Raw genomic sequence first — 111797 nt, 5'->3', positions numbered from 1 at the left:
TTGCGCCAGCTCGGGGCTCGCCACGCTTACCCGCTTGCGCTGGTGCAAGCGCAGGAGCAGGCGCGCCCGCACCTGGCGGTGCTGGGCAACGCGGCGCACAGCCTGCACCCCATCGCCGGGCAAGGTTTCAACCTCTCGCTGCGTGACGCGCAGGCACTGGCGCAGGCACTGGCCGGCAGCGAGCAGGCGCCAGGTGATTTTGCCACCCTGCAGGCCTGGCAAGTAGCGCAGCGCCGCGATCAACTGATCACGGTCGGTTTCTCCGACCAGGTGACGCGGCTTTTTTCCAGCTCTACCCGGGGCCTGGCAGGCGCCAGGGGGGCGGGCCTTCTGGCGCTCGACCTGCTACCTCCTGCCAAACAGGCCTTCGCTCGCATAGCCATGGGGTTGGGCACTCGGCCGGGGCTCGCCCTGGGATGAACACAATGGATAGGGACGCAGGCATGCAAATAGACGCGCAGGTCACCATCGTCGGCGCTGGCATGGTCGGCAGTGCCCTGGCACTGGCATTGCGTGGCAGCGGCCTGAGCGTGGTGCTGATCGACGCAGGCCCGCTGCAACCGAATGCGTTCGACCCTGCCGCCCGTTTCGAGCCTCGGGTCAGCGCCTTGTCGGCTGCCAGCCAGCGGATGTTCGAACGGTTGGGCGCCTGGCCAGCCATGCAAAGCCGGCGAGTCAGCCCCTATTCCGACATGCGGGTATGGGATGGCAGCGGCACGGGGGCCATCCATTTCAGTGCCAGCTCAGTGCATGCGCCGATGCTCGGCCATATCGTCGAAAACCGCGTGGTGCAGGATGCGCTGCTCGAACAATTGCCCGGCACCGACATTGAGCAGGTACCCAACGCGCGGCTTGAGCAATTGCGCCACTCCGGCGATGGCTGGTTGCTCACCCTCAGCAATGGCCAGGCCGTGCGCACACCGTTGGTGATCGCGGCCGACGGTGCCAATTCGGCCGTGCGCCGGCTGGCAGGCTGCCCCACCCGCGAGTGGGATTACCTGCACCACGCGATCGTCACCAGCGTGCGCACGGCCAAGCCCCACCAGGCCACGGCCTGGCAGCGCTTCGCCGATGACGGCCCGTTGGCATTCCTGCCATTGGCGCACCCGGCCGGTGAACACTGGAGTTCGATTGTCTGGTCGACTACGCCTGAGCAGGCCCAGGCATTGATGGCCCTGGACGACCAGGCCTTCACTGCTGCACTCGAGCGTGCCTTCGAATCGCGCCTGGGCCAGGTAGTGGCTGCCGACCCTCGGCTCTGCGTGCCGCTGCGCCAACGCCATGCCAAGCGTTACGTGCAGCCTGGCCTGGCGCTGATCGGCGATGCGGCCCACACCATCCACCCATTGGCAGGGCAGGGCGTGAACCTGGGCCTGCTCGATGCCGCCGTGCTGGCCGAGGAACTGCTGCATGCCCATCAGCGCGGCGAACGGCTGGCGAGCCTCAAGGTGCTGGAGCGTTACGAGCGCCGCCGCATGCCGCACAACCTGGCGCTGATGGGGGCCATGGAAGGCTTCGAGCGCTTGTTTCAGGCCGACCCCCTACCGCTGCGCTGGCTGCGCAATACCGGGCTGAAGTGGGTGCAGCAATTGCCGGATGCCAAGGCCCTGTTCGTGCGCCAGGCACTCGGGCTGAGTGGCGACTTGCCGGCGCTGGCCAGGCCGTAACATTCGGTAACCGGTTCGCTTTGTCTGGGGAAATGAGATTGCCTATCATCCGGCCTCCGTTTTCCTAGCGAGGCTCGGCTCCATGTCGGCATGCACCCGTCTTCTGGCTTCCATCACCCTGCTGGCGTGCTCCGCGCTGGCCCAGGCCGCTGAAGAGGTGGTGGTGTACTCCTCGCGCATCGACGAGCTGATCAAGCCAGTGTTCGACGCCTACACCGAGCGTACCGGCGTGAAGGTGAGCTTCATCACCGACAAGGAAGCGCCGCTGATGCAGCGCATCAAAGCCGAGGGCGAGCACGCCAAGGCTGACCTTCTACTCACCGTCGACGCCGGCAACCTCTGGCAGGCCGAACAGATGGGCATCCTGCAGCCGTTCGACTCGAAGGTGGTCGACGCCAACATCCCACCGCAATACCGCGCGGCCAGCCACGCCTGGACGGGCCTCAGCCTGCGTGCGCGCACCATCGCCTACTCCACCGAGCGCGTTCAGCCGGCCGAGCTATCCACCTACGAGGCTCTGGCCGGTAAACCCTGGGAAGGGCGCCTGTGCCTGCGTACCGCCAAGAAGGTCTACAACCAGTCGCTCACCGCGACTTTGATCGAAACCCATGGCGCCGAGCAGGCCGAGCAGGTTCTAAAAGGCTGGGTGAACAACCTCTCCACCGACGTGTTCTCCGACGATATCGCCGTGCTGCAGGCCATCGCCGCAGGCCAGTGCGATGTGGGTATCGTCAACAGCTATTACTACGGGCGCCTGCACAAGCAAGACCCGTCGCTGCCGGTGAAGCTCTTCTGGCCCAACCAGGCGGACCGCGGCGTGCACGTGAACCTGTCCGGCATCGGCCTGACTCGCCACGCGCCACATCCTGAGGCGGCCAAGGCGCTGGTGGAGTGGATGACGGGCGCTGAGGCGCAAGCAATCTTCGCCGGCGTCAACCAGGAGTTTCCTGCCAACCCCGCCGTTGCCCCTTCGGCAGAAGTCGCCAGCTGGGGCACATTCAAGGCCGACACGCTGCCGGTGGAAGTGGCCGGCCGGCGCCAGGCCGAGGCCATCCGCATGATGGACCGCGCGGGCTGGAACTGACCCTTGCCACCGAGTAGCCGCGGCCACTGGTGGCTAATCGCTTCAACTGCCGCAGCGTTGGTCCTGCTTCCCCTGTGTGTGCTGGCCCTGAGCTGGCAGAGCATCGATCACGAAATCTGGGCGCACCTGTGGAGCACGCAGTTGCCTCGCCTGCTCGGCAACACGCTGGTGCTGGTAGTGGGGGTTGGGCTGGGCGTCACGCTATTGGGCGTCAGCCTGGCATGGCTCACGGCGCTGTGCGAATTCCCCGGCAGGCGCTGGCTCGACTGGGCACTGATGCTGCCTTTCGCGATACCCGCCTATGTGCTGGCTTTCGTTTTCGTCGGGCTGTTCGATTTTGCCGGCCCTGTGCAAAGCCTGTGGCGAGAAGGGTTCGGGAGCGGGTTTCGCTTTCCTCGCGTGCGCTCCACGGGCGGCGTGATCATCGTGCTGGTGCTGGTCTTCTACCCCTACGTGTACCTGCTCGCACGCACGGCCTTCCTGTCTCAGGGGCGCGGGCTGATGGAAGCGGCGCGCTCATTGGGCCATTCGCCTTGGCGGGCGTTCGCCAGCGTCGGGCTACCCATGGCCCGGCCCGCCATCGGGGCGGGCGTGGGTCTTGCGCTGATGGAAACCCTGGCCGATTTCGGCGCTGTTTCAGTGTTCAACTTTGATACCTTCACCACGGCCATCTACAAGACCTGGTACGGCTTCTTCAGCTTGGGTACCGCCGCACAGCTGGCAAGCCTGCTGCTGTTGTTGGTGATGCTGATGCTCTATACCGAGCGCGCCACTCGCCGCTCCATCGGCGCCGGGCAGGATCGGGCGCGCACCCAGCCCCTGTACCGCCTGGCCGGCTGGCGCGCCTTGCTCGCCAGCGGCTGGTGCCTGTTTGTGTTCGGTTGTGCGTTCGTCATTCCCGTGCTGCAACTGCTGGTGTGGGTGTGGCAGCGCGGTCGGTTCGACCTGGATGAGCGCTATCTGGCCCTGGTGGGGCACACGCTGTCGCTGGGGGCCGTGGCAGCTGGCTTTACCGTTGCAGTCGCACTGCTGCTCGCCTTTTCCCGCCGGCTGACCCCGGGGCGTGGCATGGGTGCGTTGGTGGGCCTCGCCAACCTGGGTTATGCCTTGCCCGGCTCGGTGTTGGCGGTTTCAATCATGATGGCGTTCAGCTACCTGGACCGTGTTCTGGTGATTCCATTGGCCGGCCGGGCCTGGTTGCTGGGCAGCCTGGGGGCGCTGGTGCTGGCCTACCTGGTGCGGTTTCTGGCGGTGGCTCACGGGCCGTTGGAGCACGCGCTGTCGCGTATCAAGCCCTCATTGCCTGAGGCCGCGCGCAGCCTGGGCGTGGCAGGCGTACCCTTGCTACGGCGCGTCTACCTGCCGCTGCTGCTTCCTGGCGCACTGAGTGCAGGCCTGCTGGTGTTCGTCGACGTTCTGAAAGAAATGCCCGCTACGCTGCTGATGCGCCCTTTTGGCTGGGACACATTGGCGGTCAAGGTGTTTGAAATGACCAGCGAGGGCGAGTGGGCCCGTGCCGCCTTGCCCGCGTTATCGCTGGTGTTGGTGGGGCTGCTGCCGGTGATTGGTTTGATTCGCCGCTCCGCCCGGCTGCATTGAGGTGCCTCGCTGGCCGCTTGCGGCTACAATGCGCGGCAAAAAAAGGCACCAGGGGCTGTATCGGCCCGTGAGCCTTTCGCAACGCCCGGAAGGAGACACCCATGGGACAGCGTACGCCTTTGTATGACCTGCATTTGGCCCTGGGGGCCAAGATGGTCGATTTTGGCGGTTGGGACATGCCCCTGCATTATGGATCGCAGGTCGAGGAGCACCATCAGGTACGCAGCGATTGCGGCGTGTTCGATGTTTCCCATATGACAGTCATCGACGTCGGTGGCCCGGCGGCCAGCGCGTGGCTGGGCCAGGTGCTGGCCAATGATGTCAGCCGGCTCGCCGGCCCCGGCAAGGCCCTGTACAGCGCCATGCTCAATGAAGCGGGCGGGGTGATCGACGATCTGGTGATCTACCGGCTCGACAGCAGCTACCGGCTGATCGTCAACGCCGCTACCCGCGAGCGTGACCTGGCCTGGCTGCGCGAGCATGCCGGCGGCCACGCCGTGACCCTTACCGAGCGCCCTGATCTGTCGATCTTCGCTGTCCAAGGGCCGAGAGCGCGCGAGCGCCTGGCGTCGTTGGTCAGCCATGCGCGCGGTGAGCTGATCGGTAAGCTGCGCCCATTCGAAGGGTGCCAGGATGGCGACTGGTTCATCGCCTGCACCGGCTACACCGGCGAAGACGGCGTCGAGATTCTCCTGCCAGCCGACCAGGCCGTCGCGTTCTTCAACGAACTGGTAGGGGCGGGCATTTCACCTATTGGCCTGGGGGCGCGCGATACGTTGCGCCTGGAGGCTGGGCTGAACCTCTATGGCCAGGATATGGACGAGCAGCATTCGCCGCTGGTATCCAACCTCGCAGCCGCCATTGCCCTGCACCCGTCTGAACGCACCTTCATCGGCCGTGCGGCGCTGGAAGCCGAAGCGGCCCGAGGGCCGGGCAGCAAGCTGGTCGGCCTGGTGCTGGAAGAGCGCGGCGTATTACGGGCACAGCAAGTGGTGCGTATCGCTGGAGTTGGCGAAGGCGCCATTACCAGTGGTAGTTTCTCGCCTACGCTGAACAAGTCCATCGCACTGGCTCGAGTACCGGTTGCCACGGGTGAGCGAGCCGAGGTGGAAATTCGCGGCCGGTGGCTGCCGGTGCGGGTGGTCAGGCCGACCTTCGTGCGCCATGGCAAGATCCTGGTTTAAACACATTGAACATGGCGTAACGCCGCCGAATTGCTGAGGAGTGACCTATGAGCAACATCCCCGCCGACCTGCGCTATGCCGAAAGCCACGAGTGGGCTCGCCTGGAGGCCGATGGCACCGTTACCGTCGGGATTTCCGATCATGCCCAGGAGGCGCTGGGCGATGTGGTGTTCGTTGAGCTGCCTGAGGTGGGCAAGCTGGTTGACGCCGGTGGCAACCTGTCCGTCGTTGAGTCTGTGAAGGCTGCGTCAGATATCTATGCACCGGTGGCAGGCGAGGTGGTTGCCGTGAACGATGAACTGGCTAACTCGCCAGAGCTGGTCAACGAGCAGCCGTACGAAGCCTGGTTTTTCAAGATCAAGCCCAATGACTCTGCCGACCTGCAGAAACTGCTTGATGCCGCGGGCTATAAGGCGGCTATCGGCGAATAAGTGCAGAGGCCGGGCACAACGCCCGGCGCTCCCGGCGCTCCTCACTGATCGGCAATGGCGTTCTTGGCCAGAATGGCATTGGCCAGGTCCATGTCGCTGGCCTGCATACCCGGGTTGTCGGTGCGAATCTTCTGCATGGCCGCTTCCAGGAACGGCCCGCGGATAGCGCCGTCACTTGCTACGAAGCTGCCGGCGTCGTCCTGCGCTGCAACGACCATCTTGTGATCCTTGAAGGTCAGGTAAGTCGAGGCGGTGGTAGCACCTGACGACAGGATGTTGCGCCAGAACGTATCGGCCATGGCCGAGCCTACGGGCAGTGAAAGCAAAGCAGCAGTGGCTACAGCGGTTTTCCAGCGCATGTTCGAAACTCCTTGGGTGTGTTTACTCAGGCTTTGATCGGCCCGATCTGCGTTCAGTTCAGCCACCGGGCTGATTTTCCCCGCTAGCTTGTGGTTACCCTCAGCACCTCTTCGATGCTCGTGTGCCCGGCTGCCAGGCGCAGTGCTGCTGCGACTCGCAGCGGCTGCAGGCCCCCGTTCAGCGCCAGCGGTGCAAGGGGTGTGCCTGTGCCTATCGCCTCGCGCATCTGCGCGTTCACCGACATCAATTCATAGATCGCCAATCGGCCCTTGTAGCCCTGGTTGCACTGTTCACAACCGACGGCTCGGTAGACCTGGGCCGGGGGGCGGCAACGCCAGGGCTGGATCAACGTTTGCCACTGGCCCTCTGCCAGCGGTTGGGCCTGCTTGCAATGCTCGCAAAGCAAGCGGATCAGCCGCTGCGCCATCACTGCCACCAGCGTTGCACTGATGAGGTAGGGCGCTACGCTCAGCTCCCGTAACCGGTTCACCGCACCGGGGGCATCGTTGGTGTGCAACGTCGAAAGCACGAGGTGGCCTGTGAGTGCGGCCTGCGTGGCCATGCGCGCAGTTTCCTCGTCGCGTATCTCGCCCACCATGATGATGTCTGGGTCTTGGCGCATCAGGGCCCGCAGGCCGCTGGCGAAATTCAGGTCGATCGCCGGGCGTACCTGCATCTGATTCAGCGCCGGGTGTACCAGCTCGACGGGGTCTTCGACGGTCGATATGTTGACCTCCGGGCGTGCCAGTGCCTGCAGGGTGGCATAGAGCGTCGTGGTTTTGCCTGAGCCGGTAGGCCCTGTGACCAGGATGATTCCGTTGGGGCGTTTGATTGCTTCCTGCCACCGGCCCAGCAGTGCCCCGGAGAGGCCCAGGTCAGTGAACGACTTGCTCAGCACACTGGCATCGAACAGCCGTAGCACCAGCTTTTCGCCATAGGCCGTCGGCAATGTCGCCAAGCGCAGCTCGACGACTTGCCCCGAAGGGGTGGCATGCCGATAACGGCCATCCTGCGGCTTGCGCCGCTCGGCCAGGTTCATGCCTGCCAGCCCCTTCAGGCGGCTGACGGCCGCCAGGGCGACCGGGGCGGGGAGGTTTTGTATCGGTACGAGGGCGCCGTCGATGCGCATCCGAACCTGCGCCTGAGCCTCTCGCGGCTCGAGGTGAATGTCGCTGGCATGTCGCTCGAAGGCATGGTTCAGCAGCCAGTCGACCAAATCGATGATGGGCGCATCCTGGGCCTCAGGCGGGCGCTGCATCTGCTCGATTTCGGCCTGCGCCTCGCATGCCCCCGTCATTGACCGCGCCAGCTTGAACAGGGCGTCGATATGCCGTGCGATGTCTTCGGGGTTGGCGAGCACTCGCTCGATTTCAAGGCCCGTTGCGGTGGCCAGGTCTGCTTCCCAGGCCACTACCCAGGGCTCTGCGCACGCGATCACCAGCCTGCGGGTGTCGACTTCGAGCGGTAGCAACTGATGGTGACGCGCAAACGCCTCGGACATCACCCCTGCCAGGCGGCGGGCATCCAGGGTATTGGGGTCGATTCGCCGCCAAGGCAGCCCCGCTTCCCTGGCCAGCCAGCGGGTCAACCAGTCGAGGGTGAGGTATCGCCCGGGGTGGGCAGGGTCGGGCAGCTGGAGCTCGGCGAGCTGCACCAAGGCGTGCTGAGGGCGACCGTGCGCCTGGTGCACACGGAGTTGCTGGGCATCGACCGTAGAGACCAGGCCCTGAGCCTGCAGGCGGTCGAGCAGTTGGCCGGGTACCAGGGGCTGGTCTGCCTGGTGGGCGTAATGAAGCATGGCGTGTTGCCTTGTCACGGGGCCATCCATGGCCGGGGACTGGCAAGCATAGCGGGGTCGTGAGGCTAAGCCACTGCAGCTGTGTGACTATGCATTACGGCAAAGCCTCTGGCGCTCAGGCCTTGACCAAGGCTTTCCAACCAACTAGGCGCGACACCGCCAGGGCGTGCTCGCTGCGCTGCGGTCGGCTTTCGTCGGTCAGCGGCTGGGTGGCTAATTGGTGCAACTTGCTCAGCTCGCCATAAACGCGGTCGAGTTCAGGAAGCTCCAGCACATTGCGGGCGTAATGCAGCCACACCAGCAGGCGCTCCAAACGTGGCAGCTGCTCGGCCAGGTCTTCGGGCTGCTGGCGGTAGCGGTCCAGTTGCACTGCATTGCCTTCGTCGGCCAGGAAGGTTGCCAGCCAATTGGCCAATGGCACCGCGCCGAGTTTTTCGCCTCGGTTATTGCGTTCGGCCTTCCAGCCGGTGGCAAGCAGCCAACGCGACAGGCTCAAGGAAAAGTGCCCCCAGCGCGGGTCTTGCAGCTCCTCGGCAAACTGCTCAGGGGCGGCCTGGCGAACGTCTTCGTCTTCGATACCGGCCTCCACCAGCGGGCGCCAGTCTTCCAGCAGCGCGTCCAGCGCGCCGCGCAGTTCACGGGTGGTCGCCCGCGGGGCGGCCTGGCCCAGGCTGCCAAGTAGGGCGCGCAGCTCGCCCAGGCACTGCACCCAGTCCTGCAGCAGCCGCCAATGGCCATTGAAGCGGTACTGCTCGGCCAGGCGCTGGCTGCTGCCCAGCAAGTGCCAGGCGATGGCCGCGAAGGCATCATCGAGCGATTGCTCGGCGGCCAGCGCCGGTTGGGGCAGGGCCACGCTGTAGCTGCCCGCGTCGAACAGGCGGTAGCCACGCTCGGCCTTGCTGATGTCGCACGGCATCAGCGCCAGGGTTTGCGCCAGCTCTTCAGCCAGCTCCAGCAGCGCTGCCGGCTCGCCTTCGCGCAGTTCGAGCTCCAGCTCGCAGATCGGCTCCTTGAGCTTGCCAGCCGTGACCTGGCCTTGGTCCAGTGCGGCTTCGATCACGACCTTGGCCTTGCCGCGGCCCCAGGCGATCTCGGCCTTTTCACGGGTGAAGTCGGTGCTGAAAGCCGGCTTGATGGTCTTCTTGTCGAGCTCGGCCAAGGCGGCAGGCCAGCACTGGTCGTCCAGCTTTTTCAGGTCAAGCTTGGGTTTGCTCAGGTCCCAGTTGAATTCGTTGCGCTCGGAGAGCCCAGCGACGCTCTGGCCGCGGGTCTTGAGCGTCTGGATGATCTGCTCGCCGTCGCGGCGAATGCGCAGGGCGACCTTGGCGCCGGCCAGGTCACGCTCAGCGGTGTCGAAGTACTGGTTGGCCAGCTCGTGGGTCGACCAGCCGCTCTTGTTGCGCTTTTTCAGCAACGGGTGCTCGCGCAGCGCGGCCAGAGTTTCGGGGCTGACCCGCAGTTTGATTTCGGTTTCTTTATGCATGGCAGGATGAATCCAGGCGCCGTGAAAGGCGTTGCGTCGAAGCGGAAGGAATGCGCAAGTGTAACCCACCCAGGCAGTACGCGGTTTATTCCAGTGGCTCAATGGTTCTATAGTGAACGCCACACCGGGAGAAGCCTCATGCCATTGCCGTCCCTCAAAGAGCAATTTGCCGCACTGATCGCGACGCCTTCGGTCAGTTGTACCCAGGCCTCGCTCGACATGCCCAACCAGCCCGTGATCGATCTGCTGGCCGGTTGGTTGCACGACCTTGGGTTTCGCTGCGAAGTCCAGCCAGTGGCGCCGGGCAAGGCCAATCTTCTGGCCACCTTCGGCACCGGCCCAGGCGGCTTGGTATTGGCCGGCCACAGCGACACCGTGCCGTTCGACGAAAGCCTTTGGCAAACCGACCCGCTCAAGCTCACCGAGGCGGGTGACCGCTGGTTGGGCCTGGGCGTGTGCGACATGAAAGGCTTCTTCCCGTTGATCATCGAGGCCGTGCAGCCGCTTCTGAGCCAGCCGTTTCGCCAACCGCTGATCGTGTTGGCGACCTGCGACGAGGAAAGCTCGATGTCCGGCGCCAAGGCACTGGCCGATGCAGGCCGCCCCTTGGGGCGCGCGGCGGTGATCGGCGAGCCGACCGGGCTCAAGCCGATCCGCCTGCACAAAGGCGTGATGATGGAGCGTATCGACATCCTTGGGCAGAGCGGCCATTCCTCCGACCCGAGCCTGGGCCACAGCGCCCTGGAAGCGATGCACGCGGTGATGGGCGAGCTGATGGGCCTGCGCCAGCAATGGCAACGTGAATTCAACAACCCGCAGTTCGGCGTGCCGTCACCCACCCTGAACCTGGGCTGCATCCATGGCGGTGACAACCCCAACCGTATCTGCGGCCAGTGTGCCCTTGAGTTCGACCTGCGCCCGTTGCCCGGCATGGACCCTGCCGCCTTGCGCCAGGCGATCCAGCAAAAATTGCAGCCGCTTGCCCAGCGCCACCAGGTCAAGATCGACTACAAGCCGCTGTTCGGTGAGGTGCCCCCGTTCGAGCAGCGTGCCGATGCCGAGCTGGTGAAAGTGGCCGAACGGCTCACCGGCCACACCGCCGAGGCGGTGGCCTTCGGCACCGAGGCGCCGTACTTCCAGGCCCTGGGTTGCGAAACCCTGGTGCTGGGGCCGGGCGACATCCGCTGCGCTCACCAGCCCGGCGAATACCTTGAAATGTCACGTTTGCAGCCTACCGTGCGTCTATTGCGTGAACTGATCCAGCACTACTGCCTCGAACAAGGCTGACCGCTGGCACAAGCCACCCGTATTCAATTTGCCGACCAAGGAGCACGCGCGTGTTGCCAAGCCTGTTACGACGATGATCCCCGCCCTCGTTGCCCCGCGCTTTCGTCCCGAACTGCTTACAGGCCTTGTCTAATGCCCGAATACGTCAACTGGCTACGCCACGCTTCTCCTTACATCAATGCCCACCGGGACTGCACCTTCGTGGTGATGCTCCCGGGGGACGGGGTCGAGCACCCCAACTTCGGTAATATCGTTCACGACCTGGTGCTGCTGCACAGCCTCGGGGTGCGCTTGATCCTGGTTCACGGCTCCCGCCCGCAGATCGAAGCACGGCTGCACGCCCGCGGCCTGGAACCGCGTTATCACGAAGGGCTGCGCATCAGCGACGCGGCTACCCTGGAATGCGTGATCGACGCAGTTGGCAGCCTGCGCCTGGCTATCGAGGCGCGGCTGTCGATGGACATGGCCTCCTCGCCGATGCAGGGCTCACGCCTGCGCATCGTCAGCGGCAACCTGGTGACCGCCAAACCCATCGGTGTACTTGACGGGGTGGACTACCAACACACCGGTGAAGTGCGGCGTATCGACCGCAAGGGCATCAACCGCCTGCTCGACGAGCGCGCCATCGTGCTCTTGTCGCCCATCGGCTATTCGCCCACCGGTGAAATCTTCAACCTGGCCTGCGAAGACGTCGCCACCCGCGCCGCGATCGACCTGGCTGCCGACAAGCTGCTGCTGTTCGGCGCCGAACCTGGGCTGCTGGATGCCCAAGGCAAGCTGGTCCGGGAAATCAGCCCGCAGCAGGTGCCTGCGCACCTAGAGCGGCTGGGCCCTGCCAACTACCAGGGTGAGTTGCTCGATGCCGCCGCCCAGGCCTGCAAGGGGGGCGTTGCGCGCAGCCATATCGTCAGCTATGCCGAGAACGGCGCACTGCTCAGCGAGCTGTTCACCCGGGCCGGTAGCGGTACGCTGGTCGCCCAGGAGCAATTCGAGCGAGTGCGCGAGGCGAACATCGAGGATGTTGGCGGGTTGATCGACCTGATCAGCCCGCTGGAGGAGCAAGGGATCCTGGTACGCCGTTCACGGGAGGTGCTGGAGCGGGAGATCGAGCATTTCAGCGTGGTCGAACGCGAAGGGATGATCATCGCCTGTGCCGCGCTGTACCCAATCGCCGACTCGGATGCCGGCGAGCTGGCGTGCCTTGCGGTAAACCCCGAGTACCGCCACGGCGGGCGCGGCGATGAGCTGCTCGAGCGCATCGAGGAGCGCGCCCGTGCAGGGGGGCTCAATACCCTGTTCGTGCTGACGACCCGGACCGCCCACTGGTTTCGCGAGCGTGGGTTCGCCCCGAGCGGGGTCGAGCGCCTGCCGGCGGCGCGGGCTTCGCTGTACAACTTCCAGCGTAATTCGAAAATCTTCGAGAAGAGCCTGGCTTGAAACCCGGGCCAGGGGCGTGAGTGGCACGCCCCTAGCTGCCTGGCCTCGTTGCGGTCAGTGGCTGATTGCCAGGATGCTTGCCTGGTAGGAAGCCACGAACAGGTCGAAATCCCCGACTTCTTCCTGCTCCATCTGCGCCTGGCGCAGCAGTGACTCGCGTGCCTGGAGGTCGAAGGCCTGCTGCTCTACTGCGCTTAGCGGCTGGCTGCGCAGGTATTCGGCGTGGGCCTGGCTTTGGCGCACGGAAAACTCGATGAAGCTTTCCTTATTTTCCTGAAGGCTGGCCAGCACCTGCGCCGAGGGCGTGAGTGCAGGGTCGTCGACCTTGGCTTGCTGCGCAGCCAGCGCCTGGGCATGCGCCTCGCCGCCGTGGGCGCGGTCGAGCAATGCGGCGATCGGGGCGATCTTCTCCAGCACTTCGCTGGCCCAGGCTTGCAGGCCCACCGGGCCATCCGCGCGGGCCAGCATCAGGCCAGGCTTGCGACCTTCCTTGACCACGCTGAGGAAGTTGTCGGTGCAGTGGCCGCAGGTCGCGCCGTCCAGCAGTGGGCTTTGTTCAAGCGCGCAGTAGAGCAGGAAGGCGTCGAGGAAACGGGCCTCGGGCAGGTCGATACCTACCGGCAGGAAGGGGTTGATGTCCAGGCAGCGCACCTCGACGTACTGCACGCCGCGCGCCGCCAGCGCCTGGATCGGCCGCTCGCCGGGGTAAGTGACGCGCTTGGGGCGGATGTTGGAGTAGTACTCGTTTTCGATTTGCAGCACGTTAGTGTTGAGCTGCACCCATTCGCCGTCCTTGTGCGTGCCGATTTCCTGGTAGGGCGCGTAGGGCGTTGCGACCGCCTGGCGCAGGCTGTCGGTGTAGCTGGCAAGGTCGTTGTAGCACGGCGTGAGCCCGGCCTGGGCGTTGTTCTGGTAGCCCAGGTCACTCATGCGCAGGCTGGTGGCCCATGGCAGGTAGAGGGTGCTGGCGTCCAGTTGCTCCAGCTGGTGCGCACGGCCCCGCAAAAAGCCGGCGTCCAGGGCAGGCGAGGCACCGAACAGGTACATAAGCAACCAGCTATAGCGGCGGAAATTGCGGATCAGCCCGATGTAGGCATCGGACTGCAAGTCGCGCTCGCTGGCGGCCTTGCCCTCATTCGCGCCCAGCAGCGGCCACAGCGCGTCGGGAATCGAGAAGTTATAGTGGATGCCGGCGATGCACTGCATGGTCTTGCCATAGCGCACGGCCAGGCCTTTGCGATACACATGCTTGAGCTGGCCGATGTTGGAGGTGCCGTACCAGGCGATCGGAATGTCGGCCTCGGCCGGCAACGCACAGGGCATCGACGGGCTCCACAGCAGCTCGTCGCCGAGCCCTGTGTAGGCGTAGCGGTGAATGCTTTCCAGGCTTGCCAGCGTATCGGCCGGGTCGGCCAGCGCAGGCGTGATGAATTCCAGCAGCGACTCGGAATAGTCGGTGGTGATCTGTTCGTGCGTCAGGGCCGAGCCAAGCGCTTCCGGATGCGGCGTTTGTGCCAGCCGGCCTTCAGGCGTCACGCGCAGGCATTCACGTTCGATACCGTGCAGGCACTGGGTGAGCAGGCTCAGGTTGGCAGGCTCGCCCAGCAGTTGCAGGCGGCGGTTGAGAAGATCGCTCAAGTTCGGTTCCTTCACGCATCGGTCGCCCCGATATGGGGGTGGATCGATCGGTTACAAGGGGTAGGTGCGCACCGGCGTGATCGCCTGGCCAAAGCAGCCCTGGTTAAAGGTGCCAGCATCCATTTGCGCTGACACTACTCCAACCGGGGCCGCTTCGGCTACAAAGCCGCGAATGTGGCCTGGGCCTTGGCCATGAGTTTGTCGTTCTGGAACACTTCGGCGTCGACTACCAACGTCCGCCGCCCGGCGTGGACGACCCGCGCGACGCAGGCCACTTCGCCGTCGCTGACCGCGCGGATGTAGTTGATCTTGCATTCCAGGGTAACGCTGCTCTTGTCGAACCCATGAGCCGTGGAACAGGCAAGGCCCATCGCCACGTCTACCAGGCTGAACATCGCCCCGCCATGCAGCTTGCCCTGCCGGTTGCGCAGCGGCTCGGCCAAGGCCATGGCGACCTCTGCCAGGCCTTCGCCCAAGCGCACGACGCGGCAGCCCAACAGCTCGCTGAATGGGCTGGCGACGAAGCCTTCGGGGATATCCATCAACGTTTCTTCAGTTGCTTGGCGTTGGCAAACAGCGCGGCCATCGCATTGTTGGCCGGTGCGGCGGCCGGCGCGGCAGCGCGGGCATTGCCCTGGCCCGAACGCGCGCCGCCTTGAGGGCGGCCGCCACCCCGTGGGCCCTCGGTCTTCTCACCCGGGGTGTCGCTCATGCGCATCGACAGGCCCACGCGCTTGCGTGGAATGTCCACTTCCATGACTTTGACCTTCACCACATCACCGGCCTTCACTGCCTCGCGCGGGTCTTTGATGAACTTCTCGCTCAAGGCGGAGATGTGAACGAGCCCGTCCTGGTGCACGCCGATGTCGACGAAGGCGCCGAAGTTGGTGACGTTGGTGACCACGCCTTCGAGCACCATGCCGGGTTGCAGGTCTTTCAGGTCCTCGACGCCTTCCTGGAACTCGGCGGTCTTGAATTCCGGGCGCGGGTCGCGGCCAGGCTTGTCGAGCTCCTGGAGAATGTCGGTCACGGTCGGCAGGCCGAAGGTGTCATCGGTGAATTTCTTCGGGTCCAGGCGCTTCAGGTAAGCGCTGTCGCCGATCAGCGACCGCACGTCGCGGCCGGTGTCCTGGGCGATGCGGGTAACCAGCGGGTAGGCTTCCGGGTGCACCCCCGAGGTGTCCAGCGGGTTGTCGCCGTTCATCACCCGCAGGAAGCCTGCGGCTTGCTCGAAGGTTTTTTCGCCCAGGCGGCTGACCGCCTTGAGCGCGGCACGGGTGCGGAACGCGCCATGGGTGTCACGGTGCGCGACGATGTTCTGCGCCAGCGTGGCGTTCAGGCCCGAAATGCGCGAGAGCAGGGCCACAGAGGCAGTGTTCACGTCTACGCCCACGGCGTTCACGCAGTCTTCGACCACCGCATCCAGGCTGCGCGCCAGCTTCAGCTGCGAGACGTCATGCTGATACTGGCCCACGCCGATGGATTTGGGGTCGATCTTGACCAACTCGGCCAGTGGGTCCTGCAGGCGGCGGGCGATGGATACCGCGCCGCGCAGCGAGACGTCGAGGTCTGGGAATTCACGCGCCGCCAGCTCCGAGGCCGAGTACACCGAGGCACCGGCTTCGGAGACCATCACTTTGGTCATCTTCAGGCCAGGGTATTTCTTGATCAGCTCGATGGCGAGCTTATCGGTCTCGCGGCTTGCCGTGCCATTGCCGATGGCGATCAGGTCCACGGCGTGCTTGGCACACAGCGCTGCGAGCACAGCGATGGTCTGGTCCCATTGATTCTTGGGGGCGTGCGGGTAAACGGTGGCGGTGTCGAGCAGCTTGCCGGTGGCATCGACCACCGCCACCTTGCAGCCGGTGCGCAGGCCCGGGTCAAGGCCCAGGGTGGCACGGGGGCCGGCCGGGGCGGCCAGCAGCAGGTCGTGCAGGTTACGGGCGAACACGCTGATCGCCTCGCTTTCGGCACCCTCGCGCAGCTCGCCGAACAGGTCGTTCTCGAGGCTGGTGTAGAGCTTGACCTTCCAGGTCCAGCGCACCACTTCGGCCAGCCATTTGTCGGCCGCCCGGCCGCGGTTGGCGATGCCGAAGCGCTCGCCGATCATCAGCTCGCAGGGGTGCAGGGTGCCTGGTTGTTCATCACCCACCTTCAGCGCCGCGCTCAGGATGCCTTCGTTGCGCCCGCGGAAAATCGCCAGGGCGCGGTGAGACGGTGCGCTCCTGAACGGCTCGTCGTGCTCGAAATAGTCACGGAACTTGGCGCCTTCCACCTCCTTGCCCGGCACCAGGCGCGCGCTCAGCGTGGCTTCCTGTTTGAGGAACCCGCGAAGCTTCTCCAGCAGCGCCGCGTCTTCGGCGAAACGCTCCATCAGGATGTACTTGGCGCCCTCTAGCACCGCCTTGGTGTCGGCAAAGCCTTTTTCGGCGTCGATGAAGCGCGCTGCCTCGGCTTCGGGGTTCAGCTCCGGGTTGCCGAACAGCCCGTCGGCCAGCTCGCCCAGCCCGGCTTCAAGGGCGATCTGGCCCTTGGTGCGACGTTTTTGCTTGTAGGGCAGGTAGAGGTCTTCGAGGCGGGTCTTGGTGTCGGCCAATTGGATGTCGCGCGCCAGCTCCGGCGTCAGCTTGCCTTGCTCCTCAATGTTGGCCAGGATGCTGGCGCGGCGGTCGTCGAGCTCGCGCAGGTATCGCAGGCGCTCTTCGAGGTTGCGCAGCTGAGTGTCGTCGAGGCTGCCGGTGACCTCCTTTCGGTACCGGGCAATGAACGGCACGGTGGAGCCTTCGTCGAGGAGGGCGACGGCCGCGGCGACCTGTTGCGGGCGCACGCCCAGTTCTTCGGCGATACGGCTGTTGATGCTTTCCATAAAACCCCTGCACTCGTTGCTGGATGGGGCCGGGCGAGGTGCGCCGGGCAGGCCCCTGGATCAAAAAAGCCGGCATTATACCCAGCGACACGTACCCCGGGGCAGCGGGAGGTGCTTGCAGGATGGGCGGTCGGCTGCTTGTCGAGGAAAAATCTGCTAACAATGCATACAGCACGGCCTCGCCTCGGCGCGTCATAATGCGCGCCGCCCTGAACAGGAGTCTTTCATGAGCAGCACTGCCCAAACAGCCGAAGGCGAGAAAATCCTGATCGTGGATGACGATCCAGGCCTGAGCAGCCTGCTGGAGCGTTTTTTCGTCAGCAAGGGGTACCGCGCCCGTGCGGTGCCCAACGTCGAACAAATGGACCGCCTCCTTGCTCGCGAGGTGTTCAACCTTGTCGTGCTCGACCTGATGCTGCCGGGTGAAGACGGCCTCTCGGCATGTCGCCGGTTGCGCGCAGGCAACAATCAGATCCCGATCATCATGCTCACCGCCAAAGGTGACGAGCTCAGCCGCATCAAGGGCCTGGAGCTGGGCGCTGACGACTACCTTGCCAAGCCGTTCAACCCCGATGAGCTGATGGCGCGTGTCAAGGCCGTGCTACGTCGCCAGCACAACCCCGTGCCGGGCGCTCCGGGCAGCTCCGACGAGCAGGTTACCTTCGGTGACTACGTGCTGTCGCTGGCCACCCGCGAGCTCAAGCGTGGCGACGAAGTTCACATGCTCACCACCGGTGAATTCGCAGTGCTCAAAGCCCTGGTGATGCATGCCCGCGAACCGCTCACCCGCGACAAGCTCATGAGCCTGGCCCGTGGCCGTGAATGGGATGCGCTGGAGCGCTCCATCGATGTGCAGATCTCTCGGTTGCGTCGGATGATCGAGCCCGACCCCTCCAAACCACGTTATATCCAGACTGTGTGGGGGGTCGGCTATGTCTTCGTCCCCGATGGCAACGCTGGCCGCTGATCTCCGCCGTACAATCTGGCGACTTGCCCGCACCAAGCTCCGGCTGGCGTGCGGCAAGTCGTTTTTACGTGCCTGCCTGTCGATAAATCCATGAAAGCACCCGTCTGGTTTCCGCAAAGTTTCTTCGCCCGCACCCTGTGGCTGGTGCTGGTCGCCGTCCTGTTCTCCAAGGCCTTGACCCTGGTCTACCTGCTGATGAACGAAGACGTGCTGGTCGACCGCCAGTACAGCCACGGTGTCGGCCTGACCCTCCGGGCCTACTGGGCTGCCGACGAGAAAAACCGTGAACGCATCGCCGATGCTGCGGGGCTGTTGCGGGTGGCCGGTACCAACGTGCCCCAGGGGGAGCAACACTGGCCGTACAGCGAGATCTACCAGCGCCAGATGCAAGACGAACTGGGCGAAGACACCGAGGTGCGCCTGCGGGTACATGCCCCACCGGCGTTGTGGGTACGGGCGCCAAGCCTGGGGCCTGACTGGATGAAAGTGCCGCTTTACCCACACCCGCTTCGCGGCCAGAAAATCTGGAGCGTGCTGGGCTGGTTCCTGGCAATCGGGGTGCTCTCCACGGCGTCCGCCTGGATTTTCGTTAGCCAATTGATTCAGCCGCTCAAGCTGCTGATCAATGCCGCACGCGAGCTGGGCAAGGGCCGCAGCGTGCGCCTGCCCATCAGCGACCAGCCCAACGAAATGACCGAGGTCTACAACGCCTTCAACCAGATGGCCGAAGACGTCGAGCAGGCCGGGCGAGAGCGCGAGCTGATGCTGGCTGGGGTTTCCCACGACCTGCGCACGCCGCTGACGCGCCTGCGCCTGTCACTGGCCATGATCGGCGAGCGCAACGAATTCGCCGATGACATGGTGCGCGATATCGAAGACATGGACGCCATCCTCGACCAGTTCATGGCATTTATCCGCGATGGGCGCGACGAGGCGCTGGAAGAGGTCGACCTGAGCGAACTGGTTCGCGAGGTGGTGGCCCCGTTCAACCAGCCCGAGCACCGAGTCAACCTGGCGCTGCAGCCCATTCCACCGGTGCCGTTGCGGCGCATATCGATCAAGCGGCTGTTGATGAACCTGGTAGGCAATGCGCTTTATCACGGCGGCCAGCAGGTCGAGGTAGCGGCCTACGTGGCGGGTGATTCCAGCGCACCTTACGTCGTGCTGAGTGTGCTGGACCGTGGCGAGGGCTTGAGCGAAGAGGAGCTCGAAGGCATTTTCAACCCCTTTACCCGTGGCGACCGCGCCCGCAGCAAAGGCACCGGCCTGGGCCTTGCCATCGTAAGGCGCATTGTCGCGATGCACGGCGGTACGGTGGAGCTGCGCAATCGCGATGGTGGTGGCCTGGAAGCGCGGGTGCGGCTGCCGTTGAATCTGATGCTCCCGCGCGATGCCGTTTAGCCTTTGCCTTTAGTACGGATCATGTTCGGCCCGCTGTTTTTCTCCAGGTGTTCGATGATGATGGAGGCGACGTTCTTGCCGGTGGTTTCCTCGATGCCCTCAAGGCCTGGCGACGAGTTGACCTCCATCACCAGCGGGCCGTGATGCGAGCGCAGGATGTCGACGCCTGCCACCGACAGCCCCATGACCTTCGCGGCGCGAATGGCGGTCACTCGCTCTTCCGGGGTGATCTTGATCAGGCTTGCGGTGCCGCCCCGATGAAGGTTGGAGCGAAACTCCCCGGGTTTGGCCTGGCGCTTCATGGCGGCGATGACCTTGTCGCCGACCACGAAGCAGCGGATATCAGCGCCACCGGCTTCCTTGATGTATTCCTGCACCATGATGTTCTGCTTCAGCCCCATGAAGGCCTCGATCACCGATTCGGCGGCCTTGGTGGTTTCGCACAGCACCACGCCGATGCCTTGCGTGCCTTCGAGCACCTTGATCACCAGCGGTGCGCCGTTGACCATCTGGATGAGGTCCGGGATGTCGTCGGGGGAGTGGGCGAAACCGGTAACCGGCAAGCCCAGGCCGCGGCGCGACAGCAGTTGCAGCGAGCGCAGCTTGTCGCGTGAGCGGGCGATGGCGACCGACTCGTTGAGCGGGTACACGCCCATCATCTCGAACTGGCGCAACACTGCGCAGCCGTAGAACGTGACCGAGGCCCCGATGCGCGGGATGACCGCGTCGAAACCTTCCAGCGGTTTGCCACGATAGTGGATCTGGGGGTGATGGCTGGCGATGTTCATGTAGGCGCGCAAGGTATCGACAACGACCATTTCATGGCCACGCTCGACCCCGGCTTCGACCAGGCGGCGTGTGGAATACAGACGCGGGTTTCGCGAAAGTACGGCGATCTTCATGCAGCACCTGTGGATTCAGGAAGGGAGACCGGGAATACCGGCTTGTCCTGGACGTACGTGACGCCAGGGTTAACGACCAATTGGCCTGCTACAAGGGCCTTTGACCCCAGCAGCAGGCGATAACGCATTGCCTTGCGGCAGGCCAACGTGAATTCGACCTGCCACACCCGGTCGCCCAGGGCCAGCGAGGTGCGGATGGTGTAGCGGGTCTGGGCCTGGCCGTTGGAGCTCTTGATGGTTTTGATCGCCACCAGAGGCGCTTCACAGCGGCGATGGCGCAATTGCACCACGCTGCCCAAGTGGGCGTTGAAGCGCACCCAGCGTTCGCCGTTGCGCTCGAAGGGCTCGATCTCGGTGGCGTGCAGGCTGGAGGTGCTGGCACCCGTGTCGATCTTGGCACGTAGCCCTGCAACGCCGAGCTCGGGCAATGCCACCCACTCACGCAGGCCGATCACCGTCAGATGGTCGAATGTTTTCAAGATTTTCAGTCACCGGTGTGGGTGCAAGGAAGGTTTCGCATAGAGTAGCTTCCCGCAGGTTGCGCGGCACCCCCGTTGGTGCCAGGCAAGCGTTGCATCCGATGTCAGTGGGAGTAGAGTGGAAAAATGTTCAAACAAGAGGTGCAACAGTGGCCAAGGCTGCAGAGCAGGAAGACGACAAGGTAAGGCTGGACAAATGGCTGTGGGCGGCGCGTTTCTACAAAACCCGTGCCCTGGCCAAGGCTGCCATCGAAAGCGGCAAGGTGCATCATCGTGGTGAACGCTGCAAGCCAGGCAAGGAGCCACGCATTGGCGACCTTTATGAGCTGCGCACCGGGTTCGATGAGCGAACGGTAGAGGTCAAGGCGCTTTCGGCCGTACGCAGGGGCGCCCCAGAGGCGCAAACCCTTTACGAAGAAACGCCGGAGAGTGTCGCTCGCCGCGAGAAGGCAGCGGCCATGCGCAAGGCCGGTGCCGTGGGCATCGAAACAGATGGCCGGCCTACCAAGAAGCAGCGCCGGCAACTGTTCGATCTGTTGCGCGGTTAGGCGCTGATCACGCTCAGGCGGTTGATCAGCGGCAACTTGCGCAGCAGGTTGAAGATCGGCGCGGTCATGCGGGTGAGCCAGCCGCTGGCATGGGCCACGAACGGGGTGTAGTAGCCCCAGCCCAGCGCCAATACGGCCATCAATACGCCACCGATGTAGTCGTCCTGCCCCCAGTGGGCGCCCGCTACCAGGCGCGGCATGCTGAACAGCAACGCCAGGGCCCATGGCAGCAGCATCTGGCCCGCACGGCGAGCGCACACGCTCATGTACAGCGCCCAGATGAACAGCACTGAGGCGTGGTCGCCGGGGAAGCTGTTGCTGGATTGGTCCTTGAGTTGCCAGTGCTTATCCAGATGTGGGTACCAGTCGCTCAGGTGAACGGCGTTCTGCACCACCATCGAGATACTGTCGTGCTGCCAGCCCATTGCATCGCAGAGCTTGGAGAACAGGGTGCGGATAACCAGCAGCAGGAGCAGCACCGAAATGAAGCCCCAGAACGCGCGGCGCACTTCGCTGGCTTTGAAGATCCAGTCACCGCGAATCAGCAAAAACAGTAGAATGAGCCCCACCAATGCATCGAAGGGGCGCAGGCTGCCCACGGTCCAGATGTAACGCCAAGCGGCGTTGCTGGCCAGGGGTTGGTTGACCACTGCGTAGAAGGCCTCATCGGCCCAGGTCATGGCGGCGTTGCCTGCCGGCCATAGCCATAACCCCAGCAAGGCCACGGCGATCACATTGCACAGGATCAGGCCGCGTGCGTTCCATCTAGGCTGGAACAGTGCGGATGCATTCATAAAGGACCTCGAGCTTGGCAGCTTCCAATGCACCGGAGTGGTGCGTACCAGTTGGCAAGTTTATTTACATTGATACTTATTTTGTCATTTTTTCTTGATAGGCGGCCCCATGTCCGACGCTTCTATTACTGACTATTCCCAACGTTTCATCTTTGACGACGCCGATGTGCGCGGCGAAATGGTCGAGCTGCGCGCCAGCTACGCCGAGGTGCTGGCCCGCCATCCTTACCCGCAACCGGTCGCCGAGCTGCTGGGCCAGTTCATGGCGGCGGCTGCATTGCTGGTGGGTACGCTCAAGTTCGATGGCTTGCTGATCCTGCAGGCACGCTCTGATGGCCCGGTGCCCTTGCTGATGATCGAGTGCTCCAGTGCCCGTGAGCTGCGCGGCCTCGCCCGCTATGACGCAGAGGCATTGGGCGATGTGCATGATCTGCAGTCACTGATGCCCGATGGCACCTTGGCGATGACCGTCGACCCAACCCGCGGCAAGCGCTATCAGGGCATCGTGGCATTGAACGGGCACACCCTGGCCGAGTGCTTCGACCACTACTTCAAGACCTCCGAGCAATTGGGCACTCGCTTCTGGCTCGAGGCCGATGGGCAGAACGCACGCGGCATGCTGTTGCAGCAACTGCCCGTCGAGAAGTTGCGAGACAGCGAAGAGCGCGCCAGCAACTGGGAGCATCTGGTAACCCTGGCGCGAACCTTGAGCGCCGAGGAGCTGCTGACCCTCGATAACGACACGCTGCTGCACCGCCTCTACCACGAAGAGCAAGTGCGCCTCTACGATCCGCAACCGCTTACCTTCCGTTGCAGTTGCTCCCGCGAGCGCTGCGGCCGCGCGCTGATCAGCCTGGGTGAAAGCGACGCCCTGTCGCTGGCGCAAGAGCAAGGCGGCCAGGTCGAGATCGACTGCGAGTTCTGCAACGAGCGCTATTTCTATGACGCGAGCGACATCGCGCAACTGTTCGCAGGGGGAGGGGTCGAAGGAGCGTCAGAGACCCGTCACTGAAGCGATTAACCCGACGGTACAGCTCTGCAGGTGCCGGAATAGCGCCGTTTTCGACCCGGGGGCTCTACTTTTTCCGGGCGGTTCTGGCATAATCCGGCCCACTTTTCACCTGTAGTAGTGTTGTAAATTTACTACAAAACGTAGAAACACTCGGCTCAGTGCCGACGGGGATTCACATGACGCAAGCCAAAAACGCCGTGTATACCGACATCAGCACCGCTCAACTGGTAGAGGAAGCCCTCCGCCGCGGTGAGGGTGAGCTTGCCGCCAATGGCTCGCTGGTTGTGAAAACAGGCCATCGTACCGGTCGTTCGCCGGTCGATCGCTTCATTGTTGAAGAGCCTTCCAGCCAGGACCAGATCGCCTGGGGCCCGATCAACCGCAAATTCCCTGCCGACAAGTTCGACGCCCTTTGGGGCCGTGTCGAGGCCTACCTGGCCGAGCGCGACCATTTCGTCTCCCACGTTCACGTAGGGTCCGACGCCAGCCACTACCTGGCTGTGAAGATGACCACCGAAACCGCCTGGCACAACCTGTTCGGCCGTTGCCTGTTCATCAACCCCGAGCAGTACAACCCCGCCGGCAAAGACCAATGGCAGATCCTCAACGCCCCATGGTTCGTGTGCGAGCCGGAGCGTGATGGCACCAACTCCGATGGCACCGTGATCATCAACTTCGCAGCCAAGAAAGTGCTGATCGCTGGCATGCGCTACGCCGGCGAAATGAAGAAGGCCATGTTCTCGGTGCAGAACTACCTGCTGCCGGCTTCGGGCGTGCTGCCGATGCACTGCGCTGCCAACATGGGCGAAGACGGCGATGTAACTCTGTTCTTCGGCCTTTCCGGCACGGGCAAAACCACCCTGTCGGCTGACGAAAGCCGTTACCTGATCGGTGACGACGAGCACGGCTGGGGCGACGGCGTTGTCTTCAACATCGAAGGCGGCTGCTACGCCAAATGCATCGACCTGACCGAGAAGAACGAGCCGGTGATCTGGAAAGCCATCCAGTTCGGCGCGGTGCTCGAGAACGTCGTGCTGAACCCGGAAACCCGCCTGCCCGATTACACCGACGACAGCCTCACCCAGAACAGCCGCGCCGCCTACCCGCGTGAGCTGATCGAGAAGCGCGCGCCGAAGAACCTCGGTGGCGAGCCGAACGCTGTGATCTTCCTGACCTGCGACCTGACCGGCGTGCTGCCGCCAGTGTCGATCCTCAACGAAGAGCAGGCGGCCTATCACTTCCTGTCTGGCTACACCGCCCTGGTCGGCTCGACCGAGATGGGTTCGGGCGCCGGCATCAAGTCGACCTTCTCCACCTGCTTCGGCGCACCGTTCTTCCCGCGCCCTGCCGGCGTGTACGCAGAGCTGCTGATCAAGCGCATTCGCCAGTTCGGCTCCAAGGTGTACCTGGTCAACACCGGCTGGACCGGCGGCGGCTACGGCGTGGGCAAGCGCTTCAGCATCCCCACCACCCGTGGCGTGATCGCGGCCATCCAGAGCGGTGCGTTGATCGGTGCTGAAACCGAGCACCTCGATATCGTCAACCTGGACGTGCCAAAAGCAGTGCCAGGCGTCGAAACCAACCTGCTCAACCCACGCAACACCTGGGCTGACCCGGCTGCCTACGACACCGCGGCAAAAGGCCTGGCTGGCTTGTTCACCGAGAACTTCAAGAAGTTCGAAGTCAGCGATGCCATCCGCGAGGCCGGCCCGAAAGCCTGACTTCAGGTGTAGGCCGCAAAAAAACCCCGCTCTTGAGCGGGGTTTTTTATTGTCCGAAGCCTGAGACCGCGGTGGGAGGGCGGCTTGCCGAGCGACGCGTCAATCTCAACGCGCCGCTCGGGGCACCACCGCCTGCAGGTACGCATCACACGATGCGCGCACTCTCACTGCCGCGCTCTACCCGAATCGCCACGAACTTCGACGTCGGTGTATGGCTGCCAGCGCCAACACTCTCCAGCGGCACCAGCGGGTTGGTCTCCGGGTAGTAGGCCGCTGCCTGCCCCGCCGGGATGTCATAGGCCAGCAGCGTGAAGTTCTTCACCCGCCGCTCCACGCCATCGTCCCACAGCGCCACCAGGTCGACCTTCTGCCCCGGCTGGAAGCCCAGGCGGATGATGTCGGCTTCGTTGGCGAACACCACGTCACGCTGGCCATACACGCCGCGATAACGGTCGTCCAGGCCGTAGATCGTGGTGTTGTACTGGTCGTGCGAACGCATGGTTTGCAACACCAGGTCGGGCACGCTGCCGCTAGCGTGCACCTTCTCGTGCAGCAGGTCGCTGGGCAGCTCGTTGGGCTTGAAGTTGGCGCGCCCGCTCGGGGTGTTCCAGCGCCGTGCCGCCGCACTGTTGCCCAGATAGAAGCCGCCCGGCTGGTTGAGCTTGGTGTTGAAGTCGGTAAAGCCTGGAATGGTGTCGGCGATCAGGTCGCGGATCCGGTTGTAGTCTGCGATCAACCAGTCCCAGTCCACCGGCTTGTTGCCCAGGGTTGCCTTGGCGATGCCGGCGACGATCGCCGGCTCCGAACGCATCTGGTCGGAGATCGGGCGCAGCTGGCCGAAGGAAGCGTGCACCATGCTGAACGAGTCTTCCACCGTGACCGCCTGCGGGCCACCGGCTTGCTGGTCGATGTCGGTACGGCCCAGGCACGGGAGGATGAGCGCCTCTTTGCCATGAATCAGATGGCTACGGTTGAGCTTGGTGCTGATCTGCACCGTCAGGTCACAGTTGCGCAGGGCCTGCACGGTGCGCGGGCTGTCAGGCGTGGCCTGGGCGAAGTTGCCGCCCAAGGCGATGAACACCTTGGCACGGCCTTCGAGCATCGCGTGGATCGACTCCACCACGTTGTGCCCATTGGTGCGCGGCACCTTGAAGCCGAACCGCTTTTCCAGCGCTTCCAGCAAGAAGGCCGGTGGGCGCTCGTTGATGCCCATGGTGCGGTCGCCCTGCACGTTGCTGTGGCCGCGTACCGGGCACAGGCCCGCGCCGGGCACGCCCAGGTTGCCGCGCAGCAGCATCAGGTTGGCGATTTCCTGGATGGTCGGCACGGAGTGGCGGTGTTGGGTAATGCCCATCGCCCAGCACATGATCACCCGCTTGCCAGTGACGTACATGCGCGCCGCCTGCTCGATCTCGTAGAGGGCCAGGCCCGACTGCTCGACGATCTTCTCCCAGGGCGTTGCATCCACGACCGCCAGGTATTCGCTCACCGTGGCGGTGTGAGCGTTGATGAAATCATGGTCGAAGATCGCCGGCTCGCCTTTCTCCTGCGCCTCACGCTCCCACTGCAGCAGGAACTTGGCCATGCCACGCAGAATCGCCATATCACCGCCCAGCGCGGGGCGGAAGTACGCCGTGTTGGTCGGGCGGTTGCCGTTGGTGAGCATCTCGATCGGGTGCTGCGGATGCTGGAAGCGCTCCAGACCACGCTCCTTGAGCGGGTTGATGCACACCACCTGGGCACCCCGTTCCACGGCTTCGCGCAGCGGTTCGAGCATGCGCGGGTGGTTGGTGCCGGGGTTTTGGCCCCAGACGAAAATGGCATCGGCATGCTCGAAATCGGTGAAGGTCACCGTGCCTTTACCTACGCCGACACTTTGCGACAGCGCCACGCCACTGGCTTCGTGGCACATGTTCGAGCAGTCGGGAAAGTTGTTGGTGCCGAAGGCGCGCACGAACAGCTGGTAGAGGTACGCTGCCTCGTTGCTGGCGCGGCCTGAGGTATAGAACTCGGCCAGGTCCGGCGAGGGCAGGGCATTGAGGTGGCGGGCGATCAGCGCGAAGGCTTCATCCCAGCTCAAAGGCTTGTACCGGTCGGTCTGGGCGTCGTAAACCATCGGGTGGGTTACGCGGCCTTGGTATTCCAGCCAATAGTCGCTCTGCTCCAGCAGCGAGGTAACGCTGTGGCGGGCGAAGAAGGCCGGGTCGACGCGGCGCTTGGTCGCTTCCCAGTTCACCGCCTTGGCGCCGTTCTCGCAGAACTTCACCACGTCGCTTTCCGGCGAATCGCCCCAGGCGCAGCCAGGGCAGTCGAAGCCGCCGTTCTGGTTGGTCTTGAGCATCGTGCGGATGTTTTTCAGTGCATTGCCGCTGCCCAGCCAGGCGCGGGTCACGCTTTGCAGCGCACCCCAGCCGGCCGCCGCACCTTTGTAGGGTTTGTAACGGGGGGCGGAGGCAGGCGGTTTTTCGATCTGTCCGGTGCTCATGGGCGTTTCTCCAGGGCGGGGCTGTAGACCCGCGGCGCACTGTGGTGCGGTAGGTGGATCAGGTTCAGGTGATGTTGGCGCGCCCACTGCACTGCTAGGCCAGTGGGCGATGAAAGGCTGACCAGCGTGCCGATACCGGCGCGCAGGGCTTTTTGAATGAGCTCGAGGCTGCAGCGGCTGGTGACCACGGCGATGCCGCCCGTGGCCGAAATGTTCTGCCGGGCCAGTGCCCCGATCAGCTTGTCGAGCCCGTTGTGCCGGCCGATGTCTTCACGGCCCAGCAGCAGGCTGCCGTCGCTGCTCATGAATACGGCTGCGTGAACAGCGCCGCAGTGCCGGCCCAGCGGCTGGAACGCGCTGATCCGGTCGCGCAGGCCTTCGAGCCACTGCGGCGGCGGCAGCGGTGTCTCGGCCAGCACGGCCAACTCAGGCAGGGCCTGCTCGACCGCCTCCACGCCGCACAGCCCGCAGCCGCTGGTGCCGGCCATCTGCCGGCGATGATCTTTCAAGGCCCAGAACGCTCGGCTGGCAATCTCGACGTCCGCCTGCCAGGCCGCGCCGCAGCCGCTCAGGCGGATGTCGTAGATTTCACTCGCGCTGTGCACGATGCCGCTGCCGATACTGAAGCCCACCACGAAATCTTCCAGGTCGCCGGGGCTGACCAGCATCACCGCCTGGCTGATGCCGTTGTAGGCAATCGCCAAGGCGACTTCGTCGGCCAGGGCTGCCTGCCCAGGCGCTTGCCCTGCGAGGTCGCAGTAGTCATAAGAGTGGCTGGCCTGGGGCACCTGCTCGGCAGGCACCGCCATGGCTGGCTGCGGAACATTCATGTGATGGGCACGCGCGCGGTTGGGCAATGCTTTGAGCCTATGCCCGATTGCCGGCGCCGTCTAATCGCCAGTGCCGATGCCCCGATAGAGGGGGTCGATCACGGCGCGTCAGGGGTGTGATTGCACCTGGCAAAACGCGAAGCAGGCCTCGGCGAGCGCCGAGCGCGGCGCGGCTTTGCGCATGATCAAACCGACGCTGGCCAGGGTGTGCGCATTATCGATCGGCTCAAGCCGCAACTGCTCGGTGAGCCCTTCGAGCCCGCCATCCATCGGCATGATTGCGCAGCAAAGGCCCGCGTGCACGGCCTGCAGCAGTTGGTGCACCGCATCGGTTTCGATCAACGGGGCAGGCGCCAGGCCAAGGCTGTTGAAGGCGTGATCGATCGATTGGCGAAAGTGCATACCGGTGCTCAGCATACCCAACGGCAGCGCGGCTACGGTGGGCCAGTCGAGCGCTGTGCCGGCCAGGGCGAAGTGCCGTTCGTCGAACAACAGGCCCATGCGCGTGGTTGCCAGGGGCAGGGAGTCGAAACGCTCGTTGTCGAGGCGCTCCAGAAACGAAACCCCAAGGTCGATGCGGTTGCTGGCCAGCTGCTCGAGAATCTGTTCGGAGCTCAGCGAGCTCAGCTCGAAGCGCAGGTCCGGGTGCAAGGCGTGCAGGCCGGTGAGCAGCGGCACCGGGTCGAAGCTCGACAACGGCACCACGCCCAGGCGCAGCGTGCCCTGCAACTGGCCACGGCAGGCGGCGGCTTCGGCCTGCAGCCCGTCATAGGCAGCCAGCACCGTGCGTGCCCAGGCGAGCACGCGCTCACCAGGGGCAGTGAAACCTTCGAAGCGTTGGCCACGCACTACCAGTGGCAGGTCGAGCTCTTCTTCCAGGCTGCGCAGGCGCATCGACAGCGTCGGCTGGGTGATGTGGCAGCGCGCGGCTGCCTGGCCGAAGTGGCGGGTTTCGTCCAGGGCAATCAGGAAGCGTAATTGTTTGATGTCCATCCCGAACTCGGCGATTCAATGAGCGGCCATTCAAACGGGTTACACGCGGGGGTGCAAGGCTGCGTAGTCGGTCACCGCTTCGAACTCCTCGGTGTGTTTGTCGGGTTTGCAGCTGTCGGGTGAGCGCACCGCCAGCAGGTGGCCGATACCGAAGGCGCGGGCACTGCGCAGGATCGGCAGGGTGTCATCGATGAACAGGCTGCGCGCCGGCGTGAAGGCCACATCCGCGGCCAACGCCTGCCAGAACCCGGGGTGCTCCTTGGGAAACCCGTAGTGGTGCGAGCTGATCATCCGGTCGAACCAGGGCGCCAGCGCGATGCGCTCAAGCTTCAGTGCCAGCGCGTCCGGGTGTGCGTTGGTGATCATGATCACCTGCTTGCCGGCAGCCTTGAGCTCGCGCAGGAACTGCTCCGCGCCAGGGCGCAAGCGTATGCGCTCGGCGGTCTCGCGCTTGAGCTCGCGGATCGGCACGCCCAGGGTGGCGGTCCAGAAATCCAGGCAATACCAGTTCAAGGTGCCGGCGTGCTCATCGAAGAGCGCGTTCATGGCATCGAGTGCGTGGTCCAGGCTCACGCCCTGCAGCTGCGCGTAGCGTTGTGGCAGGTGTTCGAGCCAGAAGTGGTTGTCGTAGTGCAGGTCGAGTAGCGTGCCGTCCATGTCCAACAGCACGGTGTCGATCTCTGGCCAGTGAAGGGCCGCCATGGTGAGGCTCCTGGGCAGGTCAAAAAAACGCGGTGCATGTATAGTAACCCGTTCACGCCAAGGAGCCGCCCATGCGCCAAAAGCCCACCGTCCTCGCTCGCGAGATCGTCGCCAGCAGCCGAATCTTTCGTGTCGAGCAGGTGAATTTGCGGTTTTCAAATGGTGTGGAGCGCGTCTATGAGCGCCTCGTTGGCCGGGGTACCGGCCACGGCGCCGTGATGATCATCGCCATGCTCGATGCCGAGCACGCGGTGCTGGTCGAAGAATACTGCGGCGGCACCGAAACCTATGAGGTGTCGCTGCCCAAAGGCCTGATCGAACCGGGTGAAGACGTGCTGGCCGCCGCCAACCGCGAGCTCAAGGAAGAAGCCGGGTTCGGCGCCCGCCACCTCGAGCACCTGACTGAGCTGTCGCTCAGCCCAGGCTACATGAGCCAGAAGATCCAGGTGGTGCTGGCCACCGACCTGTACGAAGAGCGGCTGGAAGGCGACGAGCCCGAGCCGATGCGGGTCGACAAGATCAACCTGCGTGAGCTCAGCGCGCTGGCACGCAACGCGCAGTTCAGCGAAGGCCGCGCCCTGGCGGCGTTGTACCTGGCCCGCGACCTGCTCACCGAGCGCGGGGTGTTCAAGCCATGATCTATCCCCATCCGCTACTCGAAGGCGCCATCGAGCTCACTGCCCGAGCGGGCGAGGCCATCCTGCCGTTCTGGCGCCAGGGCGTTGAAGTCGCGACCAAGGCCGACGAGTCGCCCGTTACCGCCGCAGACCTGGCGGCGCACAAGGTGATCGTCGAAGGGTTGAGGGCGCTGGCGCCGGACATCCCGGTGCTGTCGGAAGAAGACGCCGACATCGCACACGCCGAGCGCAGCCAGTGGCACCGATGGTGGCTGGTCGACCCCCTCGACGGCACCAAGGAGTTCATTGCAGGCAGCGAGGAGTTCACCGTCAACATCGCTTTGGTCGAGGCGGGGCGCGTGGTGTTCGGCGTGGTCGGCATGCCGGTGACTGGCCGCTGCTGGTTTGGCGGCCATAGCCTGGGTGCCTGGCGTTCGGAAGCTGGCGACGCGCCACGGCCGATTGCGGTGCGCCAGCGCCAGCCGGCCGGCGAGCCCTTCACGGTGGTCGCCAGCCGCCGCCACACCAGCGAGCAGCAGGAGCGCCTGCTGGCAGGCCTTGCCGAACGGGTCGGTGAGCTGAAGCTGTCGAATATCGGCAGCTCGCTGAAATTCTGCCTGGTGGCAGAAGGGGCTGCCGATTGCTACCCGCGCCTGGCGCCTACCTCACAGTGGGACACCGCCGCCGCTCAAGGCGTGCTGGAGGGGGCAGGGGGCCTGGTGCTGACCCTTGAAGGCGAGCCGTTTACCTACCCGGCGCGAGAAAGCCTGCTCAACGGCTTCTTTCTGGCCTTGCCGGCGGGGGTGGCCTGGCAGGCCGAGCTGATTGCCCTCAGCGGTGCAGCACGTACTGGCCACTGAAGCGCACTGCAGCTTCCTCGCTGCCCAGGTTGCGCACCTCGGTGTGCAGCTCGATACGCGCCCTGCCGTGGCGCGCCCAGCTCTTGAGAAAACGCCCCCATAGCGCCTCGTCGGGTGCCTGGCACAGCACCTGTGCGTCGCCGGTAACAGGCAATGGATAGTCGATCTGGCCCTGCTGGATCACGATGTGGCCGCCCTCGACGCCCGCCTCGCGCAGCGCCAGGTGCAGCCAGCCCCACCCAGCCAGCACGGCGCCGCAATACAAGCTGCCGCCGAACATCGTGTGCTTGTGATTGACGTTGGGCGCCAGCGGCAGGCCCAGTACCAAGCGGCGCTGCGCCCAGCCTTGCACGGTCAGGCCCATCTCGCGGGTAAGCGGGATGTCGTGGTGGAGGATCGCTTGCAATGGGTGCATGGGGCTATTCCGTATCGTCGCCCGCCGCGAAGTGCAGGCCGTGCTTGCGCAGTTTGTCATGAAGGGTCTTGCGCGGCATGCCCAGCGCTTCGGCCAGGCTGCGCAGCGAGCTGTGCGAGCGTGCCATTTCGGCCTGGATCAGCCCGCGTTCGAAGCTTTCGACTTGCTCGCCCAGTGTGCCGCTGTCCAAGGCCGGTTCGTCGCTGGAGTGGCCGGCCGGGGCCTGGTTGTCCAGCGCCAGCTCAAGGCCGAGGGCAAAGCGCTCGGCAGCGTTCTGCAGCTCACGCACGTTGCCCGGCCACGGGTGGCGCATCAGCAGCGCGCGCTGGGCAGGCAGCAGCGCATGAGCTGGCAGGCCATGGCGCTGGGCGGCGCTGTCGGCGTAATGCTGGAACAACAGCAGCAGGTCTTCGCCCCGCTCGCGCAGCGGTGGGATGCGCAGCGAGGCCACATTGAGCCGATAGTAAAGGTCGGCACGAAACCGCCCTTGGTCAGCGGCCTGGCGCAGGTCTTCCTTGGTGGCGGCGATCACTCGGATGTCCAGCGGGATCTGCTGGTTGCCGCCCAGGCGCTCGACCATGCGCTCTTGCAACAGGCGCAGCAGCTTCACCTGCACGTCCAGGCTCATGCTTTCGATTTCATCGAGAAACAGCGTGCCGCCGTTGGCGAACTCGAACTTGCCGATACGGCGCTTCTGCGCACCCGTGAACGCCCCCGGCTCATGGCCGAACAGCTCGCTTTCCACTACCGATTCGGCCAGCGCGCCGGCGTTGATCGCCACGAAGGGCCCGGCACGGCGGGGCGAAAGATCGTGCAGCGCGCGCGCCACCACTTCCTTGCCGGCGCCGGTCTCACCCAGGATCAGCACGTCGGCCTTGGTATTGGCCAGGGCGCCGACCTGCTCGCGCAGGCGCATCATCGGCGCCGAGGCACCGATCAGCCGAGTGCTGAGCTCTTGCCGGTCGTTCAGGGCCAGGCGCAGGCTGCGGTTTTCCAGCACCAGCCGGCGCACGCCCAGGGCACGGCGCACGCTGTCGAGCAACGCCTCGTTGGCGAAGGGCTTTTCCAGGAAGTCATAGGCGCCGCTGCGCATGGCTTGCACCGCCAGCGGCACGTCGCCGTGGCCGGTGATCAGCAGCACGGGCAGCTCCGGGTCTACGGTATGCAGGCGCTCGAGCAATTGCAGGCCGTCCAGGCCAGGCATGCGGATGTCGCTCACCACCACGCCTGGCCAGTCCTTGTCGATGCGCTCGGCCAGGCCCGCGGCGTCGCTCAGCGGCAGCACCACCAGGCCGGCCAGGTCGAGGGTCTGGCTCAAGGCTCGGCGCAGGTGCGGGTCGTCATCGACCAGAATGACCTCGACACGGCTGTCGATGGGGCTGGCGTCGCTCATGCGAACTCCTCCGGTGGCTGCAGGTTGGCGCCGGGCCGGGCCGGAAGCAGGCGCAAGGTAAGCAAGGCGCCGCCTTGGGGGTGGTTGCCCAGCACCAGCTCCCCGCCCAAGGCGCGCATCAGGGTCTCGCAGATGGCCAGCCCCAGCCCCAGCCCCTGGGTGCGGGTTTTGGTGGTGAAAAACGGCTCACGGGCACGGGCCAAGGCCTCGCGGGTGAAACCGGGGCCGTTGTCGCGGATGTACAGGTTCACACCCTGGGCGGTTTTCTCGGCGCTGATCCACAGCTGGCGCGGGTTGGCCTTTTCGGTCAGGGCATCGAGGGCGTTGGCCAGCAGGTTGCCAAGCACCTGGCGCAAGCGGGTTTCGCCGGCCTGCACCCAGAGCGGGGCGTCGGGCAGGTCGCGAATCAGCTCTACATCCATGGCGCGGCGGCGCTTGGCGAGCAGTGCCAGGGCATCCTCGATGGCCGGCTGCAGCGCCACGCTTTCCGGGGCGTGATGATCACGGCGGGCAAAGGCGCGCAGGTGGGCGATGATCGAAGCCATGCGCGCAGTCAGCTCTGTGATCAGCTTCAAGTTGCCACGGGCGTCGTCGGTGCGCTGATGGTCCAGCAGCACCTCGGCGTTTTCGGCATAGCTGCGGATGGCCCCCAGCGGCTGGTTGAGCTCATGGCTGATGCTCGCCGACATCGTGCCCAGCGCGCTGAGTTTGCTGGCCTGTACCAGCTCGTCCTGAGCCTGGAACAGCTTCTGCTGGGCGTGCTCGCGTTCGAGCACTTCCTGCTTGAGCCGTGTGTTCAGCCGCTCCAGTGCGCTGGTCCGCTCGGCTACGCGCATTTCGAGCTCCTGGCGTGCCCGGGCTTCGAAGGCAATGCGGTCCAGGTAATTGCGCCTGCGCTGCATCATCAGGCCCAGGCCCAGCATCAGGGCCAGCAGCGCGCCACTGGCGATCGCCAGCACACTGCGCACCGGCCGGTCGATCAGGCTGCGCGGGGCGAGCAGGCTGGCGGTCCAGCCGGTTTCGGTAATGGCCCGGCTCTGCACCACCCAGGCGTTTTTATCCAGCGCCAGGGGCTGCGGGTCGCGGGTAGGGTAGGCAAGGTTGGCCTCGATGGCCTGGTGCTCGCTGGGGCTGAGCGCGCGGGTGGCTCGGTAGCGCCAGTCGGGCCGCGAGGTGAGGATCACCACGCCGTACTCGTCGGTGAGCGCCAGTTGCTCGGGGGTTTTACCCCACAGCCGTTCGGTGTGGTCCAGGTCGACTTTCACCACCAGCACGCCGATCACCCGCTCGCCATCGCGCACGGCGGCGGCGAAGAAGTAGCCGCGCTTGGCCGAGGTTGTGCCCAGCCCGAAGAAGCGCCCCAGGCGCCCGTCCACGGCGTCGCGGTAGTAAGGGCGGAAGGCGAAGTTGCGCCGCAGGAAGCTGTCTTTCTGGTCCCAGTTGGAGGCCGCCAGGGTGTCGCCGTTGGCGTCCATCAGGTACATCACTTCGGCGCCGGTTTGCTGGCTGATCTGCTTGAGCAAAACATTGGCGTTGTCAGCGGCCTGTTTGTCGGCCGGCGCCTCCAGCACATGGCGCAGCGCCGGCAGGCCACTGAGGATCTGCGGCAAGGTTTCGTAACGATGCAGCGTGCCGAGAAGGTTGGCCACGTACAGGTCGAGGGTCTGGCGATTCTGGCTGGCCAACTCGTTGCGGTAATAACGGTCGGCAAGCTGTTGCACCGGCCACAACATCGGGGCCAGGCACAGGGCAAGAATGGCCAGGCTGCGCCAGCGAGGGCGGCGGGGCAAGGCATTGGCGGTGGGGGTGGTCGGCATGGGGCGATTATGCCCCATGCGCGCGGGCGCGTCAGGCCAGGCAGCTCAGCAGGGCAGCATGCCAATCTGGCTGGCTTACCCCCCAGGCCCGTTGCAGCAGGCTGCAGTCGAGCCGGGAGTTGGCCGGGCGTTTGGCGGGGGTGGGGTATTGCGCGGTGTCGATCGGCACCAGGCGGGCGCAGGGCTTGCCGGCGGCCTTGAGCTGCTCGGCGATGGCCTCGGCGAAACCGAACCAAGAGGTGCTGCCGCTCGCCGTCAGGTGATAGGTGCCCCAAGCCCCGGCCTGGCCTGCCTGCCAGCGCTCTACCAGGGCGGCGGTGCTGTCGGCGATGGTGCACGCCCAGGTGGGGGCGCCGAACTGGTCGGCTACCACGCTCAACGTGTCTCGTTCCTGCAGCAGGCGCTGCATGGTCAGCAGGAAGTTGCGGCCAGTGAGCGAATACACCCAGCTGGTGCGCAGGATCAGATGCTCACCGCCCACCGCTGCGATGGCCTGTTCCCCAGCCAGTTTGCTCGCGCCATAGACCCCCAGCGGGCCGGTGGCGTCGCTTTCGACGTAAGGCTCGGCCTTGGCACCGTCGAACACGTAGTCGGTGGAGTAGTGAATCAACGGCACGCCCAGCCGCGCAGCCTCTTCGGCCAGCACCCCGGGGGCGTGGGCGTTGATCGCGTGGGCCAGCGGCGCCTCGCTCTCGGCCTTGTCTACGGCGGTGTAGGCTGCCGGGTTGATGATCAGCCCCGGCGCCAGGGCACGCACCTGCGCGCGAATCGCCGCCGGGTCGGCCAGGTCGAGCTGCTGGCTGCCCAGCGCATGCACCTCGCCCAGGCCTGCCAGGCGCGCCTGCAGGGCGAGGGTCACTTGCCCCTGGGCGCCGGTGATGAGGATTTTCACGGGAGGGTCTCCGCCATCTTGAACGGTGTGCCGTTCTGGTCCTTGGCCGACAACTGCGGGACGATGCCCTCAAGTTCCCAGTCGATGGCCAGGTCCGGGTCGTTCCAGGCAATGCAGCGCTCGGCGGCAGGGGTGTAGTAGTCGGTGGTCTTGTAGAGGAACTCGGCGTAGTCGCTCACCACCACGAAACCATGGGCGAACCCTGGCGGTACCCATAGCTGGTGCTGGTTGGCTGCCGACAGCCGGGCGCTGGCCCACTGGCCGAAGGTGGGTGAGCTGCGGCGGATGTCCACGGCGATGTCGACCACCTCGCCTGCAACGACCCGCACCAGCTTGCCCTGCACGTGATCAACCTGGTAGTGCAGGCCGCGCAGCACGCCTTTCTGCGAGCGCGAGTGGTTGTCCTGGACGAACTCCAGCGCACGCCCGGTGGCTTCTTCGAAGGCGCGGGCGTTGAAGCTTTCGAAAAAGAATCCACGATCATCGCCGAATACCCGGGGCTCGATCAGGAGCACATCTGGGATGGCCGTAGTGGTCACTTTCATCGGTCGTCTCTCACCAGGCTAAACAGGTATTGGCCGTAGCCGGTCTTGCCGAAGGCTTCGGCGCGCGCCAGCAGCTGATGCTGGTCGATCCAGCCTTGCTGGTAGGCAATCTCTTCCAGGCAGGCGACCTTCAGCCCCTGGCGATGCTCGACGGTCTGCACGTATTGCGAGGCCTCCAGCAAGCTGTCGTGGGTGCCGGTGTCGAGCCAGGCGAAGCCACGGCCGAAGCGCTCGACGCGCAGGTCGCCACGGGCCAGGTAAGCATTGTTGATGTCGGTGATTTCAAGCTCCCCGCGAGGCGAAGGCTTGACCGCCTTGGCGATCTCGACCACATCGTTGTCGTAAAAATACAGCCCCGTGACCGCATAGCTGGACTTGGGCTGCTGGGGTTTTTCCTCGATCGACAGGGCCTTGCCCTGGGCGTCGAACTCCACCACGCCGAAACGTTGTGGGTCTTTGACCCAGTAGCCGAACACCGTGGCGCCGCTGCCGTGGGAAACCGCCCGGTTGAGCTGGTCGGAGAAATGCTGGCCGTGGAAGATGTTGTCGCCCAGCACCAGGCATACTGAGTCGCTGCCGATGAACTGTTCGCCGATCAAAAACGCCTGCGCCAGGCCGTCGGGGGAGGGCTGCTCGGCGTAGCTGATGCTCACGCCGAACTGGCTGCCATCACCGAGCAGGTTGCGAAACTGCGGGAGGTCGACTGGCGTTGAAATCACCAGGATCTCGCGGATGCCGGCCAGCATCAGCACCGAGATCGGGTAGTAGATCATCGGCTTGTCGTAGATCGGCAGCAGTTGCTTGGATACGCCCAGGGTGATGGGGTGCAGCCGGGTGCCGGAGCCGCCGGCCAGAATGATGCCTTTCATGCGATCAAATCCTTGTGTTCGGTGTTGCCCAGGCGCTCGCGCTGGTAGCTGCCGTCTTGTACGTGGCGGCACCATTCGAGGTTCGCCAGGTACCACTGCACGGTTTTGCGCAGGCCGCTTTCGAAGGTTTCGGCCGGTACCCAGCCCAGGTCGCGCTGAATCTTGCTGGCGTCGATGGCGTAGCGCTGGTCATGGCCGGGGCGGTCCTTGACGAAGGTGATCAGGTCGGCGAACCGAGCCACGCCTGCCGGGCGCTCGGGCGCCAGCTCTTCGAGCAACGCGCAGATGCCGCGCACCACGTCGATGTTCTGCTGCTCGTTGTGGCCGCCGATGTTGTAGGTTTCCCCCACCTGGCCGCGAGTGGCCACTTCCACCAGCGCGCGGGCGTGGTCTTCGACGAACAGCCAGTCGCGCACCTGCTTGCCGTCGCCGTACACCGGCAGCGGCTTGCCTTCGAGGGCGTTGAGGATCACCAGCGGAATGAGCTTCTCCGGGAAGTGATACGGGCCGTAGTTGTTCGAGCAGTTGGTGACCACCACGGGCAGCCCGTAGGTGCGGTGCCAGGCGCGAACCAGGTGGTCAGAGGCAGCCTTGCTCGCCGAATACGGCGAGCTGGGGGCATAGGGCGTGGTTTCGGTGAACAGGTCGTCGACGCCATGCAGGTCGCCGTACACCTCGTCGGTAGAAATATGGTGGAAGCGAAACGCGGCGCGGCGCGGCTCGGGCAGTTGGCTCCAGTAGCCACGGGCGGCTTCGAGCAACGCGTAAGTGCCGACCACGTTGGTCTGGATGAAATCGCCCGGCCCGTCGATGGACCGGTCGACGTGGGATTCGGCTGCCAGGTGCATGATCACCTCGGGCTCGAAACGGCCCAGCAGCTTGGCGACGGTGGCCTGGTCGGCGATGTCGGCCTGCACGAACTCGTAGCGGCTATCGCTGGCGATGGGCTGCAGCGATTCAAGGTTGCCGGCGTAGGTGAGCTTGTCGAGGTTCAGCACCTCATGCTCGGTATTGGCGATCAGGTGGCGGACCACCGCCGAACCGATGAAGCCGGCGCCGCCGGTAACGAGAATTCTCATGTGTTGACGTGTTCCTTATGTCGTCGAGGGTGCAACGTGGGCCTAGCTTGGAAGCATCAGGGGCTGTACGCAAGCTTGACGCATACGCTACCGAAGCCCGCCGGGAAACTGGCAGGCATTTTAGCCTTTGGGGGCAGGGCCTTGCGCAAAGAGTGAAAGGCATGGCGTTATTGGCGCCTGGAAATTGCCGAGGCCTGCCTACATGCTCATCGAAACGCTTTCCCGCCGCGCCAGCCTGCCGCCACCTGACCTGGACGCCGACGGCGCGTTGGCGCTGCTTGAGGCGCATTATGGCCTGACTGGGCGCCTTTCGCCGCTGGGCAGCCAGCAGGATCGCAACTTTTTCGTGGAGGCGGGCGATGAGCAATTCGTGCTCAAGGCGTGCCGCGATGACTACAGCCTTATGGAACTGCAGGCTCAGCACCAGGCTATGGCGCACCTGGCCGAACACGGGCTGCCAGTACCGCGCGTGCTCAAAGCGCTCAACGCAGAGAGCATCATCCATGTAGAAGGCGCGTTCGTGCGCGTGCTCAGCTACCTGGGCGGCCAGCCACTCACCGACAGGGGGTGGTTCGGCGACGTTTTGAACATGCGCATGGGGCAGATGGCGGCCAAGGTGAGCGTGGCACTGGCCGGCTTCGAGCACCCCGGCCTGGAGCGCACCCTGCAGTGGGACCCGCGCCACGCGTGGGCAGTCACCGAGCATCAACTGCCCAGCCTGGCTGACCCCGAGCTGCGCGCGCGCGCCACAGCCTGCGCCGAGCAGGCCTGGGCACGGGTGCAGTCACTGGCCGATGCGCTGCCCCAACAGGCCGTGCACCTGGACCTGACCGACGACAACAGCGTGTGGGCGCTGGATGCCCAGCGTGAATGGGCCCTGCAAGGGATGATCGACTTCGGCGACCTGTGCCGCACCTGGCGTGTGGCGGAGCTGGCAGTGACCTGCTCGGCGCTGCTGCACCACAGCGAAGGCGACCCTTTCGCCATCCTGCCCGCCGTACGTGCCTGGCACGCCGAGTGCCCTCTCACCCTCGAGGAAGCGCAGGCCTTGTGGCCGATCATCCTCGGCCGCACGGTAGTAGTGCTGGTCGGCGGCGCGCACCAGCTGGCGCTGGACCCTGGCAACACTTACGTGCAGGCCAATGCTGCAGCCGAACGGGAAATGTTCGAGGTGGCGCAGGCGCTGCCCCTGGCGTTGATGGAGGCTGCGATCCTCGAAGCCTGTGGTTTTGAGCTGGCGCCTGCGCCGGCCTGCCCGGGCCAGCTACTGGCGCAGCCGATGGCAAGCGCTGTGCGCTGCGTTGACCTGGGTGTGCTCAGCCCCCACTTCGAAGCCGGCAACTGGGAGCAGCCCGGCATCGAAGCGGTGCTGCTGGCCGAGCACGCGCCGGCCAGCTCACGTTATGGCGAGTACCGCCTGGCCCGCACCCTGGTGGACTGCCCCCAGGCCCCTGAAACCTTTGCCCTGCACGTGGACCTGATGCTGGCCGAGCCGGCCCCGTTGCTGGCGCCGTTCAGTGGCCATTGGCGCGAGCACCCCGAGGGCGGCGCGCAGCTGTGTGGCGAACAGCTGACCCTGCGCCTGTGGGGGTTGGGCCCGATCCTAGAGGGGGCCGTGGCCTGTGGTGACACGCTCGGCACCCTCAGCGGCCCGGCCCGGGTGCAGTTGATTCGCGCCGGCCTTGCCAGTGCACCGCTGTTCTGCACCGCCAGCCGCGCCGCCGCCTGGCGCCAGCTATGCCCCTCGCCGGCCGGGCTGCTGGGCTGGGATTGCGACGCGCCGGCCTTCGAGGACGCCCACGCGCTGCTTGCCCGGCGCGATGCCAGTTTCGCCCGCTCGCAAAAGCACTATTACGCCGCACCGCCGCGCATCGAGCGGGGCTGGCGCAACCACCTGATCGACCTGCAGGGCCGCTCTTACCTGGACATGCTCAACAACGTTGCCACGCTCGGCCATGGCCACCCGCGCATGGCCCAGGTGGCGGCACGGCAGTGGTCGCTGCTCAACACCAACTCGCGCTTTCATTACGCCGCCATCGCCGAGTTCTCCGAGCGGCTGCTCAAGCTTGCGCCCGCCGGCATGGACCGGGTGTTCATGGTCAACAGCGGCACCGAGGCCAACGACCTTGCCATCCGCCTGGCCTGGGCCTTCAGCGGCGGGCGCGACATGCTCAGCGTGTTGGAGGCCTACCACGGCTGGTCGGTGGCCACCGATGCCATTTCCACCTCTATCGCCGACAACCCCCAGGCGCTCAGCACGCGCCCGGCCTGGGTGCATCCGGTGATGGCGCCCAACACCTACCGCGGCGCCTATCGCGGTGCCGGCAGTACGGCCGATTACCTGCGCAGCGTCGACGAGAGGCTTGCTGCCATCGACCAGAGCGGGCGGCCGCTGGCCGGGTTCATCTGCGAGCCGGTATACGGCAACGCCGGCGGCATCGCCCTGCCGCCGGGCTACCTGGAAGCGGTGTACGACAAAGTGCGCGCCCGTGGCGGCGTGTGTATCGCCGATGAGGTGCAGGTGGGTTATGGCCGTTTGGGCGAATACTTCTGGGGCTTCGAAGAGCAGGGCGTGGTGCCGGACATCATTACCATGGCCAAGGGCATGGGTAACGGCCAGCCGCTGGGCGTGGTGATCACGCGCCGCGAGATTGCCGAAGCACTGGAGGCGCAAGGGTATTTCTTCTCCTCGGCCGGAGGCAGCCCGGTCAGCTGCCAGGTCGGGATGGCAGTGCTGGACGTGATGGAGGAAGAAGGCCTCTGGGACAACGCCCGCGAAACCGGCCGCTACTTCAAGGCGCGGCTGGAGGCTTTGGTGGAGCGCTTCCCGCTGGTGGGCGCCGCCCACGGCTCAGGCTTCTACCTTGGCCTTGAGCTGGTGCGTGACCGGGAAACACTGGCACCGGCCACCGAGGAAACCGCCCGGCTGTGCGACCGCCTACGCGACCTGGGCATCTTCATGCAGCCTACCGGCGACTACCTGAACATCCTCAAGATCAAGCCGCCGATGAATACCACCCGTCAAAGCGTGGATTTCTTCGTGGACAGCGTGGCGCGGGTGTTGTCAGAAGGGTTATAGAGAGCTTCATCGACAATAGTCGGCTAAAAGACAGGTCTTTGAATCGTGAAACCAAATTTCGCGATTCATAAGCCGACTTTTATCCGGTATAAACACCGCCTACCTCACCTCAGGAGCGCACATCGCATGGCTACGCTGACCACCACGCCACGGGCCGACGGTTTCTACATGCCCGCCGAATGGGCCCCGCACAGCCAAACCTGGATGGTCTGGCCCGAGCGCCCAGACAACTGGCGCCTGGGCGGCAAGCCGGTGCAGGCTGCGCATGTGGCGCTGGCCAAGGCCATCGCCCGCTTCGAGCCGGTCACCGTGGCCGTGTCGGCCGCGCAATTCGCCAATGCCCGTGCCCGCCTCGACGCGCCGAACATCCGCGTAGTGGAAATCAGCAATGATGATGCCTGGGTGCGCGATACCGGCCCTACCTTCGTCATCGACGGCAAAGGCCAGGTGCGTGGCGTGGACTGGGCTTTCAACGCCTGGGGCGGCTTCAACGGCGGCCTCTACAGCCCGTGGAACCGCGATGAAGAGCTGGCGGCCAAGGTGCTGGAAATCGAGCGCTGCGACCGCTACCACACACCGGGCTTCGTGCTTGAAGGTGGCTCGATCCACGTCGACGGCGAGGGCACGGTGATCACCACCGAAGAATGCCTGCTCAACGCCAACCGCAACCCGCACCTGAACCGCGAGCAAATCGAGGCGGTGCTGCGCGACCACCTGGCGGTGGATACGGTCATCTGGCTGCCCGAGGGCCTGTACAACGATGAAACCGACGGCCACGTCGACAACTTCTGCTGTTACGTACGCCCCGGTGAGGTGTTACTGGCCTGGACCGATGATCCCAAAGACCCCAACTACCCACGCTGCCAGGCCGCAATGAAAGTGCTCCAGAGCACCCGCGACGCCCGCGGGCGCACCTTGGTAGTGCACAAGATGCCGATTCCCGGGCCGCTCTACGCCACCGAAGAAGAGTGCGCAGGTGTCGACCAAGCCGCCGGCAGCCAGGAGCGCAACCCCTCTGTGCGCCTGGCCGGCTCTTACGTGAACTTCCTGATCGTCAACGGCGGGATCATCGCCCCTAGCTTCGACGACCCGCTGGACGCCACGGCAGAAGCGATTCTGCGCCAGGTGTTCCCCGGCCATGAGGTGGTGATGGTGCCGGGCCGCGAGCTGCTGCTGGGCGGTGGCAACATTCATTGCCTGACCCAGCAGCAACCGGCCTGACCCCGGCAGCAAGGGCGCCTCGAGCAGGGGCGTTCGGGCGAGTGGCACAGCTTTTGTATTGTTTGTTCGGCAGGTCGGCTTCGTTCCCATGTCGCTAACCTGTCACGAACATTGGATAGCGTTAGCGCTCGTTGAAAACCGGGAGTGCCACCATGAACTTGACCCACGGCGCGCCGCAGCCTAAATACGACCCTGTGAACTTGCAGACCCTGGCTTGCTGGCTACATGCCCATGGCGGAAGGCAGGTTGCGCCTGCCGACCCTCGCAAGCTGATGAACGAACGTTACCCGCTCGGGCTGTTCAGCGATGCCGAAATGGAAGTGCTGGCGAGCATGTTCAAGCGTTAAAGCCCCTTTGACGGGGGCCCAACCCCGCTTATGAGCCAATTCTGAAGCTTGGCCCCTTCAATTGACACACCCGTACCCGCTGGCTAGCATGCCGCCGCGCGCCCGGAGCCAACCGTTGCCCCTTCTGCCCAAGCCCGCCCTGCCGCGGGCTTTTGCGTTTCTACGCGGGCCATGCGCGCGAGTCTGCCTGCCAACAAGGAAAAGAACATGCTGAATTACCGTTTGGGCGCGCTCGCCCTGAGCGTTCTGGCTGCAAGCCAGGCCATGGCCAGTGACCAGTCCGACGCCAAGGGTTTCGTCGAAGACAGCCACCTGAACCTGCTGTTGCGCAACGCCTACATCAGCCGCGACTACGACCACAACCGCCAGGACCGCGCAGAGTGGGGCCAAGGCTTCATCGCCAACTTCAGCTCCGGCTTCACCCAAGGCACCGTCGGCGTGGGCGTCGATGCCTTCGGCCTGTACGCACTGCGCCTGGACGGCGGCAAGGGCCGCAGCGGTGCCGGTGGCATCGACTTCTTCAAACGTGGGGACGATGGCAACGGTGCTGCCGCCAACGACCTGGCCCGTGCAGGCGCAGCGGTTAAATTCCGTGTCTCCAACACCGTGCTCAAATACGGCGACATGATGCCGACCCTGCCGGTGCTCAACCACGACGACTCGCGCCTGCTGCCCGAGAGCTTCACCGGCACCATGATCACCTCCAAGGAGATCAAGGGCCTGGAACTGAACGCTGGCCACTTCACCTCCGAAGCGCGCAAGAGCGCCGAAGGCCGTGACAGCGGCGACCTCAAGCAGATCGACGTGCTCGGCGGCAAATACCAGTTCACCGAAAACCTCAGCGCCGCCCTCTATGCCGCCGACGTCGAAGATCGCCTGAAGCGCCAGTACGTAGGCGCCACCTACGTGTTGCCGCTGCAAGCCGACCAGTCGCTGACCTTCGACTTCAACGGCTACCGCACTCACCTGAACCAGGGCTTCGCCGACTCCCTCAACAGCGGCCAAGACAACAAGATCTGGAGCCTGGCGGCCACTTGGGCCTTCGGCCCGCACTCGCTGACCCTGGCCCACCAGCGCAGCAGCGGCGACGCCGGCTACGTCTATGGCGGCTACCGTAGCGCCGGCTATGTGGGCGACGGCGGCAGCACCATCTACCTCGCCAACTCCTACTGGTCGGACTTCAACGCCGAAGACGAACGCTCCTGGCAACTGGCCTATGGCCTGGATTTCGGCGCCTACGGCCTGCCGGGCTTGAGCTACCGCATCGCCTACGTACGCGGCGACAACATCCGCACCAACGACGGCGAAGGGACCGAGCGCGAGATCTTCAACCAGGTGCAATACGTGGTGCAGAGCGGCCCGGCCAAAGACCTCAAGCTGAAACTGCGTGGGTCGTGGCTGCGTGTGTCGAACAACGCCAGCGACTACAACGTCTCGGGCAACGAAGTGCGTGCATTCGTGGAGTACCCGATCAGCATTTTCTGATCGCCTAACCTAGCACGGCGGGGCAATGCCCGCCGCGCTGGGTCGCTGTTCAAGCGCCGGGGTGGTTCAGTTGCCAAACCAGCGCTTGGATTTGTTTACCTCGGCATCGCCCGTGCTTTCCATCAGCGATTTGGCACCGGTGCTGATGTTGCGGTTGGCGTCGGCCTCCGCCTGAATCACATCCGACCGCGCCGCCTTCTCGCGCAACTCGGCATCGATGTAATCATTGGTGCGCGCCGTGCGCGCTTTCATCGCGTCCAACTTCAGCCGCCGCTCCTCCAGCGCCATGGCGCGCTCTTGATCCTCGAACTTCTCATCACGGCTCTGCAGGCGCCGTTGCTCGGCCCGCTTCTGCTCAGCCGCCGCCTCGCGCTTACGTGCTGCGGCCTGGGCCTGCGCCCGTTGCCTGGCCACTTGCGCATCATGCGCGCGCTGCTGCTCGGCCTGCCGCGCCGCTTCAGCCTGCTTTTGTTGCGCTTCGATCTGCTGCAACTGATCGAACGGCCCCGCCAGCACCGGCGACGCGGCCAGCACCAAGGCCAACCCCAGGTATAGGCTGTTCATGGCGCACCTCAGCTTTTGGCAGGTTCCGGGCAAGTGGCATTAGGCTGGATGCGCGTTTCGTTGCGCATCGTCTTCACCATCAACGACACCTCACCCACCTTGAACTCGCACAGCTTGCCCACCTGCGCAGAGGTATAGATCTTGCCCTCGTCGGCATAACCGATCAGCACACCCGGCACCAGTGAAGTGGAATCCACCATCGACCCCGCCAACACGCCCGCGCCGCCGCCCGCCACACCGCCAACGATGGCCGTATCCCGGTTGTTCTGGGCGCCCAGCGCACCACCTGCTGCCAGGCCCAGCACGCCGCCTACCAACTGCGCCGCCTGGCGATTGCGGGTGTTGTCGACTTTGATCCGGGTGGGCGAGACCGTAACGATCTTCACCGTCTTGGCCTCTTGCTGCGTGTTCACCTGCATCGCGTCGAACACATCGGCCTGGTACTCCTCACCGGTGGATTGGCAACCGGCAACGAGTGCCGCCATGGCGAGCACGAGTGCGCCTTGTTTGAACATGGGGGTGGTCCTTTAAATGATTGGAAGTGGGCGCACGGGTATTGCCGGGTGTGCGCGAATAAACCGGGTGGAATGGTAGCGGCGGGGTAGGGCGGATATAAGCGGGAGAGTTCTTAGTTGTTGTTTGGGGGCGTTGCGGGGGTTGGGAAAAGTCTAATAACTCGAGCGCAAGTTGCGCCGCGATATTGGCGTGTTAGATCATCTCCAGTTTTGCAACGCGCCGCACAACGCGAGGCGCGGCACGCAGGCCATCGAGTGGGAGGGCGGCTTCGCCGCACGACGCGCCGGGCACGGCTACACACTTCGGTACCCTACTCATATAGGTTTAAAACGCGCCTGAGCGAAACGTGATTGTGCATGCTGGCAAATGCAGGTCTGCACTTACTCCATGACCCCATTCTGCAAACGCCTCAAGCAAGCCAGGCTTGCAGCAGGCTTTTCCCAGGAACGCCTCGGCATCGAGGCCGGTATCGAACCCGCCTCCGCGAGCGCACGCATGAACCAATACGAAACCGGCAAGCACGTGCCCAACCCAGCGACCGTGCAGCAGGTGGCGAAGGTGCTGGGTTTGCCGGCGGCGTTTTTTTATTGCGATGAGGATGACCTGGCGCGGATGGTAGTGGCGTTTCACAGGTTACCGCAGGCACGGCGGGGTGAGGTATTGGAGCAGTTGGAGAAGGGCGGGCAGGGTGCGCGCTTGCTCATGCCTTGAGTAAGCGGGTAGCGACCACCGATACGCCGCATTGAAGCAGATAGTCCGCATGCCATGCCCGGTTTTGGTAACGCCAAACAACGCCGCAACGCTTATGATGATGAGCTGCCGCCCAGGCTACTGCGCCGCCTAAGGCAGGTATCAAGCAAGTAAACCTGGCCCGCCGCCTCGATCGGCTCGCGGCAAACCATCACCCCTGACCGCAGGCCCCAATGAAAAACACGATGATGACGCTAACGGCCCGTTGCCTCTTTGCCCTGCTGGGGTTGGCTACGCTGTATTTGGCCGGATGTGCATCGGAGGCTGAGCGCCAACGCTCAATCGACCCCGTGGACATCACCCTTAAAGTCGTCGACAAGAATGGGGCCCCATTGGCCGGCACCACCCTGAAGGTCACGCAGCAGATTGCTGTCGGCACTCAGCTCTTCTGTGTTTCGATCTCCACCTTCGGCGGCGGCGGCAAAAACTGCACGCGGTACAAAGACGTTCATATCTTCAAAGGCCAAGTGGCGAGCGACGGCATACAGCACATACAGGTTTCCTACCGCAGCCCGCTGAAGATTCGCGTAGCGGCCCCCTGCATCACCTTGAATGGCAAAAACATGCGGCCTTACTTCTGGCGGTTGGTTCCAGAGGGCGTGTTTCTGACCGAGCGCACCCTTACTCTCGGCCCCGTTCATGACCCACAGAATGGTTTCAGTGTCGATTATGAAGACTGCAGAACGACAACACCCCCGCTGGAGTACTGGGAGAACGTGTTTTGAGGGAGGGGTGTTGATGCTTCAGGCTCGATGGCGCTACTGAATTACTTGGGGCGGTGGGGTGGCGTGATTTGGGAAAAAGGGCGCCAAATTTGTGCATGATTGCCGAGGCGACCATGGCGATGGTGGAGGTGTTGCCCAGCTTTTTATGCAGGCCGTTGGTGCGGGGAGGGGCGACCGACCCATCTCCATAACCGAGGAACAAAAAAAGGCCCGTCTTTCGGTGAGCCTTCTCGTGTGATGCATTTGGTGTGGCACCAAACGGACGTTTTCTAGCTGCAAGGGCAGGGACTTCGCGGGGCTGGAATTTGGTGGATTTTTTGGCGTACCTCAAAGGGTCGCCATAAATAAATCAGCGGATCACGGCGTCTGATGGAATCGAATCGGGGTGCGAGTCACAAATTGTCGTTCCGTGCCGCGCAAAAGCTTGCGTGTCGAGTGACTGCAAGGCAGTGTACAGACAACTGTCATTACGCAGAGATTCCTTTCATGGCATCCATCAATGTCCGTATCGATGACGACCTCAAAACGCGCGCCTACCGCGAGCTTGAAAAGCTAGGGGTGACACCTTCCGAGCTGATGCGTCAAGCCTTGCAATACGTTGCCGAACGCGGCCAGCTGCCCTTCAAGACCGTACTGGTCACCGATGAGGACGAAGCATTGCTCGCAACGGTTCGTGAGCGCTTGGCCAATCCTCAGCGCGTGAAGGTTTCACTGGATGACCTATAGCCTCGAATTTGATGCGCGAGCGCTGAAGGAGTGGCGCAAGCTCGGAGAGCCGGTTCGGCAGCAGTTAAAGAAAAAGCTGGTGACGATTCTGGAAAATCCCAAGGTTGAGGCTAACCGCTTGAGCGATTTTCCGGACTGCTACAAGGTCAAGCTACGCAGTAGTGGGTATCGCTTGGTTTACCAGGTCGTCGATCAAGAGGTCGTGGTGTTTGTTCTCGCTGTGGGTCAGCGTGAGCGAGAAGAGGTTTATCGGGCGGCTGCGGCGAGAGAAATCGACACCGGCGAATGGTTGGTTCTCAAAGTGGAGGGAGCCTTTGCTGGCGCTGGATGGACGCTGATGTGTGGCGGCACCAGGAGTCGAAAATATTGATAAATCTGTGATTTATAATATTTTCATCTGTAAAGGGCCGATGCTCTATCTCTAAAACTATCCTTTGTTATTTGTAAGATATTTCTAAAGCGCGAGAAAGCCTAATCAGCATCAATTGCCCTCGACATATGGCTGCCTCACCACCTTGCAATATAGGGGATGAAAGGCGACTCAAGGTTTTGGTTGATAGAAGAGCGCTATCGGCCGACTCTAGTAATAAAGTAGCTTCCTCTGGTCCGCTCGCACAATAGCGGGATAAAATCCGTTTTTTTGTGCGTCTACGCGAAGTTTATGGCCGGCTGCTTGCGTTAAAGCGGTAGCTATCAACGAGCTGTGAATTTTTCCTCAAGTTGTTGAGTGGAGAGGCGCATGACAGTTTCGTCTGATTCACGGAAAATTTTATAGAATAAATCTGGAATTAACCAATCTGTTTTTCGCTTAACAAACAATTGGCCTTGTATGGAATCTACTGAGCGACGGATAGAATTTTCGCTTGGGTTTGACTCTGCATTAGCGATGGACGACTCAATGCTATCTAGTAGTCTCTGAGACTGCTCAATAGAGGCTTTGTTTTCCTTTAGTGTGTTATAACCGTAGTCAAGAATTGGGCCAAGTAGGGCCTCTGGCCACCAGTGCGCCAGCCATGTCCGGATTTTAGGCTCCGATTCCAACCTATTATAATCATGATTTCATGTGTGCCTGATTTTACGGACATCTATTGGGTAGGCGATGCCCAAGACTTTGTAGTAGCTTCAAATTATCGGGTAAGTTCGAAGTGTCCTTTAGTGCCGCGGTTTGTAAAATAATTTCCTCTAAGGATTTCATTTTTCTCGGTGAAAAGTTTTAATGTTGAGGCTCCTTCATATGGGAGCGATGATTCTCCTCCAATATTCTTAGGGATGACTCGATAAAAATAAAAAATCACGGGTCTTCCCGAAATTGAATCTTTAGATGTTTTCACTACGATAGTTTCGGAGTCGGAGCCCGCTGAACAAACTTCCATGCTCAAAGATACGAGATTTTGTTTAATGCTAGCCTTAGCATCTACAATTCCTTTCTTCCCATTCTGACTCCAATGAATTTTCATCTTCCAGTTGCCGTTTAGATCTGGGAACAAGAGTTCGTTTAGTATTGGAAACTTAGCCCAAAGCTTTCTCCAGAAAAAGTGCGCGCTAACAAGCAAAAATAGCTCTAAGGCCCCAGCGCCTCCTAGCACAACTCTTAAGAGGGCGCTTGCCGAAATTTCAGGGTTAAATAAAAATAAAGCCAGTACTATTAAAAGCGCCAAGGTGGCATAAGCTTGGCAGACAAGGACTATTATTTTAATAGGCGAAATAATTGCAAACACCTAGACACCCTCAAAGTAGACTTCTTGGCCATTTTTGAAAATTGCTATGCCTAATGCTGGAGTAGCCACCGCACTAAGCACCACTCCTGGAGTTTTTGAGCCAAATAGCGCCGCTAAGTATCGCCCGCCAAACCGTCTCCCCCGATTCAGTGGGATGTTGTGCACTATTGGAGGTGAAAAATATTGAGCGACGCGGACTAGTTTTAAGGTTGTTGTCAATATGTGGAATCCATCATGGAGGTCACTGTCCAAGGAAGATATTTGTGCTAGATTTACTGCTAATTTTTCATGGTTAGGAATCGTTACATTAGCTCTAAGCGGGAAGATAGGGAGGGCGGATTCTTCATCCCAAACTATCACGCCGACGCCTGAAAAATCCTTGCCAGAAAGCTTTACCACTTCCCTTAGGGTGTAAATAAGTTTCTCAGTCATAATTTCTTCTGTCTACCGGCTACCTAGGAGTTGTCACGCGATCTTAGAGGCTGCAGAAGCCTTTCTTTCTATACCTGAAAGCTTGGCCTCTTGTTCTCCGGCGCTAACAATATCGCTCAGTAACTCTCTAAAGTCTGATGGGCTTTTATTTAGCCGCATTCCTACAAACGTTCCGGGAAACGAGAACTTTGACGTAATGAACTCGCGATTCGAGCCTATTAGTTTGGCTTGACCGCTACCCAGCGCGAACCATCCGAAATTACTTCCGACTTGACTCAGGATATAAAGCCCAAAACCAGAGTTGTCATAAATGTTTTTCTCTTCACTAAGGCCTATTGTCCGACTAACACCAGGGCTTATAGCTTGTGTCAAAGCTTCCTCGTCACTCTCAATTTTGAGAACGTCTCTGAGTGAGCTTGATATACCAATGCCCTCATCAACTACTGCGAACTCTGCAGTGCCATTTGCCCAGCGCTGGCCGCATACCCAGCATTCATCCACTCCTGAGTGCTCAAAAACATTTCTAACAATTTCTCTGATGGAGTAGGTGTAAACTCTTAGCTCTTTGCTGTCATCATGTGATCCGGCCAGCACGCCTGCGAGACCACGAGCTATCGACTCTATAGACGCATACCATTCGTCTTTGCCATTGACTTCTGCAGATTTGTCTGGTCTTTTTATAATCTTGATAGGCAGATATGTAAGAGATCCCTTCGCTTCGCCAACCTTCTTTCCTGCTTGAATATTTATGAAGTCGAAAAAGCCTAAATGCATTAAATATGAATGAGCTTGATTGTTTTCTTTTATCTCCGATCGCCATGTGTCAAGATTCAGTGACTTCCGATAGCTGATCCAGTTACGTAGTACGACTCCCGCAACTAACATTGCTATTGGCGTGGAAAATTCAAGGGTTCCTAGGTTTATGGTGACTCTCTTTGGGTGATCTTTTGCATCATCCAGTAGCTTGAAAAAAGGCTCTAGGTACTCTTTTTCAAAGCGTTTCGGAAGATCGATATTCATGTTGTTTTCTAACTCCTGGTTTCGCGGGGTTACCAAATCCCATCCAAGCTGCTGAGTTTCACTTTACTCTACCTTGGATCCGGCTCGGCACCGCTGAGGTTAGCCGTGACTGACTGGGGTGCTACTCCTTGATGCGACCTGATCGTAGCGACTTGGAACTCGACAAGAGGCTGTTTTCATTCGGGGCCAGAATTCTCGGTGGCAGTCGTTGCTATCAAAATCATAACCTCGCTCAGAGGTAGAACACCCATGATTTTTCTAAACGATGAGTGAGCAGCCGCACGGTCAGCAAATAGTAATAGCGCGCGTCCTTGCTGCGTCGACGTAGGCGATGCTCAAGAAACCAAGCCACATGCTTTCTCTGCCACGCCCCAGGCGTCTCTAGCTCCCAGCGCTCTGCAATCTCAGCCTGGATGATTTGCGCCTGTCGCACATGGCGTTCCGAGTGGCGTGCGAACCGGTTAGCACGCCAGCCAAGAACAACTCCATATCGAATGGCTTGCTCATGACCGCCCTCCAATGTAGGCCGCGACCACGTCGATTCAACCGTGCCCCAGCTCGTAGCTGATTTTCCTTCGCGCCTCACGATCTAGATTCCTATCTGCCTGGCGACACTGGCCGCCGTTAATAGGCGGGGAGGCGCTGGGTGATTTGCCCATAGCGTTCGCATGCGTACGCTGCTCGTAGCTCATGGAAATCTTTAAGGTTGTGTGCATGCAGGATTTCCCGCGCAGGGCGGATGATGTCTTGAAAAAGACTTAGGTAGCTTTCGTGTGGCGCAATCACGTTGCGGCTGCCCGCAGGCGACACCTGTCGTGCAAACCCAAGCGCACCTCGCATATGGTCGTCCACCGCAATCCAACGCTGTGCCGAAGCGCCAGCGCGGTCGCCTTTAGTAACATCCTGAATGTTAATCCTGCCTAGGTCGTTAGCCTCACGGCTTAGCCGTAGTAGGTCCGCCAAAATGGCCTCACGCAAGCGCATGCCGGTGGCTTGTGCTAGCAGAACGATCGCGGTGTCGCCCCGTTGATCACGGCCTGAGTCTTGGTTTGTTGCTTGTACTGGATGGGATCTATGCCGTTGGCGAGCTGCTGCTTGATCTCGAAGCGCTTTCGGCGTGCGTCGCCCAGCCCAACCACTGGGTAGCTGCCGAGGGCGGTCAGGCCCTCGCGGCCATTGGGTTTCACGTACCTGAGCCGCCAGCCTTTGCGGCCATTGGGTTGTACAAGGAGGTAGAGATTGTTGCCGTGGGGGAGCTTGTACTCCCGCTATCAGGGCTTCGCCTTGCAACAGGCAGTGTCGGTAAGCGGGGCAGTGGTGCGGCCCATACGGGTAATCTCCGATATTGAAACCGACCTTTACCCTTATTAACGCTGGCTACCCTCAGAACCCAACAGAACCCCAAAACGAAAAAACCGCCAGAAGGCGGGTTTTTCGGTTGTTCCAGAGATGTTGAAAGCCTTCTCTGGAACCTTGATTGGTGCCGGCACCAGGAGTCGAACCCGGGACCTACTGATTACAAGTCAGTTGCTCTACCAACTGAGCTATACCGGCAAGGGCGCTGATTATAACGTCTTCATCGCGCCTGTAAACCCCGTTATGCCTTCCCTGTAGCGCAACGGCCCAACCCCTTCCTTGACCTAGGTCAAAAACCCCGCCAGCTCACTGCGGCATGGTCCCCTGCTGCCAAGCAAAAGGAACACCCATGAAGACTGCAGTAGTGATCGATGACCATCCATTTGTGCGTGCGATCGTGCGGGAGCTGCTCAGCCAGGAGGGCATTGAGGTTGCGGCGGAGGCCGGGGATGGGGTCGAGGCGTTTGCGCCGATTCGTGAATTTTCCCCAGACCTGTTAGTGCTGGATATCGACATGCCGCGTTTGGGCGGTTTTGAACTGATGGAGCGTTTAGCGCCGGAGACGCGCCCGAAAGTGTTGATGCTCAGTGCGTTTCCCGCGCAGTTTTATGCGGCCCGTTGTGTAAACGCTGGGGCCAGTGGATATGTTTGCAAAGAAGGGGAGTTGGCGGATTTTTCCCTGGCGGTTTCGGCGATCCGATCCGGGTATGTGTATTTCCCGCAGGTGAGCAACCTGCCGCAAACGCTGAGCCAGAGCCATCACGACGAGGCCTCGTGCCTGGCCGCGCTGACGGCGAGGGAGTTTCAGATCTTTCGCTACTTGAGCTCGGGAATGAGTAACAAAGCCATTGGTGAACATCTTGTGATCAGCAGCAAGACGGTGAGCTCGCACAAGTCACGTTTGCTGGCGAAGTTCAGGGTCGGTTCGGTGGTGGACCTCGCCTTGATTGCCGAGCGGCACGGGGTGGTGTGAATAACGGTTATGCACAATTGCGCCAGCGCGGCTTTGAAAGTTCATAAAGGTATTTACCAAAAGGCAAGTTGCCCATTGGCGCGGTGTTGCGGGCGATAAACACCGAATCGCCCGTACATCCTGTAGGCCGGAAACACGCTTTTCCAAGGTTGGTCCACAGACCTTTCCACAGAGTTATCCACAGCTTTCAGCGGGGGAGTTGGGCCACGAGCATGAGGTTGCGGGGGGTCAGCTCGCGGGCGCAAAAGGTGCCGACCGTGGTGTGGTAGCCGTGCTCCTGCATATAAAGGGCGCGGTCCAGGGTGAGCCAGAGCTCCAGCGGGCGCCGGAACAGGTTGCGCGGCAGCTCGAGGTTGCGCACGTGGGCCAGGCGTTGCCAGCCGCGTGCCTCCAGCTCGGCCCAGTCCGTATCCGGCAGGGCCAGGCCTTTGAGCGCCGCCATGGCCTGGCACCACTGCGGGAAGGGCTGGGCGAAGGCGGCGCTGGGCAGCGGCGGGGTGGGCAGGTAGTGGTCGCTGCCTTGGGCTTCGCGCTGCCAGAGGTCGAAGGCCAGGCGCCAGGCCATGGACTGGTCGCGCTGGCGGCGAACGCGGGCGCCTGCGGTAACGGTTTCGCTGGCGGGCAGGCCGAGGTCGTCCTTGTCAAGCTCAAGGCCCAGGGCGCGAGCTGGCTGCGACAGCGGGGTGTAGTGGCTGGCCTGGATGCGGTTGTAGCAGCAGGGGGCGATGGCCAGTTGCTGCACGCCACGTTCGGCGGCGAGCGCCAGCAGGCGCACGTGCAGGTCGCCGCACGCGTGCAGGGCCACCGGCGTGATGCCTGGGGCCAGGCGCTGTTCGCAGGTGCTGGCGAGCACGTCTTGCTGAATGTGCTCGGCGGGCAAGCCGAGGCGTTGGCTCAGGGCTGCGCCGCTGGCGACGAGGGCCGGGTCGTATTCCAGGCAAGTGAGCTGTTGGCCGGGCTGTACGAGCCTGCGGCCCAGGTGGCCTTTACCGGCGCACCAGTCGAGCCAGTGGTTCGGGGCTTGGGCAAAGCTCAGGTGCTGGGCGAAGGCCTCGATCTGCTGCCATTTGCGCCCTGGCACGTCCACGCTCAAGCGCCCGGGCGGCGGGGGTGCGGGGTGGGCGGGCAGCGGGCCGACCTCGGCAAGTGCTTGGGCTTGCCGCGCCCATTCAGGGAATGGCGGGGGCGCGGCGAGGGTGCCTGGGGCGTGGTGAGCGGTTTCGGCGTGCTCCAGGCTTTGCGCCCGCAGCCAGGCGGCCAGGGCCGGCCACTGCTGCTCCCACGGGCATTGCAGCTGCGTGAAGGGGCGTGGGCGCCAGATGCCCTGATGCTCGCGCAGAAAGGCGCCAAGCGCTTCGAAGCGCTGGCGCAGGGCAGCGCCGTGCAGTGCCTGGGCGGCCATCAGCGGATGCTGAAGGGGAAGTACTTGTCGTTCAAGCGTTTGAAGGTGCCGTCGGCGATCACGTCTTTGAGCGCCAGGTTCAGGCGCGCGCGCAAGGGGTCGTTCAGGCGCACGGCCATGCCGATCTGGTCACTGTTCTCCACCGGGTCGCCCTTGAGCGAGAAGCCTTTGCCAGCGTCGGTGCGCAGCCATTCATAAGTGGCGTATTTGTCGGTGAGCGCAGCGTCGATCTGGCCGGTGGCCAGTGCGTTGTAGAGTTGGTCCTGGTCTTCGAACAGTTGCACGTCGGCCACCTGGGCCGCGTTGGCTTCGAGCCAGGCCGACGACAGCGTGTCGTGCTGTGCGCCCAGGTGCTTGCCCATCAGGGTCGCCGGGTCGTTGGTCACGTCGGAGGCGTCCGGCGCTACGAACTGCAGCCGGTTGATGTAGTAGGGGTCGGTGAAATCGGCGATTTCCTTGCGCTCGGGAGTGATCGACATCGACGACATCACGAAGTCGAACCGGTTATCGTTCAGCGCCGGTAACAGCTGGTCGGTGGGCGTGGTCACGATTTCACATTCAACCTTCATCTTGGCGCACAGCGCAGCGCCCAGGTCCGCGTCGAAGCCCACCACCTGGCCGCTGGCGTCCACATTGTTGAAGGGTGGATGGCTGCCGTCGATGCCCATGCGCAGCTTCTCTGCAGCCTGTGCAGAGCCCGCCGCCAGCACGGCCGCCAGGCAAAACGTGATCATTCTGTACATCGAGGGCTCCACAAAGATGGGTAATTACAAACTTTGACACTCATTAGTGCAAAAACATCACGCGCGGCAAATAAATAGCTGAGCTTGCCTTAAAGGTTGCACCTATATCGCGCTACTACTTTAGTCTCAGAACGAAGAAGGTTGCGCTGCCGGTTGCACCTGTTTGGCTCCGGGGTGTTACCTTCGCCTCGAATTGGTGCGATCATGTGCGCGTTTTGGGAATTCTGGTAATGGACAATTCCCCAATCCGAAGGTTGCTCAGCCCATTTGCCTCTGCTGGAAGGCGCGAAATCCGCGCTTTGCGAAACATTTTGTAATTCTTGGCGCAGTTCTTGCGTAAATTATTCACAACGGCGTGTTGTTTTCTTTTTACGAAAACGATGTATGGTGCCGGACTGTTCGCTTTTTCCTTCTGAAGGTAGTTCTATGAGCAACACGACTAACAATGGCTTGGCACAGGGGCTCAAGCAGCGCCATGTGACCATGCTCTCCATCGCCGGGGTCATCGGCGCGGGTCTGTTCATCGGTTCGGGCAAAGCCATCGCTTCGGCGGGCCCAGCAGTGCTGCTGGCTTACGCTGCAGCAGGTGCGCTGGTGGTTCTGGTCATGCGCATGCTGGGCGAGATGGCCGTTGCGCAGCCAGACACCGGTTCCTTCTCCACCTATGCAGATCGCGCGATCGGCCATTGGGCCGGCTTCACCATCGGCTGGCTGTACTGGTGGTTCTGGGTGCTGGTCATTCCCCTGGAAGCCAACGCCGCTGCCGCCATTCTTAACTCCTGGTTCCCCGCGATCGACATCTGGGCCTTCACCCTGGTGATTACCATCGCGTTGACCATCACCAACCTGTTCAGCGTCAAGAACTATGGCGAGTTCGAGTTCTGGTTCGCATTGATCAAGGTGCTGGCGATCATCGCCTTCATCGTGGTGGGCCTGGTAGCGATGTTCGGCTGGTTCCCCGGCAGCCAGGTGTCGGGTGTGAGCCACCTCACCGACACCGTCGGTTTCATGCCCAACGGCCTTGGCGCCGTAATCGCCGCCATGCTGACCACCATGTTCTCCTTCATGGGCACCGAGATCGTAACCATCGCCGCAGCGGAGTCCCGCGAGCCCGGCAAGCAGATCTCCAAGGCTACCAACTCGGTGATCGGCCGTATCTTCCTGTTCTACCTCGTGTCGATCTTCCTGGTCGTTGCCCTGGTGCCATGGAACGACCCGACTCTGCCGAAGATCGGCTCCTATCAGGCCGTGCTTGACCTGATCGGCATCCCGCACGCCAAGCTGATCGTCGACATCGTCGTGCTGGTGGCCGTTACCAGCTGCCTGAACTCGGCGCTGTACACCTCCTCGCGCATGCTGTTCTCGCTGGGCAAGCGTGGCGACGCCCCCGCGGCCTCGCAGCGCACTACCCGCGCTGGCACGCCGCACATCGCCGTGCTGATGTCGACCGCTGCTGCGTTCCTGGCCGTTTTCGCCAACTACGTTGCGCCTGCTGCGGTGTTCGACTTCCTGCTGGCCAGCTCCGGTGCCATCGCGCTGCTGGTGTATCTGGTGATCGCCTTCTCGCAGCTGCGCATGCGCCGTGCTGCCGAGGCCAAGGGTGAGAAGCTGGAGTTCAAGATGTGGCTGTTCCCGGGCCTGACCTACGCTGTGATCCTGTTCATCATCGCCATCCTCACCGTGATGGCGCTGCGTGAAGATCACCGCTACGAGATCGTGGCTACCGCCATCCTGACCGTGGCTGTGGTGATCACTGGCTTGATCGTCGACCGTCGCAAGAAGGGCGCTGCCGGTTCTGTTGCCCGCACTGCCTAAGCCGCAAGGCCATTGAAAAGGCCGCTGCCCTCACAGGCAGCGGCCTTTTTGTTTACCAGCCACCGCGCCAACCGTGTGGCGGTGGAGGGGCCGGCTGGTAATAGACCACCCGTGGCGGGGGCGGCGGCGGTGCGTAGTACACCGGGCGCGGCTGGTAATACCGGGGTGGCGGTGGTGGCGGGGCATAGTAGCGCCCGCGGTCGTGGTGATGGTGGTGGCCGCCGTCGTCCAGGGAGCTGGCGATGATCGCGCCTACGGCAACACCTGCGATAGCCGGGACGATGACGTCGCTGGGCTGCGCCGAAGCGCTGGTGGAGGCTACGCCTGCACCGATCAGGCACCCCGACAGCAGCAAAATCCTGGTCATCTTCGAAAGCATGTCGTTCTCCATCGGCGAAAACCGTTCGCCGTGGATGTATGAAACGACATCCGTTTGTAAGGTGCGGTCTGGGTTGTGTAAAGGAAGGGTAAAACGAGGCGGTGGCACGCAGAGGGCTTCGTCGCCCCGCTAGCCGGCCTCCCACCCGTGTGTGCCTGCAACACGAGTGGAAGGGCGGCTGGCCGCCTGGCGTGCGGGCTGGGGTTAGTCGGCGTCGGTGCCGTTGCCCTCGACCTTGCTGATTCGCCAGCCATCGGCGCTTTTGGTCAGCTCGACGGTGAGGTCGATGCTTTCGGCCACATCGTTGCCCAGCACCACATCCTCGGTAACGGTGTTGCCCCTGCTGGCCTGCTCGGTCACTTTTACGTGGCCCACCCAGCTCTCTTCGTAGTCTGGCCCTTTGATGAAGTAGTCCTCATCCAGCCCTTCGGCGCTGCTGGCCTGTTTGTTCAGGTCGGCGAGCAGTGCGTCGGCCACGTACTTCTTCATGTCCGCAGGCTTGTCGGTCAGCGGGTTGATGCTGCCGTCGCTGGCCAGGGTTTTCAGGTACCAGGTGTAGAAGCGTTCGGTGGTCTGCTTGGCGCTGGGCGCAGTGTCGGCCCAGGCCAGGCTCTGCTGAAGGCAGAGCGCGGTGAACAGTGCAATCAAACGTGCCATGGGTGTGCTCTCGACAATAAATGCTCAGTCCTGGGCTTCGGTGGCCACGCCGTCGACTTTGCTGATGCGCCAGCCGTTGGCACCTTTGGTCAACTGCACGCTCAAGGCGTTGGCGTTGTCCTGGGTGGTGCCGAGCATCACGTTTTCGATGGCCACGTTGCCCTTGACCGACTGCTCGGTCACCTTGATGTTTTTCAGCCAGCTGTCGTCGTAGTCCTGCGACTTGGTGAAGTAGTCCTCTTCCAGCCCGTCTTCACTGTCCATTTGCTTGCGTAGGTCGGCCAGCAGGGTGTCGGCGACGTACTTTTTCATTTCCGGAAGGTTATCTTGCAAGGGCGCTTCGTCCTTGCTGAAGGCTTCCAGGTACCAGGCATAGAACGAGCGGGTGGCTTGCTGCGCCGTGGGCGAGGTATCCGCCATGGCCAAGCTGGTTTGCAGGCACAGCAGCATGAACAGAGCGAATAGCTTTTTCATCGATAGGACCTTACTGGGCCGCGCAAGCGTATGCGTAGCGGTAGACGGTAAAGGGTGGGTGGTGTTTGCGGTATGACTGCCCCGGGTACATGGTGCGCTGGCGGAAGTCCGAAATCCAGATCTTGCCGTTGTACATGGTCATGTGGCCATGGGGGTGGCCGGGGATGGGCTGGATGATTGCGACGTCGCCGGCCTTGAGCGGCGTGTCCTGGCCCTTGTCGTTCTTCAGCTCGATAGGCTGGAAGCCCACCAGAAACAGCGAGCGGCCATAGTCTTTGGCAGACTGATGCCGCGCCAGCGTCACACCACCGGCTTCCACCGCCTTGCGGGTGAACTCGGCGCAGCGGCCCAAGCTATGGCCGGTGGCGTGGGCGTTCAGGTATTCGACAGCACGATTGGCGTTCCACATTCCTTTGATCTTCCGTGAGAAGGGGGGCGTGGAACGCATTCTATCGGCGAGTTTTTGTCATCGCCAGATACAAATTCACCATCAAGAGGCGTTGCGCGCAACGATGGCTTCGGAAGCGGCGACGTAGTCATGCTGAAACGCTTCGCTCTCGATCCACGCAACGGCCGTCTCTTCGTCGCACTTGTCACGCCAGATCTTGTAGCTGACCAGGCACCCGAAGATGAAGTCGGTGAGCGGCTCCTCGTCCCAGAACTGCGCCAGGCGGGTCATGGGCTTGCTCTGCAGGAACGCCTCGCACAGGGCCTGCTGGCTCTGCTTGTGTGCCTCGGCCAGTTGTTGGAACAGCTCATCCAGCTCGCCGCTGTCGTCCATGGCATCGAGCAGCAGGTCCGGCGTCACCTCGCCGTGCTCGTCCATGGGGTTGTCCGAAGGCTGGGCGGCAAAAGGGTCACGGCGCGGCTCGTTGTTGCGGCCGATGCGCTTTTCCTTGGCCTTGGCGGCGGCGCGGGCCTTTTGTTTCTGCTGCTTGCGTGCTGAGGACATGGGGCGGTTCTCTGGGCGTTGGAGCGGTAAAAAGCAGAGCCCCCAATACCTTGCGATATCGGGGGCCTCGAAAACGGGGCTAAACGCCGGTGGGGCATTTTTACCTGAAGCGGTTCAGGCTCCTCGGAGCCCGCTAGGGGCGAAGTTTACTGGGATTGCCCCCCAGCCACAACGCCGCCTCTCGGGGCGAAAGGTGCCAATAGCGCGCCGAGCAGCGCGCTTGCTTATTTCAAAAATGAATGTTGAAGGCATATTTTCTTATTTTTAAGAAATAAGCGGCCGTGATAACTAAGTACTTCCAGCCCTCAGTGCAGCTATTCCCATGGCCCGATACCTCGACGACGCCCACCGCCAGCAAATCGGTCTCGTGTTGCGCACGTTCGCCGCGCGCACCGAATGGCCCACTTGGTTGTTGCTGGTGAGCTTCTATGCCGGTTGGGCTGCCGTGATATTCGGCGGCGCGGCCTTGGGTAAGCTGGCGAGCGTGATGGTGTTGGTGCCGCTGCTGGTGCTGTGGATGTCATTGCAGCATGAGTGCATGCATGGCCACCCGACGGCCTCTGCACGCCTGAACACAGGCCTTGCCTATCTACCCTTCGCCGTGTGGTACCCCTATCCCCTGTACCGCGATTCGCACATGGCCCATCACAACGAGCATACCCTCACGGTGCCGGGGCTCGACCCCGAAAGCCGCTACGTCAGCGCCCAGCGCTGGGCGGCAGCCGGCCCGTTCGCCCGTGCCCTGCTGTGGGCCAATAAAACCCTCGGCGGCCGCCTGGCGCTGGGGGTGTTCACGTCGCTGGCTGCGCTGGTGATCGAGGATGTCTTGCCGGCCTTTCGTGGCCGGGGCGGGCAGCGCCGGGTATGGCTGGTTCACGGCCTTCTGGTGGCTGTGCTGTTGTATGGCGTGCAGCGTTTCAGCGCCCTGAGCGCCCTGGAATACGTCGCCTACGCCTCGCTGCCAGCGCTTGCCGTCACGCTGATCCGCTCCTTCAGCGAGCACCGCCCTGCCGCCAACCCGGCGCACAGGACGGTGCTGAATGAGTCAAGAGGGCTATTGAGTTGTCTGTTCCTGAACCTGAACTTGCACCTGGTTCACCATGACCTGCCCGGGCTGCCGTGGTACTGCCTTCCGGGCGTGTACCGGGCCAGGCGGCTATGCTGGATCGCACGAAACGACGGGTATGTGGTCAGCGGATACGCAGCGTTGCTGCGCCGCTACTTCAGCCGGCCGGTCGACTCACCTCGATACCCTGGCCAGCTGCCCGTCTAAACCGCTGGCTGGAAGGCTTGATGATTGAATTTGATGCGGTTACGAAATTTCATGAAGGCAAAAGCGAGCCAGCGGTCAGCGACCTGAGCCTTCGCATCGCGGGCGGTGAGCTCTGTGTGTTCATCGGCCCCAGCGGGTGCGGCAAAACCACGAGCCTTCGCCTGATCAACCGCCTTGAAACGCAGAGCAGTGGCGTCATCCGTGTGAACGGGGTGGCCAATGACGCGATGGACGTGGTCGCCCTGCGTCGCAGCATCGGTTTCATGATGCAGAACGCTGCGCTGTTCCCTCACCGCACCGTTGCCGAAAACATCGCTACGGTGCCCCGGCTGTTGGGCTGGAAGGCCGCAGCCATCGAGGCGCGCGTGCAGGAGCTGACCGCCATGCTGGGGCTGCCTGGCGAGCTGCTGGGCCGCTACCCAGGGCAGCTTTCCGGCGGGCAGCAGAGCCGTGTGGCGCTGGCCAGGGCGCTCGCCTCCGACCCGCCGGTGGTGCTGATGGACGAGCCCTTCGCCGCCCTCGACCCGCTGATCCGCGAGCACCTGCAGGACGAGTTGGTGGCGCTGCAGCGCCGCCTGCGCAAAACCATCATTCTGGTCACCCATGACATGGATGAAGCCATGCGCCTGGGCGACCGCATCGCGGTATTCGAAGGCCACGGCCAATTGGCCCAGTTCGACGCACCGGCGCAATTGCTCGCCCAGCCCAAGAGCGACTTCGTGCGCCAGTTCGTGGGCAGCGACCCGTCGCTCAAAAGGCTGGCATTGATGAAAGTGTCGGCCCTGCCACGAAGCCCTGTAGCCGGTGGGCAAGCCTCGAGCCCGATCACCCACCCGGTCGATGGCCGCTTCACCCTGGCCTTGAACGAGCGGTTACAGCCCCTGGCCTGGCGCAGCAACGATGGCAGCGAGGCGCCTCGGCTGGCCGTGGTGACCGATGAAGACACCTTGCACCAAGCGCTTCTCACGATCCTCAACAACGCGGGCACCGCCGCGGTGCGTGTGGATACCGAGGGCAGGTACAGCGGGTGCATCACCTGCTACTGCCTTTACCAAGCCTTGAACTCCTAGTGGGCGGCCCTGCGCGATGATCGATTTCTCCTGGGTCATGGACAACAGCTCGCAGATCATTGGCCTGCTGCTCGACCACCTGCTGTTCGTCGCCGCGTCGTTGGCCATAGGTGCCGCGATCGCCAGCGCCATGGTATTGCTGACCTTGCGCTGGCCAAGGCTGGCAACGCCTTTTCTCACCCTCAGCGGCCTGCTGTTCACGGTGCCGTCGCTCGCCATGTTCATCCTGCTGATGCCGTTCACGGGGCTGTCGAAAACCACCTCGATCATCGGCCTGAGCCTGTATTCCCTGCTGATCGTGTTGCAGAACGTGCTGGCGGGGCTTGCCAGCAACCCGCCGGAGGTCATTGAGGAGGCTCGCGCGCTGGGCCACACCCGTTGGCAGACCTTCATTCACGTCGAGCTACCCTTGGCGATGCCGGCCTTTCTGGCAGGGCTGCGCACCACGGCGGTGAGCCTGGTCGGGCTGGTAACGGTCACTGCCATCATCGGCCAGGGCGGCCTGGGGCAGTTGTTCATCACTGGCCTGACCCTGGGTTTCACCACCCCTGTGGTGGTGAGCCTTGCGCTCACGGTCGCCCTGGCCTTGTGCCTGGACGCAGCCTTCTGGGCCGTCGAAAAAGCCGTGATCCGGTGGGAGAGGTAATGGGCATCGTCACAGGCGTAATTCACTGGTTCCTCAACCCAGAACATTGGCTGGGCGAGGAGGGCGTGCTCACGCGGCTGCTTGAGCACCTCTACTACGTGGCGCTAAGCCTCGCCATCGCAGCTGTTATTGCCATTCCGCTCGGGGTGCTGCTGGCCAACTCCCGCAAGGCGTCGCAGTGCGCCATGGGCCTGTTCAACGTGGGCCGCGCGCTGCCCTCGCTGGGGGTGGTGATCCTGGCGATCATGGTGGTGGGTTATTCGCCGAGCACGGTGATCTTCGCCTTGGTGCTGATGACGCTGCCGCTTCTGCTGACCAACACCATCGTCGGCATTTCGCAGGTCGACAGCGAACTCAAGCGCGGCGCAGTGGCCATGGGCATGTACCGTTGGCAGGTGTTCGTGCAACTGGAATGCCCGCTGGCCCTGCCGCTGATTTTCGCCGGCGTGCGCGCCGCCCTTATCCAGCTGATCGCCACGGCCACCATTGCTGCCTATGTAGGCTTCGGTGGCCTCGGGCGCTTTCTGATCGATGGGCTGGGGCGCAACGACACGCCTCAGATCATCGCCGGCGCACTTCTGGTGTGCGCAGTGGCCCTTCTCAGCGAATGGGGCTGCGCGCGCATTCAGCGGCGCCTGAGCCGTGCTTCCCAGCCCGCCGCCCACCGCGGCCGAGCGCGCAGCGAACCGCTACCTGCCTCCGTTACCCCACCCGAGACCACGCCATGAAACCGACCCGAACCACCGCCGCCGGAAAAAAACCACGCTGGGCCCTCGCCATCGCATCGGGGCTGGCCCTGTTCATGGCCGGTAGCCTGGCCAATGCTGCAACCGTCACCGTAGGCGGCGCCAACTTCTCCGAACAAACCGTGCTGGCCAACCTTTACGCTGCCGCCCTGCGCAAAGAAGGCTTCGACGTGAAGATGCGGCTTAACCTGGGCAATCGCCAGATCATCGCCAAGGCCATGGAAACCGGCGAGGTCGACGTAGTGCCTGAGTACCTGGGCGCGCTGCTGGCCTTCTACGACGGCAACAACACCCTGACCGATGCCGGGCAGATCGAAGAAGCGCTCAAACCGCATCTGGGCAAAAACCTGGTGCTGCTGGACCCCGCTCCGGCCGGCTCAATCGATGCCTGGGCGGTGAAAAAGAAAACGGCAGAGAAATACCACTTGGCCAACATGAGCGACCTGGCCCCCGTCGCCAAGGACCTGGTCGTCGGCGGCCCTCCCGAGGTCAAGACCAACGCCCTGGGCCTGCCGGGCCTGAAGAAAGTCTACGGCATCGAATTCAAGTCGATGAAGTCGCTGGACATGGGTGGCCCGCTGACCCGGCTGGCGTTGAACTCGGGCGCGATCGACGTGGCGACGGTGGTATCCACCCAAGGCATCCTGGCCACCGAAGATTGGGTCGTGCTCAAGGATGACCGCCATCAGCAACCGCCGCAGAACGTCGTTCCCGAAGTGCGCACGGCGGTGCTCAACGACCAACTGGCCAAGGCACTCAATGCCGTGTCGTCCAAACTCACCGACGAACAACTGATCGCGCTGAACCGCCAGGTGGAGATTGACCACAAGGATGCGGCCAAGGTGGCCGAGCAGTGGGTGAGCACGCACCTGCAGGCGCCGTGAGGGCTGGCCTGTCGATGTACGTGGCGCCTGGGCAGGTGGTAGAGGCTCAGGCGGCGTGGTTGCGCGCGGCGGCTGCCTACTTGGGTGAAACCTGGCAACCGTTCGAGGGCGATGAGCTCATGGCTCAGTGGCTGGCGCCGGATCTGCGGCTGGCCCACACCTGCGGGTATCCGCTGGTCAAGCAGCTAGGGGGCAGGGTGAAGGTCGTCGGTACGCCTCGCTACGAGCTGCCCCACAGCAGCGGCGGCACCCATTGCAGCCTGGTGCTATGCCGCGAGCAGGCGCCGTTCGCCTGCCTGGCCGATGCGCGCGGCAGCCGCGGGCTGGTCAACGGCTGGGATTCGAATTCCGGGATGAATTTGTTTCGGCACAGTTTGCAGGCAGTGCACGACGGCGCGTTTTTCTCGGATGTGGTTGTGACGGGTGGGCACCGTGCAAGCCTGCGCCATCTCAGGCAGGGCCTGGGCGACCTGGCGGCGGTGGACAGCGTGACCTACGACTACCTCGCACGGGACCACAGTGAAGAAGTACAGGGCTTGCGGGTGTTGGCGCGCAGTGTGCCCAGCCCCTGCCTGCCCTTCATTACGTCGCGTCAAAGCGCTGATGCAGAGGTCGAGGCGCTGCGGGATGCGCTCAATCGGGCGCTGCCGCCGTTTGCAGCGGCGTTGGGCATCGAGGAGGTGATGCCGCCTGCGGATTACGGGGTGCTTTTGCAGTTGGAGGCTCAGGTAAACGGTAGCCGTTTTGCCTGGGCTTAGATGGGCGCACCGCCCGGCAAGCATTTCCAGCCCAAAAAGCAAAACCCCCGATACCTTTCGATATCGGGGGTTTTCGGTATTAGTGGTGCCCAGGGACAGAATCGAACCGCCGACTCTGGGCTTAGACCTGTAAACCCTTGGAGACTAAGGCCCTCAAGGAGGCCATATGTTCGAAAGTGTACCCGTAGTGTGTACTCGGGTATAGCTGTAGGCTGTAAGCAGTTTGATGATCGTGGAGTCTGGAGGGGGTTATATGTTCGAGCAAGAATGTCCGCTGGCTGAAGGTGATCGGGTAGACCACAAAATCTTTGGGCTCGGGACAGTAATAGGAGCGCCCGTCAAAATGATGGGGCCTGACATGAAAAGCCCCAAAGGTGTTCGGGAGGCGGGTTGGCGAATCGACGTCAGATGGGACGACTCTGATCGAAATGCCTCATCAGTAATGAGCTATGCGTTGCGCAAGGTTTCTTCACCGGATATCCGCCCATTTATGTACTGGGATCGCCAATGGCAGCCATTGCTGCAGGCTTGGTTGAATGCCCGGCGTGAAGTGGAGCGGCTCTCTTCTACTTTTCGTCCATTGCCCGACCCTGCGCAGACTGCTCAGGCTTTTGAGCTTGAGGCGGCCGCATACCAGGCTATGCAAGGATTTTGGCGGGAGGAGATGGAGAGGGGCGAAAGTGAGCAGGCTGGGTAGCCTGTGAGCACTAATCTACCAGGAAAAGCCTCCTTGCTCTAAGCGGCGGAGTAGCAAAGATGCAAGTGCGAGATGATCAAGGCAGACATCTGGGTCATCGCTCATATCTACGTCATGGCCTCTTGGGTTTCTAATCGCCATAACTGCGCCTGAAAAAAGGAAACTGTATCCTTTTTGTTCGTCAATTTCGCTCGCTGATTTTAGATCGGTGAGTTGTATGAGAGGATTGTTCTCGTTAAACGCTCTCATCATCAATTTATAGCCTGACTCATTTATTTTTGAAACTCTTTGAATTGTTTTATCTACGTACTTGAATGCCTCGAAGGTTGCTTCTGCGCAATGTCCGTCGTCGAATAGCTTCCTCACTTTCGCGGGAAGCTTTGGATGAATGTTTCTTTGGTCGAATGGATGTAGGTTAGTGGTGTCATGGCTTTCGCTAGAATCAAATAGCTTAGCTCTGCGAACAATCAGCTCAAATGCCTCAAGCGATATTTCCATTCAGAAGGTTCTCTCGAATGCTTTTAAATATACGGTCATAGGTTTCTTGATCCCCTCCCGCAGGAAGATTGATCTCGACCCGAACAGTCAGCGCCATTCCTCCATTAGGGGCGGTATTGGCTGGAGGTGAGACTGTCAGGTGCGTGGCGCTTGGCGATGGTGATTGAGCAGTTTCCTGTTGCTCGGACAAAGCTTTGGATGCAGGAGCCTTACTGCGCGATTGTTTGGTACTAACTTTCTCGGTTCGCTGGACTTTTGGAGTTGGAACTTTTACGCCATCAATTTTTCCGCTCAGTGTGGCGAATGATTGGAAAGTGGACGCTTGTCGTTTGCCTACAATTTCACTTGTCCCATCGGTGTGCCGGAAGTAGCCGATTAGTTTTGCGGTCGGCAATGTCCAAGCGTCTTCGCCGTGTAGGCCAAATAAGTCTTCGTATGCGTTCTTTATTATCTCGCTAAAGCCAGCCTGGAAGTCTTCATCGGCATGCTGGGTGAATACAGTCCCTACGGCAGGACCTTTCTTTCCCTCGGCGTCTAATATCCCCAAAAAGCGAAGCGCGTTGATTATGTACGTTTCGTTGTTTGGCGCGATGCCGAGTTTTTTCATGGTGTCGGCGCCGAATGATGCCGGAAAAGATCGCCGAAGCTGGGCGATGGTTTGGGCAAGACCAGCACTGCTTGTTACATAAGGATGCTTTACGGCCACAGCTATATCCCTCTCTCTATCTCGATTCCGTTATGCCACCATCATTCATGAATACCATAGCCTAATTATTTTTTGGCAAAAATTTCAGAGCCCCCCTATCCAATATGGCCTGTATTGACCTTCCCCCTCTGGGTCCAGTCACTTGTGCCGCATGACAACGCCAGTGTCTGTTGTGTCCGATCTGGCTCAGAAAGCACACCTTGTGGGCCATGCTGCTGGGTAGGCCCATGAGGTGGCTCATTGCTGTTGAAATCAATTGAGCTACTCGGGAGGCTGTGAGCCATACATTATGAGCCAGGTGCTGCCATGTCTGAAGTCATTGCCTATGTCCGGGTTAGCTCCGGGGATCAAACAACGAGTACCCAGCGAATGGCCATAGAGCAGCGCTTCAAGGTGGATCGCTGGTTTGCTGATGAGGCGACCTCTGGGGTCATCAAGGCCAAGGCCAGGAAGGGCATGGGTGAGTTGCTGAGCTACGCCCGGCAGGGGGACACGATAGTGGTGTACGCGATTGACCGATTGGGGCGCGACACCATCGACGTGCTGAAGACCGTAGCTGCTCTCAAAGATAAGGGCGCAGCAGTTGTTTCGCTTCGGGAGGGCTTTGATATGAGCACTCCCACGGGGGAGATGATGCTCACCATGCTTGCGGCTATGGCCAAGCTGCGTGGCGGAATCCGTGAGCCGGCCTGGCGGGTGACTGTAAGTCGAACACCTTTTTAAGATACTCGCCCCAGCGTTTGCCGAAGTTGTGTCCATACCAGCCGTCAGGGTTTGGGGTCAGCAAGGGGAACAGTTGGCCATTCTGTGGAAGCTCGGCGACATAATCCAGGAAGCCCAATTCGATAAGGTCCGGGTGCACAGCGACCGCCCGGAGGCTGCCGAGAGTCTTCATCGTACGCTTGTCGTTACCATCTTCCTCCGGCGTAGACATCAGGTCCAGATACCATATCCCGTCCTCGCTCTGTCTCACCTCGGATGCCCGCATCTGCGCAATCTCTTCGCGGCGGGCACCTGAGTAGCAAAGAAGAAGAGGTAGCCAGAACCATGCTTTACCGAAGGAGGCGCGAGGAGGCAGCCACTCACCTCGGAAGGCCGGGCTGGAGAAAATGGTGATGAGCTCTGGCCGGGTGTACGACTTGCGAGGCGCAGTACGAGCGGCTTTGCTACTGGCGTTAGCGAGCTGCTGGGTAATTCCAGAGGTGGTCACTGGGTTCTCAGCCAGATACTCCATCCGAACCGCGTAGCTAAAGATCGCTGAGAGGGCCATTATGCGATTTTTTATCGTAACGGTACTGAGACGGGGTAAATCCAGTGCATCCGCCTTGGCGATCTGTTCTGGGGCGCTTAGGGCTCGTATCCCATCGCCCTTGCTCGGAAGGCGGCGCAGGAGCCCTTGGAACTCCTCTACGGTCTTCCGTCTGATGCGTTCAATTGGCAAGTCACCCAGGAGCTCAATGAAGCGATTGATGGTCGCTTGTTACTCGCCTATTCGCTTTCACACGTCTCGACTATCGCCGTCAGTGTCACGTGCTCTACGAGCCCAAGATTCGAAGACCTCGGATAGCTTGTTCTCTTCGCGCGCGCGCCGAGTGCTGTTGAAGCTGAGTGGCTCTTCTGTCGGCATGCTCAGTGCGGTTGCGTGGTCATCGTGATAGCGCTTGAAGGCGATCTCCGAGCCGAAGTCGCGTCGATTCAGCATGTCTCTCGCTTTCCCTGCGCCAAAGCAGGACGCAAGTGTTTCTACTCCGTCGTCAGTGCAGATGAGCCACTGCTCAAAACTGCCTGATAGTTCGGAATCCTCAAGCCTTCGCTTTGCCCATCATGCGGCCAGCTGTACGGCATCACGCGCATCGGGCTGGAAGTCGCTCTGATTTTGAAGGCGAGTTCGGCCAAAGAGCTCTTCGGATTTGGTCCACTCTGCTGCGAAGCGGGTCTTGGCTTCGAGTCGGCAGGTCGTCTCAAGGCTGCGCTTGTAGAACTCGCCGAATTGGAGGAGGTGGGGCTTCACGTCCTTCGGGACGCGGCGGCGAATGTAGTAGATGCCGCTTCTTGGGTCTTTCCAGGGTTGGGCCATAAACGCCATCGTGTACCCGCCATGTGTACTCAAGTGGGGCGGGTTACAGCTCCTCCAGAAAGACAAAACCCCTGGAACCTTACGGAATCAGGGGTCTCGGTATTAGTGGTGCCCAGGGACGGAATCGAACCGCCGACACGGGGATTTTCAATCCCCTGCTCTACCGACTGAGCTACCTGGGCAACGGGGCGCATTAAACGGGTTTTTCAGGTAAGCGTCAAGCAAGTTTTGAAAAAAATTTTCAATCAAACCCGGCGCTTACGTTCCTGGCCCGGTTTTCCGGGGTTATTCGGCAGGCGGCACGTAGCCATCGGCCTTGGCGTAGTCCTCGCCGGAGAGGTACTTGTCCATCTCCTGCTGGATGAACTTGCGGTCTTCGGCGTTCATCATGTTCAGCCGGCGCTCGTTGATCAGCAGGGTCTGGTGCTTCTGCCAGTCGGCCCAGGCTTTCTGCGAAACGTGCTCGAAGATGTCCTGGCCCTTGGGGCCTGGGTAGGGCGGGCGGTCCAGCGCCGGGAGTTCTTCGTGGTACTTGCGGCACATGACGGTGCGGGTCATTGCGGTTCTCCATTCAATGCATCGGCCGCGTGCCTGAGCAGCTTCTTGACCGGGGCGGCCAGGCCCAGGCGCGGCGGGGTGGCGAGGTTATACCAGAGCCAGTCGGCATCGGCCACGTGAGCGTCGGTGGCGCGAACACGCACCAGCCAGGGCTCGATGGCCAGCTGGAAATGGCTGAAGGTGTGGGTCAGGCCTGGCATCTGCTGGGTGCCTACCTGCACCAGCGCGTGCTGCTCGACCAGGTCATCGACCTCTGCCAGCGCATCGAGCTGCGGCAGGCTCCAGAGCCCACCCCACAAGCCACTGGAGGGGCGGCGGTACAGCAAGATGGCGCCGTCTTCGTTGGCCAGCAGCGGCATCAGCGTGCGCCGCTGCGGGATGGCCTTGCGTGGCTTGGGCTCGGGGAAACGGGTTTCCTGGCCCAGCAGGTGCGCACGGCAGCCCTGCTGCACCGGGCACAGCAGGCAGGTAGGCTTGCTGCGGGTGCACAGGGTAGCGCCCAGGTCCATCATCGCCTGGGTGTAGTGGTTGGCCCGCGCGTGGGGCGTAAAGCGCTCTGCGGTGGCCCACAGCGCTCGTGCCACCGCCGGTTCGCCTGGGTAGCCGGCCTGGGCGGTAAAGCGTGCCAGCACGCGCTTGACGTTGCCGTCGAGGATCGGCGCCCGCAGGCCCATGCTGATGCTGGCGATCGCGCCAGCGGTAGAGCGGCCGATACCGGGCAACGCTTCGAGCTGTTCCAGGTCGCGCGGGAATTCCCCGCCGTGCTCGGCCATCACGATCTTCGCCGCTTTCTGCAGATTGCGCGCGCGGGTGTAGTAGCCCAGGCCCGTCCACAGGTGCAACACTTCGTCTTCGGCGGCTTCGGCCAGCGCCTGCACCGTTGGCAGTGCTTCCATGAACCGGTCGAAGTAGTTGAGCACCGTGCTCACCTGCGTCTGCTGCAGCATGATTTCCGACACCCACACCCGGTACGGGTTGATGCCCTGCTGCCACGGCAGGTCGTGGCGCCCGTACTGGTCATACCATGCCAGCACCGCGCCAGAGAATTGCTCGGGGCTCATCGTTTGAAAAGCCCCTTGATCGCATCACGCACCTGCGGGCTGACCTTGTCGCCGAGTTTTTCGTCGATCTTGTCTTCAACGCGGTTGCGCAGCAGCTGCGCGCCCACGCTGGCCATGCCTTCGCGGTCGATCCGGCAGGCCTTGGCGCCCAGCTCCAGCGGGCCACGGCAGCGAATAGGCACCTCGACATTGGCGAAGCGCTCGTTCACTTGGCACGCCGGGTCGGGCATGTCGCTCTTGTCGCCTTCGACGGTCACCCCAAGGGTGTAGTCCATGCCCAGCACGCGCAGGTCCAAGTCGCCCTGGCCATTGACCGTCAGGCCCGGGATAGCGGCCTTGAGGTCGGGGTTGCTGGCCACGCCGTTCTGGAAGCTCAAGTTGCCGCTGAGCTGGCGGAAGGGGGTGTCCTTGGCGCGAGGCTCACTGCTCAGGCTCTTCTGGTTCAAGGTAGCGATGCCCCGGCACAGCTGTTGCTCGAGGTTGGCGTTGACCAGCACACCGTTGGCCAGGTTGAAGCGCGCGGTGCCGGTAAGGGTGTCGATCAGGGCCTTCTGGCTGTTGCCGCTGGCGGTGAGGTTGCTGGTCAGGTCCAGCTCACCACGCAACGGTGGCTGCGGGTCGCGGGCCTTGAGCACCAGCTCCACCGGCACCCGCTTGACTTGGCTTTGCAGTGCCAGCTTGGGCACCTCGGGGCGCACGTCGAGGGTGCCGTGGGTTTCGAAGCTGCCGTGGGCCAACTCACCAGTGAGGGTCTGCAAGGTCGCCAGGCCACCTTGGCTCTGTACCTTCAGGCCAGCGTTCTGTATGGCCAGGTTCTTCAGTGTCAGCTTGCCGAAGGCGAGTTCTGCCTGGAGGTCGACCCCGCGCAGGGTTTCGATGGGGAACAGGCGATCGTCGCTCCAGGCGCCCTTGCTGGGTTTATCGGGCAGTGGGCCGGTGCCGGCGCCCAGGGCCGCCTGCTCGGTGCTGTCGACTTCGGCCTGGCGGGCCGCGCTCTGGCCTTGGGCGTCCTTGCTTTGCGGTGGCAGGTAGCGGTCGGCGTTGAAGCTGTCGGCCTTGAGCTGCACGCGCAGTGCCTGGCGAGCGATGTCATCCACCGCCAGGCGGCCATTGAACGTGCTGCCGTCGAGCTTGGCGGTCAGGTCTTCCAGCGCCAGGCTGTTGCGCGACGCCTGCAAGCGTGCCACCAGCTCCACTTGGCCCAGGGTAGTTGCGTCGGCCATTGCCGGCAGCGGCTGGGCGATGCCATCGAGGAACGCACGCAGGTCGAACTGAGCGATCGACAGTGCACCGCTCAATTGCGGGTCGCTGTCGAGGTTGCGCAGGTGCAGCTCGCCGAGGGCGCGCAGTTGGTTGGCCGAGAGCTTGAGGTTGCTCCAGTCCGCCACATGGGCGGCCAGGTCGACCAGCAGTTGGCCCTGGGTCGAGAAGGTCACGGTCTTGCCTTGCAGCGGGTCGCCCGACACTTCGCCAGACAGGCGCATGTCTTCGAGCTGGTAGCGCTTGAGCGCGGTGTCGTAGCGAACCTGGCCGGCCAGCTCAGTGCGCGCGCGCATCTGTGGCAGGTTGGTGCCCACGAAAGCAGTGAGCTTGAGTGGGATGCTCGCGCCCTCGTGCACCGCGCCGGTGCTCAGCTGGATGCTTTCGGCGGTGTAGTTACGGCCGGTTTGTTCATCGCTATAGGTGACGGTGGCGTTGTTCACCGTGAGGCTGTCGATGTCGAGCTTCATGCGCCGGCCGCTGCTGGCAGGCTGGCGCGGTTGCTCGGCAGGGGCGGGCGTTTGGGCTGCCCCGGGCTCGCTGGCCGGGGCTTCGGCGGTTTCCAGGGGCTTGCCGATGTCTTCCCAGTTGCCGTGGCCGTTGGCGTCGCGGGCCAGCTTCAGGTTCAGGCCGTCGACGCGGATGTCGCTCATCTGCACCTGTTTGCGCAGCAGCGGCAGCACGCGCACCGACAGGCCGAGCATCTGCAGGTCGGCGAAGGGTTTGTCGGGCGCCTGCAAGGTGGCGACGCTGGCATCGTGCAGCTCCAGGCCCAGCCAGGGGAACAGGCTCCAGCCGATGTCGCCCTTGAGGGTCAGCTCCACGTGGGCTTTGTCCCGGGCCAGTTGGCGAATCTCGTCCTTGTAGTCGTTGGGATCGAACAGGTGCGTCAGGGCAAAGCCCAGTGCCACCAGGATCACCAGCAAACCGAGCACGAAGATCCCCAGGATTTTGCCGAACGCTTTCATGGGCGTGTCCTTGAGAGAGAGTGTGTATTTCGAGAGCGGCCCAGTATAGGCGGTGCGCCATCAGGGTTAAAACCATGGCGCGCGGCTCGCTGGTCTGACAGCGGCTTCACCGGTTCATTGCGGCCGGACGCTGCGCAGGCTCGGCTACGCTGGGTGGGAGGCTATACGCCCGCGGCTGAACCGCGGGTTAACACCATCACAGAAACAATAAAAAAGGTGATGTCGAAATGACTTCAATGACCGGCGCAAGTGTTACCCTCCCGCCCGCTTGCAGCATTCGATGCGACAGCATGTCGCGTTTTTCCAAAGCCTGCCGATAAAAGAACGACCACCGCCTTGCGTGCAGAGAAGGTCGTGGGCTGCTTTCGTGCTGCTAAGCCAAAACTCACTGGGGGTATTACAAAATGAGCGCAAGCGTTCCGGGTGGCGGCCACGCCACCCAGCCTTCGTTCCTGTCCAAGGAACGCATCATCGCCCGGCCGGGCTTCAACCGTTGGCTGGTGCCACCGGCGGCCTTGGCGATTCACCTGTGCATCGGCATGGCCTATGGCTTCTCGGTCTTCTGGCTGCCGCTGTCGAAGGCCGTAGGAACGGCCTGCCCTGCAGAAATGGACTTCATCAGCCAAGTGTTCGCTAGCACCTGTGACTGGCAGATCTCCATGCTGGGCTGGGTCTACACCCTGTTCTTCATCTTCCTGGGTTGCTCGGCAGCCATCTGGGGCGGCTGGCTGGAACACGCCGGGCCGCGCAAGGCGGGTGTGGTTTCCGCTGCTTGCTGGTGCGGCGGCCTGCTGCTCTCGGCGCTGGGCGTCTATACCCACCAGATCTGGTTGATGTGGATCGGCTCGGGCGTGATCGGCGGTATCGGGCTAGGCCTTGGCTACATCTCGCCCGTGTCGACCCTGATCAAATGGTTCCCCGACCGCCGCGGCATGGCGACCGGCATGGCCATCATGGGCTTCGGCGGTGGTGCAATGGTCGGGGCGCCGCTGGCGACCGCACTGATGGGCCACTTCGCTGCCCCAGGCGTGGCCGGCGTATGGCAAACCTTCGCCGTAATGGCCGTGATCTACTTCGTGTTCATGCTCGGTGGTGCGCTGACCTACCGTGTGCCGCCGACCGGCTGGAAGCCTGAAGGCTGGGTGCCCCCGGTCAAGAAGGCCGGCAACACCATGATCACCGATCGCCACGTCCACGTGAGCGTTGCCTGGAAAACCCCGCAGTTCGCCCTGGTGTGGCTGGTGCTGTGCCTGAACGTGTCGGCCGGTATCGGCATTCTGGGCATGGCTTCGCCGCTGTTGCAGGAAGTGTTCGGTGGCCAGCTGATCGGTACCACCCTGTCGTTCAAGGAACTGTCGCCCGACCAGCTCAAGCAAGTGGCTGCGATCGCCGCAGGCTTCACTGGCCTGTTGAGCCTGTTCAACATTGGCGGCCGCTTCTTCTGGGCCTCGTTCTCCGACTACATCGGCCGCAAGTACACCTACTTCGTGTTCTTCGCCCTGGGCGCCGCGCTCTACGGCCTGGTGCCGAACCTTGGCCACCTGGGCAACGTCGCGCTGTTCGTAGGTGCGTTCTGCATCATCCTGTCGATGTACGGCGGCGGCTTCGCCACTGTGCCTGCTTACCTGGCCGACCTGTTCGGCACCCAGATGGTTGGCGCGATCCACGGCCGCCTGCTGACCGCCTGGGCCGCTGCCGGCGTGCTTGGCCCGGTGTTGGTGAACTACCTGCGTGAATACCAGCTGTCGATCGGCGTGCCGCCGTCGGCGGTGTACGACAAGACGTTGTACATCCTGGTAGGCCTGCTGGTGCTGGGCTTTATCTGCAACGCCCTGGTGCGCCCGGTTGCCGACAAGTACTTCATGAGCGACGAGCAGCTCGCTGCCGAGCGCGCATTGAGCCATGACAAGGCTGCAGGCTCAGCCAACGTGCTGGAATGGCACGCCGCTTCCGGCACCTGGCCGGTGGTGATCCTGGCCTGGCTGGCCGTGGGCATTCCGCTGGCCTGGGGTGTGATCGTCACCCTGCAGAAGGTCGCTGTACTGTTCTGACCCGCCTTTCCCCGACGCGCAGCCCTGCGCGTCGGGGAAATCCTGCTGCATGCAGGCCTCTCACGCCGTATACTGCCCGCCTTTTCGCCCTTGATTCTTTGCGGAGCTGGTGATGGCCGAACGTAAGGCGTTCGTCGAGCGCAACACCCTGGAAACCCAGATCAAAGCCTCGATCAACCTGGATGGCACTGGTAAGGCCCGGTTCGATATCGGTGTGCCTTTTCTTGAGCACATGCTCGACCAGATCGCCCGCCACGGGCTGATCGACCTCGACATCGAGTGCAAGGGCGACCTTGCCATCGATGACCACCACACCGTCGAAGACGTCGGTATCACGCTGGGCAAGGCGTTCGCCCAGGCGGTCGGCGACAAGAAGGGCATCCGCCGCTATGGCCATGCCTACGTGCCGCTCGACGAAGCGCTCTCGCGCGTGGTGATCGATTTCTCCGGCCGCCCCGGGTTGCAGATGCACGTGCCGTACACCCGCGCCGTGGTGGGGCGCTTCGACGTCGACCTGTTCCAGGAATTCTTCCAGGGTTTCGTCAACCACGCCCAGGTCACCCTGCACATCGACAACCTGCGTGGCATCAACACCCACCATCAGATCGAAACCGTGTTCAAGGCCTTTGGCCGTGCCCTGCGCATGGCTGTGGAAGTCGATGAGCGCATGGCCGGGCAGATGCCCTCCACCAAAGGCGTGCTGTGATGCAAACGGTAGCGGTGATCGACTACGGCATGGGCAACCTGCACTCGGTGGCCAAGGCGCTGGAGCACGTGGGCGCGGGCAAGGTGCTGGTCACCAGCGACGCTGCGGTGATCCGCGAGGCTGACCGCGTGGTGTTCCCCGGTGTGGGCGCGATTCGCGACTGCATGGCCGAGATCCGCCGGCTGGGCTTCGATGCGCTGGTGCGCGAGGTCAGCCAGGATCGCCCGTTCCTGGGCATCTGCGTCGGCATGCAGGCGCTGCTGGACCACAGCGAGGAGAACGACGGTGTCGACTGCATCGGCCTGTTCCCTGGCAAGGTGCGCTTCTTCGGCAAGGGCCTGCATGAGGACGGCGAGCACTTGAAAGTGCCGCACATGGGCTGGAACGAGGTTTCCCTGGCGGTCGACCACCCGCTGTGGCACAGCATTCCCGACCGTGCCCGTTTCTATTTCGTGCACAGCTACTACATCGAGGCCGCCAAGGCCGGCCAGGTCGTCGGCCGTGGCCACTACGGCCTCGACTTCGCCGCCGCGCTGGCCGACGGCTCGCGCTTCGCCGTGCAGTTCCACCCCGAGAAAAGCCACACCCATGGCCTGCAACTGTTGCAGAACTTCATCGCTTGGGATGGCCGCTGGTAATCCAAAGGAATTCTTATGCTGATCATCCCCGCAATCGACCTCAAAGACGGTGCCTGCGTGCGCCTGCGCCAAGGCCGCATGGAAGACTCCACGGTGTTTTCCGATGACCCTGTGAGCATGGCCGCCAAGTGGGTCGACGCCGGCTGCCGCCGCCTGCACCTGGTTGACCTCAATGGCGCGTTCGAGGGCCAGCCGGTCAACGGCGAAGTGGTCACCGCCATTGCCCAGCGCTACCCGAACCTGCCGATCCAGATCGGCGGCGGCATCCGGTCGCTGGAGACCATCGAGCACTACGTACGTGCGGGCGTCAGCTACGTGATCATCGGCACCAAGGCGGTCAAGCAGCCCGAGTTCGTGACCGAAGCCTGCAAGGCGTTCCCCGGCAAGGTGATCGTCGGCCTGGACGCCAAAGACGGCTTCGTCGCCACCGACGGTTGGGCCGAGGTCAGCAGCGTGCAGGTGATCGACCTGGCGCGCCGCTTCGAAGCCGATGGCGTCTCGGCGATCGTCTACACCGACATCGCCAAGGACGGCATGATGCAGGGCTGCAACGTGCCCTTCACCAAGGCGCTGGCCGAAGCGACCCGCATTCCGGTGATCGCCTCCGGCGGCATCCACAACCTGGGCGACATCGAAACACTGCTCAAGGCCAACACCCCGGGCATCATCGGCGCCATCACCGGCCGCGCGATCTACGAGGGTACCCTCGACGTCGCCGAGGCTCAGGCGTTCTGCGATAACTACGCGTAACCGGTAACCGCCCCGGAGGCTTGCAGCATGGCTTTAGCGAAGCGAATCATTCCTTGCCTGGACGTGGACAACGGCCGGGTCGTCAAGGGCGTGAAGTTCGAGAACATCCGCGATGCCGGTGACCCGGTCGAGATCGCGCGCCGCTACGACGAGCAGGGCGCCGACGAAATCACCTTCCTGGACATCACCGCCAGCGTCGATGGCCGCGACACCACGCTCCACACCGTCGAGCGCATGGCCAGCCAGGTGTTCATCCCGCTTACCGTGGGCGGCGGCGTACGTACCGTGCAGGATATCCGCAACCTGCTCAATGCCGGGGCCGACAAGGTCTCGATCAACACCGCTGCCGTGTTCAACCCCGAGTTCGTCGGCGAGGCGGCTGCCCGCTTCGGCTCGCAGTGCATCGTTGTCGCCATCGACGCGAAAAAGGTGTCCGGGCCAGGCGAAACCCCACGCTGGGAGATCTTCACCCACGGCGGGCGCAAGCCCACCGGGTTGGACGCCGTGGAGTGGGCGAAAAAAATGGAAGGCCTGGGCGCCGGTGAAATCCTGCTCACCAGCATGGACCAGGACGGCATGAAGAGCGGCTTCGACCTGGGCGTCACCCGGGCCATCAGCGACGCACTGGGCATCCCGGTGATCGCCTCGGGCGGCGTGGGCAACCTGCAGCACCTGGCCGACGGCGTGATCGAAGGCCACGCGAGCGCGGTGCTGGCGGCAAGCATCTTCCATTTTGGCGAGTACACCGTGCCGGAGGCCAAGGCCTACATGGCCGCGCGCGGCATCGTGGTTCGCTGAGGGGGCTTGTTTGCGTCGCGCGGCAAGCCGCCCTCCCACGGGGAATGCGGCCAAGGGGTGTTTATCAAGTGGGAGGGCGGCTCGCCGCGCGACGAGGCGCTCTAATGGTAAACCCCATCCTTCCCATGCCCGGCCATCGCCCGGTTACCGCGCTCGGCAATCAGTTGCCGGATCGGAATCCACTCAACGCCCGCCGCCTTCAGCCCCGGTAGCTCACGCTCCAGCACATCCAGCGTCACCGGGTAGGGGTGGCCGATCATCACCGCAGAGCCCTGCTTTTTCGCAAGCCGGATGGCCGCCTGCAGTTGGCCGCTGATGGCTTCGGGTGTGCGGGTGTCGTCCAGAAAAACATCCCGCGAGGCGCTGGCCAGGTCGATCGCCTGGGCCTTTGCCGCAGCGACGGTCTTGGCGCTGGTGCGGCTATCGATGAAGAACAACCCCCGCTGCTGGAGCGTTTGCATCAGCATGGCCATGGCCTCGGGCTGGGCGGTCATGCGGCTGCCTTCATGGTTGTTGATGCCGGCGGCGTAGGGCACGGCCTTGAGCGCGGCGGCAAGCCGGTCAGAGAGTTCGGCCATGGGGAGGTCAGGCCGCCACGCGAAGGGCCCGCCGGCGGGGTCCATCGGCATGTGAAGCATCACCGTTTTACCCGCCTTGTGGGCTTCACGGGCGAACTCGGCCGCGTGGGGTGTGTCTGGCATCACCGCCAGCGTCACTGGCCCCGGCAACGCCAAAGCACGGCGATCACGGGGCAGGTTCTGCCCCAGGTCGTCGATGATCAGCGCGATGTAGGCATGCTTGGGCGGCTCATCGGCATGGGCGGCGCCTGGCAGCAGCAACGCTGCCAGGGCCAGCAGGCAGGCACGCAACATCTCAGTTGCTGCCGCGCGTTACCTTCAGGCCCTTGAGCAACGACAGGGCCTGGCTGAGTTGGAAGTCGTCGTCCTGTGGGCGAGCCTTTTTGCTGCTGCCGGGCACGGCCTGGCGAGTCGGGCGGTCAGCACCGCCGTTCCCGTTGCCCAGGTGGCCCTGCAAGTCGGCTTCCTTGAAGTTTTCGCTGTCGCTTTCGGCGGTGACCTTGGCCTGGCGCACTTCGACGTCAGGGGTAATGCCCTGGGCCTGGATGGAGCGGCCGTTAGGGGTGAAATACAACGCCGTGGTGAGCTTCAGGGCCCGGTCGTTGGTGAGCGGGAGCACGGTTTGCACCGACCCTTTGCCGAAGCTGTCGGTGCCCATCAAGATGGCGCGCTTCTGGTCCTGCAGGGCGCCGGCAACGATTTCGGACGCCGAGGCGCTGCCGCCGTTGATCAGCACCACCAGCGGCACGCCTTCGCTCTGGTCGACCGGGTCGGCATTGAAGCGCAGCTCGGAGTTGGGCAGGCGCCCCTTGGTGTAGACGATCAGCCCGGAGGTCAGGAAGTTGTCGGCGGTTTGCACCGCCGCCTGCAGCACGCCGCCCGGGTTGTTGCGCAGGTCCATCACCAAACCATTGAGCTTCTTGTTGCCGTTCTGCTTTTTCAGTTGAGCCAGGGCCTTGGCCACTTCGTCGCCGGTCTTGACCTGGAACTGAGTGATGCGCAGGTAGCCGTAGCCGTCCTCGAGCAACTGGGCCTTGACGCTCTTGACCTGAATGATCGCGCGGGCCAGGGTCACGTCGAACGGCGTTCCGCCGTCGCGAACCAGCGTCAGGGTGATTTTTTCGCCGACCTTGCCGCGCATGCGGTCCACGGCTTCGTTCATGCTGGCCCCACGCGTGGGCTGGCCGTTGATCTTCACGATCAGGTCGCCGGCCTGGATGCCGGCGCGGCTGGCCGGGGTGTCGTCGATGGGCGAGACCACCTTGACGAAGCCGTCTTCAACGCCCACCTCGATGCCTAGGCCGCCGAATTCACCGCTGGTGCTTTCCTGCAACTCGGCGAACTCTTCGGGGCCCAGGTAGGCCGAGTGCGGGTCAAGGTTGCTGAGCATGCCCTTGATGGCGTTTTCCAGCAGGGTCTTGTCATCCACGGGCTCGACATATGCGGCCTTGATGCGGTCCATCACCTCGGCGAAGGTGCGCAGCTCATCGAGCGGCAGTGGGTCTTTGGTGGTGACGGTAGCCGCCGGCGCGGTTGCTGCAGCAGGCTTGGCAGGCGCTGGCTCGGCCGCGCGGGCCAGGGGCGCGCCAGCCACAAGGGCGATGGTGAAGGCCAGCGAGGTAAGGCGGGGCAAATGCAGCATGTCGAACGAACTCCTGATCCGATTTACCGGTGCCGCGTCAGCCGCGGCACCACTGTGCAGGGTCGGTCGCCCGACCTTGCTGGCGAATTGCGAAATACAGCGCTGGCGTGTCTTGCCCACCACTCGTGCCTACCGTGGACAGCGCCTCGCCAGCCTTGACCACGTCGCCGGCATGCTTGAGCAGCGTCTGGTTGTGCCCATACAGGGTCAGGTAGCCGTCACCATGGTCGAGAATGACCAGAAGCCCGGCGCCCCGCAACCAATCCGCGAATACCACGCGCCCGCCGTGCACTGCCCGAACGGTAGCACCGGCAGGCGCGGCGATCATTACCCCGTCCCATTTGGTGCGTTCGTCCGAGCCACGTGTGTCGCCGAAACGCGCCAACAATCGACCATCGACAGGCCACGGAAGTTTTCCACGAGCGGCACTGAATGCGCCGCCGAAGTTCTCGCCTGCGCTGGAGACCATCTGCCCAGGGCTGCGCCGCGGGCGGGCAGGGGCATCGTCGTCGTCGTCCTTGGGTGGCGGGCGTTGTGCTGCGGCGGCTTGCGCGGCGGCCTCACGGCGCTTGCGCTCTGCTTCCTGCTGGGCAAGCAAAGCACGCTGGCGAGCTTCTTCGGCCTCCTTGGCGATACGTTCTTCGATCGCCTTGAGTACCTGGTTCAGCTCGGCCTGGTCTTGCTGGCGAGCCTGCAGCCTGCTGTCGCCGGCCTTGTACTGGTCGTTGAGCTTGGCCAGCGCCTCGCGGCGCTGCTGGCGAACCTTGTCGAGTTCGGCGCGCTGTTCGGTCAGCTGGCTTTGCTGCACCAACTGCTGGGCCTGCTCCATGGAAATCTGCTTTTCCACGTCGGCCAGCTGCCGCAAGGTCTCGTTGAAGCTACGCAGCTGCTGCAGCCGAGCCTTGCTCATGTAGTCGTAGTAGGTGAGGGTCCGGGCGAACTTCTCTGGGTTCTGTTGGTTGAGCAGAAGCTTGAGGTATTCCTGGCGGCCGCCCTGGTAGGCGGCCCGGGCCTGGATGGCGATCAGTTGCTGCTGTTCAGTGCGCGCGCTCTGGAGTTTTTTTTTCTCACTGTCGAGGCGTTGCAGCTCGCTGTCGCTCTTTTTTAGTTCGTTTTGCAGGGCCTCCACCTGCTTTTCCAGCTTGCCCATTTCGGTTTCAGTGGCGCTCAGGTCTTTTTGCACACCGCTGCGCTCTTGCTGGATCTGGCCCAGCGTTTTCTTGAGGTCGGCGATGTCCTGGCGGGTTTTTTCCAGTTGCTGCTGGGTCTGGGCGCGATCATCGTCGGCCATGGCCGGCAGAATCAGGCACGCCAGTGCGAAGGCGAGAAGGGTGCGAAGCATCGAGAGGAGGGCACCGTTAGTGGGGACCGGCCTAGTATGCCCGCCCCGTAAAAATGTTTCGAGATCAAACAAGGGCGGCACCGGCCGCCCCGTTCACTGCCTCAAGCGTCGGCCAGGATGCTGGTACCGGTCATTTCCTGCGGCTTGGCCAAGCCCATCAGGAACAGCATGGTCGGCGCGACGTCTGCCAGCACGCCGCCTTCGCGCACCCGCACATTGCGCTTGCCTACATAGATGAAAGGCACCGGCTCAGTCGTATGCGCGGTGTGCGCCTGGCCGGTGGTTTCGTCTTCCATCTTCTCGCAGTTGCCGTGGTCGGCGGTGATCAGCGCTTCGCCGCCCACTTTCTCAAGCGCCGCCGTGATGCGCCCTACGCAGGTGTCGAGGCACTCTACCGCCTTGACTGCCGCTGCCAGCACGCCGCTGTGGCCCACCATGTCGCCGTTGGCGTAGTTGACCACGATCACGTCGAAGCGCTGGTGCTCGATGGCATCGACGATCTTGTCGGTGACTTCCGGTGCACTCATCTCGGGTTGCAGGTCGTAGGTGGCAACCTTCGGCGAGGGGATCAGGATGCGCTCTTCGCCCTCGAAGGGTTCTTCGCGGCCGCCTGAGAAGAAGAACGTTACGTGGGCGTACTTCTCGGTTTCGGCGATGCGCAGCTGGGTTTTGCCATGCTTGGCCAGGTACTCGCCCAGCACGTTGTTCAGGCTGGTGGGGCCGAAGGCTGCGGGGGCAGGGATCTTCGCCGAGTATTGGGTCAGGCCCACGTAGGCGGCGAGCTTGGGCTGGCGTTTGCGAGGGAAGTCGGCAAAGCCGTCTTCGACGAACACCCGCGAGAGCTCGCGGGCGCGGTCGGCACGGAAGTTCATGAAGATCACCGAATCGCCGTCCTCGACCTGGACTGGCGAGCCAATGGCGGTGGCCTTGACGAACTCGTCGCTCTCGCCGCGGGCGTAGGCCGCTTCGAGACCTTCCACGGCGCTAGCGGCCTGGTACTGGGCGGTGCCGTCCACGATCAACTCATAGGCAGCGGCTACCCGGTCCCAGCGATTGTCGCGGTCCATGGCGAAGTAGCGGCCGATCAGGCTGGCGGTACGGCCCTTGCCAAGCTGGGCGAAGGTGGCGTCCATCAGCTCGAGCGAGGCCTGTGCGCTTTTGGGCGGTGTGTCGCGGCCGTCAAGGAAGGCGTGCAGGTAGAGTTTCTCGGCCCCACGCTCGGCAGCCAGTTTGGCCATGGCCACGATGTGGTCTTGATGGCTGTGCACACCGCCATCGGAGAGCAGGCCCATCAAGTGCACGGCCTTGCCGGCCTTGACGGCTTTATCTACCGCGCCCACCAGCAACTCGTTGCTGAAGAATTCGCCATCTCGGATGGCCTTGGTGACGCGGGTGAAGTCCTGATACACCACACGGCCGGCGCCCAGGTTCATGTGGCCGACCTCGGAGTTGCCCATCTGCCCATCGGGCAGGCCGACATCTTCGCCGGAGCCTGAGATCAGCCCGTTGGGCTGCTGGGCGATGAGGCGGTCGAGGTTGGGTTTCTTCGCGGAGTAAACGGCGTTGTTCTCGTGGTGCTCGCTGTGCCCGAATCCGTCCAGAATGATCAGGACCAGGGGCTTGGGCGTGGTAGTCATGGCGCTGGGCTCGCGGCTGTTGTCAGGGGAGGCTGGCATTTTAGGGTAAAACGCCTGCGGCTGACGAAAAAGGTTGGCTAGCCTGCCAATGACCGGCAAAGCCCGCGCCGGTTCCGTGAAACTGGCGCTGGGCGGGCTTTGGCCGGCCCTGCCGGGTGTGTATACTGGCCGCCATTTTAACGCCGTGGAACCCGCTTGATGGTCGCTCATCTGCTCGAATTCGCCACCAATCACTACCTGCTCGTCGGCCTGTTCGCCGTGCTGCTGGCCTTGCTGCTGGCCCATGAAATGAAAGGCGGTGGCCGCTCCATTGGCACCCGTGAACTTACCGCCTTGGTCAACGCCGACAAAGCGGTAGTCATCGACATCCGCGCCAAGAAGGATTTCGCCGGCGGTCACATCGTCGATGCGATCAACATCCCGCAAGACAAACTCACCGCGCGCATGGCCGAGCTCGAAAAGCACAAGGCCAAGACGTTGATCATCGTCGACGCCATGGGCCAGCAAGCCGGGGCCGTGTGCCGCGACCTGCTCAAGGCCGGCTTCAACGCCGTACGCCTGAGCGGTGGCATCTCCACCTGGCGGGGCGACAACCTGCCCGTGGTGAAGTGATATGGCACAGGTCATCGTCTACTCAAGCGACTGGTGCCCCTACTGCATGCGGGCCAAGGGCCTGCTGACCGGCAAAGGTGTCGATTTCCAGGAGATCAAGGTCGACGGCAAGCCTGCGCTGCGCGCCGAAATGGCCAGCAAGGCCGGGCGCACGTCGGTGCCCCAGATCTGGATCGATGATCGCCACGTCGGCGGTTGCGACGATCTTTATGCCCTGGAGCGCGCCGGCAAGCTCGACGCGCTGCTGGGCCTCTGATTAATCAAACTCACGCCAAGAAGGCCAATGCCATGAGCGAACAGAACAACGCCGCTGAAAACGAACCGCAATTCTCCCTCCAGCGCATCTATGTGCGTGACCTGTCGTTCGAAGCGCCCAAGAGCCCGGCGATCTTTCGCCAGGCATGGGAGCCGAGTGTTTCGCTGGACCTCAATACCCGCCAGAAGTCGCTGGAAAACGATTTCCACGAAGTCGTGCTCACGCTGTCGGTAACCGTTAAAAACGGTGACGAAGTCGCCTTTATCGCTGAAGTGCAACAGGCTGGCATCTTCCTGATCAAGAACCTTGATGCGCAGTCGATGAGCCACACCCTGGGTGCGTTCTGCCCCAACCTGCTGTTCCCCTATGCGCGTGAAACCCTCGACAGCCTGGTGGTGCGCGGGTCGTTCCCGGCGCTGATGCTGGCACCGGTGAACTTCGACGCGCTGTATGCGCAAGAGCTGCAGCGCCTGCAAGCTGCTGGCGAAGCGCCCCAGGCCTGAGCCTACGCGGTCATGCGAAGCCTTGCTGGCGCCAGGCTTCGTACACCGCCACCGCGACGGTATTGGACAGGTTCAGGCTACGGCTGCCGGCCCGCATCGGCAGGCGCAGCCGCTGCTCTGGCGGGTATTGTTCGCGGACTTCCTCTGGCAGGCCTCGGCTTTCAGGGCCGAACAGGAAGGCGTCTCCGGGCTTGAACGCCACGTCATGAAACGGCTGAGACCCCTTGGTGGTGAACGCGAACACCCGCGGGTTGCCCAAGGCTTGCAGGCATGCGCCAAGGCTGGCATGGCGCTGTAGCGGCGCGTATTCGTGGTAGTCCAGGCCCGCTCGGCGCAGGCGCTTGTCATCCAGCTCGAAGCCCAGTGGCTCGATCAGGTGCAGGTGGCAACCGCTGTTGGCGCACAGCCTGATGACGTTGCCAGTGTTCGGTGGGATTTCCGGTTGAAAAAGGATGACGTGAAACATGCACGGCTCCGAGCAAAAAGACGGCCGCCATTCTAACCCCGAAGCGTTGCCGCCACGCGCCTCTCTATGGCCTCGCTTTCTTCTATCGCTGGCGATTGTGGGCCTGATGCTGGGCTTGATGATCGGCCGCCTGACCGAAACGACGCCCAGTTCTCTCGACCGTATCGAGCTGCACCCAGGCCAGCTGGTGTTGTGGTTCAACCGCGAGCCTGGTGTACAGGCCGATGCCTTCGAAGGAGCCTTCGCCGTGCGCTTGCAGGCCCATGGCGCTGAGGCCTCAGGTGAAGTGCTAGTTGGCGGCCACCCGGCCAAATGGCGCGTTCGCCAGGCGGGCTCGCAGTTGCTGCTCAGCGTGATAGCCGCGCGGCACTTGCAAGGGGATTGGGTGGGAGAGAAGGTCGATGGCCGCTGGAGGCTGAGCATCAGCCTCCGGGAACTGTAATAAAGAAGGGGAGCACCCGGCCTGCCTGTACCAGGGTCCCCGAAGGGCTGAAGGGCGGCGGGGCCGCGGCCTTCGATGTAAAGAGGGGGTTCTCCGGCCTGCCTGTACCAAAGGCCCCCAAAAGCGTGTTGGGCTCGTGGCCTGCTGGCCAACGAGTCCCGGTCATAAAGTGGGGATTCCCCGGCCTGCCTGTACCAAGGTCCCCTAAACGGGTTGTGATTGGACTATTGCAGCGTGCGTGCCAATTTCCGGTTTGAATCCTGATATTTTTTCAACCTTTTGATTTAAAAGACTTTAATAATCCATTTTTTCTTGTGCGGGTTGGCCGCTTGCCGAAAAGCGCGTGCCAGCGGCCGGGGCAGGGGGTTGGTTGCGCATTGGTGCGGTGCAATGTGGTGCGCTTATGCACCGTGCTGAAACAAAATGACACGCATGAAAAAAACCGCCGAAGCGGGCTTTGCCAAATCAGTGACTCACTCGCCCAAACCGTGGGAGGGCGGCTGCGCCGCGCGACTTGCGGGCCTGGCGCAACCGGTCTGCCCCCGCTTGTTCAGCTGTCCTCCCCGTCCTCGTCATCCCCTCCGTCGACCTTCATCCCCAACTCCTTGATCTTGCGCGTCAGGGTATTGCGCCCCCAGCCCAGCAGCACGGCGGCGTCGCGGCGGCGGCCGGCGGTGTGCTTGAGCGCCGTTTCGATCATGATCCGCTCGAAGCTTGGCACGGCGCTGTCGAGCAGGCTCGACTGGCCGCGGGCCAAGGCCTGGTCGGCCCACTGGCGCAGCGCCTGCTCCCAGTTGGTGACCGGTGCCGAATCCTGCGGCACGCTGAGCAGCTCCGGTGGCAAGTCGCTTATGTGTACTTCGCGGCCGGAGGCCATGACCGTGATCCAGCGGCAGGTGTTCTCCAGCTGGCGCACATTGCCTGGCCAAGGCAGGTTCTTGAGGTATTCCTCGGTTTCGCTCTTGAGCAGCTTGGGCTCCACTGCCAGTTCCTGAGCCGCGCGGCCCAGGAAGTGCTTGGCCAGTGTGGGGATATCTTCGCGGCGGTCGGAGAGCCGTGGAATGTGGATGCGGATTACGTTCAGGCGGTGGAAGAGGTCTTCCCGGAACTTGCCTGCGTGCACCAGCCCTTCGAGGTTCTGGTGGGTGGCGGCGATGATGCGCACGTCTACCTTGACCGACGTGTGCCCGCCCACCCGATAGAATTCCCCATCGGCCAGTACGCGCAACAGGCGCGTCTGGGTTTCGGCGGGCATGTCGCCGATCTCGTCGAGAAACAGGGTGCCGCCGTCAGCCTGCTCGAAGCGGCCCCGTCGCAGGTTGGCCGCGCCAGTAAACGCGCCTTTCTCATGGCCGAACAGCTCTGACTCCATCAGGTCTTTCGGGATGGCCGCCATGTTCAGCGCAATGAACGGCGAGGCCGCACGAGGGCTGTGGCGGTGCAGGGCATGGGCGACCAGCTCTTTGCCGGTGCCGGACTCACCATTGATGAGCACGGTGATGTTGGAATGGCTCAGCCGGCCGATGGCGCGAAACACCTCCTGCATCGCCGGCGCTTCGCCGATGATCTCGGGCGTGCGAGTGAGGGTAGGGGTGGCTTCGAGGCCTTGTTGCTCTTGGGCGTGCTGGTTGGCGCGCTTGACGAGCGAAACGGCTTCGTCCACATCGAACGGCTTGGGCAGGTACTCGAAGGCGCCGCCTTGGTAAGAGGCCACCGCGCTGTCGAGGTCCGAGTGCGCTGTCATGATGATCACCGGCAGGCGCGGGTGCTGCTCGCGAATGCGAGCCAGCAGGTCCAGCCCGCTTGCGCCAGGCATGCGGATGTCGGAAATGATCACGTCCGGCTGTTGGCGGGCCAGCCGGCTCATCACCCCGTCAGCGCTGTCGAAGCTCTGGGTGGTCATACCCTCTTGTTGCAGGGCTTTTTCCAGTACCCAGCGGATGGAACGGTCGTCGTCGACGATCCAAACGGTTTCACTACGGCTCATGACGAGGTGGCTCCTTGTTCCAGCGGCAGGAAGATCGAGAAAACCGTGTGGCCAGGGTGGCTCTCACACTCGATCAGGCCTTGATGCTGGCTGATGATGTTCTGGGTAATGGCCAGCCCCAGCCCGGTGCCGTCCGGGCGGCCGCTGACCATAGGATAAAAAATGGTTTCCTGAAGTTCGGCCGGTATGCCAGGGCCGTTGTCGGTGATGTCGATCTTTGCCACCAGGCGATGGCGCACGTGGCCGATGGTGAACTGGCGCATGGCGCGGGTACGCAGCGTGATGCGCCCCAGCCGCAGTTCGTTCTGCCCGCTGATGGCCTGCATGGCGTTGCGCACGATATTGAGCACGGCCTGGATCATCTGCTCACGGTCGATCAGCACATCCGGAATGCTCGGGTCATAGTCGCGCACCAGCGTCACACCGCCCTGGGTCTCGGCATCGACCAGCTGGCAAACGCGCTCCAATACCTCATGGGCGTTGCACATGGCCAGCGACGGCAGCTTGTTCGAGCCCAGCATGCGGTCAACCAGGTTTCTCAGCCGGTCGGCTTCTTCGATGATGACGTTGGTGTAGTCCTTGAGCTGTTCTTCCGGCAGCTCGCGCGCCAGCAACTGGGCCGCGCCACGAATGCCCCCGAGTGGGTTCTTTATCTCGTGGGCCAGGCCGCGCACCAGCATCTTGGTGGTTTCCTGCTTTGACAGCTGCGCCTCTTCCTTCGTGATGCGCAAGAGGCGGTCGCGGGGCAACACCTCAAGCAGCAGCAGGGTCTGGCCCTGGTTGAGGATGGGCGTAACGGCATAGTCGACGGTGATGCTCTGGCCGGTCATGCCGGTGAGCACTGCCTCCCGTTTGGTGAACGGGTGAGCATGCTCGACGGCCTGTCGCAACGACACCAGTGCCTCTGGCGATTCAGTGAACAGCTCGCTGATGAACTGGCCATGGCTGCGCTGGCCACTGATGGCCAGCAGCATCTCCGCCGCCGGGTTCATGTACTCCAAACGCAGCTCGGCATTGAGCAGAATCGTTGCAGTGGTCAGGTTGTCCAGTAACAGCCGGTGCAGCGCGTCGCTGATGGTCATGTTGGGCGTGTGACCTCTTTTGGTACAGGGCAGCCGGGGTAAAAGCCGGTGCCGGTCCCGTTTTTGGGCGCGGGCAATCCGCTGGTGCACTGAAAATGCAAAATCCAAACCAAGGCTCTGAAAACAGGCAGGTTTATTGCGTCGTGCTGCAAACAGGGGCCTGTGCGTCGCTCCGAGGCACGCGCCGCGCGGCATTATGTGCCGAATCCGTGCATGGCTATGCGCTTTTTTGGTGCGTCAGTCGTCGGCGGGCTTCATCGACGTAGGGCATTCAGGGCGAAGCCCGTAATCACCCTTCTGGCACGGTTTCATCCGACGCTTCTGAGACAGCGAAATGCGCTGCATGAAGAACGTTTGCGAAGCGGTTTGCTCCACCACCCGGCCGTGGATATCGATGATCCGCACAGCCAGCCGGTGCTCGCCACGGTCAACGTTGGTGAGGGGAATGACCGGGCTGGTTCCGGGAGCGCCCACGGGGTTGTCGTCAAGGAGCAGCTCGAACAAGTCACCTGGCACCAGTGCTGGCTCGCTGGTCAGCGTGACTACTACCTCGCCGCCGGCATGGCTGACGGTGCCTTCTGGCGCGGGAGAGAGGATGCGCAGCAGGTCGTAATGAACGATGCGCGGGGGTTGGCGCCGGCCTGGGGGCTTCACCGGTGCTGGCGAAGCGGCCGATTTAGGCACCGAAATCGCCGGGGTGGTGGAAATCGAAACCGGCTTTGCGCCCGGACGTGGCTGGTCGGTGTAGGCACGGTTACCGTTGCTATCGGTGTAGGTGTACACCTGCGCCGTGGCGTTCGTGCACAGGCAAAGAAGGATAATGGCCAGCCCGACACGCATCAAAGATGAACCCGCTGGACGGTGAAGGTCACGGTTTCGCTTTGCTGCACCATGCTGTCGCCTGCCAGTACCCGCACTGCCAGGTTGTGTTCGCCGCGGTCGGCATTGACCACTTGCAGGCGTGGCACATTGCTCGGCTCGCCATATGGCTTGCCGTCGAGCACCAGTTGCAGCATGTGGCCGGGCAAGAGCTTGGGTGTGAGCGTAACACCTACGGTGAAGGTGCCGTTATTCGCCCTCAACGCCTCCTCACTGGGCAGGCCAGCCAGTGCCAGCACGCTGTAAGCCTGGGCGGAGGCAGCAGGCTGCACGGAGGAGGGTGGAGGTTCGGGTGCCGGCGCGGGGGTGCCGGGCGAGATGCTGTTGAGGGGCGGCAGGTTGACTTCCTTGGCCTTGCTGCCGCCGGGTGGCTGGTTCGTGTAGACCGTGTTGCCGTTGGCATCGGTGTATTTGTAGATCTGCGCCCAGCTCATCGGGGAGGCCAGCAACGCAATCAGCAGGGCGAGACAGCGCATGAAAAACACTCGTACGGTGGCCCGCCCATACGGCGGCCCTCGGTTGCCAGCATAGAACAGCTCAGCGTGTGGTTACACAGAGTTCTGCACTGGCGCGTATCAGGGCCAGATGTTCGCTGGGGGAGCCTGCCAGGGTATCGACGTGCTGAGCCACCCAGGCTGGGCATTGCGGTGCGTTACGCCAGGGCGCGAAGGCCGCCATGCCGGCAATGAGGCCCGCCTGCAGGGTGTCGAGCTGTGGCCGGATACCGGTGGCCAGGCTCTGGCGCGGCGTGGCGGGCGCTGCGCCTTTTCGTTGCCATTGGTGGAGCAAGTGATACTGCATCAGCTTGTTCGCCTCTATCTGGGCGGTGAAAAAACGTGCCACCCAATCGGCTGGCAACTGCGCCGCCGTACCTGCCTGCTTCGCAGCGGTGATCACCTGCCGCTCCCGCACGGGGTCGGCCACAGGGTTGTTGCTGTCCCACTTGCTCAGGGTCACCGGCTCGGCCAGTGCCAGCCGCTGCTGCATGTGCCCCAGCAGCACGCCGAGTGCGGCCGGCGGGGTGCTGGCCTGTGTGCTCGAAGCCACCGCCAGGGCAAGTAGCAGAAGTAGTGCGCGCATAGGGAAACGAAGCCTGATCAAAGCCGGGGCTGAACTCTACCCGGGCGCCGGATCATCAACGGGCCATCTCCCGGCGCGAAATCGAAACCAGAAATGAAAAAGGCCTCCCGAAGGAGGCCTTTTCAAAACGCTACGCGGGCATCAGACGCTGTAGTACAGGTCGTATTCCAGCGGGTGAACGAAGGTGCGGACCTTGATCTCTTCTTCGCTCTTCAGGGCGATGTAAGCGTCGATGAAGTCGTCGCTGAACACGCCGCCCTTGGTCAGGAATGCACGGCCAGCGTCGAGCGCTTCGAGTGCTTCCTTCAGGCTGCCGCATACCTGCGGGATTTCCTTGGCCTCTTCAGGCGGCAGGTCGTACAGGTTCTTGTCGGCGGCATCGCCTGGGTGGATCTTGTTCTGGATACCGTCCAGGCCGGCCATCAGCAGTGCAGCGAAGGCCAGGTAGGGGTTGGCAGCCGGGTCCGGGAAGCGTGCTTCGATGCGGCGAGCTTTGGGGCTCGACACATACGGGATGCGGATCGAGGCAGAGCGGTTGCGGGCCGAGTAAGCCAGCATTACCGGCGCTTCGAAGCCAGGCACCAGGCGCTTGTAGGAGTTGGTCGACGGGTTGGTGAAGCCGTTGAGGGCCTTACCGTGCTTGATGATGCCGCCGATGAAGTACAGAGCGGTGTCGGAGAGGCCGGCATAGCCTTCGCCAGCGAAGGTGTTCTTGCCTTCCTTGGAGATCGACATGTGCACGTGCATGCCCGAACCGTTGTCGCCATACAGAGGCTTGGGCATGAAGGTTGCGGTTTTGCCATAGGCATCGGCAACGTTATGCACAACGTACTTAAGGGTCTGGGTTTCGTCGGCCTTCTTCACCAGGGTGTTGAATTTGACGCCGATTTCGTTCTGGCCGGCAGTCGCCACTTCGTGGTGGTGAACTTCAACGGTCAGGCCCATTTCTTCCAGGGCGTTACACATGGCTGTGCGGATTTCGTGGTCATGGTCGACCGGCGGAACCGGGAAATAGCCGCCTTTCACGCCCGGGCGGTGGCCCAGGTTGTTGCCACCTTCGATGTCGCCATCGGTCATCCACGAGCCTTGATCGGAGAAGATCTTGAACATGGAACCGGAGATGTCGGACTTGAATTTCACGCCGTCGAAAATGAAGAACTCAGGCTCGGGGCCGACGAACACGGTGTCGCCGATGCCGGTGGACTTGAGGTATTCCTCGGCACGGTGGGCGATGGCGCGCGGGTCGCGATCGTAACCCTGCATGGTCGAGGGCTCGATGATGTCGCACACCAGAATGATGGTCGGCTCTTCGGTAAACGGGTCCAGAACGGCGGTTTCGTCATCCGGCATCAGGATCATGTCGGAGGCTTCGATGCCTTTCCAGCCAGCGATCGACGAACCGTCGAACATCTTGCCGCTTTCGAAGAATTCGTCGTCCAGCGCATCACGGGCCGGCATGGTGACGTGCTGTTGTTTGCCTTTGGTATCGGTGAAACGCAGATCAATCCACTTGACGTCATGATCTTTGATGAGTTGAACCGTCTTCGACATGTTGTCCTCCGGGTGATCAGGGCCAGGCTGAGTGTGGCCCTGAGATTGGGATGATGGCCGGCGACCAATAGTCGACTGCGGCAACCTGCCTCACAAGGGAGCAATTTGCATGCCAGTGCCCAAAGTTGGGCCGGGGCCGCGAAATGTCTGTTTTCGCGAGGCTTTGGCTCAATAATGGCTGATCGGCGTGTTCGCTGTTGGTGCGTTGCAACTTTGATTCGCACCTTTTTGGTGCTTTGGCGGCTTGCTCATAATAGTTGGTCAAAGGTTGAACAATTTCCGCTATAATGCCGCCCCTTTTTTCCACCAGGCCCATCGCCCACGCGGTTTCATGAAACTCATTGTAAAAGTCTTCCCAGAAATCACCATCAAGAGCCGGCCGGTGCGCAAGCGCTTCATCCGCCAGCTCGCCAAGAACATCCGCGTGGTGGCCCGTGACCTGGACCCAGACCTCGCGGTGGTTGGCGTATGGGACAACCTGGAAGTCAACACGCAGCTCCAATGCGAGAAGGCGCGCCGCGAGTTGGTCGAGCGCCTGCGCTGCACGCCAGGTATCGCGCATTTTCTGCAAGTCGATGAGTACCCCTTGGGCGACTTCGATGACATCGTCGAGAAGTGCAAGGCGCATTTCGGCCACCTGCTGCCCGGCAAGATTTTCGCCGTGCGCTGCAAGCGCGGCGGGCACCACAGCTTCAGCTCCATGGACGTCGACCGCTACGTCGGCAGCCAGCTGCGCCAGCTGTGCGGCGCCGCGGGTATCGACCTCAAGCGCCCGCAGGTCGAAGTGCGCATCGAGATTCGCGACCAGCGCCTGTTCGTGGTGCACAACCAGCACCAAGGCATCGGCGGGTACCCGCTCGGGGCGCTCGAGCAAACGCTGGTGCTGATGTCCGGGGGCTTCGACTCTACCGTTGCGGCCTACCAGATGATGCGCCGCGGCCTGATGACCCACTTCTGCTTCTTCAACCTCGGTGGGCGCGCCCACGAGTTGGGCGTGATGGAAGTGGCCCATTACCTGTGGAAGAAATACGGCAGCTCGCACCGAGTGCTCTTCATCAGCGTGCCGTTCGAAGAAGTGGTCGGCGAGATCCTCGCCCAGGTCGATGACAGCCAGATGGGCGTGATCCTCAAGCGCATGATGCTGCGGGCGGCCACCCGCCTGGCTGACCGGCTCGAAATCGATGCGCTGGTGACCGGTGAGGCGATCTCCCAGGTGTCCAGCCAAACGCTGACCAACCTGTCGATCATCGACTCGGCTACCCCGCGCCTGGTGCTTCGCCCCCTGCTGGCCACCCACAAGCAAGACATCATCGACACCGCCACGGCCATTGGCACCGCCGACTTCGCCAAGCACATGCCCGAATACTGCGGCGTGATCTCGGTGAACCCGACCACCGCCGCGCGCGGCTACCGCATCGAGCGTGAAGAAGCACGCTTCGACATGCAGGTGCTCGAGCGCGCCCTGGAGCGCGCCAAGCTGGTGTCGATCGACAACGTGATCGACGAGCTGGGCAAGGCCGTCGATGTGGAGGAAGTCACCGAGGCGCTGCCGGGCCAGGTGGTGGTGGACATCCGCCATCCCGACGCCCAGGACGACGCGCCCCTGGAACTGGCAGGCATCGAGGTCAAGGCTGTGCCTTTCTATGCGCTGAACAGCCGCTTCAAAGACCTGGACGCCAACCGTCAATACCTTCTGTACTGCGACAAAGGTGTCATGAGCCGCCTGCATGCTCATCACCTGCTCAGCGAGGGGCACGCCAATGTGCGCGTTTATCGTCCGGCATAAGGTGCCGGGCCTGAACGGCGGCAGCATTCGGCACCGCCCTCCCGACGCCTGAACTGCCCGCTGCACCCGTTCATTCGGCCTGGCGCACTGGCGCCGGCCTTACGCATTCATCGATCGAGATACGCCCTGTGAGAGACAATCTTCGCAACATCGCCATCATCGCCCACGTTGACCACGGTAAAACCACCCTGGTCGACAAGCTCCTGAAGCTGTCGGGCACCCTGGACCGCAAAGAAGCCGAAGGCGAGCGGGTGATGGACTCCAACGACCAGGAGCGCGAGCGCGGTATTACCATCCTGGCGAAAAACACCGCCCTGAAATGGAACGGCTACGACATCAACATCGTCGACACCCCCGGCCACGCCGACTTCGGCGGTGAAGTAGAGCGTGTGATGTCGATGGTCGACTCGGTGCTGCTGGTGGTCGATGCCCAAGACGGCCCGATGCCACAAACCCGCTTCGTGACCCAGAAGGCGTTCAAGGCCGGCCTGCGCCCGATCGTCGTGGTCAACAAGATCGACCGCCCGGGCGCTCGCCCTGACTGGGTCATTGACCAGATTTTCGACCTGTTCGACAACCTCGGCGCCACCGACGAGCAGCTGGATTTCCCGATCGTCTACGCCAGCGCCATCAACGGCATCGCCGGTAATGATCCGGAAAGCATGGCCGACAACATGGACCCGCTGTTCGAAGCCATCATCAAGCATGTGCCGGTTCCGACCGTCGATGCCGAAGGCCCGTTCCAGATGCAGATCTCGCAGCTGGACTACAACAGCTTCCTGGGTGTGATCGGCATCGGCCGCATCGCCCGTGGCCGCATCAAGCAGAACACCCCCGTGGTGGCCATCGACGACAACGGCAACAAGCGTACCGGCCGCGTGCTGAAAATCATGGGCCACCACGGCCTGCAGCGCATGGAAGTCCAGGAAGCCGAAGCCGGTGACATCATCTGCGTTAGCGGCATGGACGAGCTGTTCATTTCCGAGACCCTGTGCGACCCGCAGAACGTCGAGGCGCTGCCGCCGCTGACCGTCGACCAGCCGACCGTGAGCATGACCTTCCAGGTCAACGACTCGCCGTTCGCCGGTAAAGAAGGCAAGTTCGTTACCAGCCGCAACATCAAGGACCGCCTGGATAAAGAGCTGCTGCACAACGTGGCCCTGCGCGTGGAGCAAGGCGACTCGCCCGAGAAGTTCAAGGTTTCCGGCCGTGGTGAGCTGCACCTCTCGGTACTGATCGAGAACATGCGCCGCGAAGGCTTCGAGATGGCCGTGGGCCGCCCTGAAGTGGTGATCATCGAGAAAGACGGCGAGAAGCAAGAGCCGTACGAAAACGTCACCATCGACGTCGAAGAGCAGCACCAGGGCCCTGTGATGGAGCAGATGGGCCTGCGCAAGGGTGAGCTGACCAACATGGTCCCGGACGGCAAAGGCCGCCTGCGCCTGGAGTACGTCATTCCGGCTCGTGGCCTGATCGGCTTCCGTAACGCCTTCCTGACCATGACCTCCGGTACTGGCATCCTGACCAGCACCTTCGAAAAATACGGCCCGATCAAAGGCGGCGCCGTAGGCCACCGCCAGAACGGCGTGCTGGTTTCGATGGCTGCCGGCACTGCGCTGACCTACTCGCTGGAAACCCTGCAGGACCGCGGCAAGCTGTTCCTCTCGCCAGGCGACGAGGTGTATGAAGGCATGCTGGCCGGCATCAACTCGCGCGACAACGACCTGGTGATCAACCCCACCAAGGGCAAGAAGCTCGACAACATGCGCGCTTCGGGCAAGGACGAAACCATCCAGCTGACCCCTGCCATCAAGTTCACCCTTGAGCAGGCGCTGGAATTCATCGATGACGACGAGCTGGTTGAAGTCACGCCGAAGTCGATCCGCCTGCGCAAGAAGCTGCTGAACGAGAACGAGCGCAAGCGCGCTTCGAAGGCCTAAGAGCCTTGGAGTCGCGAGCTTCCAGCTACAAGTTGCTTTGTAGCTGAGAGCCTGTAGCTTGTAGCGTCAAAACCGGCCCCTAGCGGGCCGGTTTTGGTTTATAGGCACAGTACCCCGGCCGCGGCCCGATCTTCGGGTGGTTGCGGCAGGTGTCGGGGCGTCGGTCGTAGATGGTGCACAGGCGGCTCTTGCGGTCCAGGTACAGGCAGTCGTCGTTACTCATGCGCACCAGGGTGAAAACCCCGCTCTTCTGGTTGAAACGCTCTACAATCCCTTCTTTTTGCAGGCGCTTGGCCACGTTCTTCGGTGGCTCGTCCTTGTCGAATTCATCGACCACACCGATGCGGATCAGGTCCTTGATGCGCACCTCCACTGGCAACGTGCAGCAGCTGGACATGCAGCTTCCACACATATGGCTGGCGTATTTCTGCCAGGTTTCCAGGCGGTCGAGTTCGGCAGCGGCAATCAGGGTCGGTCTCATGGCATTCACGCAAGGTTCAACGAAGGCGCGCGATGATACGCGCGTGGCTGGTCAATAAATAGCCAATCGGCAGGTTTTTTGCTTTCTTGCGATCAAATGTACTCGAACCCGGCAGGCCGCCTTCGGTCAGACGGTCTAGTCTGAACTCATTCGCCTTTTCTTCTAGTGCCGAGGACGCCTCATGTCTCAGGAACCCCGCAAAGTTAACGTCGATGTGAACGATTTTCGTGATGCTGTACTCGCCAAACTGACCTACGCGGTGGGCAAGGACCCGGAGCACGCTTTCGAGCACGACTGGTTTCAGGCCATTGCCCTGGCAGCACGCGACCAGATGGTCGATCACTGGATGGATCACACGCGGCAGATCTACCGCAGCCAGCAGAAGCGGGTTTATTACCTCTCGCTGGAATTCCTGATCGGCCGCCTGCTCACCGACAGCTTGAGCAACATGGGCTTGTTGGAGGTTGCTCGCCAGGCGCTCGACAGCCTCGGAGTGGATTTCGACAAGATCAAGGTACTCGAGCCCGATGCAGCGCTGGGCAATGGCGGCCTTGGGCGCCTGGCGGCCTGCTTCATGGAGAGCATGTCGACGCTGGGCGTGGCCGCCCACGGCTACGGCATTCGTTACGAGCACGGCCTGTTCCGCCAGGCGGTAATCGACGGCTGGCAGCAAGAGCAGACCGAAACCTGGCTGGATTTCGGGAACCCATGGGAGTTCGAGCGCCCAGAGGTGATCTACCCGATCAGCTTCGGTGGTCACGTTGAGGCCAGCCGCCTTGGCCGCCAGGTGTGGGTGCCGAGCGAAACCGTGCGCGCCGTCGCATACGACACCCCCGTGGTGGGCTGGCGCGGCAAGAGTGTGAACACCCTTCGCCTGTGGCGCGCGCGGGCCATGGAAGATCTGCACCTTGAGCGCTTCAACGCCGGTGACCACCTGGGCGCGATCGCCGACGTGGCCCGTGCCGAGAGCATTTCGCGGGTGCTGTACCCGGCCGACAGCACCGAGGCCGGCCAGGAGCTGCGCCTGCGCCAGGAATACTTCTTCGTCTCCGCCTCGCTGCAAGACCTGCTGCGTCGGCACATCAACATGCACAACACGGTGACCAACCTGGGTGAGCATGTGGCCATCCAGATGAACGACACCCATCCGTCCATCGCGGTGGCCGAGCTGATGCGCCTGCTGGTGGACATCCACGAGCTGCCCTGGGCGCAGGCCTGGAAGGTGACGGTGGAAACCCTGAGCTACACCAACCACACCCTGCTGCCCGAAGCCCTGGAAACCTGGCCGGTAGGGCTGATGGAGCGCATGCTGCCGCGCCACATGCAGATCATCTACCTGATCAACGCCGAGCACATCGACGGCCTGCGCGCCAAGGAGATGCACGATTTCGACCTGCTTCGCTCGGTGTCGCTGATCGACGAAACCAATGGCCGCCGTGTGCGCATGGGCAACCTGGCATTCCTCGGATCGCACAGCATCAACGGTGTCTCCGCGCTGCACACCGACCTGATGCGCAGTACCGTGTTCGCTGACTTCAACCGCCTGTACCCCGACCGCATCAACAACAAGACCAACGGCATTACCTTCCGCCGCTGGCTGTACCAATCCAACCCCAAGCTGACGTCCATGCTGGTCGACAAATTGGGCGAAAGCGTGCTCGACCATCCGGAAACCGAGCTCAAGGGGTTGGACCAATTCGCCGACGACGCGACCTTTCAGCGCCGCTTTGCCGACCAGCGCCTGCATAACAAGGAATTGCTCGCGCAGATCATCCAGGAACGCCTGGGCGTGACGGTCGACCCGAAAGCGTTGTTCGATGTGCAGGTCAAGCGCATCCACGAGTACAAGCGCCAGTTGCTCAACCTGCTCCACACCGTGGCGCTGTACCAGGCCATCCGTGCCACGCCCGAGAAACCCTGGGCACCGCGGGTAAAGATCTTCGCCGGCAAGGCGGCGGCCAGCTACCACCAGGCCAAGCTGATCATCAAACTGGCCAACGACATCGCCCGCACCGTGAACAACGACCCTACCGTGCGCGGCCTGCTCAAGGTGGTGTTCCTGCCTAATTACAACGTCAGCCTGGCTGAGCGCATCATCCCGGCGGCCGACCTGTCCGAGCAGATTTCCACGGCAGGTTATGAGGCCTCGGGCACCAGTAACATGAAATTCGGCCTCAACGGCGCATTGACCATCGGCACCTTGGACGGCGCCAATGTCGAGATGGCCGACCACGTGGGCGAGGAGCACATGTTCATCTTCGGCCTGAAGGCCGACGACGTTGAGGCGCGCAAGCATCATGGCGATTTCAGTGCCCATGGTGAGGTTGCCGCTTCGCACCGGCTCAACGATGTGCTGCAGGCCATTCGCGGAGGCACCTTCTCCCCGGATGACCCCTCGCGCTACGCCGGCCTGGTCGAAGGGCTGCTCAATTACGACCGCTTCTTGCTGTGCGCGGACTTCGAATCGTACTGGGCGGCGCAGATGCGGGTGGAGGAGCTGTGGCGCCAGCCCAAGCAATGGTGGCGTTCAGCAATTTACAACACCGCCCGCATGGGCTGGTTCTCCTCCGACCGCACCATCGGTGAATACGCCAAGGACATCTGGAAAGCGCTCTAGCAGCGCGCCAGGCAGGCGAAAGCGGCAAGCGGCCAGCCGTCAGTGGGCAGGCTTGCTTACAGCTTTCGACTGATGGCTGGAAGCCAATGGCAACTTCCGCCTTCGCGGAGGGTCTGAAGCGCTGCGCTGGTGTACACTGCGCGGGTTTTAACATCCCCCTCGAAGCCGGAGTTCCTCCATGTCTCGCGTTACCCTCAGTCGCTATCTGATCGAGCAGACTCGCAGCAACAACACCCCTGCTGATCTGCGCTTCCTTATCGAAGTGGTTGCGCGTGCCTGTAAGGAAATCAGCCACGCTGTATCCAAGGGCGCCCTGGGTGGCGTGCTAGGCAGCATGGGCACTGAAAACGTTCAGGGCGAAGTACAGAAGAAGCTCGACGTGCTTTCCAACGAGATTCTGCTCGAGGCCAACGAGTGGGGTGGCCACCTGGCCGGCATGGCTTCCGAAGAAATGGACAACGCCTACCAGATCCCCGGCAAATACCCCAAGGGTGCCTACCTGCTGGTGTTCGACCCGCTCGACGGCTCCTCCAACATCGATGTCAACGTGTCGGTAGGCACCATTTTCTCCGTGCTGCGCTGCCCTGAGGGTTACCTCAGCCAGAACGACAGCCTCGATGAAAAGGCGTTCCTGCAGCCAGGTACCAAGCAGGTAGCCGCCGGCTACGCGATCTATGGCCCGCAGACCATGCTGATCCTCACCCTGGGCGATGGCGTGAAGGGCTTCACTCTGGACCGCGAAATGGGCAGCTTCGTGCTCACCCACGAAAACATCCAGATCCCCGAAAGCACCGCCGAATTCGCGATCAACATGTCCAACCAGCGCCACTGGGAAGCTCCGGTCAAGCGCTATGTCGACGAGTTGCTCGAAGGCAAGGAAGGCCCGCTGGGCAAGAACTACAACATGCGCTGGATCGCCTCGATGGTGGCCGACGTGCACCGCATCCTGACCCGCGGTGGCCTGTTCATGTACCCACGCGATGCGCGCGAACCTTCCAAACCCGGCAAGCTGCGGCTGATGTACGAAGCCAACCCGATGTCGTTCATTGTCGAGCAGGCGGGCGGCATGTCCACCGACGGGCGCCAGCGAATTCTCGACATTCAGCCTGAAGGGCTGCATCAGCGGGTTGCGGTCTTCCTCGGGTCGAAAGAGGAAGTCGAGCGGATTACCGGCTACCACCAGTAACACCAGCGCCGAGCGTCGCCCGGCTAGCCGCCCTCCTCAAGGTGAGCGGCGTGGCCGGGCGCGTTGCAGCGGGCGCCGGCGAGCTTCAGATCCTGAAGCTGCCCACCAGCTGTTTCAGCCGGTTAACTTGCTGCTCCAGATCACCACAGGCACGCAAGGTCGTTTGCAGGTTCTCGACGCCTTCCTGGTTCAACAGGTTGATCTCCGAAATATCCTGGTTGATGGTATCGACCACCGCCGTCTGCTCTTCCGTAGCGGTCGCCACCGACTGGTTCATCCCGTCGATCTCTCCGATTCGCACCGTAACGCTGCTCAGGCGCTCACCGGCCTGGTTAGCGATGCCGACGCTGTTATCGCTCTGCGCCTGGCTTTCGTTCATTTTGCCCACCGCCTGGCGTGCGCCGACCTGCAGCTCTTCGATCAGCTTCTGAACCTGCTGTGCCGATTCCTGTGTGCGGTGCGCCAGGTTGCGTACCTCATCCGCCACGACGGCGAAGCCGCGGCCCGCTTCGCCCGCACGTGCTGCTTCAATCGCTGCGTTGAGCGCGAGCAGGTTGGTCTGCTGGGAGATGCCGGTGATCACTTCGAGGATTTGGCCAATGTTCACCGTGTTGGTGTTCAGGGTCTCGATGGTGCTGCAGGAATCGCTGATCTTTGCCGACAATTCGCCCATTGCCGTAATGGTGCTGTCGACCACCTGTTGGCCTTGGCTGGCGAGGTTCCGTGCTTCGCTGGAGTGCTGAGAGGCAAGCGCAGCGTTGTGCGCGATCTCTTGTGCAGCGGCGCCCAACTCATTGATCGCAGCCGCCACACTGTTGGTGCGCTGGGCTTGCTGGTCGGATTTACCCATCGAGGCGTTGGACGCATGCACCACCCGCCCGGCAACTTCATGCACCTGGGCCGTGGCCGAAGAGACCTCCCGAATCGATTCGTGGATGCGATCCAGGAAGCGGTTGAAGGCCGAGCCCAACTGGCCGAACTCGTCGTTGCCGTGGATGGCCAGGCGACGCGTGAGGTCACCTTCGCCTTGGGCGATGTCTTCCATGGCCTTGCCCATGACTCGCAGCGGTGCCATCAGCACACGGATCAAAACGCCCAGCAGGCCGATGATCACCAGCACCGCAATGACCGTAGCGATTAGCGCTGAGGTGCGGAATTCGCCAAGCATGCTGTAAGCGGCGTCTTTCTCCAGCATCAGGCCTACGTACCAGTCGGCGCTGGGGACCCCTTTGACCTGGGTGAAGGAGAGCAGCTGTGGCTTACCATTGAACTCCACCTCTTTGAGCCCCGAGGTCAGCGCTGGCGCGCCCTGCGGGAAGGCTTCGGCCAGTGGCTTGAGCACAAGCTTGGGGTCCGGGTGGATCAGGATCTTGCCGCTGGCGCTGACGATGAACGCCTGGCCATGGCCGTCGAAATTGAGCGAATTGATGATGTTGCTGATCTGGGACAGGTCGATGTCTGCACCGGCTACCCCGCTCAGTTGGCCATCACGCTGCACCGGTGCCGCCACGGTGACCACCATTTTGCCGCTGGAGGCAGCGATATAGGGCTCGGTTACCGTGGCTGCCCCGGCAGCGCTGGCCGCCTTGTACCAGCCGCGAACACGCGGGTCGTAGTCGGCCGGGCGATTTCCGGTCGGTATCGAGAACATCAACCCCTGGGCGCTGCCAAAGTAGCTCAGCTGGAAGTTGGCCGGGTACGCCGGCAGCCCAATGATGCTGCGCAGCTGCTCCTGCTCGGTGCCCTGGGCAGCCAATTGCTGAGCCATCGATTGAAGCAGCGCGATTCGGCCCTGCAGCCAGGTCTGCACGTTGCTGGTGGTCAAGGCACCCAGCTCGTCCATGGTCGATTCGGTGTTCTGGTACAGCGACTGCCGCTGCCGATAATCGTTGAACAGGATGAAGCAAGCAAAAGCCAGCGCCACGATCAGCGCTGCTACCAACAGGATCTTGTGGCTGAATTTCAGGTTTTGGGTTCGCATGGCACAGGGCTCAAGGCAGGGGCGGGGACGGGCGTACGTTTTTTTGGATGAATGTGTACGCTATTGGGCGTTTCGGCTGCCCATATAGAAAGTTGAGCCCTGTCGTCGCCTTTACTGCGCTGGAATTCCCCGGTCGTCGGGAACCCGAAACCCTTTTCCCGCTCAAACACACACCGCCCGTCCCGGAGTTGATTCATGTATTCCCGCGTTTTGGCCCTGTTTGCCCTGTGCCTGGCTCTGGCCGGCTGCAACAAGTTGACCTTGGAAAACTACAAGAAAATCGAAACCGGCATGAGCCGTACCGCCGTCGAGCAAGTGCTGGGCCAGCCCGACAAGTGCTCGGGTGCCGCCGGAATGGCCAGTTGCACCTGGGGTGACGAGCAGCGCTTCGTGAGCATTCAGTACGCCGCCGACAAGGTCGTGCTTTACACCGAGCAGGGCTTGCAATGAGAGCATGGCTGGCCGCCTTGGGCGTTGTGTTGCTCGCGGGCTGTGCGACTCAAGGTGAAGACCTGGCGCCCAACACCGTAGGCAAAGTGAACCTCAAGCGCTACCAAGGCATGTGGTATGAGCAGGCACGGTTGCCGATGTTCTTCCAGCGCGATTGCGCTCAGTCCGAAGCGCATTATCAGCTCAAGGCCGATGGCAATATGGACGTGCTCAACCGCTGCCGCACCCTTGATGGTGAGATGCAAGAGGCTCACGGCACCGCCAGAAGCGTATCGCCAGGTATCAACGACCGCCTCAAGGTGAGCTTCGATACCTGGTTTTCCGGTGTGCTGCCAGGCGTTGCCACTGGGGACTACTGGATCATCTACCTAAGCGACGACTACCGTTATGCCATTGTCGGCCACCCCAACCACAAGTACCTCTGGCTACTGACGCGCAGCCGAACCGTGCCCGAAGACATCCGCCAGTTGCTCATGGCCAAGGCACGCCAGCAAGGGTACGACACCAGCCGCCTGATCTGGCGCACCCCGGACAGCGACATCCGGCATTGAGCCAGGTTTGCCGAAGGCGAGGCGCTCCTATCTCCCTGCGTCGATAAGGGTTTATGATGCCACCTGGCTGAATCTTCCCGACGGAGCGCCTGATGCAGACCTTGTACCCTCAGATCAAACCCTACGCCCGGCATGATCTGGCCGTGGATGAGCCTCATGTGCTTTATGTGGACGAAAGCGGCTCGCCGCAGGGGCTGCCGGTGCTCTTCATACACGGCGGGCCGGGTTCGGGTTGCGACGCTGCCAGCCGCTGCTACTTCGACCCCAACCTCTACCGTATCGTTACCTTCGATCAGCGTGGCTGTGGGCGCTCCACACCCCATGCCAGCCTTGAAAACAACACCACCTGGCACCTGGTCGAAGACATGGAGCGCATCCGCGAGCACCTGGGCATCGACAAATGGGTGCTGTTCGGCGGCTCGTGGGGCTCGACGCTGGCGCTGGCCTATGCGCAAAAGCATCCTGAGCGTGTACATGGCCTGATCCTGCGCGGGATCTTCCTGTGCCGCCCCCAGGAGATTCACTGGTTTTATCAGGAAGGCGCGAATCGCCTGTTCCCCGACTATTGGCACGACTATCTGGCGCCCATCCCTGCCGAGGAGCGGGGCGACCTGCTCGGTGCGTTCTATAAACGCCTCACCGGCGCCGACCAGATCGCCCAGATGCATGCGGCCAAGGCCTGGTCCTTGTGGGAGGGGCGGTGCGCGACATTGCGGCCGAACCCACTGGTGGTCGACCGCTTCTCCGAGCCTTCCAGGGCGCTATCGATCGCACGCATCGAAACCCACTTCTTCAAGCACAACGCTTTTCTGGAGCCCAACCAGCTGTTGCGCGACGTTCACAAAGTCGCTCACCTGCCGGCTACCTTGGTGCATGGCCGCTACGATGTGATCTGCCCCCTGGAAAACGCTTGGGACCTCCATCAGGCGTGGCCGGGCAGTGAGCTCAATGTGATTCGCGACGCCGGCCACGCTGCGTCCGAGCCCGGCATCACCGATGCGCTGGTCCGCGCGGCCGACCGCATGGCACGGCGCCTGCTCGACTTGCCGCTCGAAGAAGCATGAAGGGGCTGTTGCAGCGCGTGCGCAGTGCACGGGTAGAGGTGGAGGGCGAGGTGGTAGGGGCGATCGACGCCGGCTTGCTGGTGTTGGTCGCTGTGGAACCGGGTGACACCGAGGCCCAGGCCGACAAGCTACTGCACAAGCTGCTCAACTATAGGGTGTTCAGCGACGCCAACGGCAAGATGAACCTTTCACTGGCCGACGTGGCCGGCGGCCTGCTGTTGGTATCGCAGTTCACGCTGGCAGCGGACACCCGCAGTGGCATGCGCCCGAGCTTTTCCAGCGCCGCGCCCCCGGCGCTCGGCCAGCAGCTGTTCGACTACCTGTTGGCGCAGGCACGGGCGCTGCACCCTACGGTACAGAGCGGTCGTTTCGGGGCCGATATGCAGGTTCATCTGATCAATGATGGTCCCGTAACATTCATGCTGCAGGCTTGATGAAAAAAAGTCGGCCAGTGGTACGGAAAAATACCGTTTTGTAGCATAAATTCTTCACTTGCCCTGATGCGCGATTCAACGCGCTGCTAGATAATCGCGCGCCAGTGTTCCAAGATTTTACCGATCCGATTTTTTCACACTTGAGGTGAGCCGGCGTCCACTAGGGAATCATTCAGCCCTTTTGGAGTCGGAACAATGCTCGCCAACCTGGCTATTCGACAGCTGGCCGTTGGTTAAATGATCTGTTTTCGGCGAGGGTAGCTCGTGATTGCTAGTGCTTGTACCAAAGAATCCACCACCGGAAAACGTCTGTTCTCCGCCTTGATGGCAGGTTCCGTTCTGTTGGGCCTGTTAGGCGCATCACCCGTCTGGGCCTTCAGCCTGGAAGACGTTTCGGCCAAGGCCAAGGAGCTGGCGGGGCAGAAATTCCAAGCACCCAAAAGCAACCTGCCACCTGCGCTGCGCGACCTGAAGTTCGCGGATTACCAGAAGATCCACTTCCGCCGCGACAAGGTCGAGTGGGCAGAAGACAAAACCCCATTCAAGCTGTCCTTCTATCATGAGGGCATGCAGTTCGACACGCCGGTCAAAATCAACGAAGTCACCGCTTCGACGGTCGAGGAAATCAAGTACGACCCTAGCCGGTTCGACTTCGGCGACCTGCAGATCGATCCCAAAAGTGTCGAAAATCTTGGCTGGGCCGGTTTTCGGGTGATGTACCCGATCAACAAGTCCGACAAGCTCGATGAAGTGATGACCATGCTCGGCGCCAGCTACTTCCGCGTCGTAGGCAAGGGCCAGGTGTATGGCCTGTCGGCTCGTGGGCTGGCGATCGATACCGCTGCACCGTCAGGTGAAGAGTTCCCGCGCTTTCGCGAGTTCTGGATCGAGAAGCCCAACCCTGACGACAAGCAGCTGATCATCTACGCGCTGCTCGACTCCCCGCGCTCCACGGGCGCTTATCGCCTGGTGCTGCGCCCGGGGACCGACAGCGTGGTCGATGTGCAATCGCGCGTTTACCTGCGCGACCAAGTCAGCCGCCTGGGTATCGCGCCGTTGACCAGCATGTTCCTGTTCGGCCAGAACCAGCCGTCCAAGGTGCTGAACTATCGCCATGAGCTGCACGACTCTACCGGCCTTTCCATTGCCAACGGCAACGGTGAATGGATCTGGCGCCCGCTGAACAACCCCAAGCACCTTTCGGTAAGCAGCTTCACCATCGAAAACCCCAAAGGGTTTGGCCTGCTGCAGCGCGGTCGCGAGTTTTATCGTTATGAAGACCTCGACGACCGCTATGACAAGCGCCCCAGCGCTTGGGTAGAAACCCGTGGCGATTGGGGCAAGGGCACTGTCAATCTGGTCGAAATCCCGACTGCGGACGAGACCAACGACAATATCGTGGCCTACTGGAACCCCGAGAAGCTGCCGGAAGCCGGCCAGCCGCTGGAGTTCAACTACCGCCTGCACTGGAGCATGGACGAAGACTCCCTGCATTCGCCAGATGTTGCGTGGGTCAAGCAGACCATGCGCTCTACAGGCGACGTGAAGCAGTCCAACCTGGTTCGCCAGGCCGACGGCAGCCTGGCCTTCCTGGTCGATTTTACCGGGCCCAAGCTCAAGGCAATGCTCGACGACGCTCAGGTGCGTGGCCAGGTCAGCGTCAGCGACAACGCCGACGTGGTCGAAAACAACGTGCGCTACAACCCTGAGACCCAAGGTTGGCGCCTGACCCTGCGCATCAAGGTCAAAGACCCGAGCAAGAACGTCGAAATGCGCGCAGCTTTGGTGCAGGACGTGGTCAACCCCGACAACGCCAAGCCGGCTGCCAAGGGCAATGAGGGCAAGGCTGCCGAGGCCAAGGAAACCAAAGTCGCTGCCAACGACGCCAAGGCCGAGAAAACGGCTGAAGCCAAGGGCAAGGCCAAGGCTGAGAAAGCCGACAAGGCAGCGCCAGCCAAGGCGGACGAAAAGGTCGCCAACGCCGACAAGCCTGCCGAGGGCAAGCCTGATGATGGCCAGGCCGCTGCAGCCGAGCAGCCAGCTGACGCTGATGCGGCGACCAAACCGGTCACGACTGAAGAAGTCCTGACTGAAACCTGGAGCTACCAGTTGCCTGCCGATGAGTAATTCACAACCCAGGCCAGAGACGCTCGATGAGTATCTGGCCCATCTACCTTTGAGCGAGCAGCAGCGTGCGGAACTGGCTAGCTGCTCATCGTTCGACGAGCTTCACGAGCGCCTCGCCGACCGCCCCCTTACTGCCGATGGCAGCCAGGGCTCGGTACAGGCGCGCCTCACTGCTGGCAGCGCTGCCGAGCTTCAGGAGCAGGAAATGCTCGTGCTCGATGCCGCAGGGCGGGTCAAGCTCAAGGCTACGCCGCCGATCAACCGCACCCGCGTTGTGCCTGAGCCGTGGAGGACCAACGTGGTCGCCCGCGGCTGGCGCCGCATGACGGGCAAGGGCCTGCCGCCGCAGCCCAAGAGCGACAAGCGGGATCTGCCCAAGGCACGCTGGCGCACGGTTGGCTCGATCCGGCGCTACATCCTGCTGTTGCTGATGATCGGCCAGACCATCGTGGCCGGTTACTACATGAAAGGCATCATGCCCTACCAGGGCTGGGCCTTGATCGACCTGCAGGAGGTGGCGCGCCAGCCCGTGCTGGTCAGCGCGCAGCAAGTGCTGCCCTACGTGCTGCAAACCAGCATCCTGATACTGTTCGGCATCCTGTTCTGCTGGGTTTCAGCGGGGTTCTGGACGGCGTTGATGGGCTTTCTGGAGCTGCTCACCGGCCGCGATAAATACCGCATTTCCGGTGCCAGCGCAGGCAACGAACCCATCGAGCCGGGCGCCCGCACCGCGCTGGTGATGCCGATCTGCAACGAAGATGTGCCGCGAGTGTTCGCTGGCCTGCGCGCGACGTTCGAGTCGGTGGCCGCCACCGGCGACCTGGACCGTTTCGACTTCTTCGTGCTCAGCGACTCCTACGACGGCGACATCGCCGTGGCCGAGCAGCAGGCGTGGCTGGACGTGTGCCGAGAAACCGGTGGCTTCGGCCGCATTTTCTATCGCCGCCGCCGCCGCCGCGTAAAACGCAAGAGTGGTAACCTCGACGATTTCTGCCGCCGCTGGGGTGGGGACTACCGTTACATGGTGGTGCTTGACGCGGACAGCGTCATGACCGGCGAATGCCTGACCAGCCTGGTGCGCCTGATGGAGGCATCGCCGGACGCCGGCATCATCCAGACCGCGCCGAAGGCCTCCGGTATGGACACCCTCTATGCGCGCATGCAGCAGTTCGCCACTCGGGTGTACGGCCCGCTGTTTACCGCTGGCCTGCACTTCTGGCAGCTGGGCGAATCCCACTATTGGGGCCACAACGCAATCATTCGCATGAAGCCTTTCATCGAGCACTGCGCCCTGGCGCCATTGCCGGGCAAGGGTGCATTCGCCGGTGCCATTCTTTCCCACGACTTCGTGGAAGCCGCGCTGATGCGCCGTGCCGGGTGGGGCGTGTGGATCGCCTATGACCTGCCGGGTAGTTACGAAGAGTTGCCGCCGAACCTGCTCGACGAGCTCAAGCGTGATCGGCGCTGGTGCCACGGCAACTTGATGAACTTCAGGCTGTTTCTAGTCAAGGGTATGCACCCGGTGCACCGCGCAGTGTTCCTGACAGGGGTGATGTCTTACTTGTCCGCGCCCTTGTGGTTCTTCTTCCTGGTGCTGTCTACCGCATTGCTGGCGGTGAACACCCTGATGGAGCCTGCTTACTTCCTGGAGCCGCGTCAGCTTTACCCGCTGTGGCCGCAGTGGCACCCGGACAAAGCCATCGCGCTGTTCTCCACCACTGCCGTGCTGCTGTTCCTGCCCAAGCTGCTCAGCGTAGTGCTGATCTGGTTCCAAGGGGCCAAGGAGTTTGGCGGCCGGCTGAAGGTTACCGCTTCGATGCTCATGGAAATGTTGTTCTCCATGTTGCTGGCGCCGGTTCGGATGCTGTTCCACACCCGCTTCGTGTTGGCCGCGTTCCTGGGCTGGGCGGCGGTATGGAATTCTCCGCAGCGTGACGACGACTCCACCCCCTGGAGCGAGGCAGTGCGCCGCCATGGTTCGCAGTTTGTGCTGGGCGTGCTCTGGTCCTTGCTGGTGTGGTGGCTGAACCCCAGCTTCCTGTGGTGGCTGGCGCCGATCGTGGTCTCGCTGATCCTGGCGATCCCGGTGTCGGTGATTTCCAGCCGTACCAACCTTGGCCTGCAAGCCAAGGAGGACAAATTCTTCCTCATTCCCGAAGAATACGAAGTACCCCAGGCGCTGGTGTCTACCGACGAGTACACCCAGGAAAACCGCTACCATGCGCTCAAGGATGGTTTCGTGCGCAGCGTGGTCGACCCCCGGCAAAACGCCTTGGCCTGTGCCTTGGCAACGGCACGACACAAGCCGGGCAACCCTGTGATCGAGGCCAACCGACAGCAGTGGGTGGCCAAAGCACTTGAAGGTGGCCCTGCCGCCCTCAAGGGCAACGACCGCTTGGCATTGGTTAGCGACCCTGTAGCCCTTTCGCGGCTGCACCACTTGGTGTGGGAAGAGCGCAACGAGCTGTGGCTGAAGGCATGGCGCGAGTCGCGCGCCGCTGATGCACACGCCCCGCAGTTACCGTTGCAACCTCAGGGCACGGCGCAGCCGGCCTGATTGCTTTGGCATAGCAAAGGCCCTGGCCGGTAACCCCGGCCGGGGCCTTTTTGTATGCCTATTCGCCGCCCTCCTAATATCTTTGCCAGTTGTTCCGCTCATCTCGAAGTTGTCCTATAGCCCCAGGTGGGCTTGTCGGTGTTCTTGTTGAAGCTGTAGCCGTTCGGCCTTTTGCCAATGTGTGCTTCGAGGGAATGGCCATGACGCCCCCAGCTACTGCTACTGCTACTGCCGCGCCTGCTCGGGCTGCGTTGCAGAGCTCAGTACCTTTCAAGATCACTGATCGCCCCGATGGACTGCTGCCGGACATGGAAGGGTTCAGCCTGCAGCGGCTGGGCACGTTGGAGAAGGGTTGGCATAGCCTGTGCCCCATCCGTGCCGATCGGGATCTTGCCAAAGGCGAGGTGCTCAGTGCCTTCCTGATACGCGAGCGCGACGGGGAGATGGTGCGGCTTGACTATACAGCGGTTGATACCGCACTCAAGGCCGACCAGTGGCCGCCACACTTCGCCCAACACATTGCCGACAATGGCGCAGGCCTCAGTGCAGGCGGCTGGACCAGTGATGGAAAATTAACGTGCGGCAGCGCCGATGGGTTGAGTCTGTGGTGCCGCAACCCTTACCGCGCCTTCAGCACTGCGCCCTTCAGAGGCAATCTGGTCCAGGCTCTGGCTTGCGATGAGCGTTACGCGGTCGGTGAGGGTAAAAGCCTTTGCGTGCAGGTGCGAGACTTGGCCACTCAGCATCTTTATGAGCATCACGTGTTCACTCCTGGCAAGGCACACGCTGGTGCTGCCTGGGCTCAGGCGCTTTGTGAGCAGGTCAATCGCGATAGCCGCTTGCTGCGCGCTGGGGTGCTGGGAGCCGATGGGTGCAGTGTCGTTCCGGGTGCTGCCGGCAATGCGTTTTGGGTGGCGCAGTGCGCTGGGTTGAGTGTGACTTTGGCGGAGGTGAGTTGGTGGGTGTCCCAGGAGGTGGACGGCAACCAGCCGCTGCCGGCTGAAGGCGCTGTTCAGGCCTGGGCCTACGATGCTTACTCTCACCGCCTGCTTGGCCAGTTCAGCTGGTCCCCTGCAAAAGAGGCCCGGGGTGCTGGCAAATGGCTCTCGGCCTGGGCAACGGCCTTGAACGCGTCCGAACTGGCCCCTTGGTTGTGCGCCAGCGACAAAACCCCTTCTCCGCAAGCCGCTGCGGTAGGTGATGCCAAGCGGTTGACGCTCTGGCAGCGTGGCGAGGGTGTGCGGGTATTCACGTCCCTGCCAGCCGCCGACAACTGGGTGGCAGGGCCCGCATTGTCGTCCGCCTGGCGCAGCGTGAACTCGGCGGTGCTGGTGACTGTACGCCACCCCTACAGCCGCCAGCTGCTGGGGCACGAGGTTTTCGTGCCCCAGGCCCCGGCTGATCAGAACGCCTGGGAGCAAGCCTTGGGTGAGGCGATCGCGCTCAAAGGCTGGCCGGAGGTGGTCGTTGGCCGCGAGGCGAGCGACGCTACCCTGGATCGAGCTGGCAAGGGTAAGGGCGGGTGGCGGCTGTGGCAACCTCGGTTCGCCGGGCTGCTGGTGGAGCTTGAGGCCCTGGGGGAGGGCGGCGAATGGAACCCGGAGCGGTTAGGTGAATATCTCGGAAATACAGACGAAATGCCCGTGCGTGCGTCGCACGATTCATTCCAGGCCGAAGTTTCCGATAAGGCCTATCACGAAGGCTCGGCGCTGATATATATCAACTATAACCCCGGTGAGCTGGTGTTTCGGCTCGACCCTGAAGCTAAAAACAAGGGTTATCGGGTGGCCGATTGTTTTCGAGAGACCAGCCACACCTATATATCGGCGTACGCAAAGAGCGATGTCGAGGTAACCTCGGTTAGCGCCGATGCAGTGGCCTGGGCAAAAGGCCGCAAAAGAACGGCCTTCAGGCTGGTGATGGATGTCCCGGACACGAATCGCGGCAGTGCAGCGCTGACCATTGGCCATATCGGCTATCTCGACGACAGCGCATTATGGCAGGACGTAGTCGAGGTCAAGTTCACCCCACCCAAAGCCCTGCCAGCCTATCAGCCCAGCAGCCCGTTGTGCGAAGACTACGGCAATACCATGACCTCCGAGGTGTTCGATGCCAGCGGCCAAAGCGAAACCGGTGTAGACCCTCGGACGGGGCTGTTCCATGCCCATTACCCGATTGCAACGCTTCAAGGGTTGGCGGGGCGCGGCCCGGTGTGCGAACTGACACTGCACTATTCAGCACTTCGGGGCAATGAAGCGGGTCTGGGAGACGGCTGGGCCTGGCGTTTCGCCAGCTTGAACACGCGGGACCGACGCTTGGTGTTGGCGGATGGAGCCACAGCGGAGTTCTCTGGCGATGAGTGGAAGCGCTTGGGTGAAGGAGCACGCCTGAGCAAGCATAACTGCTTCATAAGCAGCAATAAGGATTGGACCCAGTTCACACTCGACTTGCCCAGTGGCCGGCAGGAGATTCTTGGAAAGCCGGCGGCCGCAGGAAGCGATGAGCAAGAGCATAACGATGATTTTCGGCTAGAGATCATCCGGCTGCTTGAGGCGATCAAGAAAAAAGCTAAACCCCAATTGCCCCTTGAAATCTCCGGCCACACGCAATGGGCACTGGGCATTTTATCCCCCATAGGGTTCACCGGTGCGGCACAGGCAGACTACAACGAAGCGCTCAAGGCCTGGGGCGGGAAAACCAAGGAATTGGACGATCGCATTGCCTATTACAAACGGCCTTTTGCGCAACTGCTGCCGCACACGATCACCTCGCCCTACGGTGAAACCCTCACATTGAGCTGGCAACGTTTGAAAGGGCAGTTCCTGTTGAAGCAGGTGTGCAGCGGCGATACCCCTCTGCTCAAGGGCGAGTACTCGGCGGCTAAGGTTGGCCTGGAGATCTGGCCTACCAGTGCCGAGGAGTCATTCACATT

At 62.5% G+C, this 111797-nt stretch carries 104 protein-coding genes, 2 tRNA genes and 5 pseudogenes (1 of these 111 running past the window's edge); 53 read left to right on the top strand and 58 right to left on the bottom strand.

The features are described from left to right. The 6 genes from ubiH to gcvH form a co-directional block, all read left to right on the top strand. Positions 1–420, top strand: partial view of a 2-octaprenyl-6-methoxyphenyl hydroxylase gene (gene ubiH, locus F474_RS19765; protein WP_097088220.1) — the 3' end only. 777 nt of this gene lie to the left of the window's left edge; only the last 420 of its 1197 coding nucleotides appear in the window; the start codon falls outside the window, past its left edge; its stop codon occupies positions 418–420. A gap of 23 nt (positions 421–443) precedes the next feature. Then, complete coding sequence (locus F474_RS19760) at positions 444–1667, top strand: 2-octaprenyl-3-methyl-6-methoxy-1,4-benzoquinol hydroxylase (RefSeq protein WP_097088221.1); 1224 nt, start codon at positions 444–446, stop codon at positions 1665–1667. 82 nt (positions 1668–1749) lie between these two features. Next, positions 1750–2751, top strand: a complete 1002-nt coding sequence (locus tag F474_RS19755) for an extracellular solute-binding protein (protein ID WP_097088224.1) — start codon at positions 1750–1752, stop codon at positions 2749–2751. A gap of 3 nt (positions 2752–2754) precedes the next feature. Further along, complete coding sequence (locus F474_RS19750; RefSeq protein ID WP_097088226.1) at positions 2755–4350, top strand: iron ABC transporter permease; 1596 nt, start codon at positions 2755–2757, stop codon at positions 4348–4350. Positions 4351–4451: 101 nt separating this feature from the next. Continuing rightward, positions 4452–5534, top strand: a complete 1083-nt coding sequence (gene gcvT / locus F474_RS19745; RefSeq protein ID WP_097088229.1) for a glycine cleavage system aminomethyltransferase GcvT — start codon at positions 4452–4454, stop codon at positions 5532–5534. A gap of 47 nt (positions 5535–5581) precedes the next feature. Next, positions 5582–5965 (top strand): glycine cleavage system protein GcvH, encoded by a 384-nt coding sequence (gene gcvH, locus F474_RS19740; protein ID WP_097088231.1) that lies wholly within the window; start codon positions 5582–5584, stop codon positions 5963–5965. A 41-nt stretch (positions 5966–6006) separates the two neighbouring features. On the opposite strand, the gene F474_RS19735 is transcribed toward gcvH, so the two are convergent. From F474_RS19735 to F474_RS19725, 3 genes are all read right to left on the bottom strand, one after another. Then, positions 6007–6324, bottom strand: coding sequence for a DUF2388 domain-containing protein (locus tag F474_RS19735; RefSeq protein ID WP_097088234.1), 318 nt, complete (start codon positions 6322–6324; stop codon positions 6007–6009). Positions 6325–6407: 83 nt separating this feature from the next. Continuing rightward, entirely contained in the window at positions 6408–8123 is a 1716-nt protein-coding gene (locus tag F474_RS19730) for a GspE/PulE family protein (protein WP_097088237.1), read from the bottom strand. A 115-nt stretch (positions 8124–8238) separates the two neighbouring features. Beyond that, positions 8239–9606 (bottom strand): inorganic triphosphatase, encoded by a 1368-nt coding sequence (locus F474_RS19725; RefSeq protein ID WP_097088239.1) that lies wholly within the window; start codon positions 9604–9606, stop codon positions 8239–8241. 138 nt (positions 9607–9744) lie between these two features. On the opposite strand from F474_RS19725, the gene argE reads away from it, so the two are divergent. Together argE and argA are read left to right on the top strand one after the other, a co-directional pair. Next, entirely contained in the window at positions 9745–10893 is a 1149-nt protein-coding gene (gene argE / locus F474_RS19720) for an acetylornithine deacetylase (protein ID WP_097088241.1), read from the top strand. Positions 10894–11025: 132 nt separating this feature from the next. Further along, entirely contained in the window at positions 11026–12330 is a 1305-nt protein-coding gene (gene argA, locus F474_RS19715; RefSeq protein ID WP_097088243.1) for an amino-acid N-acetyltransferase, read from the top strand. A gap of 54 nt (positions 12331–12384) precedes the next feature. Here argA and gshA read toward each other — a convergent pair whose 3' ends face one another. From gshA to F474_RS19700, 3 genes are all read right to left on the bottom strand, one after another. Then, the gene (gene gshA / locus F474_RS19710; RefSeq protein ID WP_097088245.1) at positions 12385–13968 is read right to left on the bottom strand and encodes a glutamate--cysteine ligase; all 1584 of its coding nucleotides are present in this window, start codon (positions 13966–13968) and stop codon (positions 12385–12387) included. Between the two features lie 158 nt (positions 13969–14126). Continuing rightward, complete coding sequence (locus tag F474_RS19705; protein WP_097088247.1) at positions 14127–14510, bottom strand: PaaI family thioesterase; 384 nt, start codon at positions 14508–14510, stop codon at positions 14127–14129. Next, complete coding sequence (locus F474_RS19700) at positions 14510–16834, bottom strand: Tex family protein (RefSeq protein ID WP_097088249.1); 2325 nt, start codon at positions 16832–16834, stop codon at positions 14510–14512. The genes F474_RS19705 and F474_RS19700 overlap by 1 nt, the downstream gene beginning before the upstream one ends. Positions 16835–17060: 226 nt before the next feature. Here F474_RS19700 and ompR point away from each other — a divergent pair, with 226 nt between their 5' ends. Next, on the top strand, positions 17061–17801 hold the full coding sequence (gene ompR, locus F474_RS19695; protein WP_097088251.1) for a two-component system response regulator OmpR: 741 nt from the start codon (positions 17061–17063) through the stop codon (positions 17799–17801). Positions 17802–17891: 90 nt separating this feature from the next. Further along, positions 17892–19202: an ATP-binding protein gene (locus F474_RS19690; protein ID WP_097088253.1), complete on the top strand. Its 1311-nt coding sequence runs from the start codon at positions 17892–17894 to the stop codon at positions 19200–19202. Here the strand turns inward: F474_RS19690 and rimK are convergent. Then, complete coding sequence (rimK, locus tag F474_RS19685; protein ID WP_097088255.1) at positions 19199–20104, bottom strand: 30S ribosomal protein S6--L-glutamate ligase; 906 nt, start codon at positions 20102–20104, stop codon at positions 19199–19201. The two genes, F474_RS19690 and rimK, sit on opposite strands and share 4 nt — an antisense overlap. Beyond that, on the bottom strand, positions 20101–20550 hold the full coding sequence (locus F474_RS19680) for an ATP-dependent zinc protease (RefSeq protein ID WP_256577833.1): 450 nt from the start codon (positions 20548–20550) through the stop codon (positions 20101–20103). The genes rimK and F474_RS19680 overlap by 4 nt, the downstream gene beginning before the upstream one ends. A 182-nt stretch (positions 20551–20732) precedes the next feature. On the opposite strand from F474_RS19680, the gene F474_RS19675 reads away from it, so the two are divergent. Then, the gene (locus tag F474_RS19675) at positions 20733–21131 is read left to right on the top strand and encodes an RNA-binding S4 domain-containing protein (RefSeq protein ID WP_097088260.1); all 399 of its coding nucleotides are present in this window, start codon (positions 20733–20735) and stop codon (positions 21129–21131) included. Here F474_RS19675 and F474_RS19670 read toward each other — a convergent pair. Further along, a complete protein-coding gene (locus F474_RS19670; RefSeq protein ID WP_097088261.1) occupies positions 21128–21925 on the bottom strand; it encodes a phosphatase PAP2 family protein in 798 nt (265 codons plus the stop codon). The genes F474_RS19675 and F474_RS19670 overlap by 4 nt on opposite strands. Before the next feature lie 109 nt (positions 21926–22034). Here F474_RS19670 and hslO point away from each other — a divergent pair, with 109 nt between their 5' ends. Both hslO and F474_RS19660 read left to right on the top strand, forming a co-directional pair. Then, positions 22035–22937: an Hsp33 family molecular chaperone HslO gene (hslO, locus tag F474_RS19665; RefSeq protein WP_097088263.1), complete on the top strand. Its 903-nt coding sequence runs from the start codon at positions 22035–22037 to the stop codon at positions 22935–22937. Between the two features lie 176 nt (positions 22938–23113). After that, positions 23114–24658: a phosphoenolpyruvate carboxykinase gene (locus tag F474_RS19660; protein ID WP_097088266.1), complete on the top strand. Its 1545-nt coding sequence runs from the start codon at positions 23114–23116 to the stop codon at positions 24656–24658. 145 nt (positions 24659–24803) lie between these two features. Here F474_RS19660 and F474_RS19655 read toward each other — a convergent pair whose 3' ends face one another. The 4 genes from F474_RS19655 to yrfG all read right to left on the bottom strand — a co-directional run bounded on the left by F474_RS19655 (position 24804) and on the right by yrfG (position 29668). Then, positions 24804–27143 (bottom strand): FdhF/YdeP family oxidoreductase, encoded by a 2340-nt coding sequence (locus tag F474_RS19655; protein ID WP_097088269.1) that lies wholly within the window; start codon positions 27141–27143, stop codon positions 24804–24806. Further along, positions 27140–27973, bottom strand: coding sequence for a formate dehydrogenase accessory sulfurtransferase FdhD (gene fdhD, locus F474_RS19650; protein ID WP_097088271.1), 834 nt, complete (start codon positions 27971–27973; stop codon positions 27140–27142). Before fdhD ends, F474_RS19655 begins: the two co-directional genes overlap by 4 nt. 108 nt (positions 27974–28081) lie before the next feature. Then, positions 28082–28966: a LysR family transcriptional regulator gene (locus F474_RS19645; RefSeq protein WP_097088273.1), complete on the bottom strand. Its 885-nt coding sequence runs from the start codon at positions 28964–28966 to the stop codon at positions 28082–28084. 39 nt (positions 28967–29005) lie between these two features. Next, positions 29006–29668, bottom strand: coding sequence for a GMP/IMP nucleotidase (yrfG, locus tag F474_RS19640; protein WP_097088275.1), 663 nt, complete (start codon positions 29666–29668; stop codon positions 29006–29008). Positions 29669–29739: 71 nt separating this feature from the next. Here yrfG and nudE point away from each other — a divergent pair, with 71 nt between their 5' ends. After that, positions 29740–30306 carry an ADP compounds hydrolase NudE gene (gene nudE / locus F474_RS19635; protein WP_097088278.1) on the top strand — a complete coding sequence of 189 codons (567 nt, stop codon included), beginning with the start codon at positions 29740–29742 and terminating at the stop codon, positions 30304–30306. Continuing rightward, positions 30303–31145, top strand: a complete 843-nt coding sequence (gene cysQ, locus F474_RS19630) for a 3'(2'),5'-bisphosphate nucleotidase CysQ (protein ID WP_097088282.1) — start codon at positions 30303–30305, stop codon at positions 31143–31145. Before nudE ends, cysQ begins: the two co-directional genes overlap by 4 nt. Here cysQ and F474_RS19625 read toward each other — a convergent pair. From F474_RS19625 to rfbB, 7 genes are read right to left on the bottom strand one after another with little or no spacing between them, the layout of a single operon-like run. Then, on the bottom strand, positions 31117–31560 hold the full coding sequence (locus F474_RS19625) for a thioesterase domain-containing protein (protein ID WP_097088284.1): 444 nt from the start codon (positions 31558–31560) through the stop codon (positions 31117–31119). The genes cysQ and F474_RS19625 overlap by 29 nt on opposite strands. Before the next feature lie 4 nt (positions 31561–31564). Further along, complete coding sequence (locus F474_RS19620) at positions 31565–32953, bottom strand: sigma-54 dependent transcriptional regulator (RefSeq protein WP_097088286.1); 1389 nt, start codon at positions 32951–32953, stop codon at positions 31565–31567. Next, positions 32950–34770, bottom strand: a complete 1821-nt coding sequence (locus F474_RS19615; RefSeq protein WP_097088288.1) for an ATP-binding protein — start codon at positions 34768–34770, stop codon at positions 32950–32952. The genes F474_RS19620 and F474_RS19615 overlap by 4 nt, the downstream gene beginning before the upstream one ends. A 31-nt stretch (positions 34771–34801) precedes the next feature. Then, a complete protein-coding gene (gene rfbD / locus F474_RS19610; protein ID WP_097088291.1) occupies positions 34802–35662 on the bottom strand; it encodes a dTDP-4-dehydrorhamnose reductase in 861 nt (286 codons plus the stop codon). After that, positions 35659–36207, bottom strand: coding sequence for a dTDP-4-dehydrorhamnose 3,5-epimerase (gene rfbC, locus F474_RS19605; protein ID WP_097088294.1), 549 nt, complete (start codon positions 36205–36207; stop codon positions 35659–35661). The genes rfbD and rfbC overlap by 4 nt, the downstream gene beginning before the upstream one ends. Next, positions 36204–37076, bottom strand: coding sequence for a glucose-1-phosphate thymidylyltransferase RfbA (gene rfbA, locus F474_RS19600; protein ID WP_097088297.1), 873 nt, complete (start codon positions 37074–37076; stop codon positions 36204–36206). Before rfbA ends, rfbC begins: the two co-directional genes overlap by 4 nt. Next, positions 37073–38155: a dTDP-glucose 4,6-dehydratase gene (gene rfbB, locus F474_RS19595; protein WP_097088300.1), complete on the bottom strand. Its 1083-nt coding sequence runs from the start codon at positions 38153–38155 to the stop codon at positions 37073–37075. The genes rfbA and rfbB overlap by 4 nt, the downstream gene beginning before the upstream one ends. A gap of 202 nt (positions 38156–38357) precedes the next feature. Here rfbB and F474_RS19590 point away from each other — a divergent pair, with 202 nt between their 5' ends. The 4 genes from F474_RS19590 to F474_RS19575 all read left to right on the top strand — a co-directional run bounded on the left by F474_RS19590 (position 38358) and on the right by F474_RS19575 (position 44287). Continuing rightward, complete coding sequence (locus F474_RS19590) at positions 38358–41234, top strand: aminotransferase (protein ID WP_097088302.1); 2877 nt, start codon at positions 38358–38360, stop codon at positions 41232–41234. 126 nt (positions 41235–41360) lie between these two features. After that, positions 41361–42455 (top strand): agmatine deiminase, encoded by a 1095-nt coding sequence (gene aguA / locus F474_RS19585; protein ID WP_097088304.1) that lies wholly within the window; start codon positions 41361–41363, stop codon positions 42453–42455. Between the two features lie 152 nt (positions 42456–42607). Continuing rightward, positions 42608–42802, top strand: a complete 195-nt coding sequence (locus F474_RS19580; RefSeq protein ID WP_097088307.1) for a hypothetical protein — start codon at positions 42608–42610, stop codon at positions 42800–42802. Between the two features lie 207 nt (positions 42803–43009). After that, positions 43010–44287 (top strand): OprD family porin, encoded by a 1278-nt coding sequence (locus F474_RS19575; protein WP_097088310.1) that lies wholly within the window; start codon positions 43010–43012, stop codon positions 44285–44287. Between the two features lie 66 nt (positions 44288–44353). Here the strand turns inward: F474_RS19575 and F474_RS19570 are convergent, their stop codons facing one another. Together F474_RS19570 and F474_RS19565 are read right to left on the bottom strand one after the other, a co-directional pair. Continuing rightward, a complete protein-coding gene (locus F474_RS19570; protein ID WP_256577834.1) occupies positions 44354–44821 on the bottom strand; it encodes a DUF5384 family protein in 468 nt (155 codons plus the stop codon). A 38-nt stretch (positions 44822–44859) separates the two neighbouring features. After that, positions 44860–45366 (bottom strand): hypothetical protein, encoded by a 507-nt coding sequence (locus tag F474_RS19565; RefSeq protein WP_097088315.1) that lies wholly within the window; start codon positions 45364–45366, stop codon positions 44860–44862. A gap of 388 nt (positions 45367–45754) precedes the next feature. Between F474_RS19565 and F474_RS19560 the strand changes: the two genes are divergently transcribed. The 4 genes and pseudogenes from F474_RS19560 to F474_RS19545 all read left to right on the top strand — a co-directional run. Beyond that, the gene (locus F474_RS19560) at positions 45755–46078 is read left to right on the top strand and encodes a helix-turn-helix domain-containing protein (protein WP_097088475.1); all 324 of its coding nucleotides are present in this window, start codon (positions 45755–45757) and stop codon (positions 46076–46078) included. 212 nt (positions 46079–46290) lie between these two features. After that, a complete protein-coding gene (locus F474_RS19555; protein WP_125483392.1) occupies positions 46291–46842 on the top strand; it encodes a hypothetical protein in 552 nt (183 codons plus the stop codon). 486 nt (positions 46843–47328) lie between these two features. After that, positions 47329–47568, top strand: a complete 240-nt coding sequence (locus F474_RS19550) for a type II toxin-antitoxin system RelB/DinJ family antitoxin (RefSeq protein ID WP_097088319.1) — start codon at positions 47329–47331, stop codon at positions 47566–47568. Beyond that, a pseudogene (locus F474_RS19545) lies at positions 47558–47836 on the top strand (type II toxin-antitoxin system RelE/ParE family toxin); the annotation flags it as partial. The gene F474_RS19550 and the pseudogene F474_RS19545, both read left to right, overlap by 11 nt. A gap of 425 nt (positions 47837–48261) precedes the next feature. On the opposite strand, the gene F474_RS23380 reads toward F474_RS19545, so the two are convergent. The 8 genes and pseudogenes from F474_RS23380 to F474_RS19520 form a co-directional block, all read right to left on the bottom strand. After that, positions 48262–48609, bottom strand: coding sequence for an S-4TM family putative pore-forming effector (locus F474_RS23380; protein WP_165830349.1), 348 nt, complete (start codon positions 48607–48609; stop codon positions 48262–48264). 86 nt (positions 48610–48695) lie between these two features. Next, positions 48696–49286 carry a hypothetical protein gene (locus F474_RS22575; RefSeq protein WP_125483391.1) on the bottom strand — a complete coding sequence of 197 codons (591 nt, stop codon included), beginning with the start codon at positions 49284–49286 and terminating at the stop codon, positions 48696–48698. After that, positions 49287–49718, bottom strand: coding sequence for a hypothetical protein (locus F474_RS22570; protein WP_125483390.1), 432 nt, complete (start codon positions 49716–49718; stop codon positions 49287–49289). 33 nt (positions 49719–49751) lie between these two features. Further along, positions 49752–50738, bottom strand: a complete 987-nt coding sequence (locus tag F474_RS19540) for a hypothetical protein (RefSeq protein WP_218191672.1) — start codon at positions 50736–50738, stop codon at positions 49752–49754. A 232-nt stretch (positions 50739–50970) separates the two neighbouring features. Next, a pseudogene (locus F474_RS23045) lies at positions 50971–51245 on the bottom strand (hypothetical protein). 35 nt (positions 51246–51280) lie between these two features. Then, positions 51281–51752, bottom strand: a pseudogene (locus tag F474_RS23040) (integrase); the annotation flags it as partial. A gap of 2 nt (positions 51753–51754) precedes the next feature. Next, positions 51755–52066 (bottom strand): annotated as a pseudogene (locus F474_RS19525) (Arm DNA-binding domain-containing protein); the annotation flags it as partial. A gap of 150 nt (positions 52067–52216) precedes the next feature. After that, positions 52217–52292: transfer RNA gene (locus F474_RS19520), tRNA-Thr, on the bottom strand. 151 nt (positions 52293–52443) lie between these two features. Here F474_RS19520 and F474_RS19515 point away from each other — a divergent pair. Then, positions 52444–53067, top strand: coding sequence for a response regulator transcription factor (locus tag F474_RS19515; protein WP_165830348.1), 624 nt, complete (start codon positions 52444–52446; stop codon positions 53065–53067). A gap of 187 nt (positions 53068–53254) precedes the next feature. Here F474_RS19515 and F474_RS19510 read toward each other — a convergent pair whose 3' ends face one another. Both F474_RS19510 and F474_RS19505 read right to left on the bottom strand, forming a co-directional pair. Further along, entirely contained in the window at positions 53255–54469 is a 1215-nt protein-coding gene (locus tag F474_RS19510; RefSeq protein ID WP_097088325.1) for a methyltransferase, read from the bottom strand. Next, positions 54469–55212 (bottom strand): transporter substrate-binding domain-containing protein, encoded by a 744-nt coding sequence (locus tag F474_RS19505; protein WP_097088327.1) that lies wholly within the window; start codon positions 55210–55212, stop codon positions 54469–54471. The genes F474_RS19510 and F474_RS19505 overlap by 1 nt, the downstream gene beginning before the upstream one ends. A gap of 426 nt (positions 55213–55638) precedes the next feature. On the opposite strand from F474_RS19505, the gene gabP reads away from it, so the two are divergent. Next, on the top strand, positions 55639–57027 hold the full coding sequence (gene gabP, locus F474_RS19500; RefSeq protein ID WP_097088331.1) for a GABA permease: 1389 nt from the start codon (positions 55639–55641) through the stop codon (positions 57025–57027). Positions 57028–57079: 52 nt separating this feature from the next. Here the strand turns inward: gabP and F474_RS19495 are convergent, their stop codons facing one another. From F474_RS19495 to F474_RS19475, 5 genes are all read right to left on the bottom strand, one after another. Next, positions 57080–57406, bottom strand: a complete 327-nt coding sequence (locus F474_RS19495; RefSeq protein ID WP_097088333.1) for a hypothetical protein — start codon at positions 57404–57406, stop codon at positions 57080–57082. Between the two features lie 204 nt (positions 57407–57610). Continuing rightward, complete coding sequence (locus F474_RS19490) at positions 57611–58063, bottom strand: DUF3828 domain-containing protein (protein WP_097088335.1); 453 nt, start codon at positions 58061–58063, stop codon at positions 57611–57613. 24 nt (positions 58064–58087) lie between these two features. After that, positions 58088–58537, bottom strand: coding sequence for a DUF3828 domain-containing protein (locus tag F474_RS19485; protein ID WP_256577825.1), 450 nt, complete (start codon positions 58535–58537; stop codon positions 58088–58090). Between the two features lie 10 nt (positions 58538–58547). Then, complete coding sequence (locus F474_RS19480) at positions 58548–58946, bottom strand: cytoplasmic protein (protein ID WP_097088336.1); 399 nt, start codon at positions 58944–58946, stop codon at positions 58548–58550. 81 nt (positions 58947–59027) lie between these two features. Continuing rightward, a complete protein-coding gene (locus F474_RS19475; protein WP_097088339.1) occupies positions 59028–59489 on the bottom strand; it encodes a hypothetical protein in 462 nt (153 codons plus the stop codon). 322 nt (positions 59490–59811) lie between these two features. Here F474_RS19475 and F474_RS19470 point away from each other — a divergent pair, with 322 nt between their 5' ends. The 7 genes from F474_RS19470 (at position 59812) to F474_RS19440 (ending at position 65563) form a co-directional block, all read left to right on the top strand. Further along, the gene (locus F474_RS19470) at positions 59812–60762 is read left to right on the top strand and encodes a fatty acid desaturase (RefSeq protein WP_097088342.1); all 951 of its coding nucleotides are present in this window, start codon (positions 59812–59814) and stop codon (positions 60760–60762) included. Positions 60763–60782: 20 nt separating this feature from the next. Beyond that, positions 60783–61832 (top strand): ABC transporter ATP-binding protein, encoded by a 1050-nt coding sequence (locus tag F474_RS19465; protein ID WP_097088345.1) that lies wholly within the window; start codon positions 60783–60785, stop codon positions 61830–61832. Between the two features lie 16 nt (positions 61833–61848). Further along, positions 61849–62478, top strand: coding sequence for an ABC transporter permease (locus F474_RS19460; protein ID WP_097088347.1), 630 nt, complete (start codon positions 61849–61851; stop codon positions 62476–62478). After that, positions 62478–63206, top strand: coding sequence for an ABC transporter permease (locus F474_RS19455; protein ID WP_097088349.1), 729 nt, complete (start codon positions 62478–62480; stop codon positions 63204–63206). Before F474_RS19460 ends, F474_RS19455 begins: the two co-directional genes overlap by 1 nt. After that, a complete protein-coding gene (locus tag F474_RS19450) occupies positions 63203–64108 on the top strand; it encodes an ABC transporter substrate-binding protein (protein WP_218191673.1) in 906 nt (301 codons plus the stop codon). The genes F474_RS19455 and F474_RS19450 overlap by 4 nt, the downstream gene beginning before the upstream one ends. Before the next feature lie 14 nt (positions 64109–64122). Continuing rightward, entirely contained in the window at positions 64123–64866 is a 744-nt protein-coding gene (locus F474_RS19445; RefSeq protein ID WP_097088483.1) for a phosphate/phosphite/phosphonate ABC transporter substrate-binding protein, read from the top strand. 253 nt (positions 64867–65119) lie between these two features. Then, positions 65120–65563 (top strand): hypothetical protein, encoded by a 444-nt coding sequence (locus F474_RS19440; RefSeq protein ID WP_097088352.1) that lies wholly within the window; start codon positions 65120–65122, stop codon positions 65561–65563. 15 nt (positions 65564–65578) lie between these two features. Here the strand turns inward: F474_RS19440 and F474_RS19435 are convergent, their stop codons facing one another. Together F474_RS19435 and F474_RS22565 are read right to left on the bottom strand one after the other, a co-directional pair. Further along, entirely contained in the window at positions 65579–66061 is a 483-nt protein-coding gene (locus F474_RS19435; protein WP_097088354.1) for a TIGR02391 family protein, read from the bottom strand. Next, on the bottom strand, positions 66045–66767 hold the full coding sequence (locus F474_RS22565; RefSeq protein ID WP_125483389.1) for a DUF5343 domain-containing protein: 723 nt from the start codon (positions 66765–66767) through the stop codon (positions 66045–66047). The genes F474_RS19435 and F474_RS22565 overlap by 17 nt, the downstream gene beginning before the upstream one ends. Positions 66768–67073: 306 nt before the next feature. Between F474_RS22565 and F474_RS19430 the strand changes: the two genes are divergently transcribed. Further along, a complete protein-coding gene (locus F474_RS19430; RefSeq protein ID WP_097088356.1) occupies positions 67074–67490 on the top strand; it encodes a recombinase family protein in 417 nt (138 codons plus the stop codon). Positions 67491–68589: 1099 nt separating this feature from the next. Here the strand turns inward: F474_RS19430 and F474_RS19415 are convergent. From F474_RS19415 to F474_RS19395, 5 genes are all read right to left on the bottom strand, one after another. Continuing rightward, positions 68590–68844 carry a DUF6538 domain-containing protein gene (locus F474_RS19415; protein ID WP_125483388.1) on the bottom strand — a complete coding sequence of 85 codons (255 nt, stop codon included), beginning with the start codon at positions 68842–68844 and terminating at the stop codon, positions 68590–68592. 106 nt (positions 68845–68950) lie between these two features. Continuing rightward, positions 68951–69026: transfer RNA gene (locus F474_RS19410), tRNA-Phe, on the bottom strand. A 103-nt stretch (positions 69027–69129) separates the two neighbouring features. Beyond that, positions 69130–69402 (bottom strand): oxidative damage protection protein, encoded by a 273-nt coding sequence (locus F474_RS19405; protein ID WP_097088366.1) that lies wholly within the window; start codon positions 69400–69402, stop codon positions 69130–69132. Beyond that, complete coding sequence (gene mutY / locus F474_RS19400; RefSeq protein ID WP_097088368.1) at positions 69399–70463, bottom strand: A/G-specific adenine glycosylase; 1065 nt, start codon at positions 70461–70463, stop codon at positions 69399–69401. The genes F474_RS19405 and mutY overlap by 4 nt, the downstream gene beginning before the upstream one ends. Beyond that, a complete protein-coding gene (locus F474_RS19395) occupies positions 70460–72691 on the bottom strand; it encodes an AsmA family protein (RefSeq protein WP_097088369.1) in 2232 nt (743 codons plus the stop codon). The genes mutY and F474_RS19395 overlap by 4 nt, the downstream gene beginning before the upstream one ends. A 404-nt stretch (positions 72692–73095) precedes the next feature. On the opposite strand from F474_RS19395, the gene F474_RS19390 reads away from it, so the two are divergent. From F474_RS19390 to hisF, 5 genes are all read left to right on the top strand, one after another. Further along, positions 73096–74742 (top strand): OFA family MFS transporter, encoded by a 1647-nt coding sequence (locus F474_RS19390; RefSeq protein ID WP_097088370.1) that lies wholly within the window; start codon positions 73096–73098, stop codon positions 74740–74742. Between the two features lie 112 nt (positions 74743–74854). Beyond that, positions 74855–75448 carry an imidazoleglycerol-phosphate dehydratase HisB gene (gene hisB / locus F474_RS19385; protein WP_097088373.1) on the top strand — a complete coding sequence of 198 codons (594 nt, stop codon included), beginning with the start codon at positions 74855–74857 and terminating at the stop codon, positions 75446–75448. Then, positions 75448–76086, top strand: coding sequence for an imidazole glycerol phosphate synthase subunit HisH (gene hisH / locus F474_RS19380; protein WP_097088376.1), 639 nt, complete (start codon positions 75448–75450; stop codon positions 76084–76086). Before hisB ends, hisH begins: the two co-directional genes overlap by 1 nt. 15 nt (positions 76087–76101) lie before the next feature. After that, complete coding sequence (gene hisA / locus F474_RS19375) at positions 76102–76836, top strand: 1-(5-phosphoribosyl)-5-[(5-phosphoribosylamino)methylideneamino]imidazole-4-carboxamide isomerase (protein ID WP_097088378.1); 735 nt, start codon at positions 76102–76104, stop codon at positions 76834–76836. A 27-nt stretch (positions 76837–76863) separates the two neighbouring features. Further along, positions 76864–77634, top strand: a complete 771-nt coding sequence (gene hisF, locus F474_RS19370) for an imidazole glycerol phosphate synthase subunit HisF (RefSeq protein WP_097088380.1) — start codon at positions 76864–76866, stop codon at positions 77632–77634. A 101-nt stretch (positions 77635–77735) separates the two neighbouring features. On the opposite strand, the gene F474_RS19365 is transcribed toward hisF, so the two are convergent. The 4 genes from F474_RS19365 to gpmI all read right to left on the bottom strand — a co-directional run bounded on the left by F474_RS19365 (position 77736) and on the right by gpmI (position 82833). Continuing rightward, complete coding sequence (locus F474_RS19365) at positions 77736–78506, bottom strand: divergent polysaccharide deacetylase family protein (RefSeq protein WP_097088382.1); 771 nt, start codon at positions 78504–78506, stop codon at positions 77736–77738. A 1-nt stretch (position 78507) separates the two neighbouring features. Continuing rightward, on the bottom strand, positions 78508–79854 hold the full coding sequence (locus F474_RS19360) for a S41 family peptidase (protein WP_097088383.1): 1347 nt from the start codon (positions 79852–79854) through the stop codon (positions 78508–78510). A gap of 37 nt (positions 79855–79891) precedes the next feature. Then, positions 79892–81196, bottom strand: a complete 1305-nt coding sequence (locus F474_RS19355) for a murein hydrolase activator EnvC (protein WP_097088385.1) — start codon at positions 81194–81196, stop codon at positions 79892–79894. 101 nt (positions 81197–81297) lie between these two features. Then, a complete protein-coding gene (gene gpmI / locus F474_RS19350; protein ID WP_097088485.1) occupies positions 81298–82833 on the bottom strand; it encodes a 2,3-bisphosphoglycerate-independent phosphoglycerate mutase in 1536 nt (511 codons plus the stop codon). Between the two features lie 198 nt (positions 82834–83031). Between gpmI and F474_RS19345 the strand changes: the two genes are divergently transcribed. Genes F474_RS19345 through secB form a run of 3 tightly spaced genes read left to right on the top strand, consistent with a single transcriptional unit; the run spans position 83032 to position 84204 of the window. Beyond that, on the top strand, positions 83032–83445 hold the full coding sequence (locus F474_RS19345) for a rhodanese-like domain-containing protein (RefSeq protein WP_097088387.1): 414 nt from the start codon (positions 83032–83034) through the stop codon (positions 83443–83445). Between the two features lies 1 nt (position 83446). Continuing rightward, on the top strand, positions 83447–83701 hold the full coding sequence (gene grxC, locus F474_RS19340) for a glutaredoxin 3 (RefSeq protein ID WP_097088390.1): 255 nt from the start codon (positions 83447–83449) through the stop codon (positions 83699–83701). A gap of 32 nt (positions 83702–83733) precedes the next feature. After that, positions 83734–84204, top strand: a complete 471-nt coding sequence (gene secB, locus F474_RS19335; RefSeq protein WP_097088392.1) for a protein-export chaperone SecB — start codon at positions 83734–83736, stop codon at positions 84202–84204. A 10-nt stretch (positions 84205–84214) separates the two neighbouring features. On the opposite strand, the gene trmL is transcribed toward secB, so the two are convergent. Next, on the bottom strand, positions 84215–84670 hold the full coding sequence (trmL, locus tag F474_RS19330; RefSeq protein ID WP_097088394.1) for a tRNA (uridine(34)/cytosine(34)/5-carboxymethylaminomethyluridine(34)-2'-O)-methyltransferase TrmL: 456 nt from the start codon (positions 84668–84670) through the stop codon (positions 84215–84217). On the opposite strand from trmL, the gene F474_RS19325 reads away from it, so the two are divergent. Continuing rightward, on the top strand, positions 84669–85112 hold the full coding sequence (locus tag F474_RS19325; RefSeq protein ID WP_097088396.1) for a hypothetical protein: 444 nt from the start codon (positions 84669–84671) through the stop codon (positions 85110–85112). The two genes, trmL and F474_RS19325, sit on opposite strands and share 2 nt — an antisense overlap. Positions 85113–85662: 550 nt before the next feature. On the opposite strand, the gene ntrC is transcribed toward F474_RS19325, so the two are convergent. The 6 genes from ntrC to glnA all read right to left on the bottom strand — a co-directional run bounded on the left by ntrC (position 85663) and on the right by glnA (position 91691). Further along, positions 85663–87099: a nitrogen regulation protein NR(I) gene (gene ntrC, locus F474_RS19320; RefSeq protein WP_097088398.1), complete on the bottom strand. Its 1437-nt coding sequence runs from the start codon at positions 87097–87099 to the stop codon at positions 85663–85665. Beyond that, complete coding sequence (gene glnL / locus F474_RS19315; protein ID WP_097088400.1) at positions 87096–88181, bottom strand: nitrogen regulation protein NR(II); 1086 nt, start codon at positions 88179–88181, stop codon at positions 87096–87098. Before glnL ends, ntrC begins: the two co-directional genes overlap by 4 nt. 237 nt (positions 88182–88418) lie before the next feature. Then, on the bottom strand, positions 88419–89021 hold the full coding sequence (locus F474_RS19310) for a DUF4124 domain-containing protein (RefSeq protein ID WP_176510736.1): 603 nt from the start codon (positions 89019–89021) through the stop codon (positions 88419–88421). Continuing rightward, positions 89021–89536 (bottom strand): DUF4124 domain-containing protein, encoded by a 516-nt coding sequence (locus tag F474_RS19305; protein WP_097088404.1) that lies wholly within the window; start codon positions 89534–89536, stop codon positions 89021–89023. The genes F474_RS19310 and F474_RS19305 overlap by 1 nt, the downstream gene beginning before the upstream one ends. Before the next feature lie 61 nt (positions 89537–89597). After that, positions 89598–90140, bottom strand: a complete 543-nt coding sequence (locus F474_RS19300; protein WP_097088406.1) for a chorismate mutase — start codon at positions 90138–90140, stop codon at positions 89598–89600. 141 nt (positions 90141–90281) lie between these two features. Beyond that, positions 90282–91691: a glutamate--ammonia ligase gene (glnA, locus tag F474_RS19295; protein ID WP_097088408.1), complete on the bottom strand. Its 1410-nt coding sequence runs from the start codon at positions 91689–91691 to the stop codon at positions 90282–90284. A 331-nt stretch (positions 91692–92022) separates the two neighbouring features. Here glnA and thiI point away from each other — a divergent pair, with 331 nt between their 5' ends. Then, positions 92023–93477 carry a tRNA uracil 4-sulfurtransferase ThiI gene (thiI, locus tag F474_RS19290; protein ID WP_097088410.1) on the top strand — a complete coding sequence of 485 codons (1455 nt, stop codon included), beginning with the start codon at positions 92023–92025 and terminating at the stop codon, positions 93475–93477. A gap of 128 nt (positions 93478–93605) precedes the next feature. Further along, the gene (gene typA, locus F474_RS19285; RefSeq protein WP_097088412.1) at positions 93606–95417 is read left to right on the top strand and encodes a translational GTPase TypA; all 1812 of its coding nucleotides are present in this window, start codon (positions 93606–93608) and stop codon (positions 95415–95417) included. 79 nt (positions 95418–95496) lie between these two features. Here typA and F474_RS19280 read toward each other — a convergent pair whose 3' ends face one another. Beyond that, a complete protein-coding gene (locus F474_RS19280; RefSeq protein ID WP_097088413.1) occupies positions 95497–95898 on the bottom strand; it encodes a YkgJ family cysteine cluster protein in 402 nt (133 codons plus the stop codon). A gap of 181 nt (positions 95899–96079) precedes the next feature. Between F474_RS19280 and F474_RS19275 the strand changes: the two genes are divergently transcribed. Then, complete coding sequence (locus F474_RS19275) at positions 96080–98515, top strand: glycogen/starch/alpha-glucan phosphorylase (RefSeq protein ID WP_097088414.1); 2436 nt, start codon at positions 96080–96082, stop codon at positions 98513–98515. A 178-nt stretch (positions 98516–98693) separates the two neighbouring features. After that, the gene (locus tag F474_RS19270; protein WP_097088416.1) at positions 98694–99701 is read left to right on the top strand and encodes a class 1 fructose-bisphosphatase; all 1008 of its coding nucleotides are present in this window, start codon (positions 98694–98696) and stop codon (positions 99699–99701) included. Between the two features lie 85 nt (positions 99702–99786). Here the strand turns inward: F474_RS19270 and F474_RS23375 are convergent, their stop codons facing one another. Continuing rightward, complete coding sequence (locus F474_RS23375; protein ID WP_371916178.1) at positions 99787–100551, bottom strand: methyl-accepting chemotaxis protein; 765 nt, start codon at positions 100549–100551, stop codon at positions 99787–99789. 90 nt (positions 100552–100641) lie between these two features. After that, positions 100642–101682: pseudogene (locus F474_RS23370) on the bottom strand (cache and HAMP domain-containing protein); the annotation flags it as partial. A 195-nt stretch (positions 101683–101877) separates the two neighbouring features. Between F474_RS23370 and F474_RS19260 the strand changes: the two are divergent. The 7 genes from F474_RS19260 to F474_RS19230 form a co-directional block, all read left to right on the top strand. Then, positions 101878–102132 carry a hypothetical protein gene (locus tag F474_RS19260; protein WP_097088418.1) on the top strand — a complete coding sequence of 85 codons (255 nt, stop codon included), beginning with the start codon at positions 101878–101880 and terminating at the stop codon, positions 102130–102132. Continuing rightward, on the top strand, positions 102129–102683 hold the full coding sequence (locus F474_RS19255; protein ID WP_097088421.1) for a lipocalin family protein: 555 nt from the start codon (positions 102129–102131) through the stop codon (positions 102681–102683). Before F474_RS19260 ends, F474_RS19255 begins: the two co-directional genes overlap by 4 nt. 92 nt (positions 102684–102775) lie before the next feature. After that, positions 102776–103747 (top strand): prolyl aminopeptidase, encoded by a 972-nt coding sequence (gene pip / locus F474_RS19250; protein WP_097088424.1) that lies wholly within the window; start codon positions 102776–102778, stop codon positions 103745–103747. After that, on the top strand, positions 103744–104181 hold the full coding sequence (gene dtd / locus F474_RS19245; protein ID WP_097088426.1) for a D-aminoacyl-tRNA deacylase: 438 nt from the start codon (positions 103744–103746) through the stop codon (positions 104179–104181). The genes pip and dtd overlap by 4 nt, the downstream gene beginning before the upstream one ends. Positions 104182–104445: 264 nt before the next feature. Continuing rightward, positions 104446–106308 (top strand): glucan biosynthesis protein G, encoded by a 1863-nt coding sequence (locus tag F474_RS19240; RefSeq protein ID WP_371916174.1) that lies wholly within the window; start codon positions 104446–104448, stop codon positions 106306–106308. Beyond that, positions 106301–108865: a glucans biosynthesis glucosyltransferase MdoH gene (mdoH, locus tag F474_RS19235; RefSeq protein ID WP_097088430.1), complete on the top strand. Its 2565-nt coding sequence runs from the start codon at positions 106301–106303 to the stop codon at positions 108863–108865. The genes F474_RS19240 and mdoH overlap by 8 nt, the downstream gene beginning before the upstream one ends. A 200-nt stretch (positions 108866–109065) precedes the next feature. Beyond that, a partial coding sequence (locus tag F474_RS19230; protein WP_133244998.1) for a hypothetical protein occupies positions 109066–111797 on the top strand: 2732 nt, incomplete at its 3' end.

It is taken from the genome of Pseudomonas sp. URIL14HWK12:I12 (genome assembly GCF_003097135.1).
In the GTDB taxonomy this organism is placed as follows: domain Bacteria; phylum Pseudomonadota; class Gammaproteobacteria; order Pseudomonadales; family Pseudomonadaceae; genus Aquipseudomonas.
Note: the sequence above shows the minus strand (reverse complement) of the source record. Positions and strands in the feature narration are given on the sequence as shown.

Excerpts from the sequence above, each read along its gene's own strand:
- F474_RS19555 (WP_125483392.1), top strand. The coding sequence starts at position 46,291 with ATGAAAAACACGATGATGACGCTAACGGCCCGTTGCCTCTTTGCCCTG.
- F474_RS19580 (WP_097088307.1), top strand. The coding sequence starts at position 42,608 with ATGAACTTGACCCACGGCGCGCCGCAGCCTAAATACGACCCTGTGAAC.
- F474_RS19615 (WP_097088288.1), bottom strand. The coding sequence starts at position 34,770 with ATGCCGACCACCCCCACCGCCAATGCCTTGCCCCGCCGCCCTCGCTGG.
- F474_RS19575 (WP_097088310.1), top strand. The coding sequence starts at position 43,010 with ATGCTGAATTACCGTTTGGGCGCGCTCGCCCTGAGCGTTCTGGCTGCA.
- F474_RS19405 (WP_097088366.1), bottom strand. The coding sequence starts at position 69,402 with ATGACCCGCACCGTCATGTGCCGCAAGTACCACGAAGAACTCCCGGCG.
- F474_RS19510 (WP_097088325.1), bottom strand. The coding sequence starts at position 54,469 with ATGGCCGCCCAGGCACTGCACGGCGCTGCCCTGCGCCAGCGCTTCGAA.
- hslO (WP_097088263.1), top strand. The coding sequence starts at position 22,035 with ATGTCCGACGCTTCTATTACTGACTATTCCCAACGTTTCATCTTTGAC.
- F474_RS19670 (WP_097088261.1), bottom strand. The coding sequence starts at position 21,925 with ATGAATGCATCCGCACTGTTCCAGCCTAGATGGAACGCACGCGGCCTG.
- hisA (WP_097088378.1), top strand. The coding sequence starts at position 76,102 with ATGCTGATCATCCCCGCAATCGACCTCAAAGACGGTGCCTGCGTGCGC.
- gabP (WP_097088331.1), top strand. The coding sequence starts at position 55,639 with ATGAGCAACACGACTAACAATGGCTTGGCACAGGGGCTCAAGCAGCGC.
- argA (WP_097088243.1), top strand. The coding sequence starts at position 11,026 with ATGCCCGAATACGTCAACTGGCTACGCCACGCTTCTCCTTACATCAAT.
- F474_RS19645 (WP_097088273.1), bottom strand. The coding sequence starts at position 28,966 with ATGGACATCAAACAATTACGCTTCCTGATTGCCCTGGACGAAACCCGC.
- F474_RS19505 (WP_097088327.1), bottom strand. The coding sequence starts at position 55,212 with ATGTACAGAATGATCACGTTTTGCCTGGCGGCCGTGCTGGCGGCGGGC.
- gcvT (WP_097088229.1), top strand. The coding sequence starts at position 4,452 with ATGGGACAGCGTACGCCTTTGTATGACCTGCATTTGGCCCTGGGGGCC.
- F474_RS19625 (WP_097088284.1), bottom strand. The coding sequence starts at position 31,560 with ATGCACCCATTGCAAGCGATCCTCCACCACGACATCCCGCTTACCCGC.
- F474_RS19270 (WP_097088416.1), top strand. The coding sequence starts at position 98,694 with ATGTCTCGCGTTACCCTCAGTCGCTATCTGATCGAGCAGACTCGCAGC.
- F474_RS19450 (WP_218191673.1), top strand. The coding sequence starts at position 63,203 with ATGAAACCGACCCGAACCACCGCCGCCGGAAAAAAACCACGCTGGGCC.
- grxC (WP_097088390.1), top strand. The coding sequence starts at position 83,447 with ATGGCACAGGTCATCGTCTACTCAAGCGACTGGTGCCCCTACTGCATG.
- thiI (WP_097088410.1), top strand. The coding sequence starts at position 92,023 with ATGAAACTCATTGTAAAAGTCTTCCCAGAAATCACCATCAAGAGCCGG.
- hisH (WP_097088376.1), top strand. The coding sequence starts at position 75,448 with ATGCAAACGGTAGCGGTGATCGACTACGGCATGGGCAACCTGCACTCG.
- F474_RS19515 (WP_165830348.1), top strand. The coding sequence starts at position 52,444 with ATGAAGACTGCAGTAGTGATCGATGACCATCCATTTGTGCGTGCGATC.
- secB (WP_097088392.1), top strand. The coding sequence starts at position 83,734 with ATGAGCGAACAGAACAACGCCGCTGAAAACGAACCGCAATTCTCCCTC.
- F474_RS19735 (WP_097088234.1), bottom strand. The coding sequence starts at position 6,324 with ATGCGCTGGAAAACCGCTGTAGCCACTGCTGCTTTGCTTTCACTGCCC.
- F474_RS19495 (WP_097088333.1), bottom strand. The coding sequence starts at position 57,406 with ATGCTTTCGAAGATGACCAGGATTTTGCTGCTGTCGGGGTGCCTGATC.
- yrfG (WP_097088275.1), bottom strand. The coding sequence starts at position 29,668 with ATGGCGGCCCTTCACTGGCCAGAGATCGACACCGTGCTGTTGGACATG.
- nudE (WP_097088278.1), top strand. The coding sequence starts at position 29,740 with ATGCGCCAAAAGCCCACCGTCCTCGCTCGCGAGATCGTCGCCAGCAGC.
- F474_RS19755 (WP_097088224.1), top strand. The coding sequence starts at position 1,750 with ATGTCGGCATGCACCCGTCTTCTGGCTTCCATCACCCTGCTGGCGTGC.
- F474_RS19560 (WP_097088475.1), top strand. The coding sequence starts at position 45,755 with ATGACCCCATTCTGCAAACGCCTCAAGCAAGCCAGGCTTGCAGCAGGC.
- mutY (WP_097088368.1), bottom strand. The coding sequence starts at position 70,463 with ATGAGCCCCGAGCAATTCTCTGGCGCGGTGCTGGCATGGTATGACCAG.
- F474_RS19390 (WP_097088370.1), top strand. The coding sequence starts at position 73,096 with ATGAGCGCAAGCGTTCCGGGTGGCGGCCACGCCACCCAGCCTTCGTTC.
- F474_RS19690 (WP_097088253.1), top strand. The coding sequence starts at position 17,892 with ATGAAAGCACCCGTCTGGTTTCCGCAAAGTTTCTTCGCCCGCACCCTG.
- F474_RS19255 (WP_097088421.1), top strand. The coding sequence starts at position 102,129 with ATGAGAGCATGGCTGGCCGCCTTGGGCGTTGTGTTGCTCGCGGGCTGT.
- F474_RS19700 (WP_097088249.1), bottom strand. The coding sequence starts at position 16,834 with ATGGAAAGCATCAACAGCCGTATCGCCGAAGAACTGGGCGTGCGCCCG.
- F474_RS19620 (WP_097088286.1), bottom strand. The coding sequence starts at position 32,953 with ATGAGCGACGCCAGCCCCATCGACAGCCGTGTCGAGGTCATTCTGGTC.
- F474_RS19540 (WP_218191672.1), bottom strand. The coding sequence starts at position 50,738 with ATGAATATCGATCTTCCGAAACGCTTTGAAAAAGAGTACCTAGAGCCT.
- F474_RS19565 (WP_097088315.1), bottom strand. The coding sequence starts at position 45,366 with ATGTTCAAACAAGGCGCACTCGTGCTCGCCATGGCGGCACTCGTTGCC.
- argE (WP_097088241.1), top strand. The coding sequence starts at position 9,745 with ATGCCATTGCCGTCCCTCAAAGAGCAATTTGCCGCACTGATCGCGACG.
- rfbC (WP_097088294.1), bottom strand. The coding sequence starts at position 36,207 with ATGAAAGTGACCACTACGGCCATCCCAGATGTGCTCCTGATCGAGCCC.
- F474_RS22570 (WP_125483390.1), bottom strand. The coding sequence starts at position 49,718 with ATGACTGAGAAACTTATTTACACCCTAAGGGAAGTGGTAAAGCTTTCT.
- F474_RS23375 (WP_371916178.1), bottom strand. The coding sequence starts at position 100,551 with ATGGGTAAATCCGACCAGCAAGCCCAGCGCACCAACAGTGTGGCGGCT.
- aguA (WP_097088304.1), top strand. The coding sequence starts at position 41,361 with ATGGCTACGCTGACCACCACGCCACGGGCCGACGGTTTCTACATGCCC.
- ompR (WP_097088251.1), top strand. The coding sequence starts at position 17,061 with ATGAGCAGCACTGCCCAAACAGCCGAAGGCGAGAAAATCCTGATCGTG.
- F474_RS19310 (WP_176510736.1), bottom strand. The coding sequence starts at position 89,021 with ATGCGTGTCGGGCTGGCCATTATCCTTCTTTGCCTGTGCACGAACGCC.
- F474_RS19655 (WP_097088269.1), bottom strand. The coding sequence starts at position 27,143 with ATGAGCACCGGACAGATCGAAAAACCGCCTGCCTCCGCCCCCCGTTAC.
- F474_RS19485 (WP_256577825.1), bottom strand. The coding sequence starts at position 58,537 with ATGAAAAAGCTATTCGCTCTGTTCATGCTGCTGTGCCTGCAAACCAGC.
- F474_RS19705 (WP_097088247.1), bottom strand. The coding sequence starts at position 14,510 with ATGGATATCCCCGAAGGCTTCGTCGCCAGCCCATTCAGCGAGCTGTTG.
- F474_RS19275 (WP_097088414.1), top strand. The coding sequence starts at position 96,080 with ATGTCTCAGGAACCCCGCAAAGTTAACGTCGATGTGAACGATTTTCGT.
- dtd (WP_097088426.1), top strand. The coding sequence starts at position 103,744 with ATGAAGGGGCTGTTGCAGCGCGTGCGCAGTGCACGGGTAGAGGTGGAG.
- F474_RS19430 (WP_097088356.1), top strand. The coding sequence starts at position 67,074 with ATGTCTGAAGTCATTGCCTATGTCCGGGTTAGCTCCGGGGATCAAACA.
- F474_RS19460 (WP_097088347.1), top strand. The coding sequence starts at position 61,849 with ATGATCGATTTCTCCTGGGTCATGGACAACAGCTCGCAGATCATTGGC.
- fdhD (WP_097088271.1), bottom strand. The coding sequence starts at position 27,973 with ATGAATGTTCCGCAGCCAGCCATGGCGGTGCCTGCCGAGCAGGTGCCC.
- F474_RS19760 (WP_097088221.1), top strand. The coding sequence starts at position 444 with ATGCAAATAGACGCGCAGGTCACCATCGTCGGCGCTGGCATGGTCGGC.
- F474_RS19415 (WP_125483388.1), bottom strand. The coding sequence starts at position 68,844 with ATGGCCCAACCCTGGAAAGACCCAAGAAGCGGCATCTACTACATTCGC.
- rfbA (WP_097088297.1), bottom strand. The coding sequence starts at position 37,076 with ATGAAAGGCATCATTCTGGCCGGCGGCTCCGGCACCCGGCTGCACCCC.
- hisF (WP_097088380.1), top strand. The coding sequence starts at position 76,864 with ATGGCTTTAGCGAAGCGAATCATTCCTTGCCTGGACGTGGACAACGGC.
- gcvH (WP_097088231.1), top strand. The coding sequence starts at position 5,582 with ATGAGCAACATCCCCGCCGACCTGCGCTATGCCGAAAGCCACGAGTGG.
- F474_RS19465 (WP_097088345.1), top strand. The coding sequence starts at position 60,783 with ATGATTGAATTTGATGCGGTTACGAAATTTCATGAAGGCAAAAGCGAG.
- ntrC (WP_097088398.1), bottom strand. The coding sequence starts at position 87,099 with ATGAGCCGTAGTGAAACCGTTTGGATCGTCGACGACGACCGTTCCATC.
- F474_RS19325 (WP_097088396.1), top strand. The coding sequence starts at position 84,669 with ATGCACGGCTCCGAGCAAAAAGACGGCCGCCATTCTAACCCCGAAGCG.
- F474_RS19730 (WP_097088237.1), bottom strand. The coding sequence starts at position 8,123 with ATGCTTCATTACGCCCACCAGGCAGACCAGCCCCTGGTACCCGGCCAA.
- F474_RS19490 (WP_097088335.1), bottom strand. The coding sequence starts at position 58,063 with ATGGCACGTTTGATTGCACTGTTCACCGCGCTCTGCCTTCAGCAGAGC.
- F474_RS19360 (WP_097088383.1), bottom strand. The coding sequence starts at position 79,854 with ATGCTGCATTTGCCCCGCCTTACCTCGCTGGCCTTCACCATCGCCCTT.
- F474_RS19345 (WP_097088387.1), top strand. The coding sequence starts at position 83,032 with ATGGTCGCTCATCTGCTCGAATTCGCCACCAATCACTACCTGCTCGTC.
- F474_RS19455 (WP_097088349.1), top strand. The coding sequence starts at position 62,478 with ATGGGCATCGTCACAGGCGTAATTCACTGGTTCCTCAACCCAGAACAT.
- trmL (WP_097088394.1), bottom strand. The coding sequence starts at position 84,670 with ATGTTTCACGTCATCCTTTTTCAACCGGAAATCCCACCGAACACTGGC.
- mdoH (WP_097088430.1), top strand. The coding sequence starts at position 106,301 with ATGAGTAATTCACAACCCAGGCCAGAGACGCTCGATGAGTATCTGGCC.
- glnA (WP_097088408.1), bottom strand. The coding sequence starts at position 91,691 with ATGTCGAAGACGGTTCAACTCATCAAAGATCATGACGTCAAGTGGATT.
- rimK (WP_097088255.1), bottom strand. The coding sequence starts at position 20,104 with ATGAAGATCGCCGTACTTTCGCGAAACCCGCGTCTGTATTCCACACGC.
- F474_RS19365 (WP_097088382.1), bottom strand. The coding sequence starts at position 78,506 with ATGTTGCGTGCCTGCCTGCTGGCCCTGGCAGCGTTGCTGCTGCCAGGC.
- F474_RS19660 (WP_097088266.1), top strand. The coding sequence starts at position 23,114 with ATGACGCAAGCCAAAAACGCCGTGTATACCGACATCAGCACCGCTCAA.
- F474_RS19470 (WP_097088342.1), top strand. The coding sequence starts at position 59,812 with ATGGCCCGATACCTCGACGACGCCCACCGCCAGCAAATCGGTCTCGTG.
- F474_RS19435 (WP_097088354.1), bottom strand. The coding sequence starts at position 66,061 with ATGGAAATATCGCTTGAGGCATTTGAGCTGATTGTTCGCAGAGCTAAG.
- gpmI (WP_097088485.1), bottom strand. The coding sequence starts at position 82,833 with ATGACTACCACGCCCAAGCCCCTGGTCCTGATCATTCTGGACGGATTC.
- glnL (WP_097088400.1), bottom strand. The coding sequence starts at position 88,181 with ATGACCATCAGCGACGCGCTGCACCGGCTGTTACTGGACAACCTGACC.
- F474_RS19280 (WP_097088413.1), bottom strand. The coding sequence starts at position 95,898 with ATGAGACCGACCCTGATTGCCGCTGCCGAACTCGACCGCCTGGAAACC.
- pip (WP_097088424.1), top strand. The coding sequence starts at position 102,776 with ATGCAGACCTTGTACCCTCAGATCAAACCCTACGCCCGGCATGATCTG.
- F474_RS19355 (WP_097088385.1), bottom strand. The coding sequence starts at position 81,196 with ATGCTTCGCACCCTTCTCGCCTTCGCACTGGCGTGCCTGATTCTGCCG.
- rfbB (WP_097088300.1), bottom strand. The coding sequence starts at position 38,155 with ATGAGAATTCTCGTTACCGGCGGCGCCGGCTTCATCGGTTCGGCGGTG.
- F474_RS19590 (WP_097088302.1), top strand. The coding sequence starts at position 38,358 with ATGCTCATCGAAACGCTTTCCCGCCGCGCCAGCCTGCCGCCACCTGAC.
- F474_RS19550 (WP_097088319.1), top strand. The coding sequence starts at position 47,329 with ATGGCATCCATCAATGTCCGTATCGATGACGACCTCAAAACGCGCGCC.
- hisB (WP_097088373.1), top strand. The coding sequence starts at position 74,855 with ATGGCCGAACGTAAGGCGTTCGTCGAGCGCAACACCCTGGAAACCCAG.
- F474_RS19480 (WP_097088336.1), bottom strand. The coding sequence starts at position 58,946 with ATGTGGAACGCCAATCGTGCTGTCGAATACCTGAACGCCCACGCCACC.
- F474_RS19300 (WP_097088406.1), bottom strand. The coding sequence starts at position 90,140 with ATGCGCGCACTACTTCTGCTACTTGCCCTGGCGGTGGCTTCGAGCACA.
- F474_RS19725 (WP_097088239.1), bottom strand. The coding sequence starts at position 9,606 with ATGCATAAAGAAACCGAAATCAAACTGCGGGTCAGCCCCGAAACTCTG.
- cysQ (WP_097088282.1), top strand. The coding sequence starts at position 30,303 with ATGATCTATCCCCATCCGCTACTCGAAGGCGCCATCGAGCTCACTGCC.
- F474_RS19260 (WP_097088418.1), top strand. The coding sequence starts at position 101,878 with ATGTATTCCCGCGTTTTGGCCCTGTTTGCCCTGTGCCTGGCTCTGGCC.
- F474_RS19440 (WP_097088352.1), top strand. The coding sequence starts at position 65,120 with ATGTTCGAGCAAGAATGTCCGCTGGCTGAAGGTGATCGGGTAGACCAC.
- F474_RS19475 (WP_097088339.1), bottom strand. The coding sequence starts at position 59,489 with ATGTCCTCAGCACGCAAGCAGCAGAAACAAAAGGCCCGCGCCGCCGCC.
- F474_RS19445 (WP_097088483.1), top strand. The coding sequence starts at position 64,123 with ATGTACGTGGCGCCTGGGCAGGTGGTAGAGGCTCAGGCGGCGTGGTTG.
- F474_RS19305 (WP_097088404.1), bottom strand. The coding sequence starts at position 89,536 with ATGCGCTGTCTCGCCCTGCTGATTGCGTTGCTGGCCTCCCCGATGAGC.
- F474_RS19395 (WP_097088369.1), bottom strand. The coding sequence starts at position 72,691 with ATGAAAGCGTTCGGCAAAATCCTGGGGATCTTCGTGCTCGGTTTGCTG.